The sequence below is a fragment of the Corynebacterium flavescens genome (assembly GCF_008693105.1).
Lineage (GTDB): Bacteria > Actinomycetota > Actinomycetes > Mycobacteriales > Mycobacteriaceae > Corynebacterium > Corynebacterium flavescens.
In genome coordinates this window covers 1-112,978 of the sequence record NZ_VXKK01000013.1, presented here as the reverse complement: position 1 = coordinate 112,978, position 112,978 = coordinate 1, and the positions used below count along the sequence as shown (strand labels likewise).

The following is a 112,978-nucleotide window of genomic DNA, read 5'->3' as shown; positions in this document are numbered from 1 at the left end:
CTGGGCCAACGCCTTTGCTCCGGTGGTCGCAGGTACGGGAGCGGCAGCGGCGTATGGCTCCGTGCATTGGGGGCGGGCGCTGCTTGCACTCATCGTGGCCTGGGCACTCATCATCGGCGTCAACTACGCCAACGACTACTCCGACGGGATCCGCGGAACGGACGATGATCGCACCGGCCCGCAGCGCCTCACCGGCGGGGGGCTGGCTAAACCCGCCCACGTCAAGTACGCGGCCTTTGGCTCCTTCGCCCTCGCGGGCCTGGCTGGGGTGACGCTGTCCCTGACCTCCGGCGCCTGGTGGTTTATTCTCGTTGGCGCTGTGTGCATCGCCGGAGCCTGGTTTTATACCGGCGGCAAGAACCCTTATGGGTACCGCGGCTTGGGCGAGGTCGCCGTCTTTGTATTCTTCGGTCTGGTGGCCGTGTTGGGCACCGAGTTCACCCAGGCCGGGACGCTTACTTGGACGGGTGTGGCCCTGGCGGTGGGAATCGGCGCTATGAGCTCGGCGGTCAACCTCGCTAACAATATTCGCGATATTCCCTCCGATTCTCAGGCAGGGAAACTCACCCTGGCTGTGCGCCTGGGTGATTCCCGCGCCCGCTTGTTGTTTACACTCCTGCTGCTCCTGCCCTGCCTCCTAACGCTGGGCATTGCGATAGGCGCATGGCCTGCCCTGGTGGGATTGGTCTACTTCCCGCTGGCACTCAAGTCCGTGCGTACCGTCAACCGGGGCGCACGCGGCCCAGAGCTTATCCCGGTGCTTGGCATGACGGGGCGGGCAATGCTGGCCTGGTCCGTGGTGGTTACGGCCGCGCTGTTCATCGCGGCTGGGTTGGGAATCTAGATGCTGGGAGTACTCACCGCTTTCTCCATCATCCTGGCGGTCATCTTCATTGGCTGGTTCTTAGCCGCCCGCGGCATCATCTCCTCGGACCGCGAACGCCTCGTCCTCAACAAGGTGGCTTTCTATGCCGCCACTCCGGCCCTGCTTTTTAGCTCCGTCGCGCGCTCCGACCCGGGAGTAGTGCTCTCCCCCGTCATCGTGGTCATAGTCCTATCCGCGGTCATCGTCGCCGCCATCTACGCAGCATTCTTCTGGCGCAAGGGCATCGCCGAGCTCGCCTCGGGTGCTGCGGCGGCCAGCTACTTCAACGCCGTCAACATCGGGCTTCCCGTCAGCCAGTACGTCCTGGGTGATTCGACCTATGCCATCCCGGCCGTCTTTGTGCAGATGGTCCTTTTCACGCCGCTCATCTTGGGTGCCCTTGGCGGCAAATCGCTGCTGGGAGGGATAAAGACGGGGCTTTTATCGCCGATGGTTCTCGCCTCAGCCTTAGGCTTCATAGTGGCCTGGCAGGACTGGCATATCCCCGCGCCCATCATGGAGCCCTTGGCGCTGCTCGGCGGGGCTTCGATCCCGCTTATCCTGCTCAGCTTCGGTGCCTCCCTCAAGACCGCGGGAGTGCTCTCCGACCGCAGCTCCCGGCCCGCGACCTATACAGCCACGGCGCTGAAACTCGTGGGTTTGCCCGCCGTGGCCTATGGCCTCAGCCTCGCCTTAGGGTTGAGCCCGGAACACACTTATGCGGCAGTCATTCTTTGTGCGCTGCCGACAGCGCAGCAGGTCTATAACTATGCAGCGACCTTCCAACGCGGGCAGAGCGTGGCGCGCGATACGGTCTTCATCACGACCTTCGCCTCATTGCCGGTGATGCTAGTGATTGCCTTCCTCTTCGGGCACTAGCGCCCGGCGAGCTCCGATTGGACCCAGGCCTTGTGTGCTTTGCGTTGTGCGGAGTATTCGGCCAAGGTTCCGGTGGCCTCGACGCGCCAGCGCGAGAATACAAGCATGGACAGCGGCAAGGCAACGAAGAGTGCTAGCAGCGCAGAAATGAGCACAGGGATGGGGAAACCCACCGCCATGGAGAGCAGCTGGATAACGACAGCCAGCACGATAAAGAGCAAAACGCGGGCGATGCCGTACTTCCACAGGGCAACCCGGGAGCGCCGACGCAACTGCGGATCCGGGAGCGGGGGCTCCGGGGTGTTCAAGGGGGCAGCTTCGTTGTTCATGGGACTCGATTCTACGCGGCGCCACTTAGCAAGTTAAGTAGGATGGGGCCTATGGGTCGTTTGATACTGATTGTTCTGATTGTGCTTGCCGTCTACCTGGTGTGGAAAGCCTTTGGTCCTTCCTCCTGGAAGAAGAACGGGCGCGATGCAGTCCAGGACAATCCACGGCGAGAGATTAAAGGCCCAGATGATGATGAAGAGTTCCTCTGGAATATTGAAAAGCAGCGCTTCAAAGAGCGCCGCGCCACAGAAATAGAGGAAGAACGCCAGCGCAAGCAGCGCGGCGAAGATGAGCCCGAAGCTTAAGCTTCAGAGTCCTTGCGGGCGGCGTCTTCTTGGGGGATAAAGACCATCTCGAGGCCGAGAGCATGCGCCACGGCAAATACCTTTTCCCAGCGCACCCCTGCCGCACCGTGCTCAATGGTGTGGAGGGTGGAGCGGGATACGCCAGCTGCATCGGCAAGTTCCTGCTGCAGAATTCCGAGCTCGCGGCGGCGCTGCGCAAACTGCGCGCCCAAGGCGATAAGCGCCGGGTTATCTCCGGCCGGCTTGCCCTGCTTATGACGGGGCCGGTGTACCTCGGACACCTTAGTTCAGCCCCGCGTAGGAGTGCAGGCCCGAGACAACCATGTTGATGAAGAAGAGGTTGAATACCATCACTGCCATGGCTGCGATGTTGATCCACGGCGCAATCTTGCGCATGGAGGGCGTAGCGCGCGCGTGCAAGTAGGCGGCATAAAGGATCCAGGTGGCGAAGGAAACCGTCTCCTTCGGATCCCAGCCCCAGAAGCGGCCCCAAGCGGATTCAGCCCAGATAGCGCCCAATACGATGCCCAAGCCCAAGGTAGGCAGGGTGATGACGGCGAGGCGATAAGCCAGCTGATCGAGCTTATTAGCTGAGGGCAAGGGCTTGGCCAGTTTTCCAAAGATGCCGTGCTCCGTACCCTTGGACTGCCAGCGCCGCAGCATGCTCAGCAGCGAGGCGATGCCGGAGATGATGCCGATAGAGGCACCAAGGGAGACGACGGTGACGTGGATAGGCAGCCAATAAGACTGTAGCGCTGGGACCACCGGTGCGGATTCCGCATAAAGCTTGGTCGAGCCGTAGAACATCAGAGCCAGCGTGGGCGTGAGGATCCAGGGCCACAGCGTGCGCCACTCCTTGCGCTGCAGCGCGATGGAGGAGATGACGATGACGCCAGCAGAAACCATGAGCACGTACTCGTAGAGGTTTCCAAAGGGGAAGCGCCCGGTGGCCAGCCCGCGCAAAACGATGGCAACCACATGCAAGACAACGCCGAGCCAAATGAGGGACTGCGTCATTCCCCCGATCTTATTTGCCTTGGCCTCGCGAGCAGCCAATTCCTCGAGGGAAATGACCTCCTGGTCAGCGCCGGATGCACTCGAGGCGACCGTTTCCGTTCCAGCGCCGACGAGGACCTTAGACTTTTCATCCGCCTTCGCCGCATCGCGTGCGCGACGCCCGTCGATGACGGTGTGAATCTTGCCGTAATAGAAAGCGGCGAAGAATAACGCCAGGGCATAGATGACGAAAGCGGTCTGGACGGAGACGTCCGAAAAATTAGACAAATTCTGGTTAACCTGCATAAAGCACCTTGGAATCTAGCGTATGAGCAGTAAAAACGTTTTCCTCCATACCCTACTCGGCGGCGATGTAGGGATCCAACTTTTGGAGGAGGGCTAGGCCGCGAGGCTGCCTAGCCCTCGAGGTTGTCTCGGTGGCGAGGCTGCCTAGTCCTCGACGTAGATGTCGTCCTCTTCTACCTCGTCCGGGTCGGGCAGGCGGAGAAGATGACGGTAGAGCTCGTAGAACTCCTCCGACCAACCAGCGCGGTCGGTGCGAGCAAGCCCGCCCATCTCCACGTCGGTGCCGCCAGCAGCGTTGGGACGCAGGCGCACCCACACGCGCCGGCGCTTTATCACCAGGGAACCAACCAAGGACACGAGCATGATGACGGTGGAGACGAGGACCCACTTTTGGAAGGGGTCATAGGAGATTTGGTAGTTGGCAAACTGGGAGGCACCGTCGAAAGTGACCTTCGTTCCATCATCCAGCGTGACCGATTCGCCCTGCGTGAGGTTGACGCGGTCAATCTTTTGCAGCTGGCCCGAGTGCACGAGCGTGGAATCGAGCGAGAAGATGGACTGCGCCGAGCCCGTATCTAGACCGGCATCACCGCGATAGATGTCGATGGCCAGGGCCGGATCCGTCAGTGCCGGGTAGGAGGAGGTGAGCAGCTGACCGTTCTCTCCGGACCACTGTGCTGTCGGGGCGAAAAGGCCCTGGATAGCCAGCTGGTTTTGGCGGCGGTCAAAAAGCTCCGGGTACATTCCGGCCGGCGGATCAAAGCGCATGACACCCGAGGAGAGGAAGTTGGTGAGATCATCCGGGCGGAACTGGATGGTTTGGGTACGAGTCTCCCCGTCCGGCCACTGCACCGTCACAGTCGGTGCGTAACCGTGGCCCTGGAGGTAGAGACGGTTTTGGGCCAGTCGTAAGGGATGGTTGACCTTGAGCTCATAGTCCTTCCACTGCGAGCTATCGCTGTAGATGTCATCGCCCTCGGCGTAGGAAATATTGGAGCTAAACATCTCGGCTTGCCCATTGGGCAGGTAGTCGGCACTGAAGTCGTGGGCGAGAATGCAGAAGGGGTGGAGCCCGGTGCCGTCGAAAAGCGCGCCCGCCCTGAAGGAATCAAAGTTTGAGGTGGACGTATTGCAGAACTCCGTGTTCTGCCCACTAGCAGCACTTTCCTCCTGCGAGCCGGATTCGGTGACCACGATGACCTGGCCCTCGTAATTGGTGAGCCGGCCCGCCGCCACGGTCACCAACATGGCAACGAGCGCGACGTGGAAGATAAGGTTGGCCAACTCGCGGCCATAACCGCGCTCGGCGGAGAAGGACAGAGCACCGGCGCGGTCCTGCGCAGGAGAATACTCCGAAACGCGCCACTTCTTGAGCATGCTACGGACCTCAGCGCTGACCTCTTCTACAGACCGATCGCTGCTGCCGGAGGCGTTAAGAGGCAGCCTAGTCAGGTACTTCGGGGCCCGGGTGGGCTGGGAACGCCACGCGCGGTAGTGCTCCACCGAGCGCGGCAGGATGCAACCCACCAGTGAGATCATCAACAGGACGAAGATGGCCTGGAACCAGATGGAGGAGAATACATCAAAAAGCTGCAGCTTGTCGTAGATCTTGGCAATGTTGCCGTTGGTCTCGATGAACTCGTTGACGTTGGTCTCATTGAGCTCGCGCTGCGGCAGCAGGGAACCTGGAATCGCCGCTATCGCCAGCAAGAACAGCAGCGCCAAAGCGGTACGCATGCTGGTGAGCCAGCGCCAGGCCTTGCGGATATAAATCACAGAAGTTTCTCTCCTCTAGTCGACCTAGATTAAGGTCGCACCGTACTCGACAGTCCACTGCCGGATGAAGTTGATGAACGCGCCCCAAGCGCCGGTCAGCAGCGCCAGTCCGACTAAAACCATGGCGAGGCCGCCGATAATCTGGATGGTGCGCGAGTGCTTACGCATCCAAGAAATGGTGCGCATGGCCCGCGCCGAGCCCAGCGCCACGAGCAGGAAAGGCAGGCCCAGGCCGAGGCAATAGCCCACGATGAGCACTGCCCCGCGAACCGCGGTCATGCCCTCCGTTCCCGCCGAGATGGAGATGATGGCGGCCAAGGTGGGTCCTAGGCACGGCGTCCACCCCAGGGCGAAAACCCCGCCGAGCAGGGGCGCGCCCAGCCATGTGCTCCAACGTTTGGGAGCCATGCGGGTATCACGCTGCAAGAAAGGCACGAGCCCCATGAAGACCACGCCCATGAGGATGGTTACCACGCCGCCGATGCGCATCAGCACATCCGCATTGAACGTCAGGGCCGAAATCGCGCCAAAAACAGAGACGGTGGCCAGCACAAATACCACGGTAAAACCGAGGATGAAGAGCAAGGAGGCACCAACGACTGCCCATTGCCTGCGCTTGCCGACGCCCACCCCAAGTTTCTCGTCATACGTCACCTCACCGCCGACCACGCCGGCCAGGTAGGAAATATAGCCGGGCACGAGCGGGACGACGCAGGGGCTGGCGAAGCTGACGAGGCCTGCGGCCGCCGCGGCGAGGATGCCCAGCAGAAGGGGGCCAGCCGCCGCGGTTTCGGCAAAGGTCTCCCCTATGCCGGCAGCGAGAGTGACAAGCATCTACTCCTGCTCCAACCTGTCGACGACCTCCATGACGTCTTTCTCCGTGATCTCGCGGAGGAATACCGCGGCAGGACGGTGCTGCTTATCTAGAACGATGGTTGTCGGCACCACCGAGGTAGGCACGCCGCCCAGCGCCGCCGCAGTCTTGAAAGGCGGATCGTAGATGGAGGGGTACTCCAAGCCGTTGTCCTCAAGGAAGTCCAAGGAAATCTGCGGATTGTAATCACGCACGTTGATGCCGAGCACCGTGCCGAGGCCGCGTTCTTGCAGCTGGGCATGGATGGAATCCAGATCATCGGATTCGGAGCGGCACGGCGCGCACCACTGACCCCAGGAATTGAGGACCACAATCTGATCCGGGAAGTCCTCCAAGGAAATGGTCTTATTCTGATCCCGCAGATCCGGGCCGCTGAAATTCGACAGGGGCTTGCGATCTTCCGCGGGGTAATCAATAACCGTCTGGCCGCCCGGCGAGATGAACTCGAAGGTGCCGCCCGAGGCGACAGCGTTCTGCGCATTGTCCGCGTCCTGCGTGCAGGAGGACAACGTCAGGCACGCCGATGCAATGAGGGCCGCTGTAGTAAGTCGTGACATCTTAGATTGCCTGCGCTGGTGCGGAGTAGTAAATATCGGAAATCTGATCGTCTTGATAGACCAGTGAAGTCACCGAGGCCAGATCGCATTCGCGGTTCCACGGTGCGTGCGGCAGGCGCTTGCCCAAGACACTGCGCTGGACCATGACGATGGGCAGCTGATGGGAGACCAAGATGGCCTCGTGCCCCTCGGCCTTGCGCTGCGCATCTGCCACGGCGTCGAGCATGCGGGCGGCGATGTCACTAAAAGGTTCTCCCCAAGACGGGATAGCCGGGTTGAGTAGCTGCGGCCAATAACGCGGATTCCACAGCTGGGAGTTCCAGCCCTTGGTGCGCAGGCCTTCGAATTGGTTGCCCGATTCAATAAGGCGCGGTTCTATCTCTACATCGAGCCCGGTGAGCTGGGCAAAGGGCCGCGAGGTTTCCTGGGTGCGCTGCAAGGGCGAGGCCGCGAGATAGGTGACGTCGTGCCCGCGGAAGGCTTGGGCCGTCCGCGCCGCCATGGAGTGGCCGCGGGAAGACAGATGATAGCCGGGGATACGGCCATAGAGGATCTTGTCTGGGTTGAAGACTTCACCGTGGCGCACGAGGTGAACGATGGTGCTAGACATGGGTATTCCTTTCACGCTTCCCGAGGCTTATTGCGGGGGCGTTGCAGCGGCGGCGGCGCGTGCTGCGGGTTTAAGAGCCTGCTCGATTACCTCAAAATCTTCGTCCCCCAACGCGTCAGAGACAAACCAGGTCTCGAAAGCTGAAGGCGGAACATACACCCCGCCCTCCAAAAGCTGATGAAAGAAGGGGGCAAAACGCCAGGTCTGCGCGGCCTTCATGTCGGAGAAGTTATGCCCCTGCCCCTCGGCGAAGCGGATGGAGAACATAGAGGAGGCGCGCTGAATGTGGTGCTCCACGCCAGCCTCATTCAAGGCCTGGGTGATCATGCTGGTAAGGCGATCCGCTTGAGCTTGCAGGCGCGGGTAGAGCTCCTCATTCGCCAGCTCCAGGGATTTGAGGCCGGAGGCCATAGCCACGGGGTTTCCTGAGAGCGTTCCCGCCTGGTAGACCGGCCCAGTCGGCGCGAGGTACTCCATGATCTCAGCGCGTCCGCCGAAAGCAGCAGCCGGCAGACCTCCAGAGACCACCTTGCCGAAGGTGACGAGGTCACCTGCCACTCCATCGACGCCGTACCAGCCACGATAAGAGGTACGGAAGCCCGTCATGACCTCGTCGAGGATGAGCAGGGCGCCGTCGGCATGGGCGACTTCGGCAAGCGCGGCATTAAAGCCCTCCTGGGGCGCGACCGTGCCCATGTTTCCGGCGGCGGCCTCGGCGATGATGCAGGCGATCTGGCCCGGATTCTCCGCGAAGGCGCGGCGCACTGACTCGAGATCGTTATAAGGAACAACCAAGGTATCCGCCGCCGCAGCGCCGGTTACGCCAGGTGAATCCGGAAGGGCAAAGGTGGCCACCCCGGAGCCTGCCGAAGCCAAGAGCGCATCGACGTGCCCGTGGTAGCAGCCCTCGAACTTCAAAATCTTGGCGCGGCCAGTGAAACCACGGGCCAGGCGTACTGCAGACATGGTCGCCTCCGTACCGGAATTGACCAGGCGCACCTCCTCCACGGCGGTGCGCTCGACGATGTGCTCCGCCAAAAGCGTCTCCGCCTCGGTGGGGGCGCCGAAGCTCAGGCCTTTGGTGGCGGCGCGCTGGACCGCGGCAACGATGTCAGGCTGGGCATTGCCGTGAATCATCGGACCATAGGAGCTAACGAGGTCGACGTACTCGTTGCCGTCAATATCCCAGAGACGAGATCCCTGGCCGCGGGCGATGAACCGCGCCTGCCCGCCGACGGATCCATAGGCCCGCACGGGAGAGTTGACACCCCCCGGGGTGACCTGGCTGGCCCGGCGGAACCACTGAGCTGATTGAGAAACTGGCTGTTCGCTCGATTTAGGCATAGCCCACATTGTAACGGTAAATGCCTTATACAAAAGTTGGATACCCGGGGAGTGTGGCGCAGCCTTTCACCTAGCCCACGAGTTTAAGGCCCACGATGCCGCTGATGATCAGTACCAGGAAGAGTACTTTGAGCACACTGGCGGCCTCTTGACCAGTAGCGATGGAGTAGCTAACAGTGCATACCGCACCGAATCCGGCCCACACCGCATAGGCGGTTCCCACGGGAATGGACTTCATAGCCACGGCGAGTCCGCCCATCGAAATCACACAGGCGACGACGAAGATGACGGTGGGCCACAGGCGGCTAAAGCCTTCGGAACGGCCAAGGGCGGTAGCCCATACGGCCTCAAAAACGGCCGAAGATATGAGAATTAACCAGGCAAACATGATGTCCTTGCTGGCCGTCTTGTCGCACTACCGGGTACGGCTCCGTCGTCCGGGGCTCGCTTTCCTGCGGGCCTGTCCCCAATAATGGCACACTATCAATCATGAAGATTGCATTTTTAGGAACCGGACGCATGGGCAGCGAGCTTGCCCGTCACTTGCTGGCCAACCACGAGCTGACCGTGTGGAATAGGCACCCCGAGCGCGCGCAGCCCCTCGTCGAGGAGGGAGCCCGCCTCGCCGCCACCCCCGCAGAGGCGGTCGCCGATGCCGAGGTCGTCATCACCTCGCTCTTTGGCCCAGATGACATCCGCGAGGTGGTCATCGAGCCGCACCTCATCCCCGCAGGGATCACCTGGATCGACACCACCACCGTCTCCCCCGACGTCGCCCGCGAGTTCGCCGCCGCCGTCGACTCCTATGTCCACGCCCCCGTCATCGGCTCCCTGGGCCCGGCGCGCGCGGGTCAGCTCGGCGTCTACGTGGGAACCCCGGATGACGAGCGCCGCGAGCTGGCCATGAGCCTCGCGGAGGCTTGGGCTGATGAGCACAAGCTCATCGGGGTCAAATCGGCAGCGACGGCCGCCACCGGCAAGCTGCTGGCCAACCTGGCTCTGGCCGTCACCGCCGAGGGGCTGCTTGAGGCCCTCGATCTCGGTGAGTCCCAAGGCCTCGACGCCGAGGTCATCCTTCAGATGCTCGACATCACTGGCCTGGCCTTCATGAAGAACATGAAGGGCCCCTTCATCACCGGGGATCGCAATACCGATCCGGGCGATTTCACCGTGGACGCTCTGTGCAAGGATGCACGCCTGATGGAGGAGACCTCCGCAAAGCCTCTGCCCGCCGTCGCCGCAGCCATCTCCCGCTTCGAGGAGCAGCAGCACATGGGCCACGGGAACCAAGACTTTTCCTCCATCTTCGTCTTCCGTAATAAGGGATAGTCCTAGCTGCTAGCCACTATCACTGCGCCCGCGCTCCTCACGCTTGTCGAGGTCCGCGGGCGCTTTTTCATGCCTTCTCCGCGAGGTTGCACGGCCCAGGCTGCTCCTTCACGGTAAATAGTGGCCCCTGGGAAAAGAGCCACTATTTACAGTGAACGCGCTTCACCACCGCATATGGACGGCTTGTGTATCACTTTTAGTAATACAGATTGTGTTACTATAGGCAGTACAGAAAGGAGGCACTCATGCTCATCACCCTCCACCCGGAGTCTGAGACTCCCCTATTCCAGCAAATCCACGACCGCATCCTCGAAGCCATAGCCAAAGGCGACATCACCCCCGGGACCCGGCTGGACTCTGTACGCCGCGTGGCAGCAGAGTTCGGAATCAACCCCGCCACCGTCAAGAAGGCCTATGACCTCCTGGCCGCCGAAGGCATCATCGAGACCTCGCAACGCGCGGGCAGCGTCGTAGCGTCCCCCTCCCCACCGAGCCCCGAACAAGAGACTCATCTGCGCGAGGAGCTGGGCCGGCTTGCCGCACTCGCCCGCGCGCAGGGCTTTGAAAAGGAAGCCATCCACGCCGAGCTCGACTCGGCATTTACTCAGTTCGATCTTTAATTTCCAAGTTATAGGAGAAATCATGGACACCCTCATCTTCCCGCTGACCATGCTGTTCAGCACCCTCGTCATCACCATCGCTTTCATCTATGCGCCCACGATGACCTCACCCGCCGCACCTCTCGGCGTGCGGGTTCCCACCCGCTTTAGTCAAAGCCCGCCCGTGCGCGATGCCCTGCGCAGGTACCGCAGGTGGGTGCTCTACGGCGGAATACTCAGCGCGCTCCTAGCCCTTATCGCCGCCGGTGTGCCCCTGGTGGCTGCGGCAAGCCCGCTCCTGCTCATTGCCTTTGCGTTCTATGCCTATGCGATTTGCCGCAGGGATCTCATCACCGCCAAGCAGCGTGAGGGCTGGTTTGAAGGCATCGAGACCGCGGTATCGGGAAGAATCAGCTCCCAAGCTGCTATCCAAGGCGTCGACGTACCGGTGCCCACTATTCCGTGGCTCGCCATCATCGGCTCTCTAGCTCTCATTGCCGCCGGAGTCATCACCGTGGCTACACGCTGGGCCGAGGTCCCAGATGTCATCGCCACCCACTGGGGTCCCCGCATGCAGCCCGACGCGTGGGCCGATAAATCCATCGGCGCGGCCTTCTTTCCCAGCTTCATAGGACTCGGACTCGTGGCGCTCCTATTCTTCATTGGCTGGACATTTAAGTCCTCCACCGTGCACCAACGCACCGATCGCTCGATAGCTGGACAGTTGCGCGCCCAGGCCTTGCTGGCGGCAAGCACGACCGGGATAGGCTACCTCTTCCTCATCATCAGCGCAGGGCTGGCCGTGACCCAGATTTGCAGCGTACTGCCCGCCTACCAGGACTATATGTGGCTCGGGCTGGCGATTACCGCTGGCGGCGCGCTCGTGGGAGTTCTCCTACTTCTTATCAACCAGCTCCGCGCACAAACCGCCATGGATGCTCAACTGCGCAAGGCCGGGCTGCATGAGCAAGACGCAGAAAGCCCCGATAATGACAAGTACTACAAGTGGGGCATGTTTTATTACAACCCGAATGACCCGGCAGTCTTGGTGGACAAGCGCTTCGGCACCGGCATAGCTTTCAACTACGCGCGGTGGCAGGCCCAGGCTGCTACGGGCCTACTACTGGCCAGCACGATCGGCGTACTTGCCTTCGCGTTCTTGTTCTAGACGCACTCGATGTCGAGTGCACCATAGGCGCCATAATCTGCGCGGATGTGCGATCCCGCGCGCAGCGGAACCGCCGCACAGAAGCTGCCCGTGAGCACCGTCTGCCCCGCCCGCAGGCTGGAGCCGTGCTCGTGCAAAGTGTGCGCCAGCCACACCAAGGGCAAGAGCGGGTGTCCTAGGACATCGGCACCACGACCAACGGAGTATTCCTGCCCATCGCGCGATAGCGTGGCCTCAATCTCCGTGAGCGGACCAGGTTGGGCACGAAGCAGACTTTGTGCACTGGGCGCGGAGCAATCGAGCCCCGCCCCCAGATCTAGCGGCCGGGGATCGACCAGGATGGCGCGTGCGGTAAGCCTGGGAGAGGTCACGCGCCGCCGAGTTCAGCGCCCCCGATTCCGGTGCGCTGAAGGTAGAAGCCTCGTTTTCGTGTGGCACGTGTATCTCCTTGGGTGTTGCCCTGCGCCCGCCTGCGCGGCGGCTCGCTTTATTTTGCGCCGATAAGCCTACGCGCGGCCTCCCTGGCCTGCGCGATAACCGCAGGAACTCCGACGCCGTTGACCCAGGAGCCAGCAACGGCAATGCTAGGCACATCCGCCAGCGCGCCCAGAACCGAGGACACGGTCTCCAGGTGGTGCTCGTCGTATCGCGGCAGGCCGCCGAACCAGCGCTGGGTAAAGATCTCAGAGACGCCCGCGGCGCGGCCATCGAAGCCGGTGATGTGCGCGAGATCGTCCAAGGCGTAGTCCACCAGCGTTTCCTCATCGGCGCGCACGAGGGCGTCATCACCGAAGCGCCCGAATGAGGCACGCACGAGTGCGCCACCGCGCTCCGCCAAGTGCGGCCACTTCCGCGAGGAGAGGGTAAAAGCCTTGGCATGGACGTCTTCTTGATCGGTGGCGACGAGGATTCCGGTGTTCTGCGGCAGCTCATTGCCCTCCGGATCCACATCCGAGTCAAACTTGAAGCCCACCACGGCCGAGCTCGCGAGCTTGACCTCGCGCAGGGCTTCAGTGGCCTGCGGGGCAATGCCCGCCATAAGCCGGGCGGTGGTGGGGGCTGGGGTAGCTAGCACCACGCCTTCGTAAAGCGGGGCATCCGCCGGCGCACCCTTGAGGACATAGCCCTCCCCCGGACGGTGACTAATCCCAGAGATGAAGGAATCCAGGTGAATATCCGCACCGGACTTCTCCGCCAAGGCCTCATAGACCTCGGCGTAGCCACCGCGGAAGGCCCGGAAGGGCGCGCCCTTGCCCGGGGTAGATACGCGCGATTGCTCGAGGACCTTGACCGCGCCGGACAAAGTGACCGACCCCTGCGCGGCCTGCTCATCGAGCACCCGTGCCAAGCCCGGAATGGTGGCCCGCAGGCCCAAATCATCCGCCGTGCAGGAGTAGACCCCGCCCAACAAAGCGGAGACCACGTGCTCGACCACATCGGCGCCGTACTGCTGGCGCACCAGCGCGCCCACGGAGACATCCCCGCCAGGAGTCCATTCAAAGGGCTCCTCGTTGGCGATGTGCCGCGCGCTCTCCGCGGAGACCAATGCGGCGATCTTCTCTGCGGAGGAGGGAATCCCCATCATTCCGCCGGTGGGAAGAGCCTGCAGCTTATCGTCCACATAGAGCAGGGGCCGAAGCCCCGAAGGTGCGACGAGGGAATCCCCCAAGCCCAACTCCGTGAAGAACTCCACTGCCTCGGCATTGCGCGCCAAGAAGGCCTCAGCACCCATGTCCGTGGGGCCGTCGTTAAAAGCGACACTGTAGAGCTTGCCGCCGATCCTCCCCGAGCCTTCATAAACATCGACGTCGTGCTCGCGCAGTTCATAAGCAGCGCTTAGCCCCGCTAAACCTGCACCCACAATGGCAATTCGCATTTAGCCCTCCTCGTGAATGATCGCTACGGCGCGGGTGATGGCCTCCGCGTCCGTCGTGGGAAGCACCCCGTGCCCGAGGTTCCAGATGTGCCCGTCGATATCGCCCGCCGCACGCGCGGCATCCACCTGGGACTTGATAACGCGCACGGCTTGGCGCACGGCATCATCCCCGGCAAAGAGCAAAGCCGGATCCAGGTTTCCCTGCAGAATCCGCGCGCCCACGCGCTTGGCGGCGGCATCCATAGCCACCCGGTAGTCCACGCCGACGACCTCGGGCCCGGCCTCAGACATCGCCCCGAGCAGTTCGCCGGTTCCCACGCCAAAGTGGATGCGCGGGATAACACCGGCCACGGAGTCAAGGATCTCGGTGGAATAGGGCAGCACGAACTCGCGGTAGTCCGCCTCATTGAGGTAGCCCGCCCAGGAATCAAAGAGCTGCATGGCATCAATGCCGGCGTCCACCTGCACCTTAAGGTAGGCCTTGATGGTCGGCACTAGCCGGCGCATCAACGCGTGCCAAGTCTTAGGGTCGGCGTGCATGAGCGCCTTGGTCTTCTCGTGGTTCTTGGAGGGCCCGCCCTCAATGAGGTAGGAAGCCAGAGTAAATGGCGCCCCGACGAAACCGATGAGCGCCTGGTCATCGCGCAATTCATCGAGAACGATTCCAATACCCGCGGCGACCTCTGGCACGTCTGTGTCCAGAATGGGCAGCTTGGCGACGTCCTCTGCACTGCGGATTGGTTTATCCATGACGGGGCCACGGCCAGGCACGATATCGACACCAACGCCTGCCGCCTTGAGCGGGACGACGATATCGCTGAAGAGAATAGCCGCATCAACATCATGGCGACGGACCGGCTGGAGGGTGATCTCGGCGAGGAGCTCCGGCATGAAGCACGAGTCCAGCATGTCGATGCCCTCGCGCACGCGGCGGTACTCCGGCAGGGAACGCCCCGCCTGGCGCATGAACCATACGGGCGGGCGGGTGGGACTGTGTCCCAGTGCCGCGTCGATGAGCGGGGAGGCATGAAGGCTACGTTGTGGCATGCCCTACATTATGAATCAAAAGTTGTAGAGGGGCTAATTAGCCTAACCTATGTGAAGCTGCGGTAATTATGACTCTTGATAAAGCGGTTGACCGCCGGGCGGTACAACAACACCAACGCCACCATGAGCAGCATGGGGATGAACAGCAGGGCCAAGCCCCCAACGCCCAGCGCTAGGGCCGCGATGTTGGTGAAAAGCGTCAGCGCGATAGCCACCGTGATGATTCGGCGCGGCCACTTAGAACCACTCTTGAGCTGCGTGGCAGCTATAGCCATGACGAGCGCAGCTATGGCATTGACTACAGACACGAAGCGGCGGTTGCTGCGCAGATACTCGGACACGGCCTCTGAAGGAGCGTGGCCTTGGCTGTCGCCCGCACCGAAGATGCCGACCATGGCGCTGGTGAGCATGACAATCGCCGCACCAACGAGAACCCAATAAGCCCACGCCAGCGCCGGAGGCGCCACGCTGGGGTCGGTGTTATCTACAGGGCGAGAGGGACGGTTATAGTCCTTAGGTCCGGAGCGATCCGCATCCGGCTTGCCGTCATCGGGCCGACCGGGTTGCGGGAACATGCTGGTCACTTCTACTTGCCTCCCTTTGAGCGCGGGGGCCAGCGAAAGCCGGAAGAGTCCTTGTCTTCTTGGCCATCATTAGAATCTTTACCGTCTTTGCCCCGCTTGCTCCCCTGGCGCAGCTCCCCGAGCTTCTCTTCACGAGACTTCTGACGTTCTTCTTCTTCCCTCTCCCGCCGGGCCTTCTGCAGCTCCTTTTCCATCTCCCGCATCTGCTCGAGCTCGCCTGTGTAGTCGAGCGTTTCCTCCCTGCTGGAGAAGAACAGGCCCATCACGGCAGCAACGCCCACGATGATCTGCACCGAGCCATCGAGCACGAAGAGCCAGTCCGGCACTTTGCTGCCCGCGGGGGTGAGCAGGAATACGAAGACGATGCGGATGCCGAAGTACAGCGAGAAGAAGAACCACAACCGCCGCGCCGTCCCCGCCCGCTTGGTGGGCTTATTAAAAGACCACAGCATCCAGGCCAACACCGCGATGATGGCAAAGGAAAACAGCGCCGAGAGAATAATCGAGCCATAGGCGGCGGACTGGATGAGGGAATCCGAAAGATCCTGGCCCGTTCCAGCCAGCGTGTCCGCCGCCTGCTCGCGGGCTTGCGCCAGCAGCTGATCGCGGTTGAGCAGGGAGGCAATGACGCTCAGGCACTGATGCACAAACTCCGCTACCAAGGCAACGAGCCACACCACGATGAGCAGGGAGACGGTCTCTGTGCGCTTGCTCTGATCTTCTTGCCCCTGTGGAGCACCCTGCGAGGGGTTCTGCGAGGAATTCTGTGAGGAATTTTTAGGGGACGTTGGCGGAGAAAGTCGAGGGGCGGGAATGGTCAACGTTTTCCTTACTTGAGAAGACGGGCGGCGTCGGTGGCGAAGTAGGTGAGGATCTGATCCGCCCCGGCGCGCTTGAATGCGGTCAGGGATTCCATCATAACTGCCTCGCCGTCGATCCAACCGTTGGCGCCGGCGGCCTTGATCATCGCATACTCGCCCGAGACCTGGTAGACCGAAACCGGCACCGGCGAGGTCTCCGCAACAGCGGAGAGCACGTCGAGGTAGGGCAGCCCCGGCTTGACCATAACAATGTCGGCGCCTTCCTCGAAGTCGAGCTGCGCCTCGAGGAGGGACTCCCGGAAGTTGCGGGGATCTTGCTGGTAGGTACGGCGATCGCCCTCCAAGGAAGATCCCACCGCGTCGCGGAAGGGGCCGAAGAATGCCGAGGCATACTTCGCCGAGTAGGCCATGATGGCCACATCCTCGTGGCCGGCCTCGTCCAAGTTGCGACGAATGGCGGCAACCTGGCCATCCATCATCCCGGAGGGGCTCACCATGTGAGCGCCGGCGCGGGCCTGCGAACGCGCCATATCCTGATAGAGCTTGACGGTGGCGTCATTATCCACGCGACCCTTCTCATCGAGCACTCCGCAGTGCCCGTGGGAGGTGAACTCATCGAGGCAGGTATCGGACATGACGATGAGATCATCCCCAAATTCCTGCCGCAGCGCGCTGATGCCCAGGTTGAGGATTCCATCCGGCTGCCACGCGGCCGAACCGGTTTCATCCTTATCCTCATCGAGCGGCACGCCGAAAAGGTCAACGCACTTCACGCCCGCGTCGAGCGCCTCGTGGGCGGCGCGCTTCAAGGAATCGATGGTGTGCTGATAAACCCCCGGCATGGAGGGAATCTCACGCGGCGCGTCGATCCCATCAACGATGAACATCGGGAGGATAAAGTCCGCCGGGCGCAAGGTGGTCTCCGCGACCAACTCGCGGAGGGCCGCGGACTGGCGCAGGCGGCGGGGACGACGATTGGGGAAAGTGCTCACTGGTATTACTCCTTTGAGCGAGGTTGAGGAAAATCTATGCCTTCTCGACCTTAGTAGCCTTCTTGCGCGAACGACGCTTCTTGCGGGGCGCGGGAAGGTTTCCGGCGGCGCGGAGGGCTGCGACGTGCTCAGCAAGACCGTCGATAAGCGAGGGCACATCCGCAACCTCGGGCACCACGTCAACGCGCAGACCCATCTCCTCAGCCGCCGCCTTGGTGGAGGGGCCAATGCAAGCGATGATGGTACGGGTATGGGGCTTACCGGCTATACCGACGAGGTTGCGCACGGTAGAGCCCGAGGTAAAGGCCACCGCGTCGAATCCGCCGGACTTGATCATGTCCCGGATCTCGGCCGAAGGCGGCGCGGCGCGAACCGTGCGATAAGCCACGACATCATCGACCTCCCAGCCCAGCTCCTCTAGCCCAGTAACCAGGGCCTCGCCTGCAATGTCAGCGCGCGGAAGAAGCACGCGACCCACCGCATCGATGTCCTCGACGTAGTTGGGGAATACCTCAACCAAGCCTTCGGCATTCTGCTTGGCGGCTGGGGGAAGCAGCTCCGGAACCATACCCTTGGCGCGGACGGCATCCGCCGTCTTCTGCCCCACCGCGGCGAGGTGAACGCCAGCGAAGTCACGCGCGTCCAAGCCGAGCTCGGCGATCTTGCGCCATACGGCCGTGACGGCGTTGACGGAGGTAAAAACTATCCACTTGTAGCGGCCCTCGACGATTCCCTTGATGGCGCGCTCCATCTGCGCGGGGTTGCGCGGGGGCTCCACGGAAATCGTGGGCACCGACTGCGGAATAGCCCCGTAGCCAGCCAAGCGGGCGGACATGGCCGCTGCCTGCTCCTTCGTGCGCGGGACGAGCACGCGCCAGCCGTAGAGCGGACGGTTTTCCCACCACGAGTACTTGGAGCGATCATCGAAACTGCGGCCCAGCGTCACGACGAGGCTACCGCTGAGCTCGGCATCGAGCTTGCCCAACGTTCCCAGCGTGGTCTCATGGGTGCGCTGCAACCGAGTGGTGCCATGCACGGTGACATAGGCCTCGGTATCAGCCGGCATCCCAAACTCCTGCAACTTCGCGGAGATGAGCGGAAGATCCGCTGCGGTGGCCTGCAGAACTATGGGCTGGGTGGCATTGGCCAGCGCTTCCCAATCGGCCCCGCCGGTGACATCCGCCTCGGTATAGGTCGAGCCCAGCGCGAGACCGGCAAAAGAAGGCACGGTAGAAGGAAGGGACATACCGGGTACAACCTGGAACTCCAGGCCCGCGGAGGCAACCGCGTTGATCTCCGCCTTAATGGAATCCCTGTTGAGCGGGTTTCCGGCCACGAGACGGATAACGTCGCCCCCCTGTGCCTCTTCCAAGGCCGCGCACAGCTGGGGAACGATGTCCTCGCCGGGAACCCCTTCTTGGACATGGATAACTGCCGCAGTGGGTTCTGCCGGACGCGGTGGCTTGCGGCGCGCGCCTGCCTCTTTAGCCGCGGCGCACATGCGTGCGTATTCTTCCTCGGCGGCGTCAACCAACTCCTTGGGAACTGGGACGGCGGAGGCAATGATCTCGCGGACGGAGCCGAGGACCTCGGGCTCCACGATGGCCACGGCCGTGGAGGCCAAAACTTCCCGTGCACGAACGGTCAATAAGTCAGGATTGCCTGGGCCAGCACCGACAAAGATGATCTTTCCCAGCTCGGGGTTCCCCAGTTTGGGCTGGTTCTCGGGCACGGCATTGCTCATAAGGTTCTTTTCTAAATCGGGACTCAGGCGTCACGCGCGGAGATGATCGAGTGCGACGTTTGCCCTGAAGCCAGCGGGCGGGGTGCGAAATCAGTACATAACGGACAAAATCCCAGGTCAAACGTCCTGGGATGCCCTTAAGGTGGACCGAATCATTGGGAAGCAATGATTGTATGCTAGGTACACCTTAATTTATTAACGCTTAAAGGTGAAATTAACGCAGAAACCATTGCAGAAACCATCACTGCAGGATCTCGGCGGCCCCATGGGCAAAAAGCTCCTCGGAGACCCCGCGGCCTAGTTCTGCCGCCGACTCCGCCGCACCGCGCGCCGTGGCCAGAATCTGCCGCGAACCATCGAGGGCGAAGACTCCCCCGCGCACCACGAGTTCCTCGCCCTCCCAGTGCGAGGTAGCCGCTACCGGAGCAGTACAACCCGCCTCCAGGCGAGAGAGCACTGTGCGCTCTCCCACCGCGGCAAAGGTGGCCGCGGTATCAACCAATTCATCCAAGGCGGCAGCGGCGGCGGTACCAATCTTGGCCTCCAAGGCCAGTGCGCCCTGGGCCGGAGCCGGCATGAATACTTCTGGGTCAAAGACCTCGGTGGCGCGATCCTGGTAGTCCGCGCGCATCAGCCCCGCATAGGCCAAGACCACGGCGTCGAGCTCACCATCGGTCACCTTCGACATGCGGGTGTCGATGTTGCCACGCAGGGGGCGAATATCCAGATCCGGGCGCAGCGCCTTGAGCTGGCTAATGCGACGCGGTGCCGAGGTTCCCACCCGCGCGCCCTGCGGCAGGTCCTGCAGGCGCATTCCATCGCGCGCCACCAGGGCCTCGCGGGAATCAGCGCGGCGGGGAACAACCAGCCGGAAACGCTCATCGGGGGCGGTGGGCAGATCCTTGAAGGAATGCACCGCAATATCGCACTCGCCCTTGTCCAGCGCCTCCCGCAGCGCCTGGGTAAACACGCCCACGCCGATACGCTCGACGGGGGCCATATTGGTATCCCCCGCAGTGGTAACGATGTGCAGCTCGGCAGGGTGCCCCGCCTCCTCCAGCCACTGTTGCACATGCCCCGACTGGGTGGTGGCAAGTTTGGAACCTCGGGTACCGATCTTGAACATCTAGGCTTCTTTCTGAGTCTTGAGGGGCAGGGGCTGGACGGTATTTGTGGGGCCCAAATCCGGCAGCTGATCCGCGGGAACTGATACCCCACTGCCCTCGAGCTGGAGCCCGAAGAGCTCCTGGAGGGCGCGTTCGTGGCTGACGGTTCCCGAGGCGGCAGCGAGCTTCTTGGCCCGCACTGTGGGCTCGTGCAGGAGCTTGTCGACGACGCGTTTGAGGGCCATGTTCATGTCCCCCACCTGCTTCTCATCGAGCTCCGGATGCTTCTGCTCGAGCCGAGCTACCTCGCACGCCACCAGATCGGCAGCGCGCCGACGCAGCGCGGAGACCGCCGGAACCACGTCACGCACGCGTTGCGCGGAGGCATAAGCCTCGAGCTCCTCGTTGACTATCCGCCGCGCCTGCGCATGCGGGCTCGTACCTGCGGCAACGTCTGTATCCGCTGCATTGAGGGAACGGCTGAGCCTTTCAATGTTGACCAGATCAGCGCCTGGGCGCTCGGCGACGGCGTCATCGATGTCACGCGGCAGCGATAGATCAACGAGCATGAGCTTGGCGCGCGCCGGAAGGACTGGAATATCCTGGGCGCGAATGGTGAAGTTCTGCGCTCCCGTGGCGGAGATCGCCATATCGACCTGGCCTAGGGCACGGGCCCGATCCCCAAAGTCAACGACGCGCGCTGCCACCCCGGCCTGCCTAGCATGGCTGGCGAGGCGCTCGGCGCGATCGCGCGTGCGGTTGGCCACGACCAATTCGGCCGCGCCCAGCTTGCCAGCGTGCGTAGCCGCCAGGGAAGCCATGGCACCGGCACCGAGAACGAGAACCTTCTTGCCGCTTAGATCTTTGACGCCCATGCGTTGTAGCGCCTGATCGAAGGCGAAAGAGACCATCGAGACACCTGCCTCATCGATGCTGGTCTCCGTATGCACGCGCTTGCCGGCATGCAGCGCCGACTGCGCCAGCGAATGGATGCGTGGCCCCACCGTGCCTTGATCCGCGGCCAGCTGATAGGCCGTGCGTACCTGGCCGATGATCTGCTGTTCACCCATGACCATGGAATCCAGTCCAGCGGTGACGGTCATGAGGTGCTCTGCGGCGGCATCGGCGTAGCGAACGTAGAGATAACTACGCAGCGCGTCTTCCTCTACACCGGAGATCTCCGTGAGGGTACGCACCACGTCTTGTACTCCCGTGTGAAAGGAGTTGGTCACCGTATAGACTTCCAGGCGGTTGCACGTGGAGATGATCATCGCCTCCGACAAAGAGCCGGAGTGGATGAGCATCCCGCAGGCGTTGTTTTGTACCGCCGGGTCCATGCTTAACTTTTCTAGCAGCGCTACCGGTGCCGACTGGTGGGACATCCCCACGACGAGCACACTCATGCACATTCCTCCACAGTCACATCAATCCTTTGATTGATCGAAATCAACCAAAAGACTACCTGGTTTACTGGGAAAATCCGAAACCCAGCGCGCCGCGTCTGACGCAGGCTGCCGGCCGCGCCGCTTGCTGGCGCGCCAGCCATTTCCGCAATTGTATTCATAAACCCGCAGAAATACCTCTTCTTCCCCCGACTCAGCGCGCCAGCTCAGCAGCCAACTCAGCGTTCTCCACTTCCCAGCACGCGAACTCTTCGCCGTCTATGACCACTACTGGAACGCGATCCCCGTACTCCATATTCAGTTCTTTTTCTTCCTCCACATTGCGCACCTGAAGCGTTGCCCCCGCTGCCTCGACCACGGGAAGGATCTGCTCATAGACGCGGCTGCACGATCCGCAGCCAGTGCGCACCATAAATTCCACTATCCGACGTGCCATATACGGGGTTCTCCTCTACCGGTATCAAGGTTAGATTAAAGAGGATACTATGGGCACGTCAGTAAGGTATCTCGACCACGTATCCCGATATCACCTATCCCGAAAACGAAAGCTGTTTCCTCTCCTCGTGCCAGCCTCCTCCCCGCAACCCCCCGGATTCCCTGAGTCGCCCCGGGCCTTCTTGGCTAACTGGACGGCCTCGCGTGGAAACCTGCGCAACTTCTTGGAAACCCAGGCGCTCCCACCCGTGGATGAGAAGTCTCAGAAAGAGGCGGGCGAAGCAGCTGCGGCGGCCGCGCTGGAGGTCTTCGGCATTGACCTGGAGTCCTTCGCCTCCGGGGTGGATTCCGTCTCCGGCTCCTATGCTGCGGCTGGCAGCCAGCGGCTCACCGCCCCCGATCCGGACGTTCCTGAGGATGTCGGCGCCGCTGCCTTCTTCGACGTGGATAACACCCTCATCCAGGGCTCCTCGCTGGTGGAGTTCGCCTTCGGGCTCGCCCGCAAGCGCTACTTCAAGCTCTCCGAGATCCTGCCGGTGGCGTGGAAACAGCTCAAGTTCCGGGTCTCCGGCTCCGAGAACGCCGCCGATGTTGCCGCCGGACGCACCCAAGCCTTGGAGTTTGTCAAAGGCCGCAGCGTGGAGGATCTCACCGAGCTCTGTGAGGAGATCGTGGACGCCTCCTTGGCTCGCCGCGCCTACCCCGGCACCAATCAGCTCGCCCAAATGCACCTAGCCGCCGGGCAGCAGGTCTGGCTCGTCACCGCCACCCCCGTGCAGCTGGCACAGATCCTTGCTCGCCGATTCGGCTTCACCGGCGCCCTCGGCACCGTTGCGGAGGTCAAGGACGGCAAGTTCACCGGGCGCCTCGTGGGTGACATCCTCCACGGCCCGGGCAAGACCCACGCCGTGGCTGCGCTGGCCACCATCGAAGGCCTCGATCTCGAGCGTTGCACCGCCTACTCAGACTCCGCCAATGACGTCCCCATGCTCTCCATGGTGGGCACTGCCGTCGCCATTAACCCTGACCGCAAGCTGCGCCGTATTGCTGAGGAGCGCGGCTGGCTCGTGCGCGACTACCGCTCCATCCGCCGTGCCATCCGCTCCTACGGCCTGCCCGCCCTCGTCACCGGCGCTCTCTCCTATGGCTCATGGCGCTGGCTACGGCGGTAGATAGCTCACTGCAACCTCTTCTCCGCCCCAGAAACGCACTAAGGCCCCGGCAGTCTCATCCACGAGGAAAAGACTGCCGAGGCATTAGAGAAGAAGCTCTTACTTGCCGAGCTTACGACGCTGCACGCGAGTACGGCGCAGCATCTTGCGGTGCTTCTTCTTGGACATGCGCTTGCGGCGCTTCTTAATAACAGAACCCATTACTGGTTTCCTCACTTTCGCAGTTAGTACGTACTAAACCTGCCGACAGTAGCCCGGAAATGGCCGCAAAGGTGCACTCTAAGCAACCCCAGCCGCGTATGCAGCTGGAAAGACACAGGCGCGGGTGTCGACACGAATGCTCCCCATCATACCTAGGCTATGTCCCAGCTCCAAAAGCGGGTCGGCATTAAAGCAATGCTCGTGCATGCCATGAGCACGGCCTTAAGAAGGCATAAACAACGCCCACCACCGCGGACCCAGCGGATCTACAGTGGTGGGCGCTGCCTAATGATGCGGCTTTCTTCGCATCCCAGTACCGGTTGCAGTACTTACTTAGCAGTACTTGTTAGGCCCCGTAAACGGAGGCCTCAAGATACTCGGTGACGGCGGACTCATGGACACGGAACGAGCGTCCCACGCGCACAGCCGGCATCTCGCCCGCATGGACCAAACGATAAACCGTCATCTTTGAGACGCGCATAATCTCCGCAACCTCGGCGATGGTTAGAAAGGTCCCTTTATCTTCATTAGCCATAATTTATCTAATCCTTCAGCTCGCGACGCGCTGTAGGCTTCCCCTCCTACAGGACAATCACGCACGTGCTTTAACTAGCCTATCGTGAAACTTGTGATTAATGCGACCCAAGAGCCAATTTTCTTAACTTTCGCCCCCTAAGTCACCCAGAAACACCCCGCGCAACAGGTGTCACAGGACCCGCGCCCTAAACGCCCCCAAATGGGGGCGATAGTAACGCCATATCGCCCTTTGGCGATGGATTGTGTCCGTTTGGGCAGTTCCTTAGCCCAACACTCAGGCCAAGCGCTCTAACCAAGTTCTTTAGAGCGCTGCGCACAGGCCTCAGCAGCACGGAAGAAGGCTCCGCGCAGTCCTGACTCCTCCAACTCACGCAATGCGGCGGCGGTTGTTCCACCGGGCGAGGTGACATTGGCACGCAGGGTCACAGGGTCACGGCCGGAATCCGTGAGCATCTTGCCCGAGCCGGCTACTGTCTGCGTGACCATGCGCTGGGCGCTATCGCGCGTTAGACCAAGCTGTACCCCTGCGTCGATAAGCGCCTCTGCAATGAGGAAGAAGTACGCCGGAGCCGAGCCTTGCAGCGCCGCGGCGGCATCCATGTCCTTGTCCGCGATTACTTCGACCTCACCGACGGATTCAAGCAGCTTGACCACCTGCGCAGTCTGTTCCTCAGAAACAGCCGTTCCCGGGGCTAGCGTGCTCATACCTGCCCCCACCAGCATGGGTGTATTGGGCATGACGCGAATCACCGGAGTGCCCTGTGGGACCGCGGCCTCCAGCGCGTTGAGGGTCAGGCCCGCGGCCATGGAGATGAATACCGATTCCTTGCCTGGGTGCAGACCCTCCAAGAGCTCGATGATGGCATAGGGCTTGACGCACAGGAATACGTAGTCCGCACCCGCGATAGCCTGCTCATTGTTGCTGGTGGTCGACACCCCGTAGGTCTCCTCCAGCTCGGCGCCCCGCGCTTGGCGGCGGTTCGTCACCACCACGTCCGCAGCCGGGAAACCCGCTGCTATCAGCCCTGAAACTAGGGCTTCTCCGATTTGTCCTCCGCCTAAAACTGCAATCTTTGTCATGCCCTCCACAGTGCCAGAAAGGAATCGGCCCGGCTACCTCCGCAGAGGAAACCGGGCCGAAAATTCTGCGCGGACAAGCGCGGCGAAGAAAGAACTACATGACAAGAAGCAAGGGTCCGAAGGTCAGCACCAGGCCAACAAAGGCAGCCAAGACCATGGAGAAACGGTCACGCACAGTGCGCAACGCGTGGACGGCGCCCACGCTGGCCGCTGTGACCATGATGGCGAGCACGGCAACGACGATGCGGTCGAAGCGATCCCACAAGATCTCAAATCCCTTGAATACAACCGCACCGACGACGATGCCAATCACTGCCAAGAGGATGATGGAGAAAGCGTTGAGCTTAGAGTCTTCTTCCTCGCCCTCCTCGGAATCACTCTCCAGCTCGGGCCCAACCTCAGACTCCGCGGACTCTCCATCGATAGCCTCGCTGTCGATGTCCTCTGCCGGAGTAGCAACTGCCGGAGCAGCAACTGCTGCGCCCTGTCCGGCGGCGCTGGAAGGCTCTTCTTCCGCAGTAGCAGGAGTCTGTGCAACCTTAGCCTTGGACTCCGGCTCCACTACTGCAGCAGGAGCCTGCGGAACGCGGTTGAATACGGTGGTGTCATCCGTGGAAGGCTGCGGCTTCTTCGCCGTAGCTTCTTCCGCTGGTTGCTTGTCGACGTCCAGAGAAGGGGCGCTGTCGGCGTCCGACGATGCAACCTTGTCGGCGTCCGACGATGCAGCCTTGCCGGAGTCAGGCTTGGCAGGCTTGGCAGGCTTTTGTGACTCCGCAGACTTTGCTGACTCTGCAGACTTAGCCGGCGTGGCCGCCTTCGCCCGCTCCGGCTCCGGCTTCTCTTCCTCTGCAGGCTTAGGGGGCGCAGGAATGACCGGGGCGGTCTTATCAATGGGCACGCTGGAGTGCTTGGACTGGGCCGGGGTAGCCTTGACCTTTTCTAGATTGCCGGTCAGCTCCGCTACGGAGATACCACCCTCGTCGATGCTGCGACGATGACGGCGGCGCGATCCCTCGCCTTCAGAGGAGGCGTCACCGTGAGCGCTCCGCTCCTTATTATTACGCGCGAGCAGTTCCGCCACGGTCAACTGTTTTTCGTCAGCCATGATCTCTTCCTATTCCAGTCCCTTGTCAGTTCGGCGTAAAATTACGCCCTCTCGAAGTGCCCAAGGGCAAATTTCTAGCTTGTCGATGCCCAGAGCGCGCATGCTGGCCTCCGCCACCAACGCACCGGCCACGATTTGATGCGAACGGTCTGAACTTACACCTTCCAGGTCTGCCCTGTCTGCTGCGGTCATGCGCGAGATGAAAGAAATCAACTGCCGCAGACCAGGCGCGGTCAGCGTCCGCTTCATATAAGGGCCGGCTGAAGAAGGCGCAGCACCAGTCAATCGTGCCAGCGTGCGGAAGGTTTTTGAGGTTCCGACTGCCAGTCCTGCCGGGCCCAGGTTGCTCATCTGCGCAGTGACATCGACCAACTCAGCATCGATATAGTCCCGGAGCATGCTGACCTTCTTCTTGCCGGGAGGATCGGTATCGAACCAATTATGGGTCAGGCGCCCAGCACCCAAGTCCAGAGAGAAGGCCAAATCCGGCTGTTCATCAGTGCCGGTGGATAGTTCGAGGGAACCACCGCCGATATCGAGGTTGGTGATACGGCCTGCAGACCAGCCATACCAGCGCCGCACGGCCAGGAATGTCAGCCGCGCCTCTTCGACGCCGGAGAGGATCTCCAGGCGCACGCCCGTGGCCTTCTCCACCTCATCGAGCACGTGCTCGGAGTTGGGGGCAGAGCGCACTGCGGAGGTGGCAAAGGCGATGAACTCATCACAGCCGAGCTTTTGGCCCAACTCGTTGGCTTCATCGACCGCCGCAATGAGCTTCTTTAGACCCTTGTCATGGATGTTTCCATCCTTGTCCAGCTGCTCGACGAGCCGCAGCGGGGTCTTCCAATCGCTCATGGGAGATGGCCGTCCACCGGTCGCGGCATCTACCGCGACCAAGTGGACGGTATTACTTCCGACGTCTAATACACCTAATCGCACACTCTTAGCGTAGTAGGTCTACCGTGGGGAGGTGTGAATCGCCCGAAATCCACCGAGGTCTATCTCGGTTTTCCCGCCTCCTCACCCGCCGCAGCCTCTATCCGCGCCGGCCGCGAAGTCGCCCCTGATTTTCCGCGCGAATGGTTCGAGTTTTGTGATCCAGAGGACCCCTACCACCTCTTCAGCATCGATCTGACGTGGTTGGAATCGCACTACAGCTGCCAATTTGGTACGGCGGCTTGTCACGGCATCGACAAGCAAAGCCCCGAGGTGGGCTGCTGCGTCCACGGCGCCTACATGGCTGATGAGACGGACCGCGACCAGCTATATGACGCCGTCGCGCAGATGCCCGCTCGTTTTTGGCAGCTGCGCCCGGCGGGGGTAGATAGGTACCTGCAATCGGAGGACCCCATAGAGCTAGAGCCCTGGCTGGAATGGGACGAGCTCGATGGCGAGGACGGGGAGCCGGAGCCGGCGTTGAAAACGTCCATCGTGGATGGGGCGTGTATCTTTGCCAACCGCGCCGGCTGGGGCACTGGTGCTGGCTGTGCCATCCATCAATGGGCGCTCGAGGCCGGAGCCGACCTCACGGTAGCCAAGCCCGAGGTGTGCTGGCAGCTGCCGCTGCGCCGGCATGAGGCCTACGAAGAACGCACCGATGGCCAGGAGATCCTGCGCACCACCATCGGCGAATACGATCGCCGCGGGTGGGGCAACGGCGGCGAGGACTTCGACTGGTATTGCAGCGGCGATTCCGCCTGCCATACCTCCGCGGCTCCCATGTGGCGCTCCCAAAAGACGGAGCTCATCGCCCTCATGGGCGAGGAATGCTATGAGATTCTGGCCTCCCATTGCAGCGCGCGCGAGCGTGCCGCCGCCGTAGGGGTAGGCCTATCGCGCCACCCTGCCAGCGTGGAGGCTCATGCTTATCCAGAACAGAACCAGCGCAAGGGCCCTGTCAGTTCTCGTGGGGCTAACGCCTAGGCGCTAAAGCTCGAACTTATAGCCCAGGCCACGCACGGTGACGAGGTGGCGTGGACGGGAGGGCTCCTCCTCGATCTTGGAACGCAGACGCTTGACATGAACGTCGAGGGTCTTGGTGTCCCCGACGTAGTCCGCACCCCAGATGCGATCGATGAGCTGGCCGCGCGTGAGTACTCGGCCGATGTTGCGCAGTAAGTATTCCAGTAGGTCGAATTCTTTGAGGGGCATTGCCACTGGGGCACCCGCGACGATGACGGTATGGCGTTCGACGTCCATGCGCACGCGCCCGCCCTCGAGAATCTGGTCATCAAAGTCCGCATCCGCGTGATCCCCGGAGGAATCCTGCCCGCGGCGCAGCACCGCGCGGATACGGGCGATGAGTTCGCGCGAAGAATAGGGCTTGGTCACGTAGTCATCCGCGCCGAGCTCGAGGCCTACGACCTTGTCAATCTCCGAGTCGCGCGCGGTAACCATAATGACGGGAACAGAAGATACTGCCCGCAGCTGCTTGCACACATCGGTGCCGGACATGCCCGGAAGCATGAGGTCGAGCAAGACAATGTCGATGTCATTGCGCGCGAACTCCTCCAGGGCGGTGGGGCCATCATTGGCGACAACCGTTTCGAAGCCTTCCTTGCGGAGGAGAAACGCAAGCGGATCCGCCAGCGACTCTTCATCTTCGACGATGAGGATAGTGGTCATTATGCTTTATCCTTTCGACGTGCTGCGGCGCGCACAACCGCGCGCGGCAACCCTGAAGCTGCGGACTTAACAGCTCCCTCTTTGAGATTATCCTGTTTCCCGGCAGACTCCGCCGGCTTTTCTTCTTTATAAATGGGCAGCTCAATGGTGAACGTAGAACCTGTGCCCGGACGCGACCACAACTTAATATTGCCGCCATGATTGGCCACCACGTGCTTTACAATTGCCAATCCTAGGCCAGTGCCACCCGTCTGCCGCGAGCGGGCCTTGTCTACGCGGAAGAAGCGCTCGAACACGCGTTTCTGATCCTCAGGGGCGATGCCGATGCCGCGATCAGTCACCCGGACGAGCACCACTTCCCCGCCGACGACCTTCTGCGAAATAGACACCGACACCTCCTCTGGAGAGTAGTGGATGGCATTAGAAATAAGGTTGGAGATGGCGGTGACTAATAGAGAGCGATCCCCTAAGACCTTGACCCCTACTGCCTCCCCGCGCGTGAGCTCGATAGAGAAGGACTCCGCCATCAGCTGATTGCGGTTGATCGCCTCATCAACCACATCATCGATGCGCAAGGGCTCCATCTCAGGCAGCGCCTCCGCTCCCTGCAGCTTGGACAAGGAGATGAGCTCGCTGACCATCTCTCCCAAGCGCGTGGCTTCCTTTTGCACCCGAGAGCCGAAGTACTCAACGTGCTCGGGGTCCCCCGTATCCTGCAAAAGAGCCTCCGCCAAAAGCGCGATGCCGCCCACAGGGGTCTTGAGTTCATGAGAGACGTTGGCCACGAAGTCTCGGCGCGCCGACTCCATGCGCACGGATTCCGACTCATCGGTGCCGTAGATGATGACGAAGCGGTCATCATTGAGACTGAGCGGCTTGATAACAGCCTGCACCTGCGTCACGCGGTGCCCAGTGCGGCGCTTGGGGATGGCGATGTCGAGGGTACGGGTTTCCATATCCTCAAAGACCTCACCGGCCACGGACCAAATATTGGGGTTGACGGAGCGATCATGGACAATGGCCATCTCATGGGCAGAAGTGTTGGACAAGAGGACCTCTTTATCCCGCGACAACACCGCCACGCCAGTGGGCGAGCCCTGCACCGCTAGGTGCAAGACTTGGCTGAGCGTATTGACCTGGTTGGCATCCGTATCGGCGGATTGGCGGTAGCGCTGAATGCGGGCACGCACACGCGCGTATAGCGGAATGGCGAGACCGCATACGGCCACGCCTGCCAGGAAAGCGAGAAGAATTTCCAATTGCCCTGCCTCAAAACGAAAGAATCCCCAGGGAGTATATGCCCACCCCGGGGATCTTCGCAGTCTAACTAGTGCGTTAGCTGACGCACACAAGGCGACGCGGCAGACGCTGAGCCGCCTGCACGCGGCGCGTTACTGTGCTTATTTTGCGCCTTGGGCAGCCACTGCGGCGGCGCCAGCTGCGGCAGCCTCCGGATCCAGGTAGGTGCCGCCGGGGTTGACCACTCCACCCTCAGGTGTGATCTCATAGAGCAGCGGAATGCCGGTAGGAATGTTGAGACCCGCAATGTCCTCATCGGAGATGCCGTCGAGGTGCTTGACCAGCGCGCGCAGGGAGTTGCCGTGCGCGGCGATGAGGACGACCTCACCCTTCTTTGCACGAGGCAGGATTTCTTCCTCGAAGTAGGGGACGAAGCGCTCGACGACGTCCTTGAGGCACTCGGTGCGCGGCACGTGCGGCAGGTCAGCGTAGCGCGGGTCTCCGGCCTGGCTGTACTCAGCGCCATCCTCGAGCTCGGGTGGCGGGGTGCCATAAGAACGGCGCCAAGCCATGAACTGCTCTTCGCCGTACTTTTCCTTGGTTTCTGCCTTGTTGAGACCCTGGAGCGCACCGTAGTGACGCTCGTTGAGACGCCAGTCACGCACGACGGGAATCCAGAGGCGATCAGCAGCGTCGAGGGAGATGTTCGCGGTGCGGATGGCACGGCGCAGCAACGAGGTATAAACCACCTCGGGCAGGATTCCCTGCTCCTTGAGCAGCTCGCCGCCGTGCTTTGCCTCGGCCTCACCCTTGGCGGTGAGATCGACGTCTACCCAGCCGGTGAATTGGTTGGACTCGTTCCACTGTGATTGACCATGACGAAGGAGAATTAGCTTTCCGTTACTCATAGCCACCAGCATGCCATGAACTGAAAGAAAGTTCCGAGAGATTGGGGCGGGACTCACATTTCGTGCTCGTCCTAGCGCCGAAGTAATCGCGCAACCTGTGATCTTCGCGGGAGGATTAAGCGCCAGCCGCGTGCCGCTGATGACAATCGGGGACCTCGATCGCCAGCGCCTGCTGGTAGATGTCCCGCAATAAGCTAGCCGACGCCGCCCAGCTAAAGCGGGCCGCGTGGTGGACTGCCGCCTCCCCCATGGCGATGCGGGTGTCATCGTCATCAAGGAGCCGCGCGAGTGCATCCGCCCAGGCCGCAGCGGAGTGTCCCTCGACCAACTCACCGGTTTCACCCTCGGCCACAGCTATGGGCAGCCCGCCCACGCGCGCGGCCACGACCGGGGTGCCAGAAGCCTGTGCCTCAAGGGCCACTAGGCCGAAGGACTCGTTATAGCTGGGAACAGCCACGATGTCGGCGGCGCGATAAATCGAGACCAGCTCCTCTGGGGGGCGCGGCTGTAAGAAACGCACGTGACAGGACATGCCTAGCTCCCGCACCAAGGCGTGGTAGCTCTCGGAGCTGGCATCGGCGCCCGAGGGACCGCCGCAGATGATGACGCGCAGGTTGCGCTCGGGATCACGGCGAAAGAGCTCTGCGGCGGCCCGAATCAACACGTCCGGCCCCTTAAACTTTTGCAGGCGCCCAACAAAGGCGACGACCTTAGCGTGCAGGGGAATGCCCAGTTCGCGGCGGGAGCGCTCGGTATTGCGATCGCTGCCAGGTGTAAAGAGCTCGGTGTCAGCACCGGGAGATACCACCTGAATGTGTGAAGGATCGGCATCATAATGCCGGATGAGATCGCGAGCCTCCTGCTCAGTGTTGACCACGAGAACATCCGCGTTATCCACCAGCTGCTGCTCACAGATGCGGCGTGCTTCGGACTCCTGGGTATCATCCCCGCTGCGGTATTGGTTCTTAACTGCCGCCAGGGTGTGCGCTGTGTGCACGAGTGGCAGTCCCCACAGATCCCTCAACAGCCACCCCACCTGGCCGGAGAGCCAATAGTGCGAGTGGATGAGATCGTAGTGCAGCCCATGGCACTTAACAAATTGCACCAAGCCGCCGGTGAAGGCGACCATTTGTGTGGGGAGCTCTTCCTTACTCAACCCCTCATAGGGCCCGGCCACGATATTGATAACGCGCAGGCGCGGCTCGACCTCCACGATTTCGCCCTGGCTGGGACGAGTGGCGCGCGTATAGATATCGACGTCAACTCCTTGGCGCGCCAATTGGCGGGCCACGTTGATGACATAGACATTCATGCCCCCCGCATCCCCCGAGCCTGGTTGTTCAATGGGAGAGGTGTGCATGGAGATCATGGCGATGCGCATAGCGCCCTATCCTAGCGGCGGTATACTGGCCGGTGCTAAACCTCCGTACCCGAAAGGTCATTCATGTCGGCAGTTGATTCCAAAGCTTGGCTCCAGTTTTATCCGGAATGGACGCCGCATTCTCTTGATTATGGGGAAACCACGCTGCTCGATGTCTATGACAACAACTTGGCCATCAACCCAGATAAGCCAGCCACCTACTTCTTTGGCCGGACCCAGACCTTTAGTGATCTAGACCGCCAGGTGCGTCGCGCCGCGGCGGGCCTGCGGGCCTTCGGCGTGCGCCCTGGGGATCGCGTCGCCATCGTCGCCCCCAACTGCCCGCAGTACGTTGCGGCCTTTTATGCCATCTTGAAGTTGGGCGCGGTCGCAGTCTTGCACAATCCCCTCTACACCGCACACGAGTTAGAGGGTTTGTTCAAAGATCACGGCGCACGCATCGCCATTGCCTGGGATAAAACAGCCTCCACCTTAGAGAAGCTGCGCGGAAGCACCGATCTGGAGACGGTGATCTCCATCAACATGATCGATGCTATGCCCACCGCCCAGCGCTTGGCGCTGCGCCTCCCTTTCCTTAAATCCACCCGCGAGCAGCTTTCAGGTGAGGCCCCCAATACAGTGCCCTGGGACACCCTTATTGGGGATGCGATTGGCGGGGACGGCAAGGATCTGAAGAATCCACCGGAAGTCACCAAAGACACCATCGCGGTTATCATGTACACCTCGGGCACCACTGGCCAGCCCAAGGGCGCACAGCTCTCCCACGGGAACTTCTTCGCCGTCATTCTCCAGGGCAAGAACTGGGTTCCGGGCTTGGGAGATCGTCCCGAGCGCATGCTCGCTGCCCTGCCTTTCTTCCACGCTTATGGCCTGACCATGAACGTGGTCTTGCAGCCCCTCATCGGTGGCGAACTCGTGATCATTCCGAAGCCGGATATTGCCCTCATCATGAAGCTGATGAAGAAGCACACCCCGACCTGGATCCCCGGCGTTCCTACCCTCTATCAGCGCATCGTGGAGGCCGCGGAGAAGGACGGCGTGGACATCAAGGGCGTGCGCGCGGCCTTTTCCGGCGCCTCGACCCTGCCCGTGGACACCGTAGAAAAGTGGGAAAAGTACACAGGAGGGCTGCTCGTGGAGGGCTATGGCCTCACTGAGTGCTCCCCCATCATCGTGGGCAACCCCATGACCACCGATCGCCGTCCTGGATACGTGGGTATCCCCTTCCCCGACACCGAGGTCCGCATAGCCAACCCGGATAACCTGGATGAGACGCAGCCGGATGGCACCGCTGGCGAGGTCCTCGCCCGCGGTCACCAGGTATTCAAGGGCTATCTCAATAACCCAGAAGCCACCGCTGCGGCCTTCCACAATGGCTGGTTCCGAACTGGGGACATGGGCATCATGGACTCGGATGGATTCATCCGCTTGGTCAGCCGCATCAAGGAAATCATCATCACTGGCGGCTTCAACGTCTACCCCGGCGAGGTCGAGGAAGTTCTGCGCACGCACCCCTCCATCGATGATGTGGCCGTCGTCGGGCGCCCGCGCCCGGATGGTTCGGAGGACGTCGTCGCCTGCATCGATCTCAGCGACGGTGCGGCGCTGGACCCAGAGGGCCTGAAGGACTTCTGCCGCGAGCGCCTCACCCGCTACAAGGTGCCGCGCACCTTCTACCACTTCCAGGAACTGCCCAAGGATCAAATGGGCAAGATTCGGCGCCGCGAGGTGCAGGCCGCGTTGCTCGAGCGACTCGCCGCTGAGGAAAAACACTAGCTCGAACCAAGGGGTGTGAGAAGCGGCCGTCTCTCAACCCCTAAAGCTAGAAAGTGGTCAAACTCACATCAGGCAGATATTGTTGACGCCTAAGTACTTAGTACTGAAGCGCTTAGTACTAAGCAGCAAAAACACTTATTAGTGCACCTGCCAACAAAAGGAGACCTTCCCATCATGTCCGCTTATGAGACAAAGGCCTGGCTGCAGCAATACGCGGAGTGGACCCCTGCCACTCTCGACTACGGCGACCTCACTCTGGTCGACATGTATAACGAGAACCTCTCCCAACACGCCGCCTGGCCCGCCACCTGGTTCTTCGGCCGTACCCAAACCTACAAAGATCTCGACGCTCAGGTCCGAGCGGCAGCCGCAGGGCTCAAGGCCTTCGGCATCCGCCCCGGTGACCGCGTGGCTATCGCCCTGCCCAACTGCCCGCAGCATATCGCGGCCTTTTATGCGATCTTGAAGCTGGGAGCGACCGTCGTCGAACACAACCCGCTCTACACCGCCCATGAGCTCGAGGAGCTATTCCAGGACCACAAGGCACGAGTGGCCATTGTCTGGGACAACGCCTCCGAGGTCTTCGAGGAGCTGCGGGAGACCACCTCTCTTGAAACCATCGTCTCCGTCAACATGACCGAGGCCATGCCGCGCGCACAACAGCTGCTGCTGCGCATCCCCCTGCCCCCCATCACCGAGAAGCGCAACCAGCTGACCTCCCCAGCCCCCAACACCGTGCCCTGGAGCACGCTTATCGGCTCGGCCATCGGTGGGGATGGCTCTAACCTCCGGGATGACGGCTCCTTAAGCCCCGAGAGCCTCGCGGTCATCCTCTATACCTCCGGCACCACCGGCAAGCCCAAGGGCGCAGAGCTCACGCACGGCAACATCGCCTCCAACGTCAAGATGGGCGAGGCCTGGGTCCCCGGCCTTGGCAAGAAGCCCGAGCGCATGTTGGCAGCTTTGCCGATGTTCCACGCCTATGGCCTCACTCTTATCGCCGCACTAGGCGTCTATATCGGTGGCGAACTCGTCCTCACCCCGGCGCCGAAGATCCCGCTCATCATGGACATCATGAAGAAGCACACTCCTACCTGGCTGCCAGGAGTCCCCACCCTATACTCCAAGATCATTGCCGCCGCGCGGGAGAAGAATATCAGCATCTCCGGCATCAACAATGCGCTCTCCGGAGCTGCAGCGCTGCCCACGGAGACGGTCGAGGAATGGGAGAACCTCACCAGGGGTCTGCTCGTCGAAGGCTATGGCCTCACCGAGACCTCGCCGGTTCTGACCGGCAACCCCATGAATAAGAATCGGCGCCCCGGATACATCGGTCTCCCCTTCCCCGATACAGACATTCGCATCGGCAACCCGGAGAACCTCGACGAGACTCAGCCTGATGGCACCCCGGGCGAGTTGCTCGCGCGCGGACCCCAGGTCTTCCGCGGCTACTTCAATAACCCGCAGGCCACCGCGGAGTCCTTTCACGATGGTTGGTACCGCACCGGGGACATGGCTGTCATGGAGCCGGACGGATTCATCAAGATCGTCTCCCGCATCAAGGAAATGGTCATCACCGGCGGATTTAACGTCTATCCCGCCGAGGTGGAGGAGACCCTGCTCGCTCACCCCGACGTTGTTGACGCCGCCGTCGTCGGGCAGCCGCGTTCGGATGGTTCGGAGGACGTCGTCGCCTGCCTCGTGTTGCGTGACGGCGCGGCGCTCGATCCCGAGGGCATGAAGGAATTCGCCCGCACGCGCCTGACCCGGTACAAGGTGCCGCGCACCTTCTACCACTTCGAGGAATTGGCCAAGGATCAGCTGGGCAAGATTAGGCGCCGCGAGGTGCAAGAACAGCTCCTTGAGCTGCTCAAGAAGAACGGGAATTAAAGCCGCGGCTAAGGCCCTGACTGTCCCTGCGCGCTGGCGGGTCCCTCTCCTGCCAGCGCGCATCCGAGAATCGACAGTGATTTTTCCTCCTCAGAAAAAACATGAGAAAAAGCTCACATTTGATAAGTCGGAACCCTAAACCTACGTGGCAGTAGGCTACCGTGGCGTGAATGTGTTTACTTCCTGCCCGGAAACTAAGCACTCTTCCTTTATGAAACACCGAGGACAAAAGAGGGACAATGTCTTTGACTCCGTTGCATTCTTTGCACAACCCCGCAATTCTTTTCGCCGGCCAAGGCTCGCGCTGGCAGGAGGCCATCTCCTTGGCCGGCCAGGCGCCTGCCACCGCCCAAAAGCTGCGCGAACTCTTAAGCGAAGTCCGCGCCGCCACCGGGCCGGCCGCTAGACTCATCGCCTCCACCTGCCCCGGCGCCATTGAGCGCCTCGAAGAACTCATTTCAGCTGGCGCCGAGGGCACTAACGGGGCCGAAGGGGCCTCCGCCAAGCCCGCAGACATAGATGTCTACCCCGCCGTTTCCATCCCTGGAATCGTGCTGGGACAGATCGCAGCCATCGACCACCTCCGCAGCCTCGGGCTCGACCCGAAGGAAGCCATCGGGCATTCGCAGGGCATCCTCGGCGTTGCGGCGCTCGAGGATCAGAAGCAAGCCCTCACCATCGCCGTGTTGATGGGCACCGCAGCCTCCGCACAGGAGGGATCCGATTCCCGCTCGCACATGCTCTCCATCCGCGGCATCGACCGCCCGTTCATCGAGCAAGCGCTGCGCGGGGATGCCACCATCGCCGTCATCAACGGCCGCCGCCACTTTGTCATCTCCGGCGCCCCCGAGAGCCTCGAGTCCACTCGCACGGCACTCCAAGGCGCCGTTGACGCATTCAACGACAGCCTTGAGAACCGCACCATCGGTGGCGACGAGATCCTCGCCGTCTTCGACGAGCTGCCCGTGGCCCTGCCCTTCCACCACCCCAGCCTGCGCCCCGCAGCTGCACGTACCGCGCAGCTCGCGCAGGAATGCGGCGTCGATAGTTCCACGGCGCAGCGCTTGGCCGAGGCCATCCTTGTCGAGCCGCACGATTGGCCGGCCGCCGTCGCCTCCCTCGAGGCCGACAGCCTCGTCTTCCTGGATGCGGGCCTAGCAAAGCTCACCGCCCCGCTGGTCAATGGCACCGGCAAGGTCTCCGTGCTCGCCGCCACCCCGCAGCAGCGCGACGGCCTGGCCACCCCGGGCAACTCCCTGCCCAAGGCTGTCAACTACGCCGACTTCGCCCCGCGCCTGGTCCGCTTGCCTGATGGTCAGACCTACACGCAGACCCGCTTCTCCGATCTCACGGGCCTGTCCCCCATCATGCTCGGCGGCATGACGCCGACCTCTGCGGACGGCGAGATCGTGGCCGCAGCGGCCAACGCCGGCTACTGGACCGAGATGGCCGGCGGCGGCATGTACTCGGACGAGGTATTCAACCACCACCGTCAGGTCATGGAGTCCCTGTTGAAGCCGGGTCGCACCGCGCAGTTCAACACCATGTTCTTCGACCGCTTCCTGTGGAACCTGCAGTTCGGCCAGGCCCGCATCGTGCCCAAGGCCCGTGCGGCCGGCGCCTCCTTCAACGGCGTGTGCATCTCCGCCGGCATCCCTGAGGTTGAGGAGGCGACCGAGCTCATCGCGCAGCTGCACTCCGATGGCTTCCCCTACATCACCTTCAAGCCTGGCACTGCCAAGCAGATCCGCGATGCACTAAAGATCGCCGCGGCCAACCCGCAGGACCAGATCGTTCTCCAGGTCGAGGACGGCCACGCCGGCGGTCACCACTCCTGGGTCAACCTCGATGACATGCTCCTCGAGACCTACGCCGAGGTGCGCAATCACCCCAACGCCCTTCTGGCAGTCGGCGGCGGCATCTACTCGCCCGAGCGCGCCGCGACCTACCTGACCGGTTCCTGGTCCCAGAAGTATGACCTGCCCGCCATGCCTGTCGACGCCGTCTTTATCGGCACCGTAGCCATGGCCACCAAGGAGGCCAAGGCCACCGACTCGGTCAAGGATCTGCTGGTCAACACCCCCGGCGTCAAGCTCGAGGACAACGACGGCTGGGTCGGCCGCGGCACCGGAACGCACGGTGTGGCCTCCTCCCAGTCCCACCTGCTGGCGGATATCCACGACCTGGATAACTCCTTCGCGCAGGCCTCGCGCCTCATCACCTCGCTGCCTTTGGAGGACTACCAGGAGCGCCGCGATGACATCATCGCCGCCCTGGCCAAGACCTCTAAGCCCTACTTCGGCGACGTCGAGTCCATGACCTACGCGCAGTGGCTCGAGCGCTTCGTGGAGCTTGCTTATCCCTTCGTCGATCCCACCTGGGATGACCGCTTCTTCGATCTGCTCCACCGCATCGAGGCCCGCCTCAACGACGCCGATCACGGCCAGATTGAGACCCTCTTCCCGGAGATCTCCGAAGTCCACGACGCCCCGGCAGCCACCGCCAAGCTCGTGGCCGCCTACCCGCAGGCCACAACCACCACCGTCATCCCCCGCGATGCCGCATGGTGGATTTCCCTACACTACAAGCACGTCAAGCCCATGCCGTGGGTTCCCGCCATCGACGGCGACCTCAAGGTGTGGTTTGGCAAGGACACCCTGTGGCAGGCCCAGGACGAGCGCTACAGCGCCGACGAGGTCCGTATCATTCCTGGCCCAGTAGCCGTGGCAGGCATCACCAAGAAGAACGAGCCGGTCGCCGATCTGCTCGCCCGCTTCGAATCCGCCGCCACCGAGACCCTGGCACAAGACCACGAGGCCACCGAGATCTTCAGCCGCCTCGAGTCCGCCACCAGCGCCGCTGAGTTCATCAAGGCCGCGCCGACGATTGTCTGGCACGGCCACCTCATGGCCAACCCCGCTCACGAGATGAGCCCGGAGGCCTACGAGCTGGGTCAGGATGACCAGGGCAACTGGGAGATCCGCATCAACTCGGATTCCTACTGGGACGATCTCCCCTCCGAGCAGCGCCCCTTCTACGTCAAACAGGTCACCGTCCCTCTCGACCTGCCCGCAGACGTGGCCACCGGCGGCTCGCCCGTTGTCTCCGAGGAGCGCCTGCCCGCCTCCGTCTTCGCCCTCCTCGAGGGCTTGGCCGGCGTGGGCTCCATCTCTGAGCAGGGTGACGAAATCACCGAGATGCCGCGCATCGAGCCCGGTAGCGAATCCGCTGACGCTCCCTTCGGCGTGGCTCATTACTCCTTCACCCTGCCGGCTTCCCTGCTGCAGGCACACACCAACGTCACCGGCGCCGCGCTCGGCTCCGTCAAGCCAGGCACTCCCGACGTGCTCGTCGGCCCTTGCTGGCCGGCCATCTACACGGCTCTCGGCTCCGGCAAGCTGGCGGACGGCTACCCCGTCATCGAGGGCCTGCTCAACGCCGTGCACCTCGATCACCTGGTGGACCTGCGCATTCCGCTAGACGAGCTGGCAAATGGCCGCACCATCGACGTGACCTCCAAGTGCACCTCCATCGACGAGTCCGTCTCTGGGCGCATCGTCACCGTCGAGCTGGAGCTGCGCGATCATGATTCCCAGGAAATCGTGGCCACCCAGATGCAGCGCTTCGCCATCCGCGGCCGCGCCACCGGCACCGATATGCCAGTTCCTGCCCCTGAGTGGGGCGGCGGCGAGCTTTCCGCACAGGTCACTGCCACCCCGCGCTCCTTCGTGGACCGCGCCGTGGTCACCGCCCCGCAGGACATGACGCCCTTCGCGCTGGTTTCGGGCGACTACAACCCCATCCACACCTCTTATAACGCGGCGCAGCTGGTTAACCTTAAGGCCCCGCTCGTGCACGGCATGTGGCTCTCCGCCACCGCCGAGCACCTCGCAGGCAAGCACGGCACCGTCACCGGCTGGACCTACTCCATGTACGGCATGGTTCAGCTCGATGACGAGGTGGAAATCACCGTCGAGCGCGTCGGCCGCGCCGGCATCCACGCCGCCCTCGAGGTCACCTGCCGCATCAACGGCGAGGTAGTCTCCCGCGGCCAGGCTCTCCTGGCGCAGCCCCGCACCGCCTATGTTTATCCGGGCCAGGGCATCCAGTCCGAGGGAATGGGCCGCGGCGACCGCGATGCCTCCCCGGCTGCCCGCGAGATCTGGCGCCGCGCCGATCAGCACACCCGCACCGCGCTGGGCTTTAGTATCCAGCAGGTCATCGATGACAACCCCACCGAGGTCACCGTCCGCGGCACGACCTTCAAGCACCCCCAGGGCGTGCTGCACCTGACGCAGTTCACCCAGGTTGCCCTCGCAGTGGTCGCCTACGCGCAGACCGAGCGCCTGCGCGAGGCTAATGCCCTCGCCGCTGGCTCGATGTACGCCGGCCACTCCTTGGGCGAGTACACCGCACTGGCTTCCCTGGCCAACATCTTCGACCTTGAAGCCGTCATCGACATTGTCTACTCCCGCGGTTCCGCCATGGGCACCCTCGTGCCGCGCGACGCAGAGGGCAATTCCGATTACGCCATGGCCGCCCTGCGTCCGAACATGATCGGGGTGTCCTCCGATGAGGTTGACGGCTACGTCGACGGCATCGCGACAGAGACCGGCGAGTTCCTCGAGATCGTCAACTACAACATCCGTGGTCAGCAGTACTCCATTGCTGGCACCAAGGCTGGCCTGCGCGAGCTGGTCAAGCGCGCCAACTCCATCCGCGAGCGCGCCGCCGTCATGGTTCCGGGCATCGACGTGCCCTTCCACTCCCGCGTGCTACGTGATGGCGTCCCCGCCTTCGCCGCAAAGCTCGACGAGTTGCTGCCCGCCGAGCTTGACCTCGACGCCCTCGTTGGCCGCTACGTGCCCAACCTCGTGGCCCGTCCTTTCGAGCTCACCCAGGAGTTCGTCGACCTCGTCGCGCCGCTCGCTCCTTCCGGGCGCCTCGATGGCCTCGATGCCTCCAGCCTGAGCGATCAGGAGCTGGCTCGCCTGCTGCTCATCGAACTGCTCTCCTGGCAGTTCGCTTCCCCAGTGCGCTGGATTGAGACCCAGGAACTGCTCTTTGAAAAGGTGGACCAGATTATCGAGGTCGGCCTCGCTTCTGCTCCTACCCTGACCAACCTGGCCAAGCGCTCCATGGCCGTGGCCGGCGTGGACCTGTCTGTCTACAACGTCGAGCGCGACCAAGACCAGGTCATGCTCGAAGACGTCCAGGCCGCTCCCGCCGCACCGGAAGCCGCTGAGGATGCGGCGGACACCGCCGAGGCGGCATCGCCAAGCGCAGCCGCAGCGCAGCCCGCCGCAGCTCCCGCTCAGCCTGCCGCAGCCCCCGCTGCGACACCCGCACCCGCTGCTGGAGCCTCCAGCGGCGCCGACGCGCCCGAGCTCAAGTTCGGCGCAGCACAGGCCATCATGGTGCTCTTCGCCTTCCAGAACAAGATCCGTGTCGATCAGATCAATGATTCTGACACCGTCGAGGAGCTGACCAACGGCGTCTCCTCGCGCCGTAACCAGCTGCTCATGGATATGTCCGCAGAAATCGGCGTGCCTGCCATCGATGGCGCCGCCGACGCGGACGTGGCTTCCCTGCGCGAGAAGGTTTCCACCGCTGCACCTGGCTACACGCCCTTTGGCGGCGTCCTCGGCGAGGCCATCTCGGCCCGCCTGCGCCAGCTGCTCGGCGCGGCCGGCCTCAAGCCCGCCTTCGTTGCCGAGCGCGTCACCGGCGCCTGGAGCCTGCCTGCATCGTGGGTCCCTCACGTCGAGGCTGAGATCCTCTTGGGCTCGCGCGAGGAGGATTCCGTCCGTGGCGGTAGCCTGAGCACCGTGCCGACTTCGGCGACCTCGAAGGCCGCGGCCAACGATCTGGTCGACGCCGCCATCGCGGCCGTTGCAGCCGCCCATGGCACCTCGGTGTCCATGTCCTCCGGTTCTTCCGCAGGCGGCGGCGTGGTTGATTCCGCGGCGCTGGACGCCTATGCCGATACCGTCACCGGCGAGAATGGCGTGCTGGCTACCGCCGCCCGCCAGGTCCTTGATCAGCTGGGCTACCTCCCGGAGCCTGCGGAGGCCATCGTCCCCGATAACTCCGCCATCGAGACTGTCGAGGCCGAGTTGGGCACCGGCTGGCTCAAGCTGGTTTCCCCGACCTTCGACGCTGCCAAGGCAGTGCTTTTCGACGACTCCTGGGCCACCGCCCGCGAGAAGCTCGCCCGCCTCGCCCTGGGTCAGGACACCTATGACGCCGCCGAGTTCCGTGGCGCCGGCGCTACCGTCGCCGCCCAGGCTCGTTGGTGGGCCAAGAACGGCGGCCAGGGAGATCTCGCGACCGTCGCCGCCGAGGCCGAGTCCGACTTCAACGGCGAGTTCCGTGGCGAGGTGGCCCTGGTCACCGGCGCGGCTCCTGGGTCCATCGCCACCGCCCTGGTCGAGCGCTTGCTCGAGGCCGGCGCGACTGTCGTCATGACCGCCTCGCGGGTCACCCAGGCACGCAAGGAGTTTGCCCGCAAGCTCTACGCCGCACACGGCGCGCAGGGCTCTGCTCTGTGGCTGGTTCCGGCCAACCTCTCGAGCTACCGCGACGTCGATGCCCTCATCGACTGGATCGGCACCGAGCAGCGCGAGTCCGTGGGCAACGAGGTCAAGATACTCAAGCCCGCGCTCACCCCGACCGTGGCCTACCCCTTCGCGGCTCCTTCGGTCTCCGGCTCGCTTGCCGACGCCGGCTCCGCCACCGAAAACCAGGCCCGCCTGCTGCTGTGGTCGCTCGAGCGCACCATCGCCGGGCTCTCCCGCCTGGCACAGGAAGCCGTTGATACCCGTTGCCACATCGTCTTGCCTGGTTCCCCCAACCGCGGCACCTTCGGCGGCGACGGCGCCTATGGCGAGGTCAAGGCTGCTCTCGACGCCATCTTGAACAAGTGGCATGTCGAGGCTGGCTGGCCCGCAGGCGTTACCTTGGCCCAGGCCAAGATTGGTTGGGTTGCCGGCACGCACCTCATGGGCGGCAACGACGTGCTCGTCCCGGCCGCGCAGGCCGCAGGCATTCACGTGTGGTCCCCGGAGGAAATCTCCTCCGAGCTCATCGGTCTCGCCAGCCCGTCTTCGCGCGCTGCTGCCGAGAAGTCCCCAGTTGAGGCCGACCTCACCGGCGGCCTCGAGGGAGTCTCGCTGACCGCGCTGGCCGCACAGACCCAGGCGGATCAGGCCGGGGCCGGCGCAGGCGCCGAAGCTGCCACGGCCGCGGATTCTGCGGCCCCCGCCACCATCTCCGCCCTGCCTAACCCGCCGCGCGCTGAGCAGCCGGGCTTTGGCCCGGATGAAAAGATCTCCGAGGTCACCACCGACCTCGATGACATGGTCGTCATCGCCGGTATCGGCGAGGTCAGCTCCTGGGGCTCGGGACGCACCCGCTTCGAGGCCGAGTATGGCCTCCAGCACGATGGTGCCGTGGAACTGACCGCGGCTGGCGTGCTGGAGCTGGCCTGGATGACCGGCCTCATCACGTGGGCCGAGGATCCGCACCCGGGCTGGTTCGACGCCGAGGGCACCGAAGTCGCCGAGGAGGACATCTACGATCGCTTCCGCGACGAGGTCGTCGCCCGCGCCGGCATCCGCACGCTGAGCGATAAGTTCCACCTCGTGGACCAGGGCTCCATCGACCTGACCACCGTCTTCCTCGACCGCGACATCACCTTCACCGTGGCCTCCGAGGGCGAGGCCCGCGACATCGAGGTAGCAGATCCCGAGTTCACCACGGTGCGCGAGGTTGACGGCGAGTGGGAGGTCACCCGCCTGAAGGGCGCTACCGCCAAGGTTCCGCGCAAGGCCACCTTGACCCGCACCGTTGCAGCCCAGATGCCGGATAACTTCGACGCCGCCAAGTGGGGCATCCCCGAGCACATGCTCGATTCCCTCGACCGCATGGCCGTGTGGAACCTGGTTACCGCCATCGATGCCTTCACCCAGGCAGGCTTCTCCCCGGCGGAGCTTCTGCGCTCCATTCACCCGGCGCAGGTTGCCACCACCCAGGGCACGGGCATCGGCGGCATGGAATCTCTCTACAAGGTCTTCGTCACCCGCTTCCTGGGCGAGGAGCGCCCGAGCGACATCCTGCAGGAATCTCTGCCGAACGTCATCGCAGCGCACACGATGCAGTCCTTGGTCGGCGGCTATGGCTCGATGATTCACCCCATCGGCGCCTGCGCTACCGCTGCTGTGTCCATTGAGGAGGGCGTCGACAAGATTGCGCTCGGCAAGGCCGACGTGGTCATCGCCGGCGGTATCGACGATGTCCAGGTAGAGTCCCTCACCGGCTTCGGCGACATGAACGCGACCGCTGAGACCGCCGCGATGACCGCCAAGGGCATCGATGAGCGCTTCATCTCCCGCGCCAACGACCGTCGCCGCGGCGGCTTCCTCGAGGGCGAGGGCGGCGGCACCGTCCTGCTCGTGCGTGGTTCTGTCGCTGCGGACATGGGTCTGCCGGTGCTGGCAGTTGTCGCACACGCCGCCTCCTATGGCGACGGCGCGCACACCTCCATTCCGGCCCCTGGTCTCGGTGCCCTCGGCGCCGGGCGCGGCCGCACCAACTCGCGCTTGGCGAAGTCCCTGCGCGGCTTGGGGCTGCACCCCAACGACGTCAGCGTGCTCTCCAAGCACGACACCTCGACCAACGCCAACGACCCGAACGAGTCCGAGCTGCACTCGATTCTGTGGCCCGCCATCGGACGCGACGCCGACGAGCCTATGTTCGTCATCTCGCAGAAGACGCTGACCGGCCACTCCAAGGGCGGCGCGGCACTCTTCCAGACCGGTGGCCTGGTGGATGTATTCCGCACCGGAATCGTCCCGCCGAACGTGGCGCTGGACTGCGTGGATCCGCTCATCGAGCCCAAGGCACGCAACCTGGTCTGGCTGCGTTCTGCACTGTCGGTGGGCACCGTGCGTGCGGCCGCTTTGACCTCGCTTGGCTTCGGTCACGTCGGCGCCTTGGTGGTCTACGCTCACCCGGGTGTCTTCGAGACCGCCGTCGCCCAGCAGCGCGGGGCCGACGCCGCTACCCAGTGGCGCGCCCGCGCCGAGGAGCGCCTAGCCGCCGGGCACACCCACTTCGAGAACGGCATGCTCGGCCGTGAGCCTCTCTTCGAAGTCATCGAGGGCCGCCGCCTTCCCGAGGGCGGCACTGGTGAGATTCCGGGCTATGGCACCGTCTCCGCAGCCAAGGCCGCCGAGGTCGCGCTGCTGCTCGACGAGTCCGTTCGCCTCGACGAATCAGGCGTGTTCCCGCGCGTCTAGTACCGCCCAGGAAGATCTGAAGAACTAAGGCCTAGCCCCGAACCTTAAGAGTGTGCGGGGCTAGGCCTTATCTTTTTCCGCCTTGTTTTCTTCCGCCTGCGTGCGGATCTGCTCGCCTTTGTCCTCGAGGCGCTGCTGGGTCTGAGCCTGCGCGAGTGCTGCCTCATCCGAGCGCGGAGGCGCCTGAATGTGGCGCTGGGACTCCAATCCCCGCTGCAGCTCTTTGGCGCGCAGCACCTCCGCGTCGATCTTGAGGCCCACGATGAGCGCGGTATTGGTTATCCACACCGCCACCAGGACCGCGAGCACCACGCTCAGCGCCCCATAAGCGTTGAGGCCCGCGAAGTACTGCAGGTAGAGGCCAATGAGCCACCACACCGCCACCGTAGCCACCAGCGCGAGCACGGATCCCAAAGAGAACCACCGGAATCGCTGGGGCCTAACATTCGGCGCGAAGTGATAGAGCACCGCGATAAGCGCGAGGACTAAAAGGACGCTTAAGGGCAGGCGCAGCCAGTCCCAGACCGGCAAGAATATCCGCAGCATGAAGTCCAAGGTGTCCTCCAGCCCCAAGGGCCCAGCTATGGGCCCCAGAATCCCGCTGATGACCGTGTCCCGCGCGAGGTTGGCAAAGACCAGCGTCACGGCGCCGAGAACCAGGACCACCGTGAGCACCCACATCATGCCCCAGGCGCGGATGAGGCCGCGGCCCTCCACCCTTCCGTAGACCATGTTGGCCGTGCGCGAGAAGGCACGCACATAAGCCGAAGCGGAGAACAAGGAGATCAAGACCGACAAGACCAGCGCTATCGTCCCCTGCGCACTCGAGCCGATGATCGTGCCCACTAAGTCGCTGGCCTGCTGGGTGGTCTGGGCGGGGAGATACTCCACGATGAACTCCTGCGTTATCTCCTCCACCTGTGCCCGCCTGCTGGCAAAGACCAAGGTGGCTATGGAGTAGGCGGCCAACACCGTCGGTGCAAAAGCCATAAGCGTGAAGTAGGTCAGCGTCGCGCCTCTGTCCAGAAAGCCTTCGAAGAAGAAGTCATTCCATGTGCGCCGGAGCACCAGCGCCCAGCTCTTAGATCCCAGGCGGTTGCCGCGGCCGAGGGGGCTTTCATATTCGTCGCGGGAATCGACGCCGATGGTTTCCACGCCGCGGGGTGGCAAGATCCTATCCGGCTGCCTGTCCGGCTTTTCCTGCGAGTTCATCCTGCCAGCCTAAGCAGCACCGCTCCTCCGCGCCCTCGCGGACACTCCGGGCCAGCGCCAATGGTTATCAGAGCTTTATCCCCGCGACTTTAATTATGGCGCCAGCTAAGCCAAGCACACTAGGCTGTCCTCCATGACGAAACGCAGCAACGTGGAATCCTTCGAACTCGATCACCGCCTTGTCGCCGCGCCCTATGTGCGCGTTGCCGGCCGCCAGGACCTTGGCGATGGAACGGAAATCATCAAATATGACCTGCGCTTTTGCCAGCCCAACGAGGAGCATCTCGACATGCCTACGGTGCACTCCATCGAACACATGATGGCCAATTTCATGCGCAACTACACCGACAAGCTCATCGGTTTCGCCCCCATGGGCTGCCAGACCGGCTTCTACGCCATCACCAACGGCCTCGAGCAAGACGAGCTTATCGAAGTCCTCACTAAGTCCCTGGGCGATATCCTCACCGCCACCGAAGTTCCGGCGGCCAACGTCACGCAGTGCGGCTGGGGAGCCAACCACAGCCTCGAAGGCGCGCAGGCCGCCGTGCGTGACTACCTCGCCCACAAGGACGAGTGGCTCGAGGTCATGCGCTAGGGACTTCGCGGCCCCCGCGTCTCGTTCACGGTAAATAGTGCCCTGGGCACTTTTGGCCGCTATGTGCAGCGAACGCGCCCTTGGGACACGCACACGCCTAGAGCGCCAGGCCCAGCCAGACGGGCTCGGGAACAAGCTCAACGCCGAAGGCCGCACGCACCCCATCGCGGATGTCGCGGGCAAGGGCCACGATGTCCTCGGCGCGGGCTTCGCCGCGGTTGCTCAAGGCCAGCGTGTGCTTGGTCGACAAGGTCGCGCGCCCCTGCCCCGGGTAGCCCTTGGGGAAACCTGCCTTTTCAATGAGCCAGGCAGCCGAGAGCTTCTCGCCCTTGGCCACCGCGTGGCGCGGCATTGTCTCAGCCACGGCGTCCCCGTGGGTGGTGCGCACGCGTGCACAGACGGCTTCGGCAAGCGCGGGATCAACGATGGGGTTAGTGAAGAAGGAACCGGCAGACCACGTGTCGTGGTCCTGCGGGTCTAAGACCATTCCCTTGCCGTGGCGCAGGCGCAGGACCTCCTCGCGGACCTCGGCAACGCGGCGCCGCTCACCGGGCTGCTGGGTGAGCTGCCCAAAACGCAGGGGCTTGGATAGGCCATCGGTGCTCAGCTGCAACTCGATCTCAAGGACCAACGCGCGGTGGGTGAACTTGAGGTTGGAGTAGCGATAGTCCAGGTCCAGGTCGGCGGCGGGCACCCATTCGTCGACGTGGGCCCGCCTGTCGTAGAGGCGCACCCGGGTAAGCACGTCAGAGATTTCCGCACCATAAGCGCCCACGTTTTGTACCGGCACCGCCCCTGCCGAGCCGGGGATTCCGGAGAGACATTCGATGCCGCCCAATCCAGCGTCCACGGATGCCGCGACCACGCGGTCCCACTCGGCCCCCGCCCCGGCGCGCACGAGGCCTGACCCCGCGTCGACGTTGATATCGCCGAACTCGAGCAAAAGCGCCACCACGTCCACTGCGCCATCGCGCACCAGCAGGTTGGAGCCGCCGCCGACGATGACGAGAGGTACCGAGGCGTCGTCGACAAGCTGGGTGGCAGCCACGGCCGCCTCCGGGTTCGAGCAACGCACCAATACCTGGGGTTTCCCGCCCACCCGCAGGGTGGTCAAGGAGGCAAAGTCGGTGTCATAGTCGAGGGTGATCCCCTCGACCGCTGCCAGCTGCTGGGTCAAGAATTCTTCTAACACCCCTACCAAGGTAGTCTGTTACGCATGTCAACCCGTAGCGAAAACACCGTAACTATCAATCAGCCCATCGAGAAGGTGCACAAGGCACTGCTCAGCGAGGGCTATTGGGAATACATCGTAGCCAACCTCTCCCCGGACCCCGGCGAGGTGCACGATTTCACGGATAACACCGCGATCCTCTACGAGGTATTGCCCACCACTTTGCTGCCCGAGGCCGTGCGCGCCATGGTCTCGCAGGACCTCAAGGTCAAGCGCGTCATCACCGTCGGTGCCCTCGAGGGCAACGCTGCCGACGTCACCTACACCGCAGACGTGAAGGGAACCCCCGTCGACTTCAAGGGCGAGATTTCCCTGACCGGTGAGGGCGACACCACCACCTTGTCCTACATCAACGAGGTCTCGGTGAACATCCCCCTCATGGGTGCCGCCATCGAGCCGAAGGTGGGCGAGGCTCTGGGCGAGCTCTTCACCAACGAAGGCAACCTTGCCGATCAGTGGATCTCCGCTAACCTCTAGTCCTTCCTCGGGTTAAAACCATGGCCGACCATGCACATAATCTGCGCGCCAGCGCGGGTGCGGGTCGGCCTTTTGGCGTCATCACCCGCGGGTGCGTTAGCGCATGGCGCGTCAATTGCTTGGCGAAGTCGGGCTACCCGTCCACCCAGTTCGCCGTCGGCTCCGCGATAACACGCTCACCGTAGACTGGGAGCTCGTCGCCCCGCACCTGTGAACCCGACTATGATTTTCGTGCCTGACTAGCCTTGGGGGACAACATAGACCACACTATTAGCCATGGCTTCTCAAGACTCCGCTTCTAAGGCGTGGAAAATCTTTGTCGGCGTGCTCGTCGGCCTCCTTCTTATCCTGCTCATCGCCGAATTTGGCCTGCGCTGGTACATGGGAAGGCAGATGACCTCCCAGTTTATGGAAACCACCCAGGCCGAGGGCCTCGAGGTGACAGAAAAGCCCAGCGTCAGCTTCGGTGCCAGCCCGCTTACCCTTGGCATGCTGGGCGGCAAGATCTCGCAGATGAACATGAGCACTCCCTCCACCCTGCAGATTGAGGGCACGGAGGTGAAGGGCCAGCCCGCCGCCGACATCGAGCTGCGCGATCTCAGCGTCGCCTCCGCGCCGGTGGCCGGCCAGATGCGTGCGACCACCACACTCCCGGATGACTTCCTCCTCGCCACCTTCCAAAAGAGCATCGCGGAACAATCCGACAATGCCACCTTGGGCAACATGGTGATCACCTCGATCACCACGAACGCGGAAGACAACACTATCGACGTCGAGTTCGGCGGAGGGCTCGCCAGCCTCGCCCTCGAGCCCAGCGCGAACAACGGCGTACTCGACATCGCCACCCGCAAAGCAGCAGTATTCGGAATGAACCTTCCTGATCAGGCCACCGCTGCCCTCTCAGATTCCTTGCGCGAGGGGGTACAAGAGCAGTTCGTGGGCAGCCAGCTGCACGTCGACGCCGTCGAGGTAGGAAGCGGGGAGCTAAAGCTCACCGTCGCCGGCACGAACGTCCCCTTAAAGGAGCTCAGCTCCGCGGTCTCCACCGCCCCCGGTGAGACTAACGCGGCCTAGCCGGAGTGGCCGACGCGGCCCTAGCCGGAGAAGTCGAAGTCCACAGTAGGCAGCGCCGACCTCACGCCCTGAGCGGGCTTCGCAGGCGCTGCCGAATCCGTGGGCTCTGCTTTTTCCCGCTTGGCGTGGTGCAGAACGATGCGCTGAAATCCTGCGAACTCGGCCGCGTCCACCGCGGCTTGGTTCGTGGCAATGAGCGCCAGCTTAACCGGCTGCGGGCAAGCCTCCCGCACGGCGACAAGCTCTGAAAGCAACTCATTTGAGTCCTCCAGCTGCGGATCTACCGCCAACCAAATCTCTGTAGCACCCGTATAGACCGCCAAGCGCGCCTCCGAGGCCTTGATGAGGCTGTGGTGCCTGCCGGTGGGATAGCCCGCCACCGAGATCACCTCGTGGGCTTTTCCGCTCAAGGCGGCGGCAACGTGGGTCGGTGAGACCACCACGCTGTTGCCCTCTGCCTGCGCACGGACCTGCTCAGAAGTGGACTCCAAAAGATTGAGGTATTCCATGTTAGGCTGCCACTGCTTTTAGTAGCTGTAATCGCCGTTGATGATGGCACGCAGCTGCGGCCGCACATCAAACCAGTAAATCCCGGTCACCACTGCGCCGATCCAAGGGATGAAGGGCAGGGGCAGCATCATGCCCACTGCGGACGCTGCCAAGAAGCCCACCCAGGACCACTTGTTTTTACGGTCGCCGGCGCGGAAGGCATCCTCGCGCGTCGAGGCGGCGAGCACCGCCCCGATCACGGCGAAGATGGAAAGTGCCATGAACACCCAGTACTGCAGGTTGTTCATGATGAGAATCAGAATGTCCATTTACTCTTACTTTGTCGGATCAGTGTGGTCAGTGTGGTCAGTGTGGTCAGGATGGTCGGTGTGGTCAGTTTCGATGACTTCGCCTTCGAGGATCTCCTCCGCCGGGGAAGCGGATCCATCAGCAGCGGTGCCGTCGGTCTTGCTCGGATTGCCGGTCTTGGCACTAGGGCCGTCCGGAGTGGCGTTGCCCTCCGCGCGCTGGCTACGTTCCTTGGCGGACTTATAGGCCTCGCTGACCCCCTCGCGAGTTTCATTATAGGCGGTATTGATCTTGCCTTTCGCGTCTGCGAAGGCTTCCGAGGTCCGGGTTGCCTCTGCGGCCGCTTTGAGTGTGGCTCCCAAGTCCTTGGCGGTGCTCGAAACCTTGTCGAAGACGTTGTCCGAAGAGTTTCCTGTGCCCTCGCCTGCAGGCTTATCCTCTGCCTGCTTTGCCCGGTCGGCCTTGAGGTGGCCCCCGAACTCTTTGGCTACCTCGAAGGCGGAGCTGCCCGCCTCTTTGAGGGAATCTGTCAGGGATTTCTTGTCAGTCATGTCAGGTACTTCTTTCTACTCGGGGACGGGTAGTGCACTGCCTAGACTGCTAGAGCCCAAACAGTAGATGGTTGCCAGTGTAGATAGCTAAGCCGGCGAGTGCGCCGACAACGGTGCCGTTGAGGCGAATGAACTGCAGGTCCTTGCCCACCATGAGCTCTATCTTTTCGCTCGCCTCGCTGGCATCCCAGCGCTTGATGGTCTCAGAAATGATCCCGGTGACCTCGCCGGAGTAGTTCTCGGCGAAGAAGGCCACCGCAGAGGTAAGGCGACGATCCAGGCTCTCCCGCAGCTCCGGATCCTCTTGAATATTCTTTCCCCAGCGCAGGCACAATTGCTCAATTTTGGAGCGCAACATCGACTCCGGGTCCTCGGATTGCTCGATGATGGCTTGCGCGGCCGCCGCCCACAACGCCGCCGCCGCACCGCGCATGGCTGTTGATCCCATGACGTCGGCCTTTAAGGACTCCACCCGCGCAATCATCTCTGGGTCTTGCTGGAGATCCTGCGCCAGCTGCGAAAGGGTACGGCGAATGGCGTTGCGGGCATCGTGGTTCTTGTCTGCCTTGACCTCAGCCGTCCAGTTGACCAACTCACGGTAGACTTTCTCCCCGACGAGACTGCGTGCGAAACGTGGGGCCCAGTGCGGCATACGTTCGTCGATAAGCGTGACGATGTCATCTTCCATCGTCAGAATCTTGCGATGGCCCCAGTCGATGACCTCATCGACCACCGGCTCGAGCTTGCCCTCCTGGATGAGGCCAGACAGGAGTCTTCCCGCCGGCGGCCCCCACTCGGGCTCCGCGAGGCGATCGATGAGCTGGGATTGAATGAGCGCCTCCGCCTCTTTCGGGTCCAACGCTCGCACAGCGTTAGCCGTCAAGCGGCCCAGCTCATGCGATACCCGCGCCGCATTCTTGTCCTGAGCCAGCCAGTGCCCGGCCTTCTCCGGCAGGTTTGCCTGCGAGACCTTCTCTGTGATGAGCTCCGCGTTGAGGAAGTTCTCCCCCACAAAGCCGCTGAGAGATTCCCCGATCTGATCCTTCTTATTGGGAATGAGCGCAGTGTGCGGAATGGGCAGGCCAAGCGGGCGACGGAAGATAGCGGTCACCGCGAACCAGTCCGCCAGACCACCCACCATGCCGGCCTCGGCCGCAGCACGCACGTAGCCGACCCACACGGGTGCTCCCCCTGGCTGATTCTGCCACGAAGAGCAACCTAAGAAGATAGCCGCTGCGACGAGCAACAGAGCGGTAACGAAGAACTTATAGCGCCTTAAGGCACGCCGACGCTCGGCCTCCACCTCAGGGCTCGGCCCCGGAACTGAACGGCGCGAAGCAATGGACTCGGTCATGTAAAATACTTTCCCTTAAAGCTAGACGAAACCCCCGCGCCATATTACGGCAGCGGGGGTCAATGAAGATAAGAAGAGTAGGACTCTCAGATACTAGTTTGAACGACCAGTTTCTTTCCGGTACTGACGGTAATAGCGACGACCGTAGTAGACGGAAGCGACAGCGGCCACGGAAAGGATGACGAGCACAATGGCACCACCGATGGTGAAGGCCATGGGGTTGTTGCGGCTAGCCGTTCCATAGTGGAAGGTGTGGGTGCCCAGACCCCAGATCACGATGCCTGCGGCCGGCAGGAGGGAAAGGATGAGACCCATTCCTACCCAGGTGGAAACCCGCAGCAGGGAGGAGTGCGGTGCGGCGAATGACACGGGGTCATAGCCTTCGATGTAGGTATCCTGCACCTTGCCGGAGAACTCCGGGTAGGTCTCACTCGCGTGATCAGCAACTGCATGGGTGTTATCGCTCATGGCTGAATCTCTCTCCCAATCCTTGTACTTCTGGTGTTCCTAGCATTCATCTTAAGAACTCTTCTTAAGTATTCTTCTCAATACCTATAAACGACTATAGCTTAGTCATCTTTGCCGCGGAAAGCAGCCCGTGCGCGTTCGCGGGTAACCGCGGAGACGGCCGTGAGCGGGATTCCGGCCGGGCAGACATCGGCGCACTCGCCATACAGCGAGCAGTGACCGAAGTTCTGCTCCAAGTCATCGACCATGTTGCGGGCACGGCGGCCACGCTCTTCCTTACCCAGGGGCATGAGGGAGAGGTGAACCAGCTTGGCGCCGGTGAACAGGTGAGCCGCACCGTTGGGGCAAGCGGCAACGCAGGCGCCACAGCCAATGCACGCCGCGTGATCCAAGGCGAACTCGGCGGTCTCGTGGTTGATGTGCATCGTATCGGCGTCCGGTGCGGTACCGGCCTCGATGGAGATATAGCCGCCCTGCTCCATGACGTGGTCGAGCGCTGTGCGGTCGACGATCATGTCCTTGATGACGGGGTATGCAGCCGAGCGGAAAGGCTCGATCTTCAGGGTGTCGCCATCTTTGAACTGGAACAGGCGCTGCTGGCAGGCCGGGGTGTTTTGACCTGGGCCATGCGGGCGACCATTGATCTGCAGGCCACAGGTGCCACAGATGCCTTCACGGCAATCGGAGGCGAAGGCATAAGGCTCCTTGCCTTCCTCGATCAGACCGTCGTTGACGTGGTCGAGCAACTCCAGTAGGGACATCTGCTCTTCGGCGTCCGAGACCTGTACGGTCTCGAACTTGCCCTCTTGGGTAGGTCCGGCTTGACGCCAGATCTCAAGTGTCAGTTTCATTACTTGTAGTTCCTTGTCATCAGCGGGATCGAATCAAAGTACAAAGGCTCGGCGTGGCGAATGAACTCGCCCGGCTTCTGACCCGGCTCCCAGGCAGAAACGAAGCACCAGTTCTTGTCATCGCGCTCTGCTTCGCCGTCCTCCGAGAGGTGATCATCCCGGAAGTGGGCGCCGCAGGACTCGTCACGGTCGAGGGCATCGACGCACATGAGCTCGCCCAAGTCGATGTAGTCAGCGACGCGCAGGCCATACTCGAGGACCTGGTTCATATCATCGGCCTGGCCGGTGATGCGAACGTTGGACCAGAAGTCTTCGCGCAGCGCGCGAATCTTGTCGATGGCGACCTTAAGGTCCTCAACGTTACGAGAAACGCCACAACCCCAGTAGAGGATATCCCCCAGCTGACGGTGATAGTAGGCCGGTCCGTGCGGGTTGTCGCCACTGACAGCCATGAGGCGGTCAATGCGATCCTGCGCGCGGGACAGAGCCTCGTTGGCCTCGGTGGATTCCTCAGCGAGCTTGTCCTCACCCAGGTGGTGGGCCAGGTAGTTCGGCAGGGTGAAGGGCAGGGTGAACCAGCCATCAACCGAAGCGGAAAGCAGCGAGTTTGCGCCCAGGCGGTTCGCGCCGTGGTAGGTCCACGAGCACTCGCCGGCCGCGAAGAGACCGTCAATAGTGGTCATCTCGTTGAAGTCGGTCCACAGGCCACCCATGGTGAAGTGGCAGGTGGGGGCGATGCGCATCGGCGTCTCATAAGCGGACTCACCGATGGCCTCCTCATACATTTCGATGAGGTTGGAGTAACGCTCGCGGATCTTGTCCTTGCCGAGGCGCTCAATGGCATCACGGAAGTCGAGGTACACCGAGTTGTGCAGCGGTCCAACGCCCAGGCCCGTATTGATCTGCTGGGAGATGGCACGGGAGGCAACGTCACGGGGAACAAGGTTGCCGAAGGCCGGGTAGCGGCGCTCGAGGAAGTAATCGCGCTCGTCTTCCGGGATGTCCTTGGGGTCGCGGTCATCGCCCTCTTTGATGGGCGACCAAATGCGGCCGTCATTACGCAGGGACTCCGACATCAGGATCGTCTTGGACTGCCATTCGGAGTTAACCGGAAGGCCCGTCGGGTGGAACTGCACGAATGCCGGGGAGGCCAGGTAGGCGCCAGCCTCGTAGGCACGCATCATGGCGCCAGCGTTGGAGTTCTTGGCCAACGTGGACATGTGATAGACGTTGCCGTAGCCGCCGGTGCCCAAGATAACCGCGTGACCGGTGAAGGTCTTGAGCTCACCAGTGATGAGGTTACGGGTAACGATGCCGCCGACGCGCTTGGTGCCATTATCAACGTAGGTGATAATGTCCTGCATGTCGTGGTGAGCGAAAAGCTCGACGTTGCCCAAGCCAATCTGGCGATAGAGCGCGGACGTGGTCGACAGCTGCAGCTGCTGACCCGTTTGTCCACGGGTGTAGTAGGTACGCGAGACCTGCACGCCACCGAAGGAACGGGTGGCCAAGGTTCCGCCGTACTCACGGGCGAAGGGAGCACCAATGGCGTTCATGTGGTCGATGACGCGAATGGACTCATAGGCCAGGCGCCAGCAATCGGACTCGCGGCAACGGTAGTCACCGCCCTTGACGGTGTCCTTGGTGTGGCGATAAGCGGAGTCGTTATCGACCATCTTGTGCCGGGAGGCGTTAACGCCACCCTGGGCAGCGATCGAGTGAGCGCGCCGCGGGGAGTCGTGATAGGTAAAGACCTTCACGTTGTAGCCCAGCTCGCCGAGTGCTGCGGCGGATGCGCCGGCAGAAAGGCCGGTGCCTACCACGAGGATCTCAAACTTGCGGCGGTTGAGCGGGGAGACCAGCTCCATGTGGTCTTTTTGGTAGTCCCACATGTCCCGCATGGGAACGCCGTGGGGCTCATTAGACTCGAGGATGCTACCGAGAGACACGCCCGAGACGATAGATTCTGGCTGCGAGAAGTCGGGGCGCTCGCGCTTGAGTTCAGTATTAGTCATGGTTCGAAGAAGCTCCTTTAGCTGACCCAACCCAGGGCGATGGACAGGGGCATAACGATGTTGCCGATGCAGACAACGGCCGGGATGATGTAGGCCAGAACTAGGAAAGTCTGGCGCCACTTCGCACCGGTGATGCCCAGATCTGAGGCAGCAAGGCGGATACCGTGAGTCAGGTGCAGGAACAGGCAAACCATAGCCAAGACATAGAAGATGGTGACCGGCCAGCGGCTGAAGGTCGCAATCATGTTGGCCTTGACCTCACCGTGCACGAACGCTTCCGGTGCTACCGGGGCAACACCCATGGTCAGATCCAGGATGTGGAAAATGATGAAGAGCAGCAATACGGCGCCGGTGACCAGCATGGACTTGGTGGCGAAGGAATCGACGCCGCCCATCAGTGCGGTGCGCTTGAACTTGCCACGGGACTGCTTGGAACGCGCGGTCAGAGCGAATGCGCCGTAAATGTGGCCGACAATAGCGGCCAGCAAGACGATGCGCACTACCCACAGGAACGAGCCATGCGGCAACAGCGGCTCGCCGAAGGAACGCAGGAACTCGCCATAAATATCGAGTGCCTCACCACCATCGTGCGCGGGCATGTAGAGCTTGAGGTTGCCGGCCATGTGGCCGACAACAAAGAGAGCGAAGAGCAGGCCGGTGACGGCCATAACCAACTTCAGGACCCAAGACGGAACGGCCGGCTTGGTACGAATGTTCTCGTTCGTAATATGGCCGTGAGCGATAGCCTCACGGTCTGGATTTCTAACAGTCATGACACCTCCATTGTCGCCTTTACCTTACGCACGGCCTCGGACACGTCACTAGTTGATTTCGGGCCGTTTCACCGCCCAACACGAGCTCTCTACCTCCTACCGAAGAGACTTTAGGCAAGGATCGCCTTTATTAGTCACTCCCGCAACCCCACTACCTCGCTCACTGCCTTTTCGCAATATTGGCCTTGCGTAATTAACCCGCCCATTGTGAGCTTGCTCACCCGGGGTAGTCCTAGTGACTTTTCCACCCACGTTAGGCGTCAAACTTTCGGGTGGGTTCCTCCCCCAAAAGCCCCCTCTACACAGTGTGGTTAAGAGGCTTCACACTAACTTTGCAAATATGGTGCTATACCAGTTGGCAGGCAGGTAGTCTTTCCGTCATGAGTAAGACATACGTAGGCTCGCGGCTGCGACAGCTGCGCCGTGAACGCGACCTCAGCCAGGCCTCGCTCGCCGCCACCCTGGGACTTTCGGCCAGCTACGTCAACCAGATCGAGCACGATGTCCGGCCCCTAACGGTCCCCGTTTTGCTCCGCATCACCGAGGCTTTCGGCGTAGATGCAACGTTCTTTTCCCGTGACGATGACTCCCGGCTACTCGCGGAGATCCAAGACGTTATCCAAGACAAGGAGCTGTGCCCCTCCCCCGTGGAGATGCAGGAGCTCTCCGAGCTTGTCTACAACCATCCCACCGTGGCCCGCACCCTCGTTGACATTCACCGCCGTTACCGCAACGTGCGCGATAAGCTCTCGCTAGCCACGGATACCCGGCGCGCCACCGATAACCCCCAGGCCCTGTCCATGCCCCATGACGAGGTCCGCGATTTCTTCTACGCGCGCCAGAACTACCTCGATGCCCTCGATCTCCACGCCGAATCCTTGGCACAAGAGATCGACGTTGCGCCCTTCCAGATCTCCGAAACCGAGCACGCCCTGGCACAGCGTCTGCGCGATAAGCACGGCGTCGACATCATCGTCACCCCCCAGATGGATGGCACCTTGCACCGCTTCGACCGCGAATCCGGCGCATTCCGCTTGGCCAGCCGGCTCAGCGAGGGCCAGCGCGCCTTCCGCATGGCCGCCGAGCTCAGCTTCTTGGAAGCAGAACCACTGATCGACGAGCTAATTTCCCAAGAACCATTCACCTCCGACGCCTCCCGGAACCTTGCCCGGCGCGGCATCGCCAGCTATTTCGCTGCAGCCACCGTGCTGCCCTATTCCACCATTCACGCCGAGGCGGAGCAGTCAGGCTATGACGTGGAGTACCTCTGCCAGGTCTTCGGGGTGGGCTATGAAACGGTAGCCTCCCGCCTGTCTACCCTGCAGCGCCCCAATAAGCGCGGCATTCCTTTTACTTTCGTGCGCGTGGACCGCGCCGGCAATATGTCGAAGCGGCAATCGGCCACCGGCGTGCATTTTTCCAACTCGGGTGGCACCTGCCCGCTGTGGAATATCTATGAGACCTTTGGCCGGCCGGGCGTCATCTCCCGCCAGCTCGCGCAGATGCCCGACGGCCGTAATTATCTGTGGATTTCGCGCGCGGTCCAGCACCACCAGGGCCGCTACGGGGAGACAAACAAGCTCTTCGCGGTGGGCCTAGGCTGCGAGGCTCGCCACGCCGACCGCACCGTCTACGCCGCCGGCCTCGACCTCGAGAACCTTTCCACCGCCACCCCCATCGGCGCTGGTTGCCGCACGTGCCCCCGCGTCAATTGCGCTCAGCGCGCCTTCCCCCCCATCCACGAGGCCCTGACAATCGACGCCCACCGTTCCGCCGTCGCTCCCTACTAACCGCGCCAACCACCCGTGCCCCTTCGCTGCTTGGCGACGTCGCCAGGCAGAGAAGGCACCACCGAACACAAAGCGCCCACGCCACGAGGCCCCTTCCGCGAGGAAGGAAGCATATCGTGGCGTGGGCGCTAAGGGCCTGAGCCAAGTCTTATTAAGAAAGGCCTAGAGGTTGATCATGTGGCCGTTGATTCCCTCCGCGGCCTCTTTCATGGCCTCCGAGAGAGTCGGGTGAGTGTGGACGTTGCGCCCGATTTCCTCAGCGGTGAGGTCGAATCGCTGCGCCAGGGTGAGCTCCGGCAACAGCTCGGAGACGTTGGAGCCCACGAGGTGGCCGCCGATAAGCTCGCCGAACTCACCATCAGCGATGAGCTTGACAAAGCCTGCGGTCTCGTTGAGGCCGGCTGCCTTGCCATTGGCGGAGAAGGGGAATACGGAGACCTTGATGTCGCGGTCTGGGAACTTCTCGCGCGCGGCTTCTTCGGTGTAGCCGAAGGAGGCGACCTGCGGGTTACAGAAGGTGGCGCGCGGCATGTTCATGTAGTCACCGAGCAGCTGCGTCTCCGCGCCGGCCAAGGTTTCTGCCGCTACGACGCCCTGTGCCTCTGCCACGTGCGCCAGCTGCAGCTTGGCAGTGACATCGCCGATGGCGTAGATGCTCTCGACGTTGGTGCGCATGTTGTCATCGATGGCGATGGCGCCGCGCTCGGTGAGCTCCACGCCGGTGTTTTCGAGACCGAAGCCCTTGACGCGCGGGGCAAAGCCGATGGAGACCATGCAGCGATCGACGGTGAGGGAATCGCTCTTGGAGCCGTCCTTGGACTCCACCTCAACGGTGACGTTGTCGCCGTTGTCCTTGATGGCGGTGGTCTTGTAGCCGGTCAGCAGCTTCACGCCAAGCTTCTTGTACTGCTTAGCAATCTCTTTGGAGACGTCCTTGTCCTCGTTGGGCAGGACGCGGTCCATGAACTCGACGATGGTGACGTCAACGCCATAGTTGGCCAGGACGTAGGCAAATTCCATGCCGATGGCGCCTGCGCCCACGATGACCATGGACTTCGGGGCATCCTCTTTGAGGATCTGCTCCTCATAGGAGACGATGTTTCCGCCGATTTCCACGCCGGGCAGGGAGCGCACGACGGAGCCGGTGGCGATGATGCAGTTATCGAAGGTGAGGGTCTTGCCTTTGTCATCGCCCTCGGTGATTTCGATGGTCTTGGCATCGGTGAAGGAACCCAGACCATTGATTTCAGTGATCTTGTTCTTCTTCATGAGGTAGTGCACACCCCTGACGATGCCGGCGGATACCTTCCGGGAGCGCTTGTGCGCTGCACCGTAGTCGAAGGTGACCTCGCCGGAAATGCCAAAGTCCTTAGCCTCGTGGTTGAAGGTGTGCGCAACCTCGGCGTTCTTGAGCAAAGCCTTGGAGGGGATGCAGCCTACGTTGAGGCAGACACCACCCCAGTACTGCTTCTCAATAACGGCAACTTTCTTACCCAGTTGCGCGGCACGAATGGCGGCAACGTACCCGCCAGGGCCCGCGCCGAGTACTACAACGTCATAATGTTCTTTAGTCACGTCCCATACAATACGTAACTTTGTTCACGGTGTCGCGCACTTGGCTGGATTTTGCCCACTTGGGGCTCTAAAGACCACTGAGCGTGCAAAGAACCAGCCGGGGATTGGCTTAGAACATGCCCAGCATCAAGGCCCAGTCCGAGGAAGCGGAAGAACCGGCGTGGACGAACTGGCCGAGGAAATTATTGATCATGACGATGATGGAATCGATAGGGCTGAGGTTCATCTTTTTTATCTCTTTTCTTGTGTTTTCGTCTGGTGCCTTGCTTGCACCATGCCGGCGCTATACCGGCTATATACCGGCACGGTCTGCTCTGTTCAACGCAATAACCACGTTGAACGTTACACGAGCGTGACTTTTCAGCACTCAAATTATGACACACCTGCAACATTGGCACCACTGGTTACAGGCGTGCTTTAACCTTTAACTACACCCGTATCCTCCACCCGTCGCGGGCAAAGAGCTAACGCCAAAGGCATCGCCAGCGATTGTTCTCGATGAATACCTGCCAGCAGGCTGGGAACGTCCTTGGGACTTCTTTGACCCAAGCGCTGTACAAGGTGCATGACGCACAGTACTCTTAACCCGACTCTATAAACTCCTGGAAAGAAGCTATGAAGCGCATCAGCTCTATCGTCGCCGCCGCCACCGTTGCCGCGGGCGTATTCTCCGCTCCCCTTGCCTCCGCCGATGAGGGACAGCAACTGTCCGTGATTTCGGATCTGGAGATCACCCCAGAAATCTCCAACCAGAACTGGGTTATCCCCGGCGAAGATGCAAACCGGCCCGAGGTAAAGAAGCTGCAGGCCACCTCCCCCGCCATGGACGGCCGCGAAATTCCCCTCGCTGTCATCCCCGCCAAGACCGAGGGGCGCCCCACCATCTACTTGCTCAATGGTGCAGGTAGCTCGGAGCAAAACACCGACTGGCTGAGCAACTCCAACGTCGTGGACTTCTACAAGGACAAAGACGTCAACGTTGTTATCCCGCAGGCTGGCGCCTTCTCCTTCTACACCGACTGGGAGCAAGAGCCCAATAGCCAGTACCTTCAGGGCAAGCAGAAGTGGGAGACCTTCCTAACCAAGGAACTCCCGAGAGCCATCGAGCCTTATCTGAAGGCCAGTGACAAGCGTGCCATCGCCGGCATGTCCATGTCTGCTACCTCCTCGCTGCTGCTGGCACAGCACAACCAAGGCATGTACAACGCTGTGGGCTCCTACGCCGGTTGCGCTGCCACCTCCTACCCGCTCGAGTATGAGTTCCTGCGCCTGACCGTCAACCGTGGCGGCGCACAGCCTGAGCAGATGTGGGGACCGCAGGGCAGCCCCAACAACGTCTACAACGACGCACTCGTCAACGCCGAGAACCTTCGCGGCAGCGCCCTCTACATTTCTTCGGCCTCTGGTCTAGCTGGCGAGACGGACATGCCCTCTTATTGGACTAACCGGGGCGAAAATCCTGTTGTAGCCTCAGTTGGCGCGGCACAGCTGCAGGTCGAGGGCGGCGTCATCGAGGCCGCAGCTAACCACTGCACCCACAACCTCAAGTCCAAGCTCGACTCCAAGGGAATCGAAGCCACCTATAACTTCCGCAACGCCGGAACCCACTCCTGGCCGGGCTGGCGCGAGGACCTGGAGAAGTCCTGGCCAGTATTCAAGGACGCACTCGGCGCCTAACCCACAGCGCGGAGATCGAGGATTAAACATTCTCTGATTTTTATCAGTGCTTATTTAAGCGGGCGATAGGGTCCCAGCTTCGCTAGGGCGGTAGGATCGCAGCATTATGCAGCTGCCATCCACCGCCCTTTCGCATGTGCCCGCCCAGTCTCGTGATGCCTATACGGGAGTGGATTACAACTTAGGCTACGTAGTCACCCACTATGACTTGGACCTTGACTACCGCGTCGAGCCCAATCGCCTGCGCGGCATCGCGCGGATTTCGCTGCGCAGCACGAGCGACATCGCCAAGCTCAACCTCGACCTGGGTGGGGCGATGGTGGCCAGGCGGGTCACCGCCACGGTAGAAGATAACCGCCGGGGCGACGGGAAAAAGCCCAGCGTGCGGGTGTCCAAGTTCCGCCAATCCGGAGGCAAGCTGCGCCTGCAATTCGCGGAGACCGTGCCGGCCGGCACCACGTTTGTGGTGGAGGTGCGCTACGGCGGCTGCCCTCGGCCGCTACGCACGCCCTGGGGCGAGATTGGCTGGGAGGAGACCGAATCCGGCGCCCTGGTGGCCAGCCAACCCAACGGAGCGAGCAGCTGGTTTCCCTGTGACGATACCCCCTCGGCGAAGGCTGCCTTCGATATTGTCGTGACTGCCGACAAGCCTTTCCTGGTTATCTCCAACGGAGAACTCGTATCGAAAAGCTCGGCCGGGGGCGCGTTGACCAAGTGGCATTACCGCACGCACCACCCCATGGCGACCTATCTGGCCACCGTGCAAGTGGGCGAGTTTTCCCCCATCGAGCTAGGCCCCAGCTGCACCGCGTGGGCGCCCGCACATCTGGGCGCGGTGGTGCGCGAGGAGTTTGCACAGCAGCAAGACATGCTGGATTTCTTCGCCGAATGCTTCGGCCCCTATCCCTTCGACGCCTACCAGGTGGTCATCACCGAGGACGAACTGGAGATCCCGCTAGAGGCCCAGGGCTTATCCATTTTCGGCTCCAATCACGTGCAGGGGGATCACGTCTTTGAGAGGCTCATCGCTCACGAGCTCAGCCACCAGTGGTTCGGCAACTCAGTAGGCCTCAAGCGCTGGCAAGACATCTGGCTCAACGAGGGTTTTGCCTGCTACTGCGAGTGGCTGTGGATGGAGCATGCGCACGGCATCCCCGTAGCCGAGTCGGCGCGGGCCCACTATGGCGTGCTCGCCCGCAAGAAGCAAGACCTGCTTCTGGCAGATCCGGGACCGCGGGATATGTTCGATGACCGCGTCTACAAACGGGGGGCTCTCACCGTCCACGCGCTGCGCCGTCTCATGGGAGATAAGGCCTTCTTCCGCGCAATGCGCTCCTACATCGAGACTCATCGTCACGGCTGCGTGGGGCCAGAGGATCTCTTCGCGCAGCTGCGTGATTTCGGGGCGAATCAGCGCGAGCTTAAGGCGCTGTGCACGCAGTGGCTGGAGCAGACCGCGTTGCCGAAGTTCCCGAGCTAGGCCTGTGCCCCTAGACTGGGGAGTCATGCACAGAATGCTCGTTACCGGAGGCGCCGGGTTTATTGGCGCTAACTTCGTCCGCCTTGTCCGCGCCACGCGGCCGGAGATTGCCATCACGGTGCTCGATAAGCTGACCTACGCGGGCAATCGCTTGAACCTCGCGGGCCTTGAGGTCAAGCTCGTCGTGGGGGACGTAGCCGATGCCGAGCTCGTCGATTCGCTGGTGTCCACGTGCGACACCGTGGTGCACTTCGCCGCCGAGTCCCACAACGACAACTCGCTGCGGGACCCCTCCCCCTTCATCCACACCAACCTGGTGGGCACCTTTAGCCTGCTCGAAGCTTGTCGAAGCCACGATGTGCGGCTGCATCACATCTCCACCGACGAGGTCTTCGGCGATCTCCCCTTGCACACCCCGGAGAAGTTCCACGAGGACACCGCCTATGCCCCCTCCTCGCCCTATTCGGCCACGAAGGCCGGTTCGGATCACCTCGTGCGCGCCTGGGTGCGCTCCTTTGGGCTGCGCGCGACGATTTCTAACTGCTCCAATAACTATGGCCCTTATCAGCACATAGAGAAGTTCATCCCGCGCCAGATCACCAATATCCTCACTGGGAACACGCCCAAGCTCTACGGCACCGGCGAGCAGGTGCGCGATTGGATCCACGTTGATGACCACAACCGCGCTGTGCTGTGCATCCTCGAGTCCGGGAAGCTGGGAGAGACGTATAACATCGGTGCGGATCAGCCAGACATCAACAACAAGCAGGTCATCGAGTTAATCTGCGAGCTGATGGGCTCAGATGGATACGAGCATGTAGCAGACCGCCCCGGCCACGACCAGCGCTATGCCATGGACGCCAGCAAGCTGCGCCGCGAACTGGGCTGGCGCCCGGAGTACACCGACTTGCGCGAAGGCCTTATTCACACCATCGAGTGGTACCGCGAGCACCGCCAGTGGTGGGAGCCGGCCAAGCACGCCACCGAAGAAGCCTATGCAAAGCAGGGACACTAATGCAGACCACTTCCACCGCCATTCCCGGGCTGCTCATCATTTCCCTCGACGTCCACGGCGACAACCGCGGTTGGTTCAAGGAGAACTGGCAGCGCGAGAAGATGACGCAGCTAGATGGCTTTATGCCCGTGCAAAATAACGTTTCCTATAACGCGCAGGCTGGCGTCACCCGCGGTTTGCACGCCGAGCCCTGGGACAAGCTGGTCTCTGTGGCCTATGGCAAGGTCTTTGGGGCCTGGTGCGACCTGCGCGCCGGTTCGCCGACCTTTGGCCAGCTGGTCACCCACGTCATTGACCCGGGGACCGCGGTGTTTGTTCCCCGCGGCGTCGCCAATGGCTTCCAGGCCTTGGAGGAAACCTCCTATTCCTATTTGGTCGATGACCACTGGTCCCCGGATGCAGAATATACTGCGGTCAACCTCCACATGGTGGATTGGCCGCTTGAGCCCACGGAAATCTCCGCCAAGGACCGCGCCCACCCGCACCTGGATGCAGTGAGCCCGATGTCGCCGCGCAAGATCCTTGTCACCGGCGCGAATGGCCAGCTCGGCCGGGCTCTGCGCAAGCTACTGCCCGAGGCCGAGTACTGCGACCGCACGGACTTCGATGTCACCCACCCGCCGCAGCGGCCCTGGCGGCAGTACTCCGCGATCATTAACTGCGCCGCCTATAACGCGGTGGATAAGGCGGAGGAGGATAGGGCAGCTGCTTGGCAGGTCAACGCGCAGGCCCCAGCGAACCTGGCCGCCATAGCCGCGCGCAACAACCTCACCCTGGTGCACGTTTCCTCGGACTATGTTTTTGATGGCAGAGAGTCGCTGCACGCCGAAGCTGAATCGCCCTCTCCTTTGAGCGCCTACGGCGCCTCCAAAGCCGCTGGGGAAACGGCTGCACGCACCGCACCGCGCCACTATGTCATCCGCACGTCCTGGGTATTCGGGGACGGAGCCAACTTCATTGCCACCATGCGCTCTCTAGCCGAGCGCGGGATCCACCCGGAGGTGGTCAACGATCAACGCGGGCGCCCCACCTTCGCCGAAGATCTCGCAGGCGCCATCGTGCACCTACTGAAATCTCGCGCGGACTACGGCGTCTATAACGTCTCCAACTCCGGCGATACGGTGGGCCGTGACGAGCTGGCCATGGCCACCTTCATTGGCCTGGGCCACGACCCGGCCGAGGTCCACCCGGTGAGCACCGCCGAGTATGCCGCCGCGCACGGCGACGCCGCCCCACGGCCGGCCGAGTCCACCCTGAGCTTGGATAAACTTGAGGCCACTGGCTTCCATCCGATGAACTGGCGCGCCGCCTTGGCGCTCTACCTGGCCCTCTACCCCGCCGCCTAAACCTGGCACGACAAGGGAGAAATCATGAAAGGCATCATTCTCGCCGGCGGCTCGGGCACCCGGCTCTATCCCATCACCAAGGGGATTTCCAAGCAGCTCATGCCCATCTACGACAAGCCGATGGTCTACTACCCCCTGACCACGCTCATCCAGGCCGGCATCCGCGAGATACTCATCATCACCACCCCGGAAGATGCGGAGTCCTTTCGCCGGCTCTTGGGCGACGGTTCCCAATTCGGCCTGCTGCTTGACTACGCCGTTCAGCCCCACCCGGAGGGACTTGCCCAGGCCTTCATCATCGCCGAGGACTTCATCGCCGGCGATGCTGTCGCCCTCGTCCTGGGCGACAATATCTTCGACGGCCACAGCTTTTCTAGTGCTCTGCCCCAGTGCCGTCGCCCCGGCGGCGGGATCATCTTCGCCTACGAGGTCTCCGATCCGCAGCGCTACGGCGTCGTCGAATTCGATGCGGCGGGCCAAGCGCTCTCCATCGAAGAAAAGCCAGCGCAGCCCAAGTCCAGCCACGCCGTGGTGGGCTTGTACTTCTACGACGGGGACGTGGTTGACATAGCTAAGTCGATCCGCCCCTCCGCGCGCGGAGAATTGGAGATCACCGCCGTCAACGAGGAGTACCTGCGCCGCGGTGCCCTGCAGGTCAAGCGCCTGCGCCGCGGCGATGTCTGGCTCGATACCGGAACCGTGGATTCCATGAGCGAGGCCGCAGCCTACGTCGAGGTCATGCAAAAGCGCACCGGCATAGTCATCGGCTCCCCCGAGGTGGCCGCCTACCACGAGGGCTTCATCTCCCAGGCCGCGCTGCGTGAGCTTGCCACCCCGCTGCTCAAATCTGGCTATGGGGACTACCTCCTCGCCGCCGCCGAGGACTAGCGGAAACACTGGCGCGGAGAGAGAACCCTTGCAGGCCTGCTTGTTAGGATAATATTCATGCCTACCCCACACTCCTCTGAGCAAGATCCTAATAACCGCTTCTCCGGCCCCATCGCCGGGGCCGCCCCGCGTTCCGCGCTGGGGGCATTGAGCCCGCTCGTCTGGGTGTTGGTGGCAGTAGTAGTCGTCCTAGCCTTAGTCGTGGGCTACCTCTTGGGCACCCGCGGCTCCTCTGAAGAAGCAGCGGGACAGGCACCTGCTCAAGCCGCTGCCACTTCTTCCACCGCCGCTTCCGGCCAACTCAGCCTCGAGGAGGTCACCGCGAAACTCACACCGGGCAAGAACTTTGCGGATGGCAAGGGTGATCCACAACTGTGGGGACCTGGCGGGGAGCTTAACTCCAACGAGGACATCCTCAACGTCCACCGCCGTAACCCCACGGATCCCTTCGCAATCGGGGCGGTTGATGCCCCCGTGGTGATTTCAGAGTTCTCTGACTTCGAGTGCCCCTTCTGCTCGCGCTACGCCAACCAGACCGAGCCGGGGCTTATAAGCAAGTACGTTGATTCCGGGCTCGTGCGTATCGAGTGGAATGACTTCCCCGTCAACGGCCCGCACGCAGTCGAGGCGGCCAAGGCCGGGCGCGCCGCCGCGGCGCAGGGCAAGTTCTATGAGTTCAAGGAGGCGCTCTATACCGCCAGCCGGGACATCAATGGCCACCCGGAATTCGGCATCGAGGACTTCGTGCGCTTTGCTACCGAAGCCGGCGTTGCCGATATCGACGCCTTTCGGGCCGCGGCAACCGGAGATACCTATGATTCCATCCTCGACGAGGCGCGCTCCTATGCTTCCAGCATCGGCATCACCGGCACGCCTTCTTTCCTCGTGGGAGATGCTTTCGTCTCCGGCGCGCAGCCCAGCGAGGTATTCGAGTCCACCATCCTGGAGCAGCTCAACAAGGTGGCCAGCGGAGAGGTCACGGTGCCTGCGCCGCATGCTTAAGCCACATTGGAGTGTGTGGCTTTTCATCGCCGCGCTCATTCTCGCCGCCGTGTTCTTAGGCTACGGACTGGGGGAAATATCATGATCTCCATAGGCCTGCTGGGCGCGTTCTTGGCGGGAATCCTCAGCCTTATTAGCCCATGTTCCGCCCTCTTGCTTCCGGCGTTTTTTGCCTATGCTTTTAGCTCCACGCGCCAGCTTCTCTTCCGCACCCTGGTGTTCTTCCTGGGATTGTGCGTGACCTTGGTTCCGGTGGGCATGGGCGTGGCGGCCCTTGCGCTGCGCTATCGCGATACGGTCATTGTGCTCGCGGGCTGGGTGCTCATTGCCCTAGGCATCTATGCCTTCTGCGGCGGCGGGTTTAGCATCCCGGGCCTGAACCGCCTGAGCGCGCGGGTGGGGCGCGGGCACGGTATCCCCGCGGTCTTTGCGCTCGGCGCGGTCTATGGCTTCGCGGGATTTTGTGCGGGACCGCTTCTAGGTGCGGTCCTGACCACCGCCGCGGCGGCGGGATCCGGCCTCTATGGCGCCCTCATCATGGTGGCTTATGCGGCGGGGATGGCGGCCCCGCTTTTCCTTCTCGCTGCAACGTGGGATCACTGTGACATCGGCGGGCGTTCCTGGCTGCGCGGGCGGGCCGTGAGCCTCGGCCCGCTGCGCACCAACACCTTGTCGATGTTGTCCGGGCTGCTGCTTGCCGCGGTGGGGCTGGTGTTCCTCACTAGCCACGGCACGGCAACACTGCCTGCACTTTTCAGCACCGATGCCCAGTACCGCATCCAGCTCTGGGCGCAGAACTTCTCCACCACCGTCTCCGATGCCTGGGTGGGCTTTGGGCTTTGCGTCCTCGTCGCCGCCGCGGCCGGCTGGAAGGCCGCTCGCACAACCAGCCGCTAGTAGCCGCGCTTGACGTATTCGTCGATGTGCGCGGCCTCCTCACCCACGGTGGTTTCCTCGCCGTGCCCGGGCAGCACCCGAGTAGCCGGCGGCAGGTGGAAGATGACGTTACGCAGGGATTCGATGATGACATCGAAATCCGAATACTTGCGGCCGGTAGCCCCGGGACCGCCCTTAAAAAGGGTGTCCCCCGACAGCAGCGCTTTCTCCGTGGGCAGGTGGAATACCACGCCCCCGGGGGTATGGCCCGGGGTGTGGAATACGGTGATGGCTTCCCCGCTCACCTGGAATTGCTCGTTATCGCTCAGCGGAACGAAGGGAGCGTCACCGTTGGCTTCTTCCCACAGCGGCGCATCATCGGGGTGCAGGTAGACCTCGGCGCCGAAGCGTTCCGCAGCCGCCGGCGCCAGTTCGCAGTGGTCGTTGTGGGCGTGCGTGAGCAGGATCCCACGCACTGGCCGCTTGGCGACGGCGTCTTCGATGGCATCCAAATCGTGCGCCGGGTCCACGATATAGACCGCCGATGCGTCACCGATGATGTAGACGTTGTTGTTGACGTCCCACTCGCCGCCATCGAGGCGGAACTTTCCAGAAGTTATAACCTTGTCAATCTTCATGCTTCCTCCTTGGTCGGGTGGTCGTGCCGCCCAACCTACCTGATTATCGGGGGCACAGGCCGTGAGCTTTCCTCACCCCGATGGGCTTAGAGCTCAACGACGGAGCGCAGGACGGTGCCCGCGCGCATGGTGGCGAAGGCGTCCTCGACATCGCCAAGCGCAATGCGCTCGGAAACGAACTTATCCAGGGGAAAGCGCCCCGCGCGGTGGAGCGCCACGTAGGCGGGGAAGTCCCGCTCGGGCAGGCAATCGCCGTACCAGGCCGGGCGGATGGAGCCGCCGTGGCCGTAGAGGTCGATGGCGGGAATATCGACGTGATCGGTGAGATTGGGTACCCCCACCATGACCATGCGTCCGGCCAGGTCGCGGGAGTAGAAGGCTAGGCGCCAGGTGGGCTGGATGCCCACGGCATCGATGGTGACATCCGGACCGAAGCCGCCGGTCAGCCCCTTGACGCGCTCGATAACCTCTTCCTCGGACAGGTCCGCGGAGCAGATGGTATCGGTGGCACCGAACTCGCGGGCGGTATCGAGCTTGCGCTGGTCGATGTCCACGGCGATGATGGTGGCCGCCCCAGCCAGACGCGCGCCCGCGATGGCCGCGGTGCCTACTCCCCCGCAGCCGAAGACGGCGGCGGATTCCCCGATCTCAATAGCGGCGGTATTGACCGCCGCGCCCAGGCCGGCCATGATGCCGCAGCCCAGCAGCCCGGCCGCGGCTGGGTCCTCCTCAGGATCGACCTTGGTGCACTGCCCCTCGTGCAGGATTGTTTTCTCGGCGAAGGCGCCGATTCCCAGCGCCGGGGTGAGCTCCGTGCCATTTTCGAGCGTCATCTTCTTGGAGGCATTATGGGTGTTGAAGCAGTACTTGGGTTCGCCTTTCTTGCATGCGCGGCATTCGCCGCAGACCGCGCGCCAGTTGGCGATGACGAAGTCACCCTCGCGCACGTGGGTGACAGCGGAGCCCACCGTTTCCACGATGCCCGCGGCCTCGTGGCCGAGCAGGAAGGGGAACTCATCAGCGATGTCGCCGTCGCGGTAGGCCAGATCGGTGTGGCATACCCCGCAGGCCTGGACACGCACGATGACATCATTGGGCCCGGGCTCCGGGATGAGAATGGGGACTTCTTCGACCTTCGCGCCTGCGGATCGGGCAATTATTGCTTTAACGGTTTGGGTATTTTCACTCATGCCCGACAGCGTACAGAGATTTCCAATAAAGTGACCTTACTAGAAAACTCTTTCTTTTAGAGCACGCAGCTTAGGAGCCAGCAATCACGTTCGCGGCATGCTCATGACCACGGGCATTGATGTGGATGGGCAGGTTGCCTGGACCCGCAGTGAAGTCAATCAGCCCGGCCCACATGCGCCTATCTGCATCTGCACACATGCCATTGTTGACGGTGGAGGGCTTCATGTCCAGGAACTGCGTGCCGGTGCGCGCAGCCAGGTCGATCTCCATCCATTGCGCCTTGTTCTCATAATCCCGGATCTGTGGCAGCAGGGTGGAATCAGCCGGGCGCGGCCCGAAGTGGAAGAGGCAGTAGTAGTCACCGGAACCGATAGTGGGGTAGCCCACGATCTGAATGCGGGCATTCGGAGCGGCCTGCTTGATGCGCTCAACCTGCGGCGCCATGGCATCCACCCAGCGGCGGCGAATGTCATCCATGCTCAAATTCGCGTTGTTGTAGGTGTCATTAAAGCCGGAAGAAAAGAGCACGCGCGCGGTATCCGGGCTCAGTGCCCCCACCCGGATAGCCTCATCGACCTGCGCGGAGATCTGCGGGCCGCCAGACATGGAAGAAACTGCGCCGGAGCAGGAGAAGTCACGAGCAGGCAGGCCCAGCTTGGCGGCGGTGCGCTTGGCGTAGTTGAAAGAGGAAGGACAGTTCACCCCACCCGGGGAGGAAGAAGTCAACCGGCCTTGCAGGTAGGTACCGGCGTCTGGGTCGGCCAAGACCGAGTCGCCGAAGGAGACCAAATTGCGCTCGCCAGCGAGAGCCTGCGGGGCGGAGACGACGCCGACCGCAGCCATGAGCGAAGCCGCGACGGCAGCGGTGACCTTCTTCAACTTAAGGGGCTGAAACTTCATGAGATAGAGACCTTTCAACTGCTTTCACAGCGATTATTACGTATGTTCTTTTATAAAACTACTTTTCAAAACTACTTTAAGAATCGAGGCTACCAATAGTAACATGAGCAACACTAGCAACAGTTATTAGCTTTTCCGTATTATGCCGCAACACTTAAGGACCTGCACCCGATAAAAAACTGCAAGCACAACAACTGCACGCCCGCCAGAATTACTCTCTCAAAGGAATTAATCGCCGTTATGGCCCCCAGTGTTTCAGAGCTCAAGTTCCACGCCGGCGCGATCGGCCGTTTTATCCCTGCCCTCGTGCGCTCCGGAATTGTCACCCACGAGGGAGGCATCAAAGCTGCGGCCTCCACCCTGCCGGTGCTTGCGCGCTACCGCTTCACCACCGCCCGCGAGCTCGAGCAGGGCTATCTCACCTGCCCGGAGCGCCTCGCCCTCATCGATGATGACGGCACGCTGACCTACCGCCAGCTGCGCAACCAGGCACAGGCCTTCGCCCGCTTCCTGCGCCACCTCCACCTGCCGGAGATCCGCCTGGGCGTCATGGCCCGCAACGGACGCGGGATCATTACCCCTCTCGGCGCCAAGGGCTACGCCGGCGCCGCCATCTACCTGCTCAACGTAGGCTCCTCCCCCGAGCAGCTTTCCGGCTGCATCGAGGAAAACGGCATCAACGTCCTCGTCATTGATGATGAGTTCATCGACCGCCTCGACCCCGCCCTGGCCGAGAAGCTCACCGTCGTCATCGCGCATAGCTCCGGAGCCGAGCGTGGCGCCTATGCTGGGGTCCCGAGCCTGAGCGACATCGTCAAGCGCGGAACCCCCAACTGGATCGACCCGGCCACGGAGGTACTGCCCAGCTTCCCACAACACGGACCCATCGTATTGATGTCCTCCGGCACCACCGGCATTCCTAAGGGCATCATGCGGCCCGAGCCCACCCTCCCGGTGGTCCTGGCGTCTATCGTGGACAACATCCCCTGGCGTGCCGATCAGAAAGTGCAGATGACCGCGTCCATCTTCCACACCTGGGGCTGGGCTTGCATCAACATCGCCCTGGGCCTGCGCAACACGGTGGTCACCCGCCGCGTCTTCGACGCCCGCGCTGCCCTCGATGACATCGCGCGCTACCGCCTCGACGGGCTGGCCTCCTCCCCTGTCTTTTTCAAGCGCATGGTGGAGGCCGATCCGGACGGCGAATTTGATACCTCTAGCCTGCGCTTTATCGCCTCCGCCGGGCATGCAATGACCCCGCAGATAGTAGAGGAGACCAATGGCCGGTTTGGCCCCATCCTCTGCAATGTATACGGTTCCACGGAGCTGGCTTTGGCCTCGACGGCCTCCATGGAGGAGGTGGCCAAAGATCCCACCATCGGCGGCAAGATCGCCTCCGGCACCAAGCTGCGCATCCTCGACGAGGAGGGCCGCGAGGTTCCACGGGGCACCGTGGGCGAAATCTACCTGACCAACTCCACCGCGCTCATCGGTTACACCAATCCCAAAATCAAGCTCCACACGATTGACGGCCTCATCTCAATCGGGGACTTGGGCTACATCGACGAGCAGGACTACCTGCATGTGGTGGGCCGCGCCGATGACATGATCATCGTCGGCGGCGAGAACGTCCACCCCCAGTCCGTCACCGAGGTCCTCGAGGCCATGCCGGGCATCCACGAGGTGCACGCTGGCGGTGTCGAGGACGACAACACCTTCCAGCGCATCGCGGTGTGGGCCGTGCGCACAGGCGACGCCGCCGGCAAAGCCATCACCCAAGACTCCATCCGCGAATTCGTCCGCGCCAAGCTCGCCGATCACTCCGTGCCTCGCGACGTCCACTTCTTGGACAAGCTGCCGCGCAACGCCACGGGCAAGGTCGTTCCGCGCCTGCTCAAAGGCTAAGACTTCAGCCAGCGCCGCGTCTGGCTAGGGCTGCGCAGTCGCCCCGGGTATTCCTGCTCAAGGGAAGGTCCGTATTCCCCAGCGAATGATATGCTCCTCGTCCTGGAAGATGGTCTCGTAGTTGCCATTCCACAGTTCCTGGCGCGCTAGGCGACGCCGCATCGTACGACGCACCAGCCGCGTCATCTGCAGCCACGAGGAATAATCCAACCACACCAAGGTATCGGCCCCCTCGACCAGCAGCCGGCGCACCGCGCGGTATTGCCATTCAATGACCCACTCTTGTCCGGCGCTGAAGGCCTCCACTTCCGCAACGAAGTTCGCGCGCGGCGTCCAGCCGGCGCCATGGTAGAGCGAGTCGATCTCCACCCTAGGTAGCGACAGTGCGCGTTCCAGCTGCCCGCAGAGTGTGGTCTTTCCCGCCCCAGAGGCCCGGCTACCACGATGCGGCGCGGGTTCCACGTTATCGGGTCTTCCACTGTGTACACGTTTTGCTCCTTCGCGCTCGGAGAGGCTAGTGCCTAGAATGCCGGAGTCTACAGTTGCGCGGCTAGTTTAGGTGCCCGCAACAAGAGGGAAACCCTCGAAGAGTACCGGTCTCCGCTTGAGTCCGATCCTTCAGGATAGACCGGATGGCCGTGCTAGCGCACTGCCAAGTTCTGGCGAGGCGGCCCGTCTGTGGATAACTGCGTCTGGCGTGGGTGAGTTTTCCACAGTTTCTTTGTTCGGTGCGGGTTGGGGATTGTCGCACCTGGTGGCGGTGGCTTAGCGTGGCGGTCATGGGCTTGCAGGAGTATTTCGCACAACTTAGCCGAGGTGTTGACCTCGTAGCCGAGTGCTCAGGGCTATCTGCCCCAGACCTTGAGAAGATGGGGGCTAGCGCGCAGGATGCCACCGAGCTTTTAAGCCTGCACACCATCTACTTCGGCCCCACGCCTTATACGGGCAAGCAGCGCTTAGCCGTTAATGCGGCCAGGCGCAACGGGCACGCCCTGAGCACCCTGCACCAGATCGAATCTTTTACCCGGCGCATTACAGGGAAACTGGATGCGTGGAACCTGCGGCTAGAATTATGTTCCACGCCAAGCGAGCAGGTTGCTGCGGTAGCGCGGCGCCGGTTGCGCGAGATGCGTGTTCCCCGCAAGTATTGCGAGCGTGTACTGCTGCGCCAGCACCCCAACGGGCTAGCTACCTTGACAGTAACGGGTAATGGGTTGGACATGGCAGATGCTTTCCGGACCATCGACCATAAGCGCCCGGGCGAGAGTTTTATCGCCCGCATGCTCGGCAAGGCAGACGAGGCCACCACACGTACTCGTGTGACGACCATGGCAGTCCTCCAGTTGGAGGACTACGGCACAATCCTGCGCCGCGAGCGCGATGATGTTGTAGTACGCACCACCAGTGGGGCTGTTATCACCGGTACGCAGCTTGTGGAACGCGCCTGCGCCAACGAAGGACTTGTCACCATCATCAGCCGCACGCAGGGGCCGGTGGACTTGTACCGCTTTGAGCGATTCGCCTCGGTCAAGCAGCGCACGATGCTGGCAGCAGAGCACCCTACGTGTGCGTGGCCGGGCTGTAACATCCCGGCGGAGCGAGGCCAGTTTCATCATCTCACGCCGTGGAGTCACGGCGGGGAGACCAACATTGCCAACCTAGTGACCTTGTGTAGTTATCACAACGGGGTTAATGAGGATGATCCGAATGCGCCGCCACGTCGCGGGCGCCTGACCCGTAAGGGCGGGACAATAGTCTGGCAGCCCCCGCACACGCACTAGCCGTTAGGTCAACACCGCCTAACGGCGACTTCCAGCACCCCAAAACATAAACCTGATAGGAAAAGCCACCCTCCTTTTTAGGAAAGCGGCTGTGTCCTAGTCTTTTACTTGAGCCGCCTGCGAGAATCGAACTCGCGACCTTCTCATTACGAGTGAGACGCTCTACCGACTGAGCTAAGGCGGCAACGCTGGGCTCTAGGCCGAAAGGGCCTAAAATGCAGCACTTGAGGATTCTAGCCTAGGTAACAGAAAGATAAGAAATCAGCGCGTTCCACAGGCGCGACGCAGCCGCCCGATGAGCCCGTCGAAGGCAACCTGTGGGGTGGCATTCTGCGTCAGCTGCTCGCGGCAGAAAGTAATGGCCGCTTGACAATCTAGCAGGCCCTCCTCGCTCACTCGGGCGGCCAACTCCCCCGCCAGGCCGCTGAAATCCGGATGGGTCATCTCCACCTCAGCGCCGACTTTGAGCATCAGGGCATCGCGGTAGATGCCGGAGAGATCAATAAGGGAAAGATCCAGGATGTCGATCATGCGGCGCTTGGCGCGTTTCTTCTGCAGGCCCTCCAGCTCCTTGACGGCCGTGCGCGCCTCACGCTGTGCCTTGGCGGCGCCTTTTCCTTTGGCGCCTACGCCATAGGATTGCTGGAGTTTTTCTAACTCTGCGGCATCGGATTTAGCGGCGGTGGACTTGGATTCGGCTTCGACAAGCTTGATAAGGCCCGAAACCGCCTGGAAACCCTGCGAGCCGTGGAATACTTCCTCGGCGATATTGATGGCCACTGCGCGGCGCTTTTGCACCTGCGGGCTCGCCACGAGCTTGCGGGCGCGCCCGACGTGGCGCAGGCTTGTCACGGCCGCGAGCCTTGCGTCGTGCTCGCTCGCGCCCTGAGCCACCAGCAGCTTGACGATGCCGCCCACCGACGGCGCCGGAATATAAAGATGCCGGCAGCGCGAACGCAGGGTCTGCGAGAAATCCGCCGGGTCCTCCGAAGGCGCACACATAATCATCACGGTGCGAACGGGCGGCTCCTCGACGGTCTTGAGCAAGGCGTTGGCCGCCTGGTTGTTGAGACGGTCGGCGTTGTTGAAAATCACCACGCGCCAGGGTGCGACCGTGGGCATGGTGGCGGCGCGCTCGATGACCCGGCGCGCGGTATCCACGGTGATGAACTGCTCCTGCGGATTCACGTAGACTAGATCGGTGTGCTGCTGATGCTCAAGGATGGACACACAGGACTCGCAGCGCCCACAGCCCGGCTCCGGGCCGGTGCACATGAGTGCTGCAGCGAAGTAGAGGGCGGCGTTGGAGCGCCCCGAGCCAGGAGGGCCGCTAAAGAGCCAGGAGTGGCTCATGGCGCGCGGGTCCGCGCCCGCCTCGCCCCGCGCGGCGGCGGCTGCACCGAGGATCACCCGGGCAACCCCAGGGGTATCTGCCAGTAGATGGGCAACGCTTTCGCCATTCACTCGCTCTAGCCTACTGGTGTCACTAAAGTATGTGATCATGAACAGACTACTGCGTGGTGCCCGCTGGCTAATGGGCACCCAATGGCCGATGTACGCGGCGCTCGTTCTGGGCTCCAATATCATCGGCGCGGTAGCCATCATGACCTTCGTGGGCTTCTTCTTGCCTATGCCGGAGATCCGGGACTTCACCACGGAGATCCCCAACCTCGTCCTCATCGGGGTGCTCTATGTGGTCTTCGCCGTCATCATCGGCATCACCGTCACCTTGCTGCTCTTTCGCCCGGTCCTAGACTGGCAGCGCAACCCTGACGCGCACGATCCCAATATGGTGCGCAATCTCGTCCTGCGCATCCCGGTGTATCAGGCCGGGGTCGCAGCCTTGGTCTGGCTCATCGGCATCATCCTGGCCGTGGTCATCGCTGGCTCGGATTCCGGCAAGCTGGCGGTGGTGGTCGGCGTCTCCGCCGCGCTAGCTGCTTGTCTGGTCATTCTGCTGACCTACCTGCAGGCAGAGCGCCTCGTGCGCCCGGTGGCAGCCACGGCCGTGGCCCGCCGCTTCGAGGATTCCACCCTCGAGCCGCCGATTAAGTACCGCCTCATCTCGACCTGGCTGATGACCTCCGGGCTGCCACTTATCGGCGTGGTCTTGGTGCTCATTGGCCAAAGGGCCGGATACTTCACCGACGATGCAACGGACATCATCCCCGCCATCCTCGCCTTGGCGCTAACGGCCCTGGGCACGGGGCTCATGGGCACCATTTTTGCCATGATGAGCGTGGTCGATCCGATCCTGGAACTCCAAGACGCCATCAACCGCGTGCGCCGCGGGGAGACCAACGCTGAGGTCGATATTTATGACGGCTCTGAGCTGGGCGTGCTGCAATCCGGATTCAATGAAATGATGCGCGGGCTGCGTGAGCGCCAGCGCGTGCGCGACATCTTCGGCCGCTACGTCGGCACCGAGGTGGCGCAGCGCGCCTTGGAGGAGCGCCCAGTCTTGGGCGGCGAGGACCGCAAGGTGGCTGTCCTTTTCGTCGATGTCATCGGCTCGACCACCTTCGCTGTCAACCACACCCCGGAGGAAGTCGTCGAGGAGCTCAACAAGTTCTTCGAGCACGTCGTCGAGGTGGTCCACCGCAACAAGGGCATCATCAACAAGTTTCAAGGTGACGCCGCGCTCGCGGTCTTCGGCGCGCCCCTCAACGTCTACGATTCCACTTCCATGGCCCTCAAGGCCGCCCGGGAACTGCGTCAGGAGCTGCGCGGGCTCGAGCTCCAGGCTGGTATTGGGGTGGCCTCCGGTCACGTCGTCGCGGGTAATATCGGCGGCGCTGATCGCTTCGAGTACACCGTCATCGGGGATGCCGTCAACGAGGCCGCGCGGCTGACGGAGCTGGCCAAGGACACCCCCGGCCAAGTGCTCACCAACGCCGCCACGCTCAAGACCGCCAACGAGGCGGAACAAGCGCGCTGGACCTATCTAAAATCCATTGAGCTGCGTGGGCGCCGTCGCATGACGCAGCTGGCCCGCCCCATTCGCCCCACTCTGGCTGACCGCGCCGAGCAATAGCCGCTGGGGAGCTGACTCCTATACCATTCAACCCATGAGTACCCCGCAGGTTTCCTCGCTCTCGCCCACCCGCCCGCGCTTGGTCGTGCCCGATGTCGCCCGCGGCCTCGCTCTGCTCGGTATCGCAATGGCCAATGTTTCGGCCGCATGGATTATCACCCACGACCGCCCTGCCAGCCATTTCGGCGGAATCATCAACGATAGTGTCCTCGATAAGGCCGCAGTGTTATTCGCCGCCCTTTTCGTTCACGTGCGCGGCCTACCCATGTTCTCCACGCTTCTAGGCTTCGGTGTGGGGCTTATAGCGCTGAGCCTGTGGCGACGTGAGTTTCCGCTGCGCCGCGCTCGCCGTGTCCTCATCCGCCGCTACGGCTGGCTCTTCGTCTTCGGCGCCGTACACTGCATATTCCTCTTCTACGGCGACATCATGATCTTCTACGGGCTAGCTGGGATCCTCCTCGCCTTACTCCTCCCCCTCTCCGATAGGGCGCTGATGATCGTGGCGTGGATTTTGCTCGCTCTCACGGGACTCGCCGGCCTCGGCTTTGGGGTGTTGGGATACGTAGAACCCTCCCTAGCGGTGAACTTTTCCGCCGGTGGCATGGGGGATCCCGTCGACACTTCCTCCTATCCCCACCTCGTTGGCTCCCAGTTCATGTTCTTCCTGCTGCAGCTTGCGGGCACCCCGCTGGTCTTCTTTAACTACCTGCCGCTGATGATCATCGGTTTCGTGTGGGCGCGTCGTGGCACGCTTGGCGATGTCGCCTCCCACCGCACCCAGCTCATCTCCTGGTGTGTGGCCGGCTGCGCCGTCATCGTGCTTGTCGGCCTTCCGTGGGGGCTTGGCTCCATCGGGGTCGTGCCCGAGTCCTTCGCCGCCGCCGGGCTCATGGCCAACTCCTTCCTCGGAGTATTCACCGGCCCAGCCATCCTCGCTGCAACAGCGCTGGCCCTCCACGGCGTCCAAGAGCGCGTCAGTGGGGGCGCAACTCTGCCCCGCGGCCTATGGGCTCTAGCTGCTTTGGGCAAGCGCTCCATGAGCGGCTACCTTGGACAATCCGTGCTGTTTTTCGCGCTGGTTTATCCCTTCACCCTCAACTTCGGCCCGCAATTCGGCGCGGCCGGCCAGATGGCGATCGCCTTCGGCGTATGGCTTATCACCCTCTTTCTGGCCTGCATCCTCGAGGCCCGTGGGCTTCCCGGCCCCTTCGAGTGGCTGCATCGCCGGGTGTCTTATGGCAAGACTATGCGCCCAGAACCCACTCCACGGCTAGCGCCGGGGGGTGTGAAAGAGGGCGTCGACAAGCAGGAACTGCCCTAGCACCTGGGCTCCAAGCGCGGCATAAGCCACGGCCTTAGCCTGCGGTGTCGCCTCAAGGAGCGTGCGCAGATACGTCAGCGATTCGGAGGCCAGCAAAAGATTCGCACCGTGGCTCGCGCCAGCGCTAGTGCGGGTGCGTAGCTTTTTATCACCTGCCAGCGCCGAGGTGACGGCGGTGGCTGCACCACCTATCATCACCGCCGCCTTGTCTGCTGCCGCCTCTCGAGATTCGACTTTGGCTCGGGCCGCAGCCAACGCGCTCCCTGCAGCCCACACGCCGCCGCGCAAAGCCCAACCCCGGGCATCGTTGCGCGCACCGCGACGCCAGAGCAACACGGAGTAGATGGCGTAACTGCCCGCAACCGCGGCAATGGCGGCACGGGAAGGACGCGAGGGCTGGCGCAATTTCGCCACCTGTGCCCCGGCCGCAGCCAGCACGGCGACACCAAGTGGTGCTACTTGCGCGTGCGGCGATAGCAATTCGGGCGAACGTTTCACCGCCTGTACTAGGGCGCTGGCGCCCTCCCGGGTACGCGCGCGAAACTCAAAAACACTCATGGTCATGGCGGCTCGGTCCTAGGAACGGGCGCTGGCCGGTGCTGCTTTCTTCGTGGCTTTCTTCGTGGTTTTGTTAGTAGCCTTCGTGCTCGACTTTTTAGTCGACTTCTTAGCGGTGGACTTCTTTGCTGTCTTCTTCGTCGACTTCTTGGCGGCCTTCTTGGTGCTGCGCTTGGCGGCGCTGCCTCCGTTGGCGGCCTCTTTGGCGCGACGCTCGGAAAGCAGCTCGTTGGCGCGGGCGTCGGTCAGGCGCTCAGGATCGTCGCCACGACGCAAGGAGGCGTTGGTGGTGCCATCGGTGACATAGGGGCCGAAGCGGCCGTCCTTGACTGTCATGGGCTTGCCGGAGACGTCATTATCACCCAACTGCTTGAGCGGGGGCTGTGCCGCCGCCCGACCGCGACGCTTCGGCTCAGCGTAAATGCGGCGTGCCTCCTCGAGGGTGATGCTAAAGATCTGCTCCTCGTTGGCCAGGGAACGCGAATCGTTCCCCTTCTTCAAGTACGGGCCGTAGCGACCATTTTGGGCGGTGATGACCTCGCCGTCATCATCCTTGCCCACCTCCCGCGGCAGCGAAAGCAGCCGCAGGGCATCCTCAAGACCCACTGTGGCGGGCTCCATCGAGCTAAAGAGCGAAGCGGTGCGGGGCTTGAGCTTTTCCTCAATGTATTCGGCCACGCGCTTTTCCTGCTGCTTCTGGGCCGTCTTGGTCTCCCAGTTCTTGGCGCGCTTGCCTTCTTCCGCGCGCTGCTTGTCCTCGGCGGCGCGCTCAGCGGCGACGACGTCCAACGCTTCCTTCTCCGCCTTGTCGCGCTCGTCCTCGCGCACTACCTCGGTGACATAGGGGCCAAAGCGGCCTTCTTTGGCCACGATGGTGCGGCCGTTGTCCGGGTTGGTGCCTAGCTCGCGCCCGCCCTGCGGGGTGGCAAAAAGCTTCTCGGCGAATGCCTCGTTGAGCTCGTCGGGCGTGGTGGTCTCGGAGAGATTCGCCCGCTGATACTCGGGCTCACCGGTCTCCTTATTGTGGCCCACCAGACGCTCGATATAGGGCCCGTAGCGGCCCACGCGCACGAATACGTCGCGGCCCTGCGAGTCGGTGTAGAGCTTGAGCGAGTTCACCTTGCGCGCATCGATAGCCTCAAGGTTGATGTCGATGAGGGACTTCAGGCCGCCGTGGCGGGCAATAGACGCCGCCTTCTCGTCCTTGGCTTCGGCGTTACCGAAGTAGAAGTCCTTGAGCCAGCTCGTGCCGTCCTCATTGCCCCCGGCGATGGAATCGAGCTCATCTTCCATTGAGGAGGTGAAGTCATAGTCCACCAGCTCCGTGAAGCTGCCCTCCAACAATCCGATGACGGCGAAAGCCACCCACGAGGGAACCAAGGCATTGCCGCGAGAGAGCACATAGCCGCGGTCCTGAATGGTCTTGATGATGGAGGCATAGGTCGAAGGGCGTCCGATGCCCAGCTCCTCCATCTTCTTAACCAGGCTGGCTTCCGTATAGCGCGCCGGCGGGTTGGTGGAGTGTCTGTCCGCAGTGACATGCTCAGCGTTAAGGCTCTCGCCCTCCTCCAGGTGCGGCAGACGAGTCTCTGCGTCCTTGCCGTCTTTCGCCTTCTTGGACCCCGTATCGGCGTCTTCGTAAGCTTTGAGGAATCCGGGGAAAGTAATGGTACGCCCGGTGGCGGAGAACTCGACCTCCTCGCCTGAGGTAGACAGCCCGGCCACGGTGACCTTCATGGAGGTGCCCTTGGCGTCCGCCATCTGGCAGGCCACGGTGCGCTTCCAGATGAGATCGTAGAGCTTGAACTCCTCCGTATCGAGCCTTCCGGCCAGCTGGCCGGGGGTGGCAAAGGTCTCGCCCGCGGGGCGGATGGCCTCGTGCGCCTCCTGGGAGTTCTTTACCTTGCGGTCATAAATGCGCGGAGAATCTGCCACGTATTCCGAACCATAGATGGTGGTGGCGGCGTTGCGCGCGGCGTCGAGGCCCTGCTTCGACAGCGAGGTCGAGTCCGTACGCATATAAGTAATGTGGCCGTTTTCATACAGACGCTGCGCGATGCGCATGGTGCGCTCAGAAGTAAAGTGCAGCCGGCGCCCCGCCTCCTGCTGCAGCGTCGAGGTCATAAACGGCGGATAAGGCTTGCGGGTATAGGGCTTATGCTCCACCCCGGCCACGTTCATGTGGGAGCCTGAAAGCCCTTGCGCGAGGGCCTGGGCCTGCTCCTGCTTGAGGACGACGACTTCCTCGCCCTTCTTCACCTTCCCCCGGTCATCGAAGTCGCGGCCCACAGCCACGCGCTTGCCGTCGATGGAGCTCAAACGAGCGTTGAAGGTGGAAGGATTATCTCCGCCTTGGGACAGCGTGCGCAGCGTGGCGGAAAGATCCCAATACTCCGCGGCAATGAAAGCCATGCGCTCGCGCTCGCGCTCAACGATGACGCGAGTAGCCACCGACTGCACGCGCCCGGCAGACAGGCGAGGCATGACTTTCTTCCACAGCACCGGGGACACCTCGTAGCCGTAGAGGCGGTCGAGGATGCGACGCGTTTCTTGGGCGTCGATGAGGTTTTCATCGAGCTCGCGGGTGTTATTCGCAGCATCGATGATGGCTGACTTGGTGATCTCGTTGAAGACCATGCGCCGCACCGGCACCTTGGGCTTTAGTACCTCGAGCAGGTGCCAGGCAATGGCCTCCCCCTCGCGGTCAGGGTCTGTTGCGAGATAAAGCTGGTCGCACTGCTTGAGCTTGGCCTTAAGGTCCGCGACCTTCTTCTTCTTGTCCTGGCTGATGACGTAGAGCGGGGTGAAGTTGTCCTCAGGGTTGACGCCGAGACGCGCCCACGGCTCTTTCTTGTACTTCGCGGGCACGTCAGCGGCGCCGCGTGGCAGATCGCGAATGTGACCAACCGAGGCTTCCACAATGTACTTGTCGCCTAAATATGGCTGGATCTTCTTCGCCTTTGTCGCCGACTCGACGATGACCAGGGTCTTTCCCTGACCGGCTGCTTCTGCCACTTCGACTTCATCCCTTTCGAGGACTCGAACTAAAAAATCAGCGTCCTCCGCTTCCTGTGCCGAGGATACAATTGTCAATAGCGTACACAGATACTTGTACATCGCCTTAGTCAGTAACGACTAAGGCAGTATTATTATGTCTCGCTGCGCACCCCTCCATCAGGCGGGTCTATACTTGGCGCCTTGATGGCCCCAACCAATAATGCGCGGTAGTGCATTGTTGGGCACTCTAACACGAAGTTCGCACGTCCCGCGGAGGAATTATGATCGCATCGATCACAGCATGGATCGAAGCTGTCATGCTGACACATTGGGTATACCCCCTAGTAGGCACCCTCATCTTCTTTGACTGCTTCTTCCCCGTCCTCCCCTCCGAGATCCCCCTCAACATGGTGGGGGCTTGGTCAGGATCACAAGGAATCCCGCACGTTCCCACCATGTTTTTCGTGGCAGTCGTCGCCGCCATTATGGGCGATAACCTCTGCTTCCTGCTGGGAACCCGCCTCATGGGGCTGGTCAACCGCGTACAGAAGGGATCCCGCGCCTACGAGGGCCTAGCCTGGGTCAAGCGCAACATGCGTCGCGGCGGCGGTGCGGCGATCATCATCGCCCGCTTCATCCCCTCGGCGCGCCTGTTTATGACCATCCTCTTGGGCTCCATGCGCTACCCGTGGCCGCTGTTCTTCTTCTTCGACGCCATCGGCGTTGCCATCTGGGCCGCGCAGGCACTCGCCATCGGCTACGTGGGCGGCATGGCCTTTTCTGATTCCCCCGCCCTGGCGATGGTCATCAGCATCATCGCCGCCGTCATCATCGGCTTCGGCATGCAGCGCGGGCAGAACGCCTTGCTGGAGTGGTGGGATACCCGCCGTGGCTACGCCGAGACGCCCTAAGCTGCCAGGAAGATCCGGGCTATAGCTCAGCATTAAGGCGAAAACGCGAAATCTCCCGTACCTCGAAAGGTACAGGAGATTAAAAGCTCTGAATTAAAGGGCGTGAACGTCCTGAGCCTGCGGTCCCTTGGGGCCGTCTCCTACTTCGTAGGACACTGCCTGGTTCTCCTCGAGGGAACGGAAGCCCGAACCCTTGATCTCGGAGTAGTGAACGAATACGTCAGCAGAGCCGTCGTTCGGCGCAATAAAGCCGTAACCCTTTTCTGCGTTAAACCACTTAACGGTTCCTTGTGCCATGGTTTTAAAACCTCTTGTCTTGATATGGATCTGCGAACCCCCATGAGGTGGGCGCTCGGCGGTAAATGGATCTTCGCCAGCACCTTAATAAAACACTGCGCCAAGAAAACATCGGCCACGGACAGTGTGACACGTTTAGGCCGTGCGCGATAGTCTAATCCCAAATAAAAACGCTAAAGGGGGTAACCGCCGTGAGTTCTTCCCACCCTTTCGGCACAGAATTAATGGAGTTTCTCCAGCGCCGAATTTCGGAGTCTACCTGCACATATAGCACAGTACTCCCGCCCAAGAAGGCCCAATATGGCCCGTGGCCGGAGTGGGTCCTCCCTGGGTTGAAAAACTTTCTCAAAGAGAGCGAAATCACATCGCTTTTTCAACATCAAGTGCGCGTGGCCGAGTCCGCATGGGCCGGCCAAGACTGCGTCATCGCCACGGGAACCTCCTCCGGCAAGTCCTTGGGGTACCAGCTGCCCATCTTGTCGAGGCTGGCACAAGAGCCGACCGCCTGCGCCCTGTACCTGACCCCCACCAAGGCGCTGGGCTCGGATCAGCTGCATTCGGCGCTAGGTTTCAGCCGCGCCATCCCAGAACTCAAGTCCATCTTTCCCGCTCCCTATGACGGCGATACACCACAGGAATCACGCGCCGGTATCCGGGAATCCTCGCGCTTTGTCTTTAGCAACCCCGACATGGTGCACATGTCTGTGCTTGCCGCACACCCACGCTGGGCGCGTTTCTTGCGGCACCTGCGCTTCATTGTCATCGACGAGTGCCACTCCTACCGTGGTGTCTTCGGCGCCAACGTCGCCTTGGTCCTGCGCCGCTTGCTGCGCCTGTGCGAGCACTATGGTTCCCGCCCAGTCATCATCGCGGCCTCGGCCACCATGAAAGACCCGGCGCTACATACGCAGCGGCTCACCGGACGCACTGCCGAGTCCATCGTGGAAATCACGGAAGATACCGCCCCCACTGGCGCGCGCACTGTAGCCCTCTGGGAGCCCGGATTCATCGAGGGTGCCGAAGGAGAAAACGGTGCCCCCGTGCGCCGCGCCGCCACCACCGAGGCGGCCAGCATGATGGCAGGCTTGGTGGCCGAGGGTGCGCGCACCCTGACTTTTGTCCGCTCGCGGCGCTCGGCTGAGATCGTGGCCATGCGTGCTGCTGAGGAACTATCGGGGTCCTTCGCGCGCCCCGATTTCGCGCAGCGCATCGCGGCCTACCGCGCCGGCTACCTGGCAGAGGATCGGCGCGAGTTGGAACGCCGCTTGGATGAGGGCGCGCTCTTGGGAGTCGCCACCACCTCAGCGTTGGAGCTTGGCATTGACGTGGGCGGCCTCGATGCCGTGGTCACCGCGGGCTTTCCCGGTACCGTGGCCAGTTTTTGGCAGCAGGCAGGGCGTGCGGGCCGCCGCGGGCAGGGCTCGCTCGTGGTGCTCGTTGCCCGCGACGAGCCAATGGACACCTACCTGGTCCACCACCCGGAAGCCCTACTAGGCAAGCCCGTTGAGGCCAGCGTATTCGATCCGAGCAACCCTCATATCCTCTACGGACACATCTACTGCGCAGCCGTTGAGCTGCCGTTGCGCGATGCTGAGATAGCCGCGTTTGGCGCTGAGGAGGTTATCCACACCCTCGAGCAACAAGGGTTGGTGCGCCACCGCGAGCGTGGCTGGTTCGCCGTCCCGCAGCTGGATTCAGAGCTCACCCCGGAGACCTCCCATTCAGCCGTGACCCTGCGCGGTGGCTCCGGTCAAGAGGTCATGATCGTCGATGCCTCGGATGGACGCCTGCTAGGGACAATCGACGCCGCCCGCGCCACCGGCCAAGTTCATCCCGGCGCGGTCTACCTGCACCAAGGCGATTCCTATGTCATTGAAGATCTCCTCTGGAGCGACTACATGGCCCTAGCCCGGCCCGCTAGCCCCGAGTACACCACCACTGCCCGCTCGGCCACGGACATTCGCATCCTGCGTGAGGCAGATTCCCTGGTGAACTACTCCCCTGGTCTATGGGTGGCCAGCGTCGATGTGGAGGTCACGGATCAAGTCACCGGCTACCAAGTGCGGCTTCCCGATGGCACTGTGGGCGAGGATATCCCGCTGGACATGCCGGAACAGCGCCTGCAGACCCGCGCGGTGGCCTATACGATAGACCCCTCGGCATTAACCGCCATGGGCATCAGCGCCGCAGACACCCCGGGCACTCTGCATGCCGCAGAACACGCGGCAATTGGCCTGTTGCCACTCATTGCCACCTGTGACCGCTGGGACATCGGCGGAGTCTCCACCGCCCTGCATGCCGATACTCAACTGCCCACCGTTTTTGTCTATGACGGGCACCCTGGCGGGGCGGGATTCGCCGACGAAGGTTTTCGGCGCTTCCCCGAGTGGATTGCGGCGACTTTCGACGCCGTTCGCTCCTGCCCCTGCGAGTCCGGCTGCCCCTCCTGCGTGCAATCCCCCAAGTGCGGAAACGGCAATAATCCCTTGGACAAGGCCGGAGCCATCACGTTGCTAGGGGCCCTAGTCTCCATGACACAAGGCCACCCCCAACCCAGGGCGGAAGAAAGCTAGACCGGGCCGGCGCGGGCGCTGGCAACGCTCCCGCGTACTGCCGTCATGACTACAACGTCACGGCCCTCTTGAGTGCATTCACGCACCGTGGCGTCGTTAAGCACCGCCACATGCTCTGCTTTCTCGCATGCTGGGCGCCCCAGGGCCAGTTCCCATGCCGCCGCCACCGCCGCCAGATCTGCGGCCTGCTGGGCCTCGTGACGCGCGGCAACGCGGGAGGCCGCCAAGAGCACGACGAAGAGCAGCGAGACAACTGCCAAGATGATACCAACGGAAACCACCGTGGCATAGCCCTGATCCCTTCGTAGTACCTTCATGCCGCGCCGACCTCCGCTGGAAAGACAGCGGTGGCGCGCATATCCATGAGCGCCGCTGGCACGGTGACCTCGACTGTGACTAGCCCGCCGGATTCCACCACGCCTATGGAAACGTCGCTATCGGCGGGCTGATAGGGCACGCCGAGTGCGTGGGAACGCGCTGCCGCCCCAGCGATATCGACGGCGGCGATGTACGCCGCCATGGTTGATACCCCGCCGATGATGCCGGCGGCAACGATGACGAGCGAGCTCAAGGCCAGAGCGGCTTCCACCGTCACGGAGCCGGCATCACCTGCGATCTTTTTCATTATCTAACTCGGCGTTTTAGACAGAGCATCGGTGATGATTGATTCGATGGCATCGACGACGCCGCCACCGTTGATGACGGCGTACAGCACCGCGGCAAGTGCTGCCGCCGCCAAAGACCCCATGGCGTACTCGATGGTCGACATCCCGCGGTCATTGCTGAGTTCCTGCTTGATTTTGGTGATGGTTGTGATGAACATGTTGTTCCCTTTCAAATGAAGTGTTTTGTTGTGTGGTTTAGGTCAGAAGAGCTCGGCACCAAGGCTGATGACAACCGGTACCAGTCCTAGAACGATGAAGGCTGGCAGGAAGCACACTGCCAACGGGAAGGCGATGAACACTCCTGCGCGCTCGGCTGCCGCAGTGGCATGAGCCGTTGCTTCGGCGCGCAGGGTGGCGATGATTCTCTGGCAGCCTGCAGTAATAGCGGCACCGGAATGATCCGACATGACCACCAGGCTGGCAAGCGCGCCCAAGTAGGGCTCCTCGCGCATGTGTGCCCAAGCGGAGGACACATCCACGCCCACCCCGAGCAAAGCCGCTAAGCGGTTCCACGCGGAGACGGTGGCAGGCCCTGAGACCCGCGTTAGAGCCACCGCGGCCTGCCTGGTAGACAGCCCTGAGTTAATGCACGCAGCGAAGAGTTCTATATCGGCTGCGGCGGCAAGCGGATCCCCCCGAGTCCCGCGCAGCTCCTGCACGCGATTGCGCACTCTGTGCACCAGTGCGCTACGGCGATGAGGCCCGTCCCGCGCCGACTTGGGTTCTCTTCGTGGGGCTACTCGGACTGCGGCGGGCGCAGAAGGGACAAGCAGGGCCGCGGCGAGAAGCAGCAGGCTTAACATGGGCTTGCCTTGTCAATGATGGTGCGCGACCACATGAAGCCGCTGCACAAGAGCACTACGCCACCCACAAGTAGCGCCCCGCCGAGCCCACCGCCGAGGAGAAACGACAAGGAGTTAGCACCCATTGCCCCGCCCATGGCTATGCCCGCAAGCGGCAGGCAGGCCAAGACAATGGACGTGGCCTGTGGGCCCTGCAGGCTCGCGGCAGTGGCCTGTACGTGCCGGCGCTGAGCGTCGATCCTGTTGTGGGCCTGCTCCAGCAGCGGAGCCAACGCAATTCCATGAGTGTGCGCGAGTCCCACCATATACGCCAAGCGCAGCAATTCCGGGTGCGTGGCCTCATGCAGTGCCACATGCGGCGAGGCACCGTTGTGGGCCAAGACGGCCGCCGAATGCAGTATCTGCGCAAACTCTGTTGGCGCATTGCCGGGGAGGGCTTCCACTCCGCGATTCAGTGCCCGCGGCACAGTGGCCCCGGCGCGCAGATCAGCCGTGACAACCCCCAGAAACGCCGCCATTGCCTCCTGCGCGCGCTTATTCTGACGTGAGCGCAGAGAGCTCTTGATTGTCCAGACGATACAAGAGCTAATCGCGATAGCCGCTAGTGCTGCGCTCAGTCTTCCGAACAGATAAAACACCACCATTCCGGCGACAACAGCACTAGTGATCACTATCCTCGCCGCAGGTCGTGACTTCTGTTTTAGCTGCACGCGACCACTCACACGGGGATCCACACAACACAGCGCCGCGGCGATGAGCAGCATTGCGGTATAGATTTCAAGGTTCATGGTGACACCCCTATCTTCCCGTCAGACTTGTCCCCCAGAGAGTCAAGAAACTGCGGGTAGCCCTCAGACTTGCCGGAATCCAGACTCCAGATGATGCGCGGGACAACCGGGTTTCCCTCGAGCACACCGATGTGCGCTAGCCTCCTACCTTCAGGTCGCCGTTCCATGACAAGCACCACATGAACAGCTGCTGATAGCTGCGAATGCAACGCTTGACGGCCCATACCTCCCAATGCGGCAAGCGCCTCCATCCGCGCGGGCACTTCCGCTAGTGAATTTGCATGCAGTGTTCCTGCCCCACCGTCGTGGCCAGTATTAAGCGCCGCAAGCAAGTCCACTACCTCGGCCCCGCGAATCTCCCCGACCACGATGCGGTCTGGGCGCATTCGCAATGCCTGGCGCAGCAGCTGCGCCATGGTTATCTCTCCCGCACCCTCGGCGTTGGCGCGCCGGGAAACCAGGCTCACGCAATGCGGGTGCATCGGCGCCAGCTCCGAGGTGTCTTCGATGATGAGGATTCTCTCCTTCACCGACACCAAGCCCAGGAGTGCTGCGACCAGAGTTGTCTTTCCCGAGCCAGTTCCGCCCACGACGATGAAGGAAACCCGTTTCTTCACGATCTTCTCGAGCACGTCTGCGGCTTCCGGGGCAACAGTGCGGTTGCCCACCAACTGCTTCACAGACGTCTGTGCTTGATTTAGGATCCGCAGGCTGATGCACGTACCGTCGACGGCAGGTGGTGACAGCAAAGCGTGCAGGCGCAAACTCGTGCCATCGGCGCGACGGATGCGCCCGTCCGCGAAAGGCTGTGCATCATCAAGCCGGGTTCCGCACGCGGCGGCAAGGCGGGTGGCTAGCTGGCGAACCTCCGCATCGCTGCCAAAAGGTGAGTCGAGTTCTTCCAGCCCGTAGCCCCTGTCCATAAAAACCTTGTCGGGCCCATTGACAACAACGTCCGTGACCCCAGGCTGCGTGACCATGCTTTCGAGCCTTCCCAGGCCCATAGAATCTTGGCGCAAACGGCGCAGCAACTCGAGGACATCGACGTCACTGATGACCCCAGCCTCGGCACGAATTCGCCGTGCCAGCGCTGCGGGATCGACGGCGAGCTCCGGCTGAGCTGCAAGGAGGTGTTGCATCTTGTCCAGGATGTCGCTCATTGTGCTCGCCCGCCCTCTGCCTCCGCGAGGACAGCTTCGGCTGCCTTGGTCAATGCTCCGGGAAGCCGCGTGGGCAATCCGCTAGTTTCCACGTGCCGCATCAGCCCCTTGATGGTGGGCACTTCCGCGCTCACTGGGCAGTGCACGAGCTTTTCGACGTCCTCTCGGTCCAGCCCCGACCACTGGCGGTGGCGCAGCACAAGGCTGTATGGAATCCGGGAGGAGCTCAGACGCAGCACCGCTTGTTGCGCCACCGCTGCCGAGCGCACCTCAGCCGCGGTGATCAACACGGTGTGGTGGCAGTCCTGGGGGATGGCATCGACCGGGCAGTCAACGATGATGAAGCCGGGATCGGAGTGCATGGCCTTGATAATCCCGTCTACGACAGCGGGCTTGAGCTGGAAAGAGTCTGCCACTGTGGACCGTGCCTGGGAGAGCACCGCGATTCCATCGGAGGTGGCAGGCAGCGCGCGCTTAAGATCGTTGGCGTCAATGTTGCCATCACCGAAGTTCAGCTCCGGCCAGCGTGCCCCCGGCACGGATTCGATCCCGAGCAGCAAATCAAGGCCCCCAGAGCGCGGGTCCGCGTCAACGAGCAGAGCCTCGCCGACGGTACGAGCCAGAGCCACCGCGAAGGTCGACGTCCCCACTCCCCCGGCAGTCCCGGCAACTGCGATGCAGCCCCCGCGTGCGGGGCTGCTGCGCGCACCGCGTTGCGTGGATTGCTCCACTACGGCTCCGAGAGCACCCAGGAGCATGGTGGATTCTGCGGGAAGAATGAATGCCTGGCGCGCACGGCACTTCAGCGCCGCCTCGTAGTTGATGGGCCCGGGATCCGCAGCCATAAAAAAGACCACTGGCGTATGGCCGCCTGCTCGGCTTAAAGCCGATCTATCCGCTCCGGCGAGCGTGGGAGCGGTCAGCGCATCTGCCAGGATTGCCGTCGCGGAGGAACTCAGCCGCATGATGTCTCGGGGATCTTCGGCTTGGACTACCTCCAGGCTTGTTGCCGCGGCGGCATGCACCGCCTCAGAACGCAGAGTAGGGTCGGCGATGGCCACGAGGATATAGCCATGGTGTCCTCCGCGGGCAGCAGAAAGGACTTCCCTAGTACTGGCATTCACTCCGCCTTGGGCCGCGCGCCTCTGGTGATTTTTGCTCATGGACTTAAGCCTGCCGCGGAACAAATCCCAAGACTAGAGAGTGCGTCGGAGGCTGTGGATACATATAGCCAACGAACGCATACAGCCATGACTTTGTGGTTGCGACAACTACCTTCTGTGGACAACCCTCAGCTAAGTGCTGAAAAAGGCTCGGCGCTCAAAAAGATCAGGACTCAAAAAGGTCAGTACCTAGATATAGGTGACGACCCGCGCCTCGGGGGGGGGTGTGCGCGGGCCGTCAGTAACCCGGTCTCGGGGGAGAGAACCGGGGCAGGCCACACAGTATATCGGGGCCTTGCACGTTCATTATGACACGCTTGTCAACTAAGGACAACAAGAAAGAACAAGGGCGAGGCGTAACCAAAGTTCGGAAAAGCACGACAAGAAGAATGGGAAAGCAAAAACGGTAGTGACAGCGTCAGTGCGGTGGGCTATTCTTTTCACATCCGTAACTTCTTTATCATCAGCATCACCGTCATCTCTGCCTTCAAGGCCGAGACTTAATTGAGATTAGGCAGGCAATGACCCCACACCACCTTTCGCCGCAGGCTGCGAGTGCGCGCCGCAGTGGCGCAAGCACCGGCAAGGTGGCGGCGTTTTTTGACCTAGACAAGACGATCATCGCCACCTCCTCGGCCTTTGCATTCGGGCGCGAGTTCTTGGCCAATGGGCTTATCACTCCGGCCGAGGCCCTCCACATGTCACTGGCCAAGGCCAGCTACATGTTCGCAGGCCAGTCGAGCGAGCAGATGGATGCCACCCGGGATCAATTGGCAACCATGGTGGCTGGATGGAAAGTCGCAGAGGTGCGCGATATCGCGCGGGAGACCATGCACAACGTGGTCACGCCGGCGATCTACGCTGAGGCGCGGGAGCTGATTTCCCGTCACCGCGCGGCCGGCCACGAGGTTGTTATTGTCTCCGCCTCGGCATCCGTGCTTGTTGAGCTCATCGCGCACGAACTCGGCATAGAGCGCGTAGTAGCCACACGGCTGGAGGAGGACAACGGTGAGTTCACCGGCAAGATCCTGCACTATTGCAAGGGGCCGGCTAAGGCGGCGGCACTGAGCGAGATTGCAGCCGAGGACAACATCGACTTGGCCGCATCCTATGCTTATTCCGATTCCGCCACGGACATTACTATGCTGGAACTAGTGGGCCACCCCGTGGCCGTCAATCCCGATCGTGGCATGAAGAAGCACGCGCTCGATCAAGGCTGGGATATCCGCACCTTCAAGGATCCGGTGCCGCTGCTGAGCATGCCGGGCGCCAAAGAAGTTGGCATCGGGGCCTCCGTGGTCGCGGGCGCGGCAGCAATCGTCGCGGCCGGCATATGGCTGGCGCAGCACCCCACGGGTTTTCTTAACCCCAAGCACTCCGCCTAAACGGCGCGCGCAATCGCGTCGGCTTCCTCGCCCCCGGCCTTCCAAGCTGCAAGGAGCATCTCTAAAAGCGGGCCAGGTTGCTCAAAAAAGTCCGCGAGAAGCGTGTGATAGCGCTCGCGGTGCCGGTTGAGATAGCCTTCCGGTACGGCGAAACCGCGCGGGTCAAGCCCGGTGTGAATCGCGGCCACCCTTCCTGCGACTTGAGCGACAAGCCCGCTGCGAGGGCCAAACAAGCCTCCCGCGGCGATCTCTACCTGCACTACTACCGGCAGGAGCCTATCGAAGGCTACCCCGCTGCCGTGAGTTATGAGGCGCGCCAGGGCCTGCAGGCGGGCAGCGCCGAACTGGGGGATGCCGCGGCCCCTTGCGGCGACGTCGATTCGCGCCAGCACCTGCAAAGGGGCGCGCGCAAAGGTGCGGACGGTGCTCTCTTGCAGGGGCGGAGCAAGCAAGGAATAGGCGCTGATGGCTTCGGCCAGAGGGCCGTGCTCCACGTCCTCCGGGGCCGGGGCAGGAGGAATGGCCGCGCCGGAAATCGAGACGCTCGAGCGCGCGCCCCGCATGAGCGATTCAGAGGAGATGAGCTCAAACTTGCGCAATCCTGCTGGGCGGCGGTGGGCGCGGGAGATGCTTTCCACCGCGGCAGCTGCGGCGGCTTCGACCCCCGGTAGCTCCAAAAGCGGGGACAAGGGATCAGAATCTGGCATAACATATAGGATAGCTGTGTAGGTTCACGTGAGAGTCGCGCCTTCATGGAGCGAATGAAGTCCATTAGTATGACCGTAAAAAGATTTTGTATCGACGCTAGGAGTTTTTTACCGTGAGCAAAGAAGGATTATTCACTGACGGGTCCGAGCAATTCGCTCCGAAGGTTAACTCGATCCCCTTAAGCGATTCGGATACCTCAAAAACCGGTGAGGCATCCATTGGGCAACTGGTATCAAACGCCACCGAGCAAATGTCGCAACTGGTGCGCTCCGAGGTAGAACTGGCCAAGACAGAGCTGGCAGTCTCGGCAAAGAAGGGCGGCATCGGCGCGGGGCTTTTCGGCGTCGCTGGCACCGTTGCGCTCTACAGTTCTTTCTTCTTCTTCTTCTTCCTCGCCGAGCTGCTGAGCGTGTGGCTTGACCGCTGGGCCGCATTCCTCATTGTCTTCCTTTTGATGATCGTCCTCGCAGCCATCGTGGCCTTCGTCGGTTTCAAGAAGGTCAAGCAGATAAGGATGCCGGAGAAGACCATCGAGTCAACCAAGGAGCTAAAGAACCTCGTCCCAGGCAAGGCCGCCAAGTCCCTCGACAAGGGCAGCGGACTTTTCACCTAAGCCCTCTCCCCCTTCACACGGTGTTAGCTCTCTAGAAAAGCCTCCCTCTTTATTGCACTCTCCCTATCCCCCGCTCGGCGCTCTTTTTCGACGAGCGGTTTTTCTATCGCGCTAATACTATTCACCGTCCGCGGGCGCCGCCTGGCACGGGCAATGTAGAAAGGTTCTCCATGACCCACCTGCCGCTTTCCCCCTCCGTAGTCGAACTCGACGGCCCCTTCGAGCACGAGTTCTTCCACACTCGCGGTCTGCGCCTGCATGCCGCGACGGCAGGGGACAAATCCGATCCGCTCGTCGTCCTCATCCACGGCTCCTTTGGCGGCTGGTTTGATTTCCAGAAGGTGATAGCCCCTCTTGCCCAGCGTGGATTCCATGTCGCCGCCGTGGATATGCGAGGCTTCGGCATGTCCGATAAGCCGCCGGTGGAGGCCGGCCAAGACATCCGCACGGCGGTGGGAGACATCTTCGGGCTGATTCAGGCCATGGGACACAGCTCCGCTTTCCTCGTGGGCGCGGATTCGGGAGGGGCAGTGGCCTGGGCCTTGAGCGCCAGCCACCCAGAGCGCATTCGCGGGCTGGTGTCCATATCTTCGGCGCATCCAGTTGATCTGCGTCGCGCGGTGGCAGCGCGCCCTTGGGACTTTGGGTGGGTATCCCTACGCGCTTTCCTATGCCGTCTGCCCAAGACGCTGGTGCGTCGCAATCCTTTGCTGAGCGTGGCCGCCTATCGCCGCGATCTGGATCTCAACGTCTCCACGCATTTTCCGGAGAGCGAGAAGGAAAAGATCTTCTCGCTGCGCGTTCAGGCCTCAAGAATCGGGAATGTCCGCCGTGGGATCCTGTGGAATCATCGCCTGCGCACTGCCGTGGTCCCCTTCGGATGGGTGGAGACTGCAGTCACCCGCCCGGTGCTCTTCGTGCACGCCGATCAGAAGCTGTGGCGACCAGTGATTAAAAGGGCCACCAAGCGGGTCCGGGGAACTTTTACTGCGAGCACCATCCCCGACTCCAAGAACTTGCCGCATGTGGAGAACCCTGTCACGTTTGCGCAAACGATTGCCAGCTGGATGGGACGCTTTTAGGCTCTCCTTAGGATGATATGACCTACCCCCATAGGGGGAGGGCGTTGCTGTCACGGCCGCAATAATCGCAGGTTAACGTTTACTACCTATCGCGTGATAGAAATATAAGGTATGGTTTGTTAGGTTAACTCTTGTGTGTGTAACTGAACACAAGGTAGCTTTTCAGTAAACCAGATCACAGGTTTTCCATCTTTCGTGCAACTTCGGAGGTCTCTCCCATCCCATGACGATCAAGAAGACGATTGCCGCACTTTCGGCAGCATCCATGACCCTTGCCCTCGCAGCCTGCAGCAGCGACAGCAACGATTCCAGCACCGGAGCCGCAGGAGGCGGGGAGAACTACGTTCTCGCCGACGGCACCGAGCCACAGAACCCGCTCATCCCGGCCAACACCAATGAGGTCGGCGGCGGACGCATCGTTGATTCCATCTACGCAGGTCTTGCCTACTATGACGCCGATGGCGAAACCAAGCTAGAACTCGCTGAGTCGATCGAGCCCAACGATGACAACACCATGTTCACCATCAAGCTCAAGGACAGCACTTTCTCCGATGGCACGCCCGTCACCTCGAAGTCCTTCGTAAATGCGTGGAACTACGCCGTGGCCAACGATCAGCTCAACGCTTCCTTTTTCAGCGGCATCAAGGGCTACAAGGAGGGCGTCGAGTCTCTCGAGGGACTCAAGGTGGTCGATGACAAGACCTTCACCATCGAGCTTTCCTCCCCAGAGTCTGACTTCCCGCAGCAGCTGGGCTACTCGGCCTTCTACCCGCTGCCTGAGGTCGCCTTCGATGACATGGACGCCTTCGGCCAGAACCCTATTGGCAACGGCCCTTACAAGCTGGCCGAATGGAATCACAACCAGGACGCCACCATCGTCCCCAACGAGGAGTACAAAGGCGACCGCAAGCCGGCCAACGACGGCATCCGCTTCGTCTTCTACGCCGGACAGGACGCGGCCTACGCGGATCTGCTGGCCGGAAACCTCGACGTCCTTGAGACCGTCCCCGACGCCGCTTTCGACGTCTACGAGGCAGACCTCGGTGACCGCGCCATCAACCAGCCCTACGCCGGCTTCCAGTCCTTCACCATCGGTGAAAACCTGGAGCACTTTGGTGGCGAGGAAGGAAAGCTGCGTCGCCAAGCAATCTCCCATGCCATCAACCGTGAGGAGATCACCGGGACCATCTTCAAGAACACGCGCACCCCTGCCACCGACTTCACCTCCCCGGTTCTGCCTGGATTCTCCCCGAACATCGAGGGCAACGACGTGGTCAAATATGACCCGGAGAAAGCCAAGGAACTGTGGGCCCAGGCCGATGAGATCAACGAGTGGACCTCGCCCTCCTTCGAGATTGCCTATAACTCTGACGGCGGTCACAAGAGCTGGGTAGACGCCGTATCCAATGGCATCAAGAACACCCTGGGCATCGAGGCAGTGGGCACCCCGTACCCGGACTTCAAGTCCCTGCGCGATGATGTCACCAACCGCACCATCAAGTCCGCATTCCGCACCGGCTGGCAGGCAGACTACCCGTCACTGGGTAACTTCCTCGCCCCGCTCTACGCCACCGGCGGCTCCTCCAACGACGGTGACTACTCCAACCCGGAGTTCGATCAGCTCCTCAAGGAAGCATCCACCGCCGGCAGCCAGGATGAGGCAGCTGCAAAGTACAACGAGGCCCAGGCCGTCCTCTTCAAGGATCTGCCTTCCATCCCGCTGTGGTACCCCAATGCCACCGGCGGCTACTCGGAGGCCGTAGACAACGTCACTTTCTCGTGGAAGTCACAGCCGGTCTACTACGAGATCACCAAGTCCTAGACCGACTCGTTTCCTAGAAACCCAGCATCACCGCGGGCAACGAGTACATCGCCCCGCCCGTGCCTTTCAGCGCAGGGCGGGGCTTTCTCTCCGTAAAGCCTGCGGTCGTGGCTGGGACTTTGCACACTTACTAAACCCAAAAGGACTACTTTATGTTGCGCTATATCGGGCGCCGAGTGCTCCAGATGATCCCGGTGTTCTTCGGGGCCACCCTGCTCATCTACGCGCTGGTCTTCCTCATGCCGGGCGATCCAGTCGAGGCCTTGGGCGGCGATCGCGGCCTGACCGAGGCGGCACGAGCCCGGATCGAAGCCGAATACAATCTGGATAAACCCTTCATCCTCCAGTACCTGCTCTACATCAAGGGCATCTTCCTCCTCGACTTCGGAACCACCTTCTCCGGAGTCCCCGTCACAGAGGTCATGGCGAACGCCTTCCCCGTGACGGTCAAGCTAGCGCTCATGGCCATCTGCTTCGAGCTGGTCTTCGGCATCGTCTTCGGCGTCATCGCCGGTATGCGCCGCGGCGGCTTCTTCGATTCCACCGTGCTGGTGGCCTCCCTGCTCGTCATCGCCGTGCCTTCCTTCGTCATCGGCTTCGTCCTGCAGTTCCTCGTCGGAATTAAATGGGGCCTTCTGCCGGTGACCGTCGGAGCGAACGAGAGTTTCAAGTCCTTGCTCATGCCCGCGATAGTCCTTGGTGCGCTGTCCCTGGCCTATGTAATCCGCCTCACAAGGCAATCCATCAGCGAGAATCTTCGGGCCGATTACGTGCGCACCGCCCGCGCCAAGGGCCTGAGCAATCGCACGGTCATCGTGCGCCACGTCCTGCGTAACTCACTCATCCCCGTGGTGACCTTCATAGGCGCCGACCTGGGCACTTTGATGACCGGCGCCATCGTCACCGAAGGCATTTTCGGCATCAACGGCGTCGGCGGCACCATGTACCAGGCCATCCTGCGCGGTGAGCCCACGACCATCGTCTCCTTCACCACGGTGCTGGTGATCATCTACATCATTGCCAACCTGCTGGTTGACCTTCTCTATGCAGTACTCGATCCGAGGATTCGCTATGCCTAACTTCGATAACACCACCCTGCGCCCCGGCCAAGAACACTTCATCGCCACCACGGATGAGAGCGGCCTCGGAGCCGTCGACGCGGTCAAGGATGAATCCGCCCCCTCCTCCCAATGGGGTGAGGCGTGGCGCTACGTGCGCCGCCGTCCCCTCTTTTGGGTCGCCTCCGCGATGATCCTCGTCGCGGTATTGCTGGCACTCTTCCCGGGGATGTTCACCAGCGTCGATCCGCGTTCCTGCGAGCTATCCAGGTCGCTCGATCCTTCCGAGTCCGGCCACCCCTTTGGCTTTAACCGCCAAGGCTGCGACATCTACGCCCGCGTCATCTACGGGGCACGCGCGTCCGTCGCCGTGGGCATCCTCGCCACCGCCTTGGTGGTCCTCATCGGCTCCATCGTCGGCGCCTTGGCGGGCTACTTCGGCGGCTGGATCGATGCCGTTCTTTCCCGCATCACCGATATCTTCTTCGCCATTCCCCTGGTTCTTGCTGCCATCGTTGTCATGCAGATGTTCAAGGAGCATCGCACGATTATCACCGTGGTGCTCGTCCTCGGGCTCTTTGGCTGGGTTTCCATCGCCCGCATCACCCGCGGCGCCGTGATGTCCATCAAGAACGAGGAGTTTGTCCAGGCAGCCCGCTCCGTCGGGGCTTCCGACGGCCGCATCCTCTTCAGCCACATCATGCCCAATGCCGCAGCCCCGATCATCTCCTATGCCACGGTGGCTCTGGGTACCTTCATCGTCGCCGAGGCCACGCTGTCCTTCCTGGGCATTGGCCTGCCTTCCACCTTCGTCTCCTGGGGCGGCGACATCTCTGATGCCCAGGCCTCACTGCGCGTCAATCCGGCCGTGCTCTTCTACCCTGCCGGTGCCCTGGGCCTGACTGTCCTAAGTTTCATCTTGATGGGTGACGTCGTCCGCGACGCCCTCGATCCGAAAGCGAGGAAGCGCTAATGAATCAGCCACTTCTGGAAATGCAGGACGTGAAGATCTCCTTCACCACCTCCACCGGCGTGGTCGAGGCGGTTCGCGGCGTCGACCTGAGCATCTACCCGGGACAATCCGTGGCGATTGTGGGCGAGTCCGGCTCGGGCAAGTCCACCACCGCCATGGCCATCCTCGGGCTTTTGCCCGGCACCGGCCGCGTTACCGGCGGGCGCATCCTCTTCGAGGGTCAGGACATCACGCACTTCAATGACAAGCAATTTGAGGCGCTGCGCGGCAATAAGATCGGCCTCGTTCCCCAGGATCCCATGTCCAACCTCAACCCGGTGTGGCGCATCGGCACTCAGATCGATGAATCGTTGCGCGCCAATCACGTGGTCAAAGGCAGCGAGCATCATCACCGTGTCGTCGAGTTGCTCGAGGAGGCCGGGCTTCCCGACGCCGAGCGTCGCGCCAAGCAATACCCCCACGAGTTCTCCGGCGGCATGCGCCAGCGCGCGCTCATCGCCATGGGTCTAGCCGCGCGGCCCAAGCTGCTCATCGCCGACGAGCCCACCTCGGCTCTGGATGTCACGGTCCAAAAGACCATTCTGGACCACCTCGATACCCTCACTGCGGAGCTGGGCAACGCCGTGCTCTTTATTACCCACGACCTCGGTCTTGCTGCCGAGCGCGCCGAGCATCTCATTGTCATGCACCGTGGTCGCATCGTGGAATCGGGCCCTTCGCGCGAGGTCCTGCGCGACCCCCAGCACCCCTATACCCGCCGGCTGGTCACTGCTGCCCCTTCCCTGGCGTCCTCTCGCATCCGCGCCGCCCGCGAGGCTGGCCTCGAGTCTGCCGAGCTCGTCGCCGCCACCGCGGATGGCGAGAAGCCTCAAGAGACCGTCATCTCGGTCAAAAACCTCTGCAAAGAATTCGATATCCGCGGCCAGCGCGGTGAGAAGAAGGTCCTCAAGGCCGTCGATGATGTCTCCTTCGACCTTCACCGCGGCACCACCCTGGCCCTAGTGGGCGAGTCCGGATCAGGCAAGTCCACCGTGGCCAACATGGTTCTCAACCTGCTTGAGCCCACCTCCGGCACCATTGCCTACGAAGGCCAGGACACCTCTAACCTCTCGCGCAAGCAGCTCTTCGATCTGCGCCGCAAGATGCAGGTGGTCTTCCAAAACCCCTACGGCTCGCTGGATCCCATGTACTCCATTTTCAAGTGCATCGAGGAGCCACTAGCCCTGCACCGCGTTGGCTCGCGCAAGGAACGCGAGCAGCGGGTGGCTGAGCTGCTCGATATGGTGTCCATGCCGCGCTCGGCCATGCGCCGCTACCCCAACGAGCTCTCGGGCGGGCAGCGCCAGCGCATCGCCATCGCCCGCGCGCTAGCGCTAAAGCCTGACGTTCTCGTCCTCGACGAGGCCGTGTCCGCGCTGGACGTGTTGGTGCAGAACCAGATCATCCAGCTGCTCGCCCAGCTGCAGCGTGACCTCGAGCTCTCCTACCTCTTTATCACCCACGACCTTGCGGTCGTGCGCCAAACGGCGGATGACATCGTGGTGATGAAGAAGGGACAGGTTGTCGAGCAGGGCACCTCCGATGAGGTCTTTGAAAACCCGCAGCAGGATTACACCAAGAACCTCATCAATTCGGTTCCTGGCTTGCACATCGAGATTGGCACCGGCGAGAACCTCGGCCTCGCGGAATAAACATTGTCCTCCTCGCAGCGGCATCCCGGCTCGCGGGGAGGATTAGTTTGCCACGCAGGAGCCAGTATCGGCGGGTTTGCGCAGGGAGTTCACGTCACCGATATGGCCTTGGACCTCTTCCGCGCTGAGCGCGTAGCCGGTCTGAGAATCATCGACGGAGGCTCCGAATACCACGCCGAGGACCTGGCCTTGCTCGTTAATCATCGGGCCACCAGAGTTGCCCTGGCGGATGGATCCGCGCACCGTATAGGCATCACGCTCGACCCGGCCCCTGGAGTAAATATCGGGCCCGGCGATGGTGATGCGGTCCCGCACCCGCGCCATATCCGCCTCAAAAGGTCCGGAAAGCGGGAAGCCGAGGACAATGGCATCATCCCCGGTCTGGGCGGGCTGACTTGCCCACTCAAGGGGCGCTATGCCGAGGTTCGGGCTATAGAGCACCGCCACATCGACGTCGGGGTTGTAGTAGACCACCTTGGCCTCACGCAGGCCATCCACCGTATCGAGGTGGACGCGCTCTGTTCCGGCGACAACGTGGGCGTTCGTGATGACATAGTCCTCCGCCGTGACAAAGCCGGAGCCCATGAGACGGCGGGAGCATACTTCGGCGTCGCCAAGCACGTGGATGACCGAGGGCCGCACCGCCTGGATGAGCTCAGGATTGTCCACTTCAGAATCGGGCACCCCGACATCCCCGGCACCGCCGACAGATTGCCACGGCGAGACCAGCGGGGGCAGCCCGGACTCGTTGAGCATGGCCGCCACCTTGTTGGGCAGCGCGGACAAGGCCTCAGGCGCCACGCGGTTCAACCCGCCCAGAATGCGCGATTCCCGCATGCCCTGGCCGGCACTTCCGCCGAGGTTGGAGGCCAAAGGCAACGAAACCAACCAGATGACCAGCAACGCCGCCAGCACCTGGAAGACCGAACCTATGCCGGAATCAAGGCGCTGGGAGGAACGGGCCTTCATCCGATCCCGCAGGTTGGCGCCGATACTGGCGCCGACGAGCTGGCCCAGCCCCACAAGCAGCACGACCACGCCGATTCCCAGCAGGAAACGCAGCGCCACCTGGTCCGTGAGCTGCATGGCAAAGGGCGCTGCGGTAGCACCCAGCACCAATCCACTGACCACGCCGGCCAAGGAAAGCACCGCCGAGATTGCGCCCTGCCGCCAGCCGCTCAATAGCGCTAGCGCTACGGCAACGACGATGAGTGCGTCTACAACAAGCCAAGGGGTCACGGGGACACAAACTTTCTCACACGGGAAACGATTTAGACCATCTTCTCATTGTTGCGGGAAGCAAGGAGAGTCTCACGCAGGTCTAGTACCGAATTGTTATCCCACTCCTCTTCCCACCCCGCATGTGCGATGAGCGTGGACAGCACCCCGGCTGTGAAGCCCCACACCACGTAACCGCGGGCAAAGAAGGCCGGGCCGGACCACTCCTTGAAGCCAACCTGGGTACGGTGAGCTGGGTCAATGAGCTCCGCTAGAGGCAGGCAAAATACGTCATCGGTTTCTTCCGAGCTGGCGGCCCACACCTTCTCCGGTGAGTGCCAGTAGGCCTGCACGGTGCTCACCGGGTTGCCTGTGGCACGAATATTGACTTCCTCCCACAGCTCCAGGGGCGTGACGGTGGCCCGATTGAGACCGGTTTCCTCCTCGGCTTCCCGCAGCGCGGTATCGATGAGGGTGGCATCCGCGGCGTCCCTGCGACCGCCGGGAAAGGCTATTTGCCCCGAGTGCGCACGCATGGTGGGCGAACGGTGCGTCAAAAGCACCTCCGCCTCCGCAAAGCTGCGGCCTTTCCACAGCAACAGCACCGCTGATTCGCGCCGACGGCGCGGCAGGGGGCCGGCAAATACGCGCGTGCGGTCGCTACCAATGGATTGCTGCAGCTTGGCGGTATCTAGCCCCAAGGCTGGCCGCAACCAGGCAGGCGCCAAATCCGGGCGCAGCCGCGTCACTCCAGCGCCCCCTGCACGGCGGATTCGATGTCCTCCACGGACTCGAAAGGCTGAATGAAGGTGCCCTTAACCTGGCCATCCACCAGCACGAGCGTGATGGGGATGACGCCAGGCAGTCCGTGCTCGCCCGCGAAGGCGTTATCGGAGTCCTGGTAGCTGGCAAGATCAATACCACGGTCATTCAAGAAGGCAGCTCCCTTGCGGGCATCCCGGTCGGCGTGCACGCCAACGACCTGCCAGTCCGTGTGAGCCTTGGCCACCTGTTCCAGCAAGGGCAGTTCCGTGCGGCAGGGCTCGCACCACCAGGCCCAGAGATTGACCACGGTGATGCCCTCATCCGCAGACGGCAGCGAATCCTGTCCGCCCAGGCAGTCCAGGTCCACGCCTGCCACGGGGCCGGCCGGGCAATCCGGGCGCGACGCTACCTCGCCGTCTTCACCGCCCAGCGCTCCAGTGCTAGGCGAAGCCTCGTTGCCCTGAGCTGGCTCGCGGTTCTCACCGCTGCGCTGGGAATGCCCGCTGAGCAAGGAGGCAGCGGCGATGACCACGATGACTCCTATCACCAGCGCGGCCACCATCGTGGCAAAGAGGTACTTTCTCATGCCGCCACCCTATCGCCTACCGGGCATAAACCGGAGATCACGCAGGCGCCACACTCGGGCGAACGCGCATGGCAGACGCGACGGCCGTGAGTGATAGTGCGGTGCGAAAACAAGGTCCACTCCGATTCCTCAATGAGGCGGGCTATATCCTTCTCGATGGCGAGCGGAGTCGTTGCAGCGCTCAATTCCAGCCTGTGCATCAAACGCTTGAAGTGGGTATCGACCGTCAGCCCAGGCAGCCCGAAAGCGTCCCCGCGCACCACGAGCGCGGTCTTGCGCCCTACCCCAGGCAAAGACACAAGCTTGGCGACGTCCCGTGGAACCTCACCACCATAATCCGCCATGAGCTTCTCCCCTATGCCGATGAGGTGGCGCGACTTCGCGCGTTGGAAGCCCAAGGGGCGCAGGATGTCCTCGAGGTCGCTCGGCCGAGCAGCCGCGTAGTCTGCCGCCGTGGGATAGGCCGCAAAAAGGCGCGGAGTCACCTTGTTGACGCGGGCATCGGTGCATTGCGCCGACAAAACCGTGGCCACCAAAAGCTCAAGTGGACTGCGGAAATCAAGTTCGCAATGCGCATCGGGGTACTCGGCGGCAAGCGCCGCGTTGATCTGCGGGGCACGAACTTCGGGCGGTGCAAGGGGCATGCATTCAGCTTAGTAGGATGGCAATCATGATCCCATTGGTAGTACTCGTCCCACTGGCCATCGCTCTCTTTGCCATGTTGATGGAGAAGTTGGAAGCCTCGGTGCTCCATCACTGAGGGACCCTCCAGACTCACATTCCCTAGCACTTATTAGTTCCTGTGACAATTTTTCGGAGTACTAGGAAAAGTGACAAATTACACTGTAGTATGAGTTGCGTTGCACAGTGGCTCATCTGCCTCTTAGCCCATACCCCCCATCGATATCAACGCCACCGCGGTCATCTCCGCAATTCTTCGCTGATATCACCGTCACTTCGACATCGTCAAACCAAGGAGTCAAACGTGGAAGGCGTACAGGACATTCTTTCCCGCGCCGGAATCTTCCAAGGCGTAGATCCCGTAGCCGTGCAGAACCTCATCGAGCAGATGGAGACCGTGCGTTTTCCACGCGGGACCACCATCTTCGATGAGGGTGAGCCCGGAGACCGCCTCTACATCATCATCTCGGGCAAGGTTAAACTCGCCCGGCATGCCCCGGATGGCCGCGAGAACCTGCTCACCGTGATCGGCCCCTCAGACATGTTCGGAGAGCTCTCCATCTTCGATCTGGGCCCCCGCACCTCCTCTGCCGTCTGCGTGACGGAGATTCAGGCCGCGACCATGAACTCGGAGATGCTCAAGCAGTGGGTCTCTGATCACCCGGCCATTGCCCAGCAGCTGCTGCGCGTTCTTGCCCGCCGCCTGCGCCGTACCAACGCCAACCTCGCTGACCTCATCTTCACCGATGTTCCCGGCCGCGTGGCCAAGACCCTGCTGCAGCTGGCTAACCGCTTCGGTGCACAGGAAGGTGGCGCCCTGCGCGTCAACCACGATCTCACCCAAGAGGAGATTGCCCAGCTAGTCGGAGCATCCCGCGAGACCGTGAACAAGGCTTTGGCCACCTTCGCGCACCGCGGCTGGATTCGCCTCGAGGGCAAGTCCGTCCTCATCGTGGACACCGAGCACCTCGCTCGCCGCGCCCGCTAAGAAGCGATAGCGCGCTCTAGCCCTCGCCCCCGCTTGCCTTCACTGCTTGAAGCCTTGCCAGAGCGGCGAGGGCTTTCTTGTGCCTTTCCGCGGCGCTGAGAACTAGGCCGGCGCGTTCAAGACTAGAAGCTACCGGCCAATTTTGGCCACTATCTACCGTGAAAACCCTCCAAAACCGCCCAACTCGGGACCCAGACACACATAAAGCCACGGCACAATGGCCGTGGCTTTAATGCTTATCGCAACTACTACTGCTGCTTCTGCGCTGCCAAGTACTTCAAGGCGGTGCGGGTGGACTGCTCGGCTGCGTGCCGCAGTACCGGATCGACGTCATCATACATGGCATCTACCAAGGTCTTGAGGTCGATATCTTCCCCGAGCTCCTGATGAATCTTCTTGATCTGGTCAAGGCGGTGGTAGCGGCGGTCAATGTACTTGCGGGCCACCTGCGAGGTGTCCTCGAGGTCGGGACCGTGACCAGGAAAGAGCGGGACACCCTTGCCGCGCTTTTCCAGCATGTCTAGGGTCTTGAGGTACTCACCCAAGTCCCCATCGGTCTCAGAAAGCAGGACGGTGTGGCGTCCTACGATGGTATCTCCGGTGAGGATTCCTTCCAAGTGCGAGGAACCGGCTTCTTCCGACCAGACAAAGAAAGAGGTGGAATCCGCGGTGTGCCCGGGGGTGTGAACGACCTCGAGCTGCGGGGTGATGCCTTCCACAGTGATGATCTCGCCACCCTGCAAGGCCGGGGCGCCGTTGCAGTAGCTGGGATCATAAGCGCGAATGGGCGCGCCAGTGAGCTGACGCAGGCGCTGCGCGCCGGAGGCGTGGTCATCGTGGCGGTGAGTCAGCAGAATGAGTGCGACTTCGCCCGCGCAGGCGGTGACAACGTTGAGGTGTCCCTCGTCCTCGGGCCCCGGATCGACCACGATCGCCCGCGAATCCTCCGCGGCACGCACGATCCAGGTGTTGGTTCCCTTGAGTGCGGTATAGCTCGGATTGTCACACAATACGACACCGACCGACTGGCTTACCGGACGCAGTTGACTATATGCAGGATGCTCCATAGTTCTTAGCCTAACCCATCACTTAGAGAACTCTACGATGACTTCGATCTCTACGGGGGAGTCCTTGGGGAGAACAGCCACACCCACGGCAGAGCGGGCGTGTGCGCCTGCCTCGCCGAAGATCTCCCCGATCAATTCCGAGGCTCCGTTGATGACGGCCGCCTGCTCATAAAAATCGGGGGCGGAGGAAACAAAGCCGACGACCTTGATGACGCGGGTGACGTTATCGATGCCAACCTCGGCATCAATTGCAGCGAGGGCATTAAGAGCGGCGATCTGGGCATATTCTTTGGCCTGCTCCGCGCTAACCTCAGCGCCAACCTTGCCGGTGGCCGGCAAGGCCCCGTCAGCCACGGGGAGCTGCCCGGAGGTCCAGACCTGATTGCCCACCTGGGTGGCCGGCACATAGGCGGCCAAGGGTGCGACAACGGCGGGCAGCGTAAACCCGAGCTCGGTGATGCGCGCAAGATGGCTCATCTTAGGCCACCTCGCGCTTAAAGTAGGCGACCACGTTCTCCGGATTCATGCCCGGCGTGATGGTGACAAGCTCCCAGCCATCTTCTCCCCAGGAATCGAGGATCTGCTTGGTAGCGTGCGTCAGGACAGGTGCGGTGGCGTATTCCCATTTTGTCATGGGACATATCCTACCTGCTATATGCCGAAAAGTTCTCCGCCATCAGCCAGGTAATCTGCCCAGCTGGTGATGTTTGGATTCTTGCGCAAAAGGGCGCGGCGCTGACGCTCAGTCAGGCCTCCCCACACCCCGAACTCAACCCGATTATCCAATGCATCCGCACGGCACTCGTTGAGCACCGGGCAATGACGACAGATAACGGCAGCCTTGCGCTGCTCTGCACCACGGACGAATAATGCATCCGGATCACCCTTGCGGCACTTGGCCTGGGTTACCCATTCGCCACGTTCAGTGTTGCTAACAAGGCTGGACTGACCAGAGCCTTTCAAGCCGACGGTCATGGCTCGGTAGCTCCTTCCTCGTGGACTACTACATCGATAGTGTCTGACAGTGTTTGATAGTGCTTGATAATTTTGTGTGGGAGTATTATGTTTTGCCGGTCAGTGTATTCATACGTCATATACGTTGTCTAATACGTCACACTTTAGGGGGGAGTTCCCTATTACCTGCTCACCCCCCAACCACGTAGGGTGTGGGGGGTGACTGTCTTTAGATCTTTGGCAAAAATCGGCATTTCCACCCTCGTGGTGGGAATTCTCATTGCCGTGGCTTGCGCGCCTCTCGCCGGCATCTCCGGCGTGGCCATCGCCCGCACCAATGAGACAATGCAATCAGAACTGCAAGACCTGGCCGCAGGAGAGCTTCCCGGCGTCAGCACCATCAAGGATGCACAGGGCAATGACCTGGCACATCTATATAGCCAGCGCCGCTACCCCGTCAGCCCGGATAAGATCTCCGATCCCATGAAGCAGGCCACCGTGGCCATCGAGGATCGCCGCTTCTACGAGCACGATGGCGTGGATTTTCAGGGCAATTTCCGCGCGTTGTGGACCAACTTTGCCGCCGGCGGGGTCTCCCAGGGCGCATCCACCCTGGATCAGCAGTACGTAAAGAACTATCTCCTCTTAGTATCCGCGCGCACGGATGAGGAGCGCGAGGCCGCCACTGAGCAGTCCATCCCCCGCAAGCTGCGGGAGATGCGCATGGCCACGGAGATGGACGCCGAGCTGCCCAAGGATCAGATTCTGGCCAACTACCTCAACCTCGTCCCCTTTGGCAACCATGCCTATGGCATCGAGGCGGCCGCGCGCACCTACTTCGACACCTCGGCCAAAGACCTCACCGTCCCCCAGGCCGCGATGCTGGCCGGCATGGTGCAGTCTTCCGAATACCTCAACCCCTATACCAACGAGGAGGCAGTCCTCGATCGGCGCAATACCGTGCTGCAGGCCATGGTCAATAACGGCTCCCTCAGCCAGCCCGAGGCAGATGAGTACGCGCAGACCGATCTCGGGGTTGAATCCTCCCCGCAGCTGCTGAGCAATGGCTGCATCGGCGCCGGGGATCGCGGCTTCTTCTGCGACTATGTCTTGGACTATCTCGCCGAGAAGGGCCTTGATACCGAGGAGCTCGCCCGCGGCGGCTATACCGTTAAGACCACCCTGGACCCCACCGTCCAGGATCAGGCGCTAACGGCCGTGCGCAATCAGACCTCGCCCGACGCCGTCGGCGTGGCGGAGGTCATGAACGTCATCAAACCCGGGGACTCGGACCGCGACGTGCTCGCCATGGTCTCCTCCCGCCGCTACGGGCTGGACACGGAACAAAATGAGACGATGCTACCTCAGCCAAACTCGTTGGTGGGCAACGGCGCTGGCTCCGTTTTCAAGGTCTTCAGCGCCGCCGCTGCCATCCAATCCGGGTACGGAATCAAGAGCCAGCTCGACGTTCCTGCCCGCTACGAGGCCCAGGGCCTGGGTTCCGGAGGCGCCGCAGGCTGCCCCGTCGGCCGCTACTGCGTGGAGAACTCCGGCACCTACGCCGCGACTATGACCTTGCAGGATGCGCTGGCGCACTCCCCCAACACGCCGTTTATCAAGCTCATCGAACAGGTCGGTGTCGATCCGGTCGTGGACATGGCGGTCAAGCTGGGCCTGCGCTCCTACGCGGACAAGGGCAGCTACGATGCCGATACCTCCATTGCTGATCACATCAAGGATCTGCAGCTGGGCTCCTTCACCCTCGGCCCCACTGCCGTCAACCCCTTGGAGCTCTCCAATGTCGGCGCCACCATTGCCTCCGACGGCAAGTGGTGCGAGCCCAGCCCTATCGATGAGGTCACCGATAGGAACGGCAACGCTGTATATATTAAGGAGACGCCGTGTGAACAGGCCGTCGACAAGCAGAAGGCACATGCGTTGAGCAATGCCTTGACCCAGGATGCCGTCTCCGGCACCGCGGCAAACGCGGCGCGCGGCGCGGGTTTCGGCACCAAAGTTGCGGCCAAGACCGGTACCACCGAGTCCAACCAGTCCTCCGCCTTCCTGGGATTTAACTCAGGAATTGCCGCCGCGCCCTATATCTACAATGACGGTACGTCCACCTCGCCGCTGTGTTCTGGCCCGGTGCGGCAATGCCCTTACGGAAACCTCTTTGGTGGCCTCGAACCCGCCAGCACTTTCTTCACCATGGCCGCAGGCTTGCCGGCAGCCACGCAGGGCACCATCCCTGGCTACGACAAGAAGTATGACGAGGGCACGGTGGATTCGCTGCTCGACGGCTTGCGCGGTAAGTCCGAGGCGGAGGCCCGCAACACCCTGCAGCAGCGCGGTTACCAGGTAAAGACCTCGCAGACCATCGGCGGCAATGTACCCGCTGGCCGGGTGGTGCGCGCGATTACCGGCAAGGACAGGCTCAACAATGGCGCCACCATCACACTGCAGCTTTCCGACGGCACTTCCCCCACCCGTGCGCCGAACAACAACAACGCCAATTCAGATAACACGGGCCGCAGTCGCGAGAATCAGGAGGGCGGCCGGCCCAATAATGAGGAGCGCGCGCCCCTGATTTCCCAGGAGCAGATCGATAGCATCACCAACGATGTGCGCAGCTTCCTCGGGCTCTAGGGCCACCCGGGCCTAGAGCTTTATGCCCTAGGCGAGCTTGGCCTTGACCGCGCTGGACAGGCGCTTGCCATCCGCGCGGCCAGCGGCTTTAGCGTTGGCCGCCTTCATGATGTTGCCCATCTGTTTCGTCGTGGCGGGGGCACCGGTTTCGGTCTCAACCTCGGCCACGGCCTCTGCCACGAGCGCCTCTAGCTCCGCATCATTGAGCTGCTTGGGCTGGTAGGCCTCGAAGTAAGGAACCTCCGAAAGCTCCGCCTCCGCCAACTCCGGGCGGCCGTTCTCGGCGTAGACCTCGGCGGATTCGCGGCGCTTTTTGATCTCGCGGGCGATGACCTTCAAGATCACCTCATCATCGACCTCATGGCGCGCGCCGGAGGTCTCCTCCTCCTGGATGGCGGCCAAAAGCGAACGGATGGCGCTGGTGCGCTCCTTGTCGCGGGCTTTCATAGAGGTTTTGAGATCGGCACGAATAGATTCTTTAAGCTGGCTCATGTCCTTCAATCTACGCCAGGTAGGGTGGGAACCGTGAAGATTTACCCGATTATCGGCGGACTTACCGCCGCCGGCCTCGCCACCCTGGCCTGGAGCCACAGTGAGCTCAACAAATTCGAGTTGAAGCAATACACAATCCCCCTCCTGCCCAAGGGAACACTGCGCGGGGCACCGGACTTCCGAATCCTGCACTTGTCCGATCTCCATATGATCCCGGGCCAAGAGACCAAGATTGCCTGGGTTTCCGCCCTCGACTCGCTCGATCCGGATCTGGTGGTGAACACCGGCGACAACCTCTCCGATGAGCATGCGGTGCCCGATACCCTGCGCGCGCTGGGCTCTCTGCTTGACCGTCCGGGTCTCTTTGTCTTCGGCACCAATGATTACTGGGCCCCACGCCCGGTCAATCCTTTCAACTACTTGCTGAACAAGAAGCGCGAGCCCTCCTATATCGACCTGCCGTGGAAGGGCATGCGCGCGGCCTTCATCGAGCATGGCTGGCGCGACGCCAACCAGGCGCGCCACGAGTTCAAGGTGGGCAACGTCCGCCTAGCGGTGGCCGGGGTGGATGATCCGCACCACGACCTCGATGATTACTCGGAGATCGCCGGCGCCCCCAACCCTGATGCCGATCTCAGCCTGGCGCTGCTGCATTCACCGGAGCCGCGCGTGCTCGAAAAGTTTGCCGCCGACGGCTACCAGCTCTCACTCTCCGGCCACACCCACGGCGGGCAGATCTGTCTACCCGGCTCGCACGCCCTGGTGACCAACTGCAGCATCGACCGCGCACGTGTGCAGGGCCTGCATGATTTCGGCCCCATGAAGATGCACGTCTCCAATGGACTGGGCACCTCGAAGTTCGCTCCCGTGCGCATCTTCTGCCGCCCCTCAGCCACGCTGCTGCGGATCACCGAGGTTTCCTAGGATGAGGTTTCTTTTACTGCAGTTTCCCAAGCTGCAGTTTCTTATGCTGCCGTTTTGTTGTTCACATCGCGCGTGAGCTAAAGTATTCCAGTACCGTTTATTTCGGTCCTTCGGGATATGGCGCAGCTTGGTAGCGCGCTTCGTTCGGGACGAAGAGGTCGCAGGTTCAAATCCTGTTATCCCGACCAACTTAAAAATCCCCATCTTGAGCAGGTAATCCTGCGCAAAGTGGGGATTTTTCGCACCCAAATTTCCTTTAAATACTAAGCCGACTCTTTCGGTTTTAGAGTGCGTGGTGGGACTGGCATATAAGAAGCGAGTCCCTTGCAGGTATTTCCCGGGATCATGACCACCGCGCAGTCATAGTCCTGCCCATTGTTGGTTTCCCCACCGGGGTTTGTTTTAGGGGTGCCGGAAGTCGCCGCCTGGCTTGTTGGCCTAACGGCTAGAATGCGGTGGTTGCCAGACTATTGTCCCGCCTTCGCGGGTAAGGCGCCCGTGGCGTGGTGGCGCATTCGGATCATCCTCATTAATGCCGTTGTGGTAGTTGCACAAGGTCACCAGGTTGGCAATGTTGGTCTCCCCGCCATGACTCCACGGGGTGAGATGGTGAAACTGGCCCCTTTCTGCCGGGATATTACAGCCCGGCCATGCACACGTGGGGTGCTCTGCTGCGAGCATCGTGCGCTGTTTTGTTGATGCGAAGCGCTCAAAGCGGTACAAGTCCACCGGCCCGTGTGTGCGGCTAATCATCGTGACAAGTCCTTCGCCTGCGCAGGCGCGTTCCACAAGCTGCGCACCAGTGACCACAACCCCACTGGTGGTGCGTATCATCACGTCATCGCCCTCCCGGCGCATAATCGTGCCGTAGTCCTCCAACTGGAGGACTGCCATGGTCGTCACACGAGTACGTGTGGTGGCCGCGTCTGCCTTGCCGAGCATGCGGGCGATAAAGCTTTCCCCTGGTCGCTTGTGGTCAATAGTCCGGAAAGCATCTGCCATATCCAACCCATTGCCGGTCACTGTCAAGGTAGCTAGCCCGTTGGGGTGCTGGCGCAACATCGCGCGCTCGCAATACGTGCGGGGAACACGCATCTCACGCAGCCGGCGCCTAGCTACCGCAGTAACCTGCTCGCTTGGCGTGGCGCATAGCTCTACGCGCAGGTTCCACGCCGCCAGGCGCCCTTGAACGCGGCGGGTAAAAGACTCGATCAAGCGCAGGGTGCTCAGAGTGTGCCTGTTGCACCGAGCAGAGTTAACGGCTAAGCGCTGCTTTGCTGTATAGGGAGTAGTACCGAAGTAGATGGCGTGCAGGCTTATAAGCTCGGCGGCATCCTGCGCGCTAGCCCCCATCTTTTCAAGGTCCGGGGCAGATAGCCCCGAGCACTCGGCAACGAGGTCAACCCCTCGGCTAAGTTGTGCGAAATACTCCTGCAAGCCCATGACCGCCACGCTAAGACACCGCCCACCGCCGCGACAATCCCCAACCCGCACCCAGTAAGGAAACTGTGGATAACCCACCCGCACCGCCCCGGTTATCCACAGCCGGGCCGCCTCGCCAGAATTAGGTAGTGCGGAAACAAGGCCAACCGACCTAACCTGATTGGTTAGGCTCATGCGGAATCAAGGAGCAAAGCGGGCTAATGCTCAGAAAGTGTTGGTGAATGCGGCCATTCTCCCAGTTTGAGCAGTAAGTATAAGATTACTTTCACCTCTCCGGGCTGTTCAGCGGCCTCCGTCGCTGAAATACCAAACCTGACGCTACGAGTTGCTAAGGCCATTTCAATGATGGCCGGATGAGTAGAAATCCCTCCCTCATGCCCTGCCTGCAGTGGGAAGTACGTCAGACCACCTACTCGACCAGGATCCCCAAGGCGCAGCTTGATATACAACACTTGAGGAACCCATCGATGCTGCTTGTAGCCAGCATCCGAGGTTAAGAGCCAAGAGCCACCAACACAAAATGACCGTTACTAGGACACGCCGTAAAACAACAAATTTTGGGCATTAGCCCGCCGATAAGCTGGTTAAGCGACATTTTGTGTGTCTGGATCACTGTTTTTCTTTATCTATGCAGCATAAACGCCGGATCTGCCTCTCCAAGGACGTAGCAACGGCATGATTGGCCGGAAATACACGGCCTGGGCCCAGCATGTGGTAGCACGAGCTCACCCCAGCAAACTTGTACGGCATGGTCAACCGACAAACGCCTGTGCGCAATGCCGCGAGAGCATAAACAGGGCTGTCAACAGGTCCGCTGGGCCCACTGTTCAACGACATCTTCGCCCGCCTGCAAAAAATGAAACGGTCAAGTCCTTTTGAGTGGTGTATCCGCCAGCGGTTGACTCAGCGATGAACTGACCGCTGACGGAACAGGATTCCTTACGCCACCAGAGCCTCCTGACCGTCACCGACAACGACGCCGACGCCGTC

103 protein-coding genes, 2 tRNA genes and 1 riboswitch (1 of these 106 cut by a window edge) are annotated in these 112,978 nt (G+C 62.0%); of the genes, 39 read left to right on the top strand and 66 right to left on the bottom strand.

Annotation, left to right across the window (positions count from 1 at the left end; translation table 11 throughout):
- Together F4V60_RS01815 and F4V60_RS01810 are read left to right on the top strand one after the other, a co-directional pair.
- A protein-coding gene (locus tag F4V60_RS01815; RefSeq protein WP_075729068.1) for a 1,4-dihydroxy-2-naphthoate polyprenyltransferase crosses the window boundary here: on the top strand, positions 1-844 show its 3' portion. 68 nt of this gene lie to the left of the window's left edge; 844 of the gene's 912 nt are visible here — the last part of the coding sequence; its start codon lies beyond the left edge, outside the window; its stop codon occupies positions 842-844.
- Positions 845-1,744 carry an AEC family transporter gene (locus F4V60_RS01810; protein ID WP_075729067.1) on the top strand — a complete coding sequence of 300 codons (900 nt, stop codon included), beginning with the start codon at positions 845-847 and terminating at the stop codon, positions 1,742-1,744. It abuts the gene before it with no gap.
- Here the strand turns inward: F4V60_RS01810 and F4V60_RS01805 are convergent.
- On the bottom strand, positions 1,741-2,073 hold the full coding sequence (locus tag F4V60_RS01805) for a DUF4229 domain-containing protein (protein WP_075729066.1): 333 nt from the start codon (positions 2,071-2,073) through the stop codon (positions 1,741-1,743). The genes F4V60_RS01810 and F4V60_RS01805 overlap by 4 nt on opposite strands.
- 51 nt (positions 2,074-2,124) lie before the next feature.
- On the opposite strand from F4V60_RS01805, the gene F4V60_RS01800 reads away from it, so the two are divergent.
- Positions 2,125-2,379, top strand: a complete 255-nt coding sequence (locus F4V60_RS01800) for a hypothetical protein (RefSeq protein ID WP_075729065.1) — start codon at positions 2,125-2,127, stop codon at positions 2,377-2,379.
- On the opposite strand, the gene F4V60_RS01795 is transcribed toward F4V60_RS01800, so the two are convergent.
- The 8 genes from F4V60_RS01795 to F4V60_RS01760 form a co-directional block, all read right to left on the bottom strand.
- A complete protein-coding gene (locus F4V60_RS01795) occupies positions 2,376-2,660 on the bottom strand; it encodes a helix-turn-helix domain-containing protein (RefSeq protein WP_075729064.1) in 285 nt (94 codons plus the stop codon). The genes F4V60_RS01800 and F4V60_RS01795 overlap by 4 nt on opposite strands.
- Before the next feature lies 1 nt (position 2,661).
- A complete protein-coding gene (ccsB, locus tag F4V60_RS01790) occupies positions 2,662-3,681 on the bottom strand; it encodes a c-type cytochrome biogenesis protein CcsB (RefSeq protein ID WP_075729063.1) in 1,020 nt (339 codons plus the stop codon).
- 144 nt (positions 3,682-3,825) lie between these two features.
- Positions 3,826-5,457 (bottom strand): cytochrome c biogenesis protein ResB, encoded by a 1,632-nt coding sequence (locus F4V60_RS01785; RefSeq protein ID WP_075729062.1) that lies wholly within the window; start codon positions 5,455-5,457, stop codon positions 3,826-3,828.
- Between the two features lie 24 nt (positions 5,458-5,481).
- Positions 5,482-6,291 carry a cytochrome c biogenesis CcdA family protein gene (locus F4V60_RS01780; protein ID WP_075729061.1) on the bottom strand — a complete coding sequence of 270 codons (810 nt, stop codon included), beginning with the start codon at positions 6,289-6,291 and terminating at the stop codon, positions 5,482-5,484.
- Entirely contained in the window at positions 6,292-6,888 is a 597-nt protein-coding gene (locus tag F4V60_RS01775) for a TlpA disulfide reductase family protein (RefSeq protein WP_075729060.1), read from the bottom strand.
- A 1-nt stretch (position 6,889) separates the two neighbouring features.
- A complete protein-coding gene (locus F4V60_RS01770; protein WP_075729059.1) occupies positions 6,890-7,498 on the bottom strand; it encodes a histidine phosphatase family protein in 609 nt (202 codons plus the stop codon).
- A gap of 27 nt (positions 7,499-7,525) precedes the next feature.
- Positions 7,526-8,851 carry a glutamate-1-semialdehyde 2,1-aminomutase gene (gene hemL, locus F4V60_RS01765; protein WP_075729058.1) on the bottom strand — a complete coding sequence of 442 codons (1,326 nt, stop codon included), beginning with the start codon at positions 8,849-8,851 and terminating at the stop codon, positions 7,526-7,528.
- A 61-nt stretch (positions 8,852-8,912) separates the two neighbouring features.
- Positions 8,913-9,230, bottom strand: a complete 318-nt coding sequence (locus F4V60_RS01760) for a DMT family transporter (RefSeq protein WP_075729057.1) — start codon at positions 9,228-9,230, stop codon at positions 8,913-8,915.
- A 9-nt stretch (positions 9,231-9,239) separates the two neighbouring features.
- Positions 9,240-9,306: riboswitch (guanidine-III (ykkC-III) riboswitch) on the bottom strand.
- 25 nt (positions 9,307-9,331) lie between these two features.
- Here F4V60_RS01760 and F4V60_RS01755 point away from each other — a divergent pair.
- From F4V60_RS01755 to F4V60_RS01745, 3 genes are all read left to right on the top strand, one after another.
- On the top strand, positions 9,332-10,171 hold the full coding sequence (locus tag F4V60_RS01755) for an NAD(P)-dependent oxidoreductase (protein ID WP_075729056.1): 840 nt from the start codon (positions 9,332-9,334) through the stop codon (positions 10,169-10,171).
- A gap of 245 nt (positions 10,172-10,416) precedes the next feature.
- A complete protein-coding gene (locus F4V60_RS01750) occupies positions 10,417-10,791 on the top strand; it encodes a GntR family transcriptional regulator (RefSeq protein ID WP_075729055.1) in 375 nt (124 codons plus the stop codon).
- Between the two features lie 22 nt (positions 10,792-10,813).
- Positions 10,814-11,938: a DUF1648 domain-containing protein gene (locus tag F4V60_RS01745; protein WP_075729054.1), complete on the top strand. Its 1,125-nt coding sequence runs from the start codon at positions 10,814-10,816 to the stop codon at positions 11,936-11,938.
- Here F4V60_RS01745 and F4V60_RS01740 read toward each other — a convergent pair.
- The 10 genes from F4V60_RS01740 to F4V60_RS01695 form a co-directional block, all read right to left on the bottom strand.
- Complete coding sequence (locus F4V60_RS01740) at positions 11,935-12,309, bottom strand: hypothetical protein (RefSeq protein ID WP_075729053.1); 375 nt, start codon at positions 12,307-12,309, stop codon at positions 11,935-11,937. The two genes, F4V60_RS01745 and F4V60_RS01740, sit on opposite strands and share 4 nt — an antisense overlap.
- A gap of 116 nt (positions 12,310-12,425) precedes the next feature.
- Positions 12,426-13,814 carry a protoporphyrinogen oxidase gene (locus F4V60_RS01735; RefSeq protein WP_075729052.1) on the bottom strand — a complete coding sequence of 463 codons (1,389 nt, stop codon included), beginning with the start codon at positions 13,812-13,814 and terminating at the stop codon, positions 12,426-12,428.
- Positions 13,815-14,861: a uroporphyrinogen decarboxylase gene (gene hemE / locus F4V60_RS01730; protein ID WP_075729051.1), complete on the bottom strand. Its 1,047-nt coding sequence runs from the start codon at positions 14,859-14,861 to the stop codon at positions 13,815-13,817. It lies immediately after the preceding gene.
- 47 nt (positions 14,862-14,908) lie between these two features.
- Complete coding sequence (locus F4V60_RS01725; protein ID WP_075730977.1) at positions 14,909-15,436, bottom strand: hypothetical protein; 528 nt, start codon at positions 15,434-15,436, stop codon at positions 14,909-14,911.
- An 11-nt stretch (positions 15,437-15,447) separates the two neighbouring features.
- The gene (locus F4V60_RS01720) at positions 15,448-16,266 is read right to left on the bottom strand and encodes an MFS transporter (protein ID WP_174775520.1); all 819 of its coding nucleotides are present in this window, start codon (positions 16,264-16,266) and stop codon (positions 15,448-15,450) included.
- Between the two features lie 8 nt (positions 16,267-16,274).
- Positions 16,275-17,258: a porphobilinogen synthase gene (hemB, locus tag F4V60_RS01715; protein WP_075729050.1), complete on the bottom strand. Its 984-nt coding sequence runs from the start codon at positions 17,256-17,258 to the stop codon at positions 16,275-16,277.
- 34 nt (positions 17,259-17,292) lie between these two features.
- Positions 17,293-19,002, bottom strand: coding sequence for a bifunctional uroporphyrinogen-III C-methyltransferase/uroporphyrinogen-III synthase (locus tag F4V60_RS01710; protein WP_075729049.1), 1,710 nt, complete (start codon positions 19,000-19,002; stop codon positions 17,293-17,295).
- Positions 19,003-19,243: 241 nt separating this feature from the next.
- Positions 19,244-20,128, bottom strand: coding sequence for a hydroxymethylbilane synthase (hemC, locus tag F4V60_RS01705; protein ID WP_075729048.1), 885 nt, complete (start codon positions 20,126-20,128; stop codon positions 19,244-19,246).
- Positions 20,129-21,511, bottom strand: a complete 1,383-nt coding sequence (locus tag F4V60_RS01700; RefSeq protein WP_075729047.1) for a glutamyl-tRNA reductase — start codon at positions 21,509-21,511, stop codon at positions 20,129-20,131.
- A 193-nt stretch (positions 21,512-21,704) separates the two neighbouring features.
- Complete coding sequence (locus tag F4V60_RS01695; protein ID WP_075729046.1) at positions 21,705-21,947, bottom strand: glutaredoxin family protein; 243 nt, start codon at positions 21,945-21,947, stop codon at positions 21,705-21,707.
- A 181-nt stretch (positions 21,948-22,128) separates the two neighbouring features.
- On the opposite strand from F4V60_RS01695, the gene F4V60_RS01690 reads away from it, so the two are divergent.
- On the top strand, positions 22,129-23,118 hold the full coding sequence (locus F4V60_RS01690; RefSeq protein WP_075730973.1) for an HAD family hydrolase: 990 nt from the start codon (positions 22,129-22,131) through the stop codon (positions 23,116-23,118).
- A gap of 99 nt (positions 23,119-23,217) precedes the next feature.
- Here F4V60_RS01690 and F4V60_RS01685 read toward each other — a convergent pair whose 3' ends face one another.
- The 5 genes from F4V60_RS01685 to F4V60_RS01665 form a co-directional block, all read right to left on the bottom strand.
- Positions 23,218-23,319 (bottom strand): 30S ribosomal protein bS22, encoded by a 102-nt coding sequence (locus F4V60_RS01685; RefSeq protein ID WP_003855542.1) that lies wholly within the window; start codon positions 23,317-23,319, stop codon positions 23,218-23,220.
- A 346-nt stretch (positions 23,320-23,665) separates the two neighbouring features.
- Positions 23,666-23,854: a helix-turn-helix domain-containing protein gene (locus F4V60_RS01680; RefSeq protein ID WP_075729045.1), complete on the bottom strand. Its 189-nt coding sequence runs from the start codon at positions 23,852-23,854 to the stop codon at positions 23,666-23,668.
- A gap of 290 nt (positions 23,855-24,144) precedes the next feature.
- A complete protein-coding gene (proC, locus tag F4V60_RS01675) occupies positions 24,145-24,936 on the bottom strand; it encodes a pyrroline-5-carboxylate reductase (RefSeq protein ID WP_075729044.1) in 792 nt (263 codons plus the stop codon).
- A gap of 94 nt (positions 24,937-25,030) precedes the next feature.
- Positions 25,031-26,041, bottom strand: a complete 1,011-nt coding sequence (locus tag F4V60_RS01670; RefSeq protein ID WP_075729043.1) for a hypothetical protein — start codon at positions 26,039-26,041, stop codon at positions 25,031-25,033.
- 9 nt (positions 26,042-26,050) lie between these two features.
- Positions 26,051-26,980, bottom strand: a complete 930-nt coding sequence (locus F4V60_RS01665; RefSeq protein WP_075729042.1) for a Ppx/GppA family phosphatase — start codon at positions 26,978-26,980, stop codon at positions 26,051-26,053.
- A 33-nt stretch (positions 26,981-27,013) separates the two neighbouring features.
- Between F4V60_RS01665 and F4V60_RS01660 the strand changes: the two genes are divergently transcribed.
- On the top strand, positions 27,014-27,964 hold the full coding sequence (locus F4V60_RS01660) for a DUF3109 family protein (RefSeq protein WP_075729041.1): 951 nt from the start codon (positions 27,014-27,016) through the stop codon (positions 27,962-27,964).
- A gap of 3 nt (positions 27,965-27,967) precedes the next feature.
- Here the strand turns inward: F4V60_RS01660 and F4V60_RS01655 are convergent, their stop codons facing one another.
- The 4 genes from F4V60_RS01655 to mshA all read right to left on the bottom strand — a co-directional run bounded on the left by F4V60_RS01655 (position 27,968) and on the right by mshA (position 32,194).
- Complete coding sequence (locus tag F4V60_RS01655; protein ID WP_075729040.1) at positions 27,968-28,666, bottom strand: response regulator transcription factor; 699 nt, start codon at positions 28,664-28,666, stop codon at positions 27,968-27,970.
- The gene (locus F4V60_RS01650; RefSeq protein WP_075729039.1) at positions 28,666-29,925 is read right to left on the bottom strand and encodes a sensor histidine kinase; all 1,260 of its coding nucleotides are present in this window, start codon (positions 29,923-29,925) and stop codon (positions 28,666-28,668) included. Before F4V60_RS01650 ends, F4V60_RS01655 begins: the two co-directional genes overlap by 1 nt.
- A 141-nt stretch (positions 29,926-30,066) precedes the next feature.
- Positions 30,067-30,813 (bottom strand): phosphoglyceromutase, encoded by a 747-nt coding sequence (locus tag F4V60_RS01640; protein ID WP_075729038.1) that lies wholly within the window; start codon positions 30,811-30,813, stop codon positions 30,067-30,069.
- A 115-nt stretch (positions 30,814-30,928) separates the two neighbouring features.
- Complete coding sequence (gene mshA / locus F4V60_RS01635; RefSeq protein WP_075729037.1) at positions 30,929-32,194, bottom strand: D-inositol-3-phosphate glycosyltransferase; 1,266 nt, start codon at positions 32,192-32,194, stop codon at positions 30,929-30,931.
- Between the two features lie 63 nt (positions 32,195-32,257).
- Here mshA and F4V60_RS01630 point away from each other — a divergent pair, with 63 nt between their 5' ends.
- From F4V60_RS01630 to F4V60_RS01620, 3 genes are all read left to right on the top strand, one after another.
- Positions 32,258-33,970 (top strand): long-chain-fatty-acid--CoA ligase, encoded by a 1,713-nt coding sequence (locus F4V60_RS01630; RefSeq protein ID WP_075729036.1) that lies wholly within the window; start codon positions 32,258-32,260, stop codon positions 33,968-33,970.
- 174 nt (positions 33,971-34,144) lie between these two features.
- Positions 34,145-35,860, top strand: coding sequence for a long-chain-fatty-acid--CoA ligase (locus tag F4V60_RS01625; protein WP_075729035.1), 1,716 nt, complete (start codon positions 34,145-34,147; stop codon positions 35,858-35,860).
- Between the two features lie 239 nt (positions 35,861-36,099).
- Positions 36,100-45,159, top strand: a complete 9,060-nt coding sequence (locus tag F4V60_RS01620; protein ID WP_075729034.1) for a type I polyketide synthase — start codon at positions 36,100-36,102, stop codon at positions 45,157-45,159.
- A gap of 60 nt (positions 45,160-45,219) precedes the next feature.
- Here F4V60_RS01620 and F4V60_RS01615 read toward each other — a convergent pair whose 3' ends face one another.
- Positions 45,220-46,371 carry a YihY/virulence factor BrkB family protein gene (locus tag F4V60_RS01615; protein ID WP_075729033.1) on the bottom strand — a complete coding sequence of 384 codons (1,152 nt, stop codon included), beginning with the start codon at positions 46,369-46,371 and terminating at the stop codon, positions 45,220-45,222.
- 133 nt (positions 46,372-46,504) lie between these two features.
- Here F4V60_RS01615 and F4V60_RS01610 point away from each other — a divergent pair, with 133 nt between their 5' ends.
- A complete protein-coding gene (locus F4V60_RS01610; protein ID WP_075729032.1) occupies positions 46,505-46,966 on the top strand; it encodes an S-ribosylhomocysteine lyase in 462 nt (153 codons plus the stop codon).
- Positions 46,967-47,063: 97 nt separating this feature from the next.
- Here the strand turns inward: F4V60_RS01610 and F4V60_RS01605 are convergent, their stop codons facing one another.
- Entirely contained in the window at positions 47,064-48,158 is a 1,095-nt protein-coding gene (locus F4V60_RS01605; RefSeq protein WP_075729031.1) for a UDP-N-acetylmuramate dehydrogenase, read from the bottom strand.
- Between the two features lie 24 nt (positions 48,159-48,182).
- Here F4V60_RS01605 and F4V60_RS01600 point away from each other — a divergent pair, with 24 nt between their 5' ends.
- Both F4V60_RS01600 and F4V60_RS01590 read left to right on the top strand, forming a co-directional pair.
- On the top strand, positions 48,183-48,674 hold the full coding sequence (locus tag F4V60_RS01600) for a DUF2505 domain-containing protein (protein ID WP_075729030.1): 492 nt from the start codon (positions 48,183-48,185) through the stop codon (positions 48,672-48,674).
- A gap of 276 nt (positions 48,675-48,950) precedes the next feature.
- Positions 48,951-49,748, top strand: coding sequence for an LmeA family phospholipid-binding protein (locus tag F4V60_RS01590; protein WP_075729029.1), 798 nt, complete (start codon positions 48,951-48,953; stop codon positions 49,746-49,748).
- A 20-nt stretch (positions 49,749-49,768) separates the two neighbouring features.
- Here the strand turns inward: F4V60_RS01590 and F4V60_RS01585 are convergent, their stop codons facing one another.
- From F4V60_RS01585 to F4V60_RS01550, 8 genes are all read right to left on the bottom strand, one after another.
- A complete protein-coding gene (locus F4V60_RS01585; protein ID WP_075729028.1) occupies positions 49,769-50,257 on the bottom strand; it encodes a hypothetical protein in 489 nt (162 codons plus the stop codon).
- An 18-nt stretch (positions 50,258-50,275) separates the two neighbouring features.
- Complete coding sequence (locus F4V60_RS01580) at positions 50,276-50,566, bottom strand: DUF2516 family protein (RefSeq protein WP_075729027.1); 291 nt, start codon at positions 50,564-50,566, stop codon at positions 50,276-50,278.
- A gap of 6 nt (positions 50,567-50,572) precedes the next feature.
- Entirely contained in the window at positions 50,573-51,097 is a 525-nt protein-coding gene (locus F4V60_RS01575; protein ID WP_075729026.1) for a CGLAU_01105 family protein, read from the bottom strand.
- 49 nt (positions 51,098-51,146) lie between these two features.
- Positions 51,147-52,451: a DUF445 domain-containing protein gene (locus tag F4V60_RS01570; protein ID WP_075729025.1), complete on the bottom strand. Its 1,305-nt coding sequence runs from the start codon at positions 52,449-52,451 to the stop codon at positions 51,147-51,149.
- Positions 52,452-52,544: 93 nt separating this feature from the next.
- A complete protein-coding gene (locus tag F4V60_RS01565) occupies positions 52,545-52,919 on the bottom strand; it encodes a hypothetical protein (RefSeq protein ID WP_075729024.1) in 375 nt (124 codons plus the stop codon).
- Positions 52,920-53,020: 101 nt separating this feature from the next.
- Entirely contained in the window at positions 53,021-53,770 is a 750-nt protein-coding gene (locus tag F4V60_RS01560; RefSeq protein ID WP_075729023.1) for a succinate dehydrogenase/fumarate reductase iron-sulfur subunit, read from the bottom strand.
- Positions 53,770-55,785, bottom strand: coding sequence for a fumarate reductase/succinate dehydrogenase flavoprotein subunit (locus F4V60_RS01555; protein ID WP_075729022.1), 2,016 nt, complete (start codon positions 55,783-55,785; stop codon positions 53,770-53,772). The genes F4V60_RS01560 and F4V60_RS01555 overlap by 1 nt, the downstream gene beginning before the upstream one ends.
- A 17-nt stretch (positions 55,786-55,802) precedes the next feature.
- A complete protein-coding gene (locus F4V60_RS01550; RefSeq protein ID WP_075729021.1) occupies positions 55,803-56,558 on the bottom strand; it encodes a succinate dehydrogenase cytochrome b subunit in 756 nt (251 codons plus the stop codon).
- Positions 56,559-56,938: 380 nt separating this feature from the next.
- Here F4V60_RS01550 and ramB point away from each other — a divergent pair, with 380 nt between their 5' ends.
- Positions 56,939-58,348 (top strand): acetate metabolism transcriptional regulator RamB, encoded by a 1,410-nt coding sequence (gene ramB, locus F4V60_RS01545; RefSeq protein ID WP_075729020.1) that lies wholly within the window; start codon positions 56,939-56,941, stop codon positions 58,346-58,348.
- Between the two features lie 162 nt (positions 58,349-58,510).
- On the opposite strand, the gene lpdA is transcribed toward ramB, so the two are convergent.
- Positions 58,511-59,923, bottom strand: a complete 1,413-nt coding sequence (lpdA, locus tag F4V60_RS01540; protein ID WP_075729019.1) for a dihydrolipoyl dehydrogenase — start codon at positions 59,921-59,923, stop codon at positions 58,511-58,513.
- Between the two features lie 615 nt (positions 59,924-60,538).
- Between lpdA and F4V60_RS01535 the strand changes: the two genes are divergently transcribed.
- The 7 genes from F4V60_RS01535 (at position 60,539) to F4V60_RS01505 (ending at position 68,228) form a co-directional block, all read left to right on the top strand.
- Complete coding sequence (locus F4V60_RS01535) at positions 60,539-61,600, top strand: alpha/beta hydrolase (RefSeq protein ID WP_075729018.1); 1,062 nt, start codon at positions 60,539-60,541, stop codon at positions 61,598-61,600.
- A 106-nt stretch (positions 61,601-61,706) separates the two neighbouring features.
- Positions 61,707-63,080 carry a M1 family metallopeptidase gene (locus F4V60_RS01530; protein ID WP_075729017.1) on the top strand — a complete coding sequence of 458 codons (1,374 nt, stop codon included), beginning with the start codon at positions 61,707-61,709 and terminating at the stop codon, positions 63,078-63,080.
- Positions 63,081-63,114: 34 nt separating this feature from the next.
- Positions 63,115-64,095 carry a dTDP-glucose 4,6-dehydratase gene (rfbB, locus tag F4V60_RS01525; protein WP_174775522.1) on the top strand — a complete coding sequence of 327 codons (981 nt, stop codon included), beginning with the start codon at positions 63,115-63,117 and terminating at the stop codon, positions 64,093-64,095.
- Complete coding sequence (gene rfbD, locus F4V60_RS01520; RefSeq protein ID WP_075729015.1) at positions 64,095-65,441, top strand: dTDP-4-dehydrorhamnose reductase; 1,347 nt, start codon at positions 64,095-64,097, stop codon at positions 65,439-65,441. The genes rfbB and rfbD overlap by 1 nt, the downstream gene beginning before the upstream one ends.
- Before the next feature lie 24 nt (positions 65,442-65,465).
- Positions 65,466-66,329, top strand: a complete 864-nt coding sequence (gene rfbA / locus F4V60_RS01515; RefSeq protein ID WP_075729014.1) for a glucose-1-phosphate thymidylyltransferase RfbA — start codon at positions 65,466-65,468, stop codon at positions 66,327-66,329.
- Between the two features lie 57 nt (positions 66,330-66,386).
- Positions 66,387-67,331 (top strand): DsbA family protein, encoded by a 945-nt coding sequence (locus F4V60_RS01510; protein WP_084559109.1) that lies wholly within the window; start codon positions 66,387-66,389, stop codon positions 67,329-67,331.
- An 81-nt stretch (positions 67,332-67,412) separates the two neighbouring features.
- Positions 67,413-68,228, top strand: a complete 816-nt coding sequence (locus F4V60_RS01505) for a cytochrome c biogenesis CcdA family protein (protein ID WP_232315955.1) — start codon at positions 67,413-67,415, stop codon at positions 68,226-68,228.
- On the opposite strand, the gene F4V60_RS01500 is transcribed toward F4V60_RS01505, so the two are convergent.
- The 3 genes from F4V60_RS01500 to F4V60_RS01490 form a co-directional block, all read right to left on the bottom strand.
- Positions 68,225-68,845 carry an MBL fold metallo-hydrolase gene (locus F4V60_RS01500; protein WP_075729013.1) on the bottom strand — a complete coding sequence of 207 codons (621 nt, stop codon included), beginning with the start codon at positions 68,843-68,845 and terminating at the stop codon, positions 68,225-68,227. The two genes, F4V60_RS01505 and F4V60_RS01500, sit on opposite strands and share 4 nt — an antisense overlap.
- 86 nt (positions 68,846-68,931) lie before the next feature.
- The gene (locus F4V60_RS01495; protein ID WP_075729012.1) at positions 68,932-70,035 is read right to left on the bottom strand and encodes an S-(hydroxymethyl)mycothiol dehydrogenase; all 1,104 of its coding nucleotides are present in this window, start codon (positions 70,033-70,035) and stop codon (positions 68,932-68,934) included.
- Between the two features lie 70 nt (positions 70,036-70,105).
- Positions 70,106-70,936 carry a GDSL-type esterase/lipase family protein gene (locus F4V60_RS01490; RefSeq protein ID WP_075729011.1) on the bottom strand — a complete coding sequence of 277 codons (831 nt, stop codon included), beginning with the start codon at positions 70,934-70,936 and terminating at the stop codon, positions 70,106-70,108.
- 240 nt (positions 70,937-71,176) lie between these two features.
- Here F4V60_RS01490 and F4V60_RS01485 point away from each other — a divergent pair, with 240 nt between their 5' ends.
- Positions 71,177-72,841 (top strand): AMP-binding protein, encoded by a 1,665-nt coding sequence (locus tag F4V60_RS01485; RefSeq protein WP_075729010.1) that lies wholly within the window; start codon positions 71,177-71,179, stop codon positions 72,839-72,841.
- A gap of 57 nt (positions 72,842-72,898) precedes the next feature.
- Here the strand turns inward: F4V60_RS01485 and F4V60_RS01480 are convergent, their stop codons facing one another.
- Entirely contained in the window at positions 72,899-73,303 is a 405-nt protein-coding gene (locus tag F4V60_RS01480) for a P-loop NTPase family protein (protein ID WP_232315954.1), read from the bottom strand.
- 317 nt (positions 73,304-73,620) lie between these two features.
- Here F4V60_RS01480 and F4V60_RS01475 point away from each other — a divergent pair, with 317 nt between their 5' ends.
- On the top strand, positions 73,621-74,622 hold the full coding sequence (locus F4V60_RS01475) for an HNH endonuclease signature motif containing protein (RefSeq protein ID WP_075730967.1): 1,002 nt from the start codon (positions 73,621-73,623) through the stop codon (positions 74,620-74,622).
- Positions 74,623-74,733: 111 nt separating this feature from the next.
- Here the strand turns inward: F4V60_RS01475 and F4V60_RS01470 are convergent.
- Both F4V60_RS01470 and F4V60_RS01465 read right to left on the bottom strand, forming a co-directional pair.
- Positions 74,734-74,806, bottom strand: a tRNA-Thr gene (locus F4V60_RS01470).
- A 77-nt stretch (positions 74,807-74,883) separates the two neighbouring features.
- Entirely contained in the window at positions 74,884-76,125 is a 1,242-nt protein-coding gene (locus F4V60_RS01465; protein ID WP_075729009.1) for a DNA polymerase III subunit delta', read from the bottom strand.
- On the opposite strand from F4V60_RS01465, the gene F4V60_RS01460 reads away from it, so the two are divergent.
- Entirely contained in the window at positions 76,124-77,656 is a 1,533-nt protein-coding gene (locus F4V60_RS01460) for an adenylate/guanylate cyclase domain-containing protein (RefSeq protein WP_075729008.1), read from the top strand. The two genes, F4V60_RS01465 and F4V60_RS01460, sit on opposite strands and share 2 nt — an antisense overlap.
- A 34-nt stretch (positions 77,657-77,690) precedes the next feature.
- Positions 77,691-78,977, top strand: coding sequence for a DUF418 domain-containing protein (locus F4V60_RS01455; protein ID WP_084559108.1), 1,287 nt, complete (start codon positions 77,691-77,693; stop codon positions 78,975-78,977).
- Here F4V60_RS01455 and F4V60_RS01450 read toward each other — a convergent pair.
- Together F4V60_RS01450 and topA are read right to left on the bottom strand one after the other, a co-directional pair.
- Positions 78,927-79,541 (bottom strand): lysoplasmalogenase family protein, encoded by a 615-nt coding sequence (locus tag F4V60_RS01450; RefSeq protein WP_075729007.1) that lies wholly within the window; start codon positions 79,539-79,541, stop codon positions 78,927-78,929. The genes F4V60_RS01455 and F4V60_RS01450 overlap by 51 nt on opposite strands.
- A 12-nt stretch (positions 79,542-79,553) precedes the next feature.
- Positions 79,554-82,550, bottom strand: a complete 2,997-nt coding sequence (gene topA, locus F4V60_RS01445; RefSeq protein WP_150387352.1) for a type I DNA topoisomerase — start codon at positions 82,548-82,550, stop codon at positions 79,554-79,556.
- 263 nt (positions 82,551-82,813) lie between these two features.
- Between topA and F4V60_RS01440 the strand changes: the two genes are divergently transcribed.
- Positions 82,814-83,443, top strand: coding sequence for a DedA family protein (locus tag F4V60_RS01440; protein WP_075729005.1), 630 nt, complete (start codon positions 82,814-82,816; stop codon positions 83,441-83,443).
- Between the two features lie 93 nt (positions 83,444-83,536).
- Here the strand turns inward: F4V60_RS01440 and F4V60_RS01435 are convergent, their stop codons facing one another.
- Positions 83,537-83,740 carry a cold-shock protein gene (locus F4V60_RS01435; protein ID WP_075729004.1) on the bottom strand — a complete coding sequence of 68 codons (204 nt, stop codon included), beginning with the start codon at positions 83,738-83,740 and terminating at the stop codon, positions 83,537-83,539.
- Between the two features lie 224 nt (positions 83,741-83,964).
- On the opposite strand from F4V60_RS01435, the gene F4V60_RS01430 reads away from it, so the two are divergent.
- A complete protein-coding gene (locus F4V60_RS01430; protein ID WP_075729003.1) occupies positions 83,965-86,313 on the top strand; it encodes a Zn-binding domain-containing protein in 2,349 nt (782 codons plus the stop codon).
- On the opposite strand, the gene F4V60_RS01425 is transcribed toward F4V60_RS01430, so the two are convergent.
- Genes F4V60_RS01425 through ssd form a run of 7 tightly spaced genes read right to left on the bottom strand, consistent with a single transcriptional unit; the run spans position 86,310 to position 90,892 of the window.
- A complete protein-coding gene (locus F4V60_RS01425; protein ID WP_075729002.1) occupies positions 86,310-86,630 on the bottom strand; it encodes an Rv3654c family TadE-like protein in 321 nt (106 codons plus the stop codon). The two genes, F4V60_RS01430 and F4V60_RS01425, sit on opposite strands and share 4 nt — an antisense overlap.
- Positions 86,627-86,938 carry a hypothetical protein gene (locus tag F4V60_RS01420; protein WP_075729001.1) on the bottom strand — a complete coding sequence of 104 codons (312 nt, stop codon included), beginning with the start codon at positions 86,936-86,938 and terminating at the stop codon, positions 86,627-86,629. The genes F4V60_RS01425 and F4V60_RS01420 overlap by 4 nt, the downstream gene beginning before the upstream one ends.
- Positions 86,939-86,941: 3 nt before the next feature.
- Positions 86,942-87,136, bottom strand: a complete 195-nt coding sequence (locus F4V60_RS01415; RefSeq protein WP_075729000.1) for a DUF4244 domain-containing protein — start codon at positions 87,134-87,136, stop codon at positions 86,942-86,944.
- A 42-nt stretch (positions 87,137-87,178) separates the two neighbouring features.
- The gene (locus F4V60_RS01410) at positions 87,179-87,781 is read right to left on the bottom strand and encodes a type II secretion system F family protein (protein ID WP_075728999.1); all 603 of its coding nucleotides are present in this window, start codon (positions 87,779-87,781) and stop codon (positions 87,179-87,181) included.
- A complete protein-coding gene (locus F4V60_RS01405; protein WP_075728998.1) occupies positions 87,775-88,569 on the bottom strand; it encodes a type II secretion system F family protein in 795 nt (264 codons plus the stop codon). The genes F4V60_RS01410 and F4V60_RS01405 overlap by 7 nt, the downstream gene beginning before the upstream one ends.
- The gene (locus F4V60_RS01400; protein ID WP_075728997.1) at positions 88,566-89,729 is read right to left on the bottom strand and encodes a TadA family conjugal transfer-associated ATPase; all 1,164 of its coding nucleotides are present in this window, start codon (positions 89,727-89,729) and stop codon (positions 88,566-88,568) included. Before F4V60_RS01400 ends, F4V60_RS01405 begins: the two co-directional genes overlap by 4 nt.
- The gene (gene ssd, locus F4V60_RS01395; protein ID WP_084559107.1) at positions 89,726-90,892 is read right to left on the bottom strand and encodes a septum site-determining protein Ssd; all 1,167 of its coding nucleotides are present in this window, start codon (positions 90,890-90,892) and stop codon (positions 89,726-89,728) included. The genes F4V60_RS01400 and ssd overlap by 4 nt, the downstream gene beginning before the upstream one ends.
- Positions 90,893-91,413: 521 nt before the next feature.
- On the opposite strand from ssd, the gene F4V60_RS01390 reads away from it, so the two are divergent.
- Positions 91,414-92,277, top strand: a complete 864-nt coding sequence (locus F4V60_RS01390; RefSeq protein WP_075728996.1) for an HAD family hydrolase — start codon at positions 91,414-91,416, stop codon at positions 92,275-92,277.
- Here F4V60_RS01390 and F4V60_RS01385 read toward each other — a convergent pair.
- A complete protein-coding gene (locus tag F4V60_RS01385; RefSeq protein WP_075728995.1) occupies positions 92,274-92,984 on the bottom strand; it encodes an oxidoreductase in 711 nt (236 codons plus the stop codon). The two genes, F4V60_RS01390 and F4V60_RS01385, sit on opposite strands and share 4 nt — an antisense overlap.
- Positions 92,985-93,097: 113 nt before the next feature.
- On the opposite strand from F4V60_RS01385, the gene F4V60_RS01380 reads away from it, so the two are divergent.
- From F4V60_RS01380 to F4V60_RS01355, 6 genes are all read left to right on the top strand, one after another.
- On the top strand, positions 93,098-93,598 hold the full coding sequence (locus tag F4V60_RS01380) for a phage holin family protein (protein WP_075728994.1): 501 nt from the start codon (positions 93,098-93,100) through the stop codon (positions 93,596-93,598).
- Positions 93,599-93,768: 170 nt separating this feature from the next.
- Positions 93,769-94,680 carry an alpha/beta fold hydrolase gene (locus F4V60_RS01375; protein ID WP_075728993.1) on the top strand — a complete coding sequence of 304 codons (912 nt, stop codon included), beginning with the start codon at positions 93,769-93,771 and terminating at the stop codon, positions 94,678-94,680.
- A gap of 223 nt (positions 94,681-94,903) precedes the next feature.
- A complete protein-coding gene (locus tag F4V60_RS01370; RefSeq protein WP_075728992.1) occupies positions 94,904-96,502 on the top strand; it encodes a peptide ABC transporter substrate-binding protein in 1,599 nt (532 codons plus the stop codon).
- A gap of 152 nt (positions 96,503-96,654) precedes the next feature.
- Positions 96,655-97,581, top strand: coding sequence for an ABC transporter permease (locus F4V60_RS01365; RefSeq protein WP_075728991.1), 927 nt, complete (start codon positions 96,655-96,657; stop codon positions 97,579-97,581).
- On the top strand, positions 97,574-98,533 hold the full coding sequence (locus tag F4V60_RS01360) for an ABC transporter permease (RefSeq protein WP_075728990.1): 960 nt from the start codon (positions 97,574-97,576) through the stop codon (positions 98,531-98,533). The genes F4V60_RS01365 and F4V60_RS01360 overlap by 8 nt, the downstream gene beginning before the upstream one ends.
- On the top strand, positions 98,533-100,224 hold the full coding sequence (locus F4V60_RS01355) for an ABC transporter ATP-binding protein (RefSeq protein WP_075728989.1): 1,692 nt from the start codon (positions 98,533-98,535) through the stop codon (positions 100,222-100,224). Before F4V60_RS01360 ends, F4V60_RS01355 begins: the two co-directional genes overlap by 1 nt.
- 42 nt (positions 100,225-100,266) lie before the next feature.
- Here the strand turns inward: F4V60_RS01355 and F4V60_RS01350 are convergent, their stop codons facing one another.
- From F4V60_RS01350 to nth, 4 genes are read right to left on the bottom strand one after another with little or no spacing between them, the layout of a single operon-like run.
- On the bottom strand, positions 100,267-101,463 hold the full coding sequence (locus tag F4V60_RS01350) for a MarP family serine protease (protein WP_075728988.1): 1,197 nt from the start codon (positions 101,461-101,463) through the stop codon (positions 100,267-100,269).
- A gap of 32 nt (positions 101,464-101,495) precedes the next feature.
- Entirely contained in the window at positions 101,496-102,191 is a 696-nt protein-coding gene (locus F4V60_RS01345; RefSeq protein WP_075728987.1) for an NUDIX hydrolase, read from the bottom strand.
- Positions 102,188-102,793, bottom strand: coding sequence for a TlpA family protein disulfide reductase (locus tag F4V60_RS01340; RefSeq protein ID WP_075728986.1), 606 nt, complete (start codon positions 102,791-102,793; stop codon positions 102,188-102,190). Before F4V60_RS01340 ends, F4V60_RS01345 begins: the two co-directional genes overlap by 4 nt.
- Complete coding sequence (nth, locus tag F4V60_RS01335) at positions 102,790-103,437, bottom strand: endonuclease III (RefSeq protein ID WP_075728985.1); 648 nt, start codon at positions 103,435-103,437, stop codon at positions 102,790-102,792. Before nth ends, F4V60_RS01340 begins: the two co-directional genes overlap by 4 nt.
- Before the next feature lie 341 nt (positions 103,438-103,778).
- Here nth and glxR point away from each other — a divergent pair, with 341 nt between their 5' ends.
- The gene (glxR, locus tag F4V60_RS01330; protein WP_150387351.1) at positions 103,779-104,462 is read left to right on the top strand and encodes a CRP-like cAMP-activated global transcriptional regulator GlxR; all 684 of its coding nucleotides are present in this window, start codon (positions 103,779-103,781) and stop codon (positions 104,460-104,462) included.
- Positions 104,463-104,710: 248 nt separating this feature from the next.
- Here the strand turns inward: glxR and F4V60_RS01325 are convergent, their stop codons facing one another.
- The 4 genes from F4V60_RS01325 to F4V60_RS01310 are packed head-to-tail and all read right to left on the bottom strand — an operon-like array spanning position 104,711 to position 106,504.
- Complete coding sequence (locus tag F4V60_RS01325) at positions 104,711-105,529, bottom strand: MBL fold metallo-hydrolase (protein WP_075728983.1); 819 nt, start codon at positions 105,527-105,529, stop codon at positions 104,711-104,713.
- Between the two features lie 18 nt (positions 105,530-105,547).
- Positions 105,548-106,006 carry a RidA family protein gene (locus F4V60_RS01320; RefSeq protein ID WP_075728982.1) on the bottom strand — a complete coding sequence of 153 codons (459 nt, stop codon included), beginning with the start codon at positions 106,004-106,006 and terminating at the stop codon, positions 105,548-105,550.
- A 1-nt stretch (position 106,007) separates the two neighbouring features.
- The gene (gene sp36 / locus F4V60_RS01315; RefSeq protein ID WP_075728981.1) at positions 106,008-106,163 is read right to left on the bottom strand and encodes a Sp36 family protein; all 156 of its coding nucleotides are present in this window, start codon (positions 106,161-106,163) and stop codon (positions 106,008-106,010) included.
- A gap of 17 nt (positions 106,164-106,180) precedes the next feature.
- Complete coding sequence (locus F4V60_RS01310) at positions 106,181-106,504, bottom strand: WhiB family transcriptional regulator (RefSeq protein ID WP_075728980.1); 324 nt, start codon at positions 106,502-106,504, stop codon at positions 106,181-106,183.
- Positions 106,505-106,702: 198 nt separating this feature from the next.
- Here F4V60_RS01310 and F4V60_RS01305 point away from each other — a divergent pair, with 198 nt between their 5' ends.
- Positions 106,703-109,129: a transglycosylase domain-containing protein gene (locus tag F4V60_RS01305; RefSeq protein ID WP_075728979.1), complete on the top strand. Its 2,427-nt coding sequence runs from the start codon at positions 106,703-106,705 to the stop codon at positions 109,127-109,129.
- A 27-nt stretch (positions 109,130-109,156) separates the two neighbouring features.
- On the opposite strand, the gene F4V60_RS01300 is transcribed toward F4V60_RS01305, so the two are convergent.
- Positions 109,157-109,621: a GatB/YqeY domain-containing protein gene (locus tag F4V60_RS01300; RefSeq protein ID WP_075728978.1), complete on the bottom strand. Its 465-nt coding sequence runs from the start codon at positions 109,619-109,621 to the stop codon at positions 109,157-109,159.
- A gap of 33 nt (positions 109,622-109,654) precedes the next feature.
- On the opposite strand from F4V60_RS01300, the gene F4V60_RS01295 reads away from it, so the two are divergent.
- Entirely contained in the window at positions 109,655-110,545 is an 891-nt protein-coding gene (locus tag F4V60_RS01295; RefSeq protein WP_075728977.1) for a metallophosphoesterase, read from the top strand.
- 111 nt (positions 110,546-110,656) lie between these two features.
- A tRNA-Pro gene (locus F4V60_RS01290) sits at positions 110,657-110,733 on the top strand.
- 250 nt (positions 110,734-110,983) lie between these two features.
- Here F4V60_RS01290 and F4V60_RS01285 read toward each other — a convergent pair.
- A complete protein-coding gene (locus tag F4V60_RS01285; protein ID WP_075728976.1) occupies positions 110,984-111,988 on the bottom strand; it encodes an HNH endonuclease signature motif containing protein in 1,005 nt (334 codons plus the stop codon).
- Between the last annotated feature and the right edge of the window lie 990 nt (positions 111,989-112,978).

What these genes read in the sequence shown, in the direction of transcription:
- F4V60_RS01750 (WP_075729055.1), top strand. Translation starts at nt 10,417, where the DNA reads ATGCTCATCACCCTCCACCCGGAGTCTGAGACTCCCCTATTCCAGCAA.
- F4V60_RS01300 (WP_075728978.1), bottom strand. Translation starts at nt 109,621, where the DNA reads ATGAGCCAGCTTAAAGAATCTATTCGTGCCGATCTCAAAACCTCTATG.
- F4V60_RS01600 (WP_075729030.1), top strand. Translation starts at nt 48,183, where the DNA reads ATGTCAACCCGTAGCGAAAACACCGTAACTATCAATCAGCCCATCGAG.
- rfbA (WP_075729014.1), top strand. Translation starts at nt 65,466, where the DNA reads ATGAAAGGCATCATTCTCGCCGGCGGCTCGGGCACCCGGCTCTATCCC.
- F4V60_RS01725 (WP_075730977.1), bottom strand. Translation starts at nt 15,436, where the DNA reads ATGTTCCCGCAACCCGGTCGGCCCGATGACGGCAAGCCGGATGCGGAT.
- F4V60_RS01630 (WP_075729036.1), top strand. Translation starts at nt 32,258, where the DNA reads ATGTCGGCAGTTGATTCCAAAGCTTGGCTCCAGTTTTATCCGGAATGG.
- F4V60_RS01550 (WP_075729021.1), bottom strand. Translation starts at nt 56,558, where the DNA reads ATGACTGTTAGAAATCCAGACCGTGAGGCTATCGCTCACGGCCATATT.
- F4V60_RS01625 (WP_075729035.1), top strand. Translation starts at nt 34,145, where the DNA reads ATGTCCGCTTATGAGACAAAGGCCTGGCTGCAGCAATACGCGGAGTGG.
- nth (WP_075728985.1), bottom strand. Translation starts at nt 103,437, where the DNA reads ATGCCCCTTGCACCGCCCGAAGTTCGTGCCCCGCAGATCAACGCGGCG.
- F4V60_RS01460 (WP_075729008.1), top strand. Translation starts at nt 76,124, where the DNA reads ATGAACAGACTACTGCGTGGTGCCCGCTGGCTAATGGGCACCCAATGG.
- F4V60_RS01485 (WP_075729010.1), top strand. Translation starts at nt 71,177, where the DNA reads ATGGCCCCCAGTGTTTCAGAGCTCAAGTTCCACGCCGGCGCGATCGGC.
- F4V60_RS01590 (WP_075729029.1), top strand. Translation starts at nt 48,951, where the DNA reads ATGGCTTCTCAAGACTCCGCTTCTAAGGCGTGGAAAATCTTTGTCGGC.
- F4V60_RS01685 (WP_003855542.1), bottom strand. Translation starts at nt 23,319, where the DNA reads ATGGGTTCTGTTATTAAGAAGCGCCGCAAGCGCATGTCCAAGAAGAAG.
- F4V60_RS01475 (WP_075730967.1), top strand. Translation starts at nt 73,621, where the DNA reads ATGGGCTTGCAGGAGTATTTCGCACAACTTAGCCGAGGTGTTGACCTC.
- F4V60_RS01400 (WP_075728997.1), bottom strand. Translation starts at nt 89,729, where the DNA reads ATGAGCGACATCCTGGACAAGATGCAACACCTCCTTGCAGCTCAGCCG.
- F4V60_RS01610 (WP_075729032.1), top strand. Translation starts at nt 46,505, where the DNA reads ATGACGAAACGCAGCAACGTGGAATCCTTCGAACTCGATCACCGCCTT.
- F4V60_RS01325 (WP_075728983.1), bottom strand. Translation starts at nt 105,529, where the DNA reads ATGGAGCATCCTGCATATAGTCAACTGCGTCCGGTAAGCCAGTCGGTC.
- rfbD (WP_075729015.1), top strand. Translation starts at nt 64,095, where the DNA reads ATGCAGACCACTTCCACCGCCATTCCCGGGCTGCTCATCATTTCCCTC.
- F4V60_RS01425 (WP_075729002.1), bottom strand. Translation starts at nt 86,630, where the DNA reads ATGAAGGTACTACGAAGGGATCAGGGCTATGCCACGGTGGTTTCCGTT.
- F4V60_RS01575 (WP_075729026.1), bottom strand. Translation starts at nt 51,097, where the DNA reads ATGACTGACAAGAAATCCCTGACAGATTCCCTCAAAGAGGCGGGCAGC.
- rfbB (WP_174775522.1), top strand. Translation starts at nt 63,115, where the DNA reads ATGCTCGTTACCGGAGGCGCCGGGTTTATTGGCGCTAACTTCGTCCGC.
- F4V60_RS01770 (WP_075729059.1), bottom strand. Translation starts at nt 7,498, where the DNA reads ATGTCTAGCACCATCGTTCACCTCGTGCGCCACGGTGAAGTCTTCAAC.
- F4V60_RS01430 (WP_075729003.1), top strand. Translation starts at nt 83,965, where the DNA reads ATGGAGTTTCTCCAGCGCCGAATTTCGGAGTCTACCTGCACATATAGC.
- F4V60_RS01500 (WP_075729013.1), bottom strand. Translation starts at nt 68,845, where the DNA reads ATGAAGATTGACAAGGTTATAACTTCTGGAAAGTTCCGCCTCGATGGC.
- F4V60_RS01680 (WP_075729045.1), bottom strand. Translation starts at nt 23,854, where the DNA reads ATGGCTAATGAAGATAAAGGGACCTTTCTAACCATCGCCGAGGTTGCG.
- F4V60_RS01370 (WP_075728992.1), top strand. Translation starts at nt 94,904, where the DNA reads ATGACGATCAAGAAGACGATTGCCGCACTTTCGGCAGCATCCATGACC.
- F4V60_RS01535 (WP_075729018.1), top strand. Translation starts at nt 60,539, where the DNA reads ATGAAGCGCATCAGCTCTATCGTCGCCGCCGCCACCGTTGCCGCGGGC.
- F4V60_RS01695 (WP_075729046.1), bottom strand. Translation starts at nt 21,947, where the DNA reads ATGGCACGTCGGATAGTGGAATTTATGGTGCGCACTGGCTGCGGATCG.
- F4V60_RS01640 (WP_075729038.1), bottom strand. Translation starts at nt 30,813, where the DNA reads ATGAGTAACGGAAAGCTAATTCTCCTTCGTCATGGTCAATCACAGTGG.
- F4V60_RS01285 (WP_075728976.1), bottom strand. Translation starts at nt 111,988, where the DNA reads ATGGGCTTGCAGGAGTATTTCGCACAACTTAGCCGAGGGGTTGACCTC.
- F4V60_RS01530 (WP_075729017.1), top strand. Translation starts at nt 61,707, where the DNA reads ATGCAGCTGCCATCCACCGCCCTTTCGCATGTGCCCGCCCAGTCTCGT.
- F4V60_RS01510 (WP_084559109.1), top strand. Translation starts at nt 66,387, where the DNA reads ATGCCTACCCCACACTCCTCTGAGCAAGATCCTAATAACCGCTTCTCC.
- F4V60_RS01735 (WP_075729052.1), bottom strand. Translation starts at nt 13,814, where the DNA reads ATGCGAATTGCCATTGTGGGTGCAGGTTTAGCGGGGCTAAGCGCTGCT.
- F4V60_RS01755 (WP_075729056.1), top strand. Translation starts at nt 9,332, where the DNA reads ATGAAGATTGCATTTTTAGGAACCGGACGCATGGGCAGCGAGCTTGCC.
- F4V60_RS01560 (WP_075729023.1), bottom strand. Translation starts at nt 53,770, where the DNA reads ATGAAACTGACACTTGAGATCTGGCGTCAAGCCGGACCTACCCAAGAG.
- hemC (WP_075729048.1), bottom strand. Translation starts at nt 20,128, where the DNA reads ATGTTCAAGATCGGTACCCGAGGTTCCAAACTTGCCACCACCCAGTCG.
- F4V60_RS01340 (WP_075728986.1), bottom strand. Translation starts at nt 102,793, where the DNA reads ATGAGAAAGTACCTCTTTGCCACGATGGTGGCCGCGCTGGTGATAGGA.
- F4V60_RS01415 (WP_075729000.1), bottom strand. Translation starts at nt 87,136, where the DNA reads ATGTTCATCACAACCATCACCAAAATCAAGCAGGAACTCAGCAATGAC.
- F4V60_RS01620 (WP_075729034.1), top strand. Translation starts at nt 36,100, where the DNA reads ATGTCTTTGACTCCGTTGCATTCTTTGCACAACCCCGCAATTCTTTTC.
- F4V60_RS01420 (WP_075729001.1), bottom strand. Translation starts at nt 86,938, where the DNA reads ATGAAAAAGATCGCAGGTGATGCCGGCTCCGTGACGGTGGAAGCCGCT.
- ramB (WP_075729020.1), top strand. Translation starts at nt 56,939, where the DNA reads ATGAGTAAGACATACGTAGGCTCGCGGCTGCGACAGCTGCGCCGTGAA.
- mshA (WP_075729037.1), bottom strand. Translation starts at nt 32,194, where the DNA reads ATGCGCATCGCCATGATCTCCATGCACACCTCTCCCATTGAACAACCA.
- F4V60_RS01700 (WP_075729047.1), bottom strand. Translation starts at nt 21,511, where the DNA reads ATGAGTGTGCTCGTCGTGGGGATGTCCCACCAGTCGGCACCGGTAGCG.
- F4V60_RS01670 (WP_075729043.1), bottom strand. Translation starts at nt 26,041, where the DNA reads ATGGCTGACGAAAAACAGTTGACCGTGGCGGAACTGCTCGCGCGTAAT.
- F4V60_RS01320 (WP_075728982.1), bottom strand. Translation starts at nt 106,006, where the DNA reads ATGAGCCATCTTGCGCGCATCACCGAGCTCGGGTTTACGCTGCCCGCC.
- F4V60_RS01455 (WP_084559108.1), top strand. Translation starts at nt 77,691, where the DNA reads ATGAGTACCCCGCAGGTTTCCTCGCTCTCGCCCACCCGCCCGCGCTTG.
- sp36 (WP_075728981.1), bottom strand. Translation starts at nt 106,163, where the DNA reads ATGACAAAATGGGAATACGCCACCGCACCTGTCCTGACGCACGCTACC.
- F4V60_RS01450 (WP_075729007.1), bottom strand. Translation starts at nt 79,541, where the DNA reads ATGACCATGAGTGTTTTTGAGTTTCGCGCGCGTACCCGGGAGGGCGCC.
- F4V60_RS01570 (WP_075729025.1), bottom strand. Translation starts at nt 52,451, where the DNA reads ATGACCGAGTCCATTGCTTCGCGCCGTTCAGTTCCGGGGCCGAGCCCT.
- F4V60_RS01360 (WP_075728990.1), top strand. Translation starts at nt 97,574, where the DNA reads ATGCCTAACTTCGATAACACCACCCTGCGCCCCGGCCAAGAACACTTC.
- F4V60_RS01760 (WP_075729057.1), bottom strand. Translation starts at nt 9,230, where the DNA reads ATGTTTGCCTGGTTAATTCTCATATCTTCGGCCGTTTTTGAGGCCGTA.
- F4V60_RS01365 (WP_075728991.1), top strand. Translation starts at nt 96,655, where the DNA reads ATGTTGCGCTATATCGGGCGCCGAGTGCTCCAGATGATCCCGGTGTTC.
- proC (WP_075729044.1), bottom strand. Translation starts at nt 24,936, where the DNA reads ATGACAAAGATTGCAGTTTTAGGCGGAGGACAAATCGGAGAAGCCCTA.
- hemL (WP_075729058.1), bottom strand. Translation starts at nt 8,851, where the DNA reads ATGTGGGCTATGCCTAAATCGAGCGAACAGCCAGTTTCTCAATCAGCT.
- ssd (WP_084559107.1), bottom strand. Translation starts at nt 90,892, where the DNA reads ATGAGCAAAAATCACCAGAGGCGCGCGGCCCAAGGCGGAGTGAATGCC.
- F4V60_RS01505 (WP_232315955.1), top strand. Translation starts at nt 67,413, where the DNA reads ATGATCTCCATAGGCCTGCTGGGCGCGTTCTTGGCGGGAATCCTCAGC.
- F4V60_RS01775 (WP_075729060.1), bottom strand. Translation starts at nt 6,888, where the DNA reads ATGTCACGACTTACTACAGCGGCCCTCATTGCATCGGCGTGCCTGACG.
- F4V60_RS01405 (WP_075728998.1), bottom strand. Translation starts at nt 88,569, where the DNA reads ATGAACCTTGAAATCTATACCGCAATGCTGCTCATCGCCGCGGCGCTG.
- F4V60_RS01440 (WP_075729005.1), top strand. Translation starts at nt 82,814, where the DNA reads ATGATCGCATCGATCACAGCATGGATCGAAGCTGTCATGCTGACACAT.
- F4V60_RS01495 (WP_075729012.1), bottom strand. Translation starts at nt 70,035, where the DNA reads ATGAGTGAAAATACCCAAACCGTTAAAGCAATAATTGCCCGATCCGCA.
- F4V60_RS01780 (WP_075729061.1), bottom strand. Translation starts at nt 6,291, where the DNA reads ATGCTTGTCACTCTCGCTGCCGGCATAGGGGAGACCTTTGCCGAAACC.
- F4V60_RS01465 (WP_075729009.1), bottom strand. Translation starts at nt 76,125, where the DNA reads ATGATCACATACTTTAGTGACACCAGTAGGCTAGAGCGAGTGAATGGC.
- F4V60_RS01615 (WP_075729033.1), bottom strand. Translation starts at nt 46,371, where the DNA reads ATGAACTCGCAGGAAAAGCCGGACAGGCAGCCGGATAGGATCTTGCCA.
- hemE (WP_075729051.1), bottom strand. Translation starts at nt 14,861, where the DNA reads ATGCCACAACGTAGCCTTCATGCCTCCCCGCTCATCGACGCGGCACTG.
- F4V60_RS01580 (WP_075729027.1), bottom strand. Translation starts at nt 50,566, where the DNA reads ATGGACATTCTGATTCTCATCATGAACAACCTGCAGTACTGGGTGTTC.
- F4V60_RS01745 (WP_075729054.1), top strand. Translation starts at nt 10,814, where the DNA reads ATGGACACCCTCATCTTCCCGCTGACCATGCTGTTCAGCACCCTCGTC.
- F4V60_RS01555 (WP_075729022.1), bottom strand. Translation starts at nt 55,785, where the DNA reads ATGACTAATACTGAACTCAAGCGCGAGCGCCCCGACTTCTCGCAGCCA.
- F4V60_RS01375 (WP_075728993.1), top strand. Translation starts at nt 93,769, where the DNA reads ATGACCCACCTGCCGCTTTCCCCCTCCGTAGTCGAACTCGACGGCCCC.
- F4V60_RS01800 (WP_075729065.1), top strand. Translation starts at nt 2,125, where the DNA reads ATGGGTCGTTTGATACTGATTGTTCTGATTGTGCTTGCCGTCTACCTG.
- F4V60_RS01805 (WP_075729066.1), bottom strand. Translation starts at nt 2,073, where the DNA reads ATGAACAACGAAGCTGCCCCCTTGAACACCCCGGAGCCCCCGCTCCCG.
- F4V60_RS01385 (WP_075728995.1), bottom strand. Translation starts at nt 92,984, where the DNA reads ATGCCAGATTCTGATCCCTTGTCCCCGCTTTTGGAGCTACCGGGGGTC.
- F4V60_RS01655 (WP_075729040.1), bottom strand. Translation starts at nt 28,666, where the DNA reads ATGACCACTATCCTCATCGTCGAAGATGAAGAGTCGCTGGCGGATCCG.
- F4V60_RS01410 (WP_075728999.1), bottom strand. Translation starts at nt 87,781, where the DNA reads ATGTTAAGCCTGCTGCTTCTCGCCGCGGCCCTGCTTGTCCCTTCTGCG.
- F4V60_RS01355 (WP_075728989.1), top strand. Translation starts at nt 98,533, where the DNA reads ATGAATCAGCCACTTCTGGAAATGCAGGACGTGAAGATCTCCTTCACC.
- F4V60_RS01810 (WP_075729067.1), top strand. Translation starts at nt 845, where the DNA reads ATGCTGGGAGTACTCACCGCTTTCTCCATCATCCTGGCGGTCATCTTC.
- F4V60_RS01565 (WP_075729024.1), bottom strand. Translation starts at nt 52,919, where the DNA reads ATGAGCGATAACACCCATGCAGTTGCTGATCACGCGAGTGAGACCTAC.
- F4V60_RS01490 (WP_075729011.1), bottom strand. Translation starts at nt 70,936, where the DNA reads ATGAAGTTTCAGCCCCTTAAGTTGAAGAAGGTCACCGCTGCCGTCGCG.
- F4V60_RS01710 (WP_075729049.1), bottom strand. Translation starts at nt 19,002, where the DNA reads ATGAGCAATGCCGTGCCCGAGAACCAGCCCAAACTGGGGAACCCCGAG.
- F4V60_RS01310 (WP_075728980.1), bottom strand. Translation starts at nt 106,504, where the DNA reads ATGACCGTCGGCTTGAAAGGCTCTGGTCAGTCCAGCCTTGTTAGCAAC.
- F4V60_RS01435 (WP_075729004.1), bottom strand. Translation starts at nt 83,740, where the DNA reads ATGGCACAAGGAACCGTTAAGTGGTTTAACGCAGAAAAGGGTTACGGC.
- F4V60_RS01585 (WP_075729028.1), bottom strand. Translation starts at nt 50,257, where the DNA reads ATGGAATACCTCAATCTTTTGGAGTCCACTTCTGAGCAGGTCCGTGCG.
- ccsB (WP_075729063.1), bottom strand. Translation starts at nt 3,681, where the DNA reads ATGCAGGTTAACCAGAATTTGTCTAATTTTTCGGACGTCTCCGTCCAG.
- F4V60_RS01390 (WP_075728996.1), top strand. Translation starts at nt 91,414, where the DNA reads ATGACCCCACACCACCTTTCGCCGCAGGCTGCGAGTGCGCGCCGCAGT.